This window comes from Cytobacillus luteolus, from assembly GCF_017873715.1.
Classification (GTDB): Bacteria; Bacillota; Bacilli; order Bacillales; family Bacillaceae_L; genus Bacillus_BV; species Bacillus_BV luteola.
The window spans coordinates 1-115,343 of record NZ_JAGGKM010000007.1 but is presented as its reverse complement, the minus strand read 5'-3'; the positions used below and the strand labels follow the sequence as shown (position 1 = coordinate 115,343).

Sequence of the window (115,343 nt, the reverse complement as noted above, 5' to 3'; positions counted from 1 at the left end):
CGATCAAAACCTTCAGAACCCGCTCCTAAAAATAGGCTGATAATTAGAAATGCCATCAAGATAGGTGTTCCTCTAACTAACAGGTAGCCTTTACGAAAAATCTTTAAGGATTCATTGATGGAAGAACGTTCTTCTTCACTACCTCTTTTGAAGTTATTCTCACCCATCACTAAGAGTAATAATAGCCCTAAGCTTAAGTATAGAACTCCTCCAACCAAGAAAGGTATATTTAATGCAATTGTAGCGAGACCAACACTTGCAAGTACTCCTAGAATACTAGAAAGTTGATTCACTTGGTTAGCTTTTAAAAATACGTCTCCAATTTGGTCGGTACCAATCTCATCTGCTAACCACGCTTGACCTGCTCCACTTAAGAAGGTCTCCCCGATTCCACGAATGACTTCAGCAATGACTACTCCTACAAATAGAGATAACGCTCCATGGAAAAATGTTTCAGATATAAATGGCACTGATCCTTCAAGAAAGAAGGCGATACCGAGAATGAATGTCCCAATAATAACGGATAATCTTCTACTATAGGTATCTGCTAAGACTCCTGTTGGAATTTCCATTACTAGAACTGTAAGCTCTAAAAATGTACCTACTAGCACCAGCTGAAAGGGGGTTAACCCTAACTCCGCTACATAATATAAAGCATAGGTTGTGAACATTGTTGCATTTGCAAAAGCAATAATGGCACTCATTAAAATATAAACCTTTGATGCATGCATCTTCTTCAAACAAATTCTCCCTTTCAATTAGGGAGAGCACACATCACTATTTCTGACGGAAATACTAGCTATGTGCTTTCCCTCTGTTTACTGTATTTCTTTTACCTTTCATGTCGATAGATCTGACTGACATGTTTCAACACCTCCGATTTTTAATACACTTATTTTAATACCTTTTTATAGAAATAGATATATCTTCCAAAAAATTATTTAAGATTTCCTCTATACTAGAAAAAATTTAAAAAAGCCTGACACCCCAACGCGTTAAAGCGCCGAGGGTCAGGCCCCAAATGTTTTATAGGTTCTCAAAAAACAGTCTTATTACGTCTGCTCCACCAATAAATGTACCTAAAGAGCTTCCTAAATTAGCTAATGTAACAATTAACAGAATTCTGGTTACTTTATTGTTCCAAAATCCTTTCAAGCTGAATACATCTTCTGATAATGATTCGAAGTCAGCTACATTTGGTCTTCGGAAATAAGCCTGAACCAATCCTGCAAACCAACCCGCTGCTAGCAAAGGATTTAATGATGTAATTGGTGCAGCTATGAAGGCAGTAAGTATTGCCAACGGATGCCCAAATGCTAGTGCTGCTCCGAGAGCAGAAAATGAGCCGTTCCATAGTACCCAACTAATCGTTTGCTGAACACCTGCAGTTGGGTTCGCAATGAATGTGTACGCGATAATTGCAAGGATAATGGCAGGAATTGACCAACCAATGATTTTTGGCCATTTTGACTTTGGTGGAATTTTCATTAAAGGCTTAAGGTCATGGTCTTCCTTTATAGCCTCTTTAATTCCCGGCACATGAGCTGCCCCTAAGACAGCAACAATTTTCTGTCCAGGTGCCTCTTTAATTTTTTGAGCTAAGTATTGGTCACGTTCATCAATCAGAGGCACCTTTAGCTTAGGAAAGTTTTTTGTAAAGTCACTTAACATCGCATCCAGCATATCTTCAGATTTAAGACGTTCGAGCTCTTCTTCTGTTACACTCTCATTATTGAAGATACTCCCAATCATTGAAAACATGAGCTGTGCTTTTCCCCAAAAGCCTACGTTTGCCCATATTCTAGCAAATGTAATTTGAATATTCCTATCTGCCAATACTAGTTTTGCACCGACATCATTAGCTGACTCAATACCCTGTATCATCTCTTGACCTGGCTTTATACCAAATTGCTTTGCCATACGTTTTTGAAAGGATGAAATCACAAGATTCATTAAAAGCAAAGTTGCTTTCTTTTCCTTGATAACCTTAAATACATCCATTTCTTTCCACTTGTTTCCATCAATAATTGATTGATACCTCTGCTGATCTAACTCGACACATACTGAATCCGGTTGCTCAGCCTCGATGACTTCTTTTACTTGCTCTGCACTTTGCTTTGATACATGGGCTGTCCCAATCAGGATATATTCCTTATCATTTAAATGTATTCTAGTAATGTTTTCTTCTGACATTAGGTTACCTTCCTTTTTAACAATGTCTTCTACTACTTTTATTTAGTATAACTAAATTACAGTTCTCTGGCTAACCTGAATTTGTTTATAAACCTCATCCTTTATTTCACTTAAAGTAGAGAGATGAGTTAATTTATAGGTACTAATCTTACGATAGTCCGAATCTGTTATTTTTCCTTGCTCAAGTATTTGATCAAGGGAGGGCAAACGGAAAGCTTTAATAGGCAAATAGGCTAGCATTCTTTTTTCAATAGGAGTCTTTATAAAGATTTTTACACCATGCAACTCCGGAAAAATATAGGATTGATAGTCGTATTCGATTGATATATTGTCTTTATTTGCATCCGTTATCAAAGGCGAACTACTGGGTAAAGATACCAAGTATACCATCTGTTCAAATGAATAATCCAAATGGATAATATCTAATCCTACCTTTTTGACCACTTTTTGCGTGTAGCGCTTCAGTTCAATCATGTAAAACAGCCTACTTGTAATCACGATTGTAGCAAGAAAAATAAATGAGGCAATCAGCAGGACAAACTCAGTCTTCACTCTTCGCACCTTCTCCCATGACAACTTTGTTTTTTCCGGTTTCCTTTGCCCTGTAAAGTGCTTTGTCAGCTTCATCTACTAGATAGTGTGGATTCGAAGACTTAACACTCATTGTCGAGGAAACCCCAAGACTTATCGTTAAACGTCCATTTGGTTGCTTTTCCCCATTCGGAAACGCAGTACTTTCTACATTCTTACGTAGTTGTTCTGCTATTAGCCTGGCCTCATCTTGATAAGTAGCAGGAAGCAATACAACGAATTCTTCCCCACCAAAACGGAATGCCAAATCTCGTGGTCTAATTGTCTCGTTGATCACTTCAGCTAGCTGCATTAATACTTCGTTCCCTAGTAAGTGTCCATTTTTATCATTAAAATGTTTAAAAAAATCAATGTCTAGAATAATAAGGGAAAGTACGTTGTTTTCATCCTTCTCTTCCGTTGGATAATTTTCAACTAACTGTAATTGAAAAGCACGTTGATTATAAAGACCGGTTAATCCGTCCCTTAATGCCATCTCTTCAACTTTTCTATATAGATGAGATTGCTCTATAGCAACTGCAGCCTGATTCGCAAGGGGAATGACACTGTCTATTCCATCAGGTGTAATTGGCCTCTTATTCACTGGGTTATCTATAATTAGGACACCAACCTTTTTCCCTTGAGTTATTAATGGAAACACAGCTAATTCACTCATGCTAAATACGCGAATAAAATTTACGAGTATCTCATCACTCTCATCTATCTTTTTTATATGAAGTGGAAGTCCGGTCTCTAGCGTTCTATTTAGAAAATTTGGCTCGTCCAATGCGATTTCAAGCCTCTTAACTCTTTCATTAAGTAATTGATCTGTTTCTTGTTCCTTTTCTTTTATTTCTATTAAATCATTCAGTTTATACTTATGTTTCGTGAGGTTCTCCCAAGTAGCATAACCTTCTGCTGCCGACATAGGTCCTGTCCCCATGATCCCTTTAAGCATGTTTCCTTCATCATTCATTAACAAAATCATCGCTCTATTAAATCCCAGTCCATAGCCTGCCGTCACAGAGGTTAGGATCATTTGCAATAACTTTTGTAATTGGCGAGTTTGTTGCATTGAAAAGCTTACTTCACGAAAAACGTTCAGTTGTTTTGAGTTAACGATTAGCTTTTGTAGATAATCATTTCTTTCTTTTTTAAAATTCTCGATGACAATAAGGACAAAATAAAAACATATAGCAAATAGAAGATAGCTCATCAGCATTAAAAGGTTACTATGACCTGATTGAACGATAGTAATCAACCATGATATACCTACACTTACTAGTCCACCTATTCTCTTAAAGCATAAAACAGATATACCGATAAACATTAGGAGAAGCCAACCTGTATGTAATGAACCGTATAGCAGAGTATCTAGTAGTACAATGAGGAGACTAGAAAATAGAAGAATCCATTTATTAATAAAAGTACTTACTTTAAATCTTAGAAAATTAATGAATATTGTTAGAACAAATATGTAAAGAAATAGCTGGATATCTAGCGTATTCATTTGAATTCTCCTCTACATGTTTATACCTTATTTTATCATAAAGCCTAACTCCATTCCTTTTTATAGTCGTTTGTGTTGATACAAATAATGAACTTTATAGAATTAGGATTATTTGAACTAAGGATTCTTTCTCCTATTTACTCATCGTTATTGCAAAGGACCTACTATTTCTTATATGATGATAATTAGCAATCTTATCTTTTTACATAGTAAAGGTGTATAATTATAGAAATCAAAATGTATTAATTGCTTAACAATTTGTATCGAATTCATTCAACTATTGGCACACTGGAGTGAACTTAATTTTGGAATCTAAAAAATCATTGCCCATCCTGTTTGCGGTTATGTTTCTTGTCATGGTTGGGTTTGGCATTATCATACCTGTTATTCCCTTTTACGCTGAGGAGTTAGGCGCATCACCTACACAACTAGGATTACTAATGGCTGTTTATTCATTAATGCAGCTCCTTTTCGCTCCAATGTGGGGACGAATTTCAGATCGAATCGGTAGAAAGCCGGTTATGATGCTTGGCATTCTTGGGCTTTCATTATCGTTTTTCTTAATGGCACTGGCTACTGAACTTTGGATGCTCTTTGCAGCAAGAATCATTGGAGGATTTCTGTCAGCTGCGAATATGCCAACGGTTACAGCCTACGTTGCGGATATCACCTCTGAGGAAGACCGTGGTAAAGGCATGGGGATCATTGGTGCATCAATTGGCTTAGGGTTTATTTTTGGTCCTGCTATAGGTGGCGTTTTTTCAGAAGGCAGCTTAAATGTACCATTCTATCTTGCAGGTGCTTCTTCACTTCTAACGTTCTTTTTAATTCTATTTGTTTTAAAAGAGTCATTATCACCAGAGCAACGGTCAAATCAAGCTAAGGAAAGAACACCACTTCGTAAAGCAATCAATGGACCTGTTTCCATTTTATATTTTTTACAGTTATTTGTATCTTTATCGTTATCAGGACTTGAGGCTACTTTTGCCTACTTTGCTTATGAAAAGGCAGGTCTAGGTACGGTTGAATTAGGATATATCTTCATGATTATGGGACTGGCTGGTGCACTTGTTCAAGGTGGATTAGTAGGTAGATTAACGAAGAAGTACGGTGAAGGTATTGTAATCCAAATTGGGATAGTGATCTCAACAATCGGATTTGCTCTTATCTTATTTATTGATAGTTTTGCAACCGCCGCCATCTTCTTAACTGTTTTTGGAATTGGGAATGGATTTATTCGTCCAAGTGTTTCCGCCTTGATAACGAAAAAGTCAACCTCAGGCCATGGAAGCACAACTGGACTGCTCTCATCCTTTGATTCGCTTGGAAGAATTGTTGGACCACCACTAGGAGGACTGCTCTTCTCCGTAGCGATTGGCTTACCTTATATTTCAGGAATGCTCTTATCCATTCTTGCTTTGTTCTTGTTCAAGCTTTATTCTACACAAACCAAAAAGTCGATATCGAGTTTATCTTAAAGAAGAAACATCCCTTACAAATAGGGATGTTTTTTTAAAATCTTTATTCAGACAATTGAACTCATTGTTTCTCTTAAAACAGTGGCAGAATGTGCAAATTGTTTCATTTCTGTTTCGTCGAGGTCAATTTCAACAATCTCGCGTATTCCCGAACGATTAATGACTGTTGGTACACCTATATATACATCTCTTTGACCATATTGCCCATCTAAGTAGGTTGACACCGTAAGGATACTATTTTCATTATTGAGAATCGCTTTCGTAATTCTCACCAATGACATTCCTATCCCGTAATACGTTGCTCCCTTACGCTCTATAATATGGTACGCTGCATCGCGGACATTTTTGAAAATTTCATCGAGATGTTCTTTTTTAACATCACTTCTCTTCTCTATTATTGTTGTAAGTTGTTCAATTCCAATACTAGCATGACTCCATACCGGTAGCTCTGTATCACCATGTTCACCAATAATAGCAGCATGCACATTTCTTGTATCTACATTGAAATATTGCCCAAGGGAAAAACGCAGTCGTGCTGTATCTAATACCGTTCCTGATCCGATAACTTTAGAGGTTGGTAGACCCGACTCTTTCCAGGTCACATAAGCTAGAATATCAACAGGATTAGTTGCCACCAGAAAAATACCATCAAAGCCATTTTCCATTACACTTTTTACAATTTGCTTAAAGATTCTAGTATTCTTTTCTAATAATTGCAACCTGGTTTCTCCTGGTTTTTGCGCCAATCCAGCAGTTATAACCACTAAATCAGCATGATTACAATCCTTGTAGGTTCCGCTCCAAACTTTTATCGATGCAGGAGCAAAAGGCAACCCATGATTTAGGTCCATTGCCTCGCCCTCAGCTTTTAATTCATTCACATCTATCAAGACTAATTCTTCAACCACTCCCTGGTTCACTAGAGAATAAGCATAGCTACAGCCTACTGCACCAGTTCCCACTACAACAACACGGTTCACCTTTTCTTTAACCATTGGTTTAGCTCCTTTTAAAATAATCTTATGTATAGTACACAACTTTATCATTGCCCCTTATGAGTATTCACAACGTAGGATTATTTTATAGCAGATACTTACTTAATATGATGTTAGCTACTGATTACATTCCTTATTAAAAAAGTAAAATTCTGCAAATAAAAACAAAGACATGATGCAGACATAAGCATCAGTCTTTGTTTTTTCATTTAAGCTATTTCCTATTGTTTACTGCTCAGCTTCCCATTTTGAAATTTCTTCTCGAACTTTAGGTGCTACTTCTGTACCTAGCAGTTCAATTGCTTTCATTACATCTTCATGTGGCATAGAACCAACTGGTACATGTAACATGAAACGAGTAACTCCTACATTTTTTCGAAGGTAAATGATTTTTTCTGCTACTGTATCTGCATCTCCTACATAAAGTGCTCCTTCAAAGCTTCTTGCTGTATCAAAACTTGTACGGTCATAATGACCCCAACCACGTTCTTTCCCTAATTTATTCATCACTTGTTGTGTTGATGGGAAAAACTTATCAGCAGCCATTTGAGTATCTTCTGCTAAAAACCCGTGTGAATGTGATGCAACTGAAAGCTTCGAAACATCATGTCCCGCTTGTTCAGCAGCTTTTTTATATAGCTCTACAAGAGGGGCAAATTGTACAGGCCTTCCTCCTATGATGGCTAAAACCAAAGGTAAACCTAGTAAACCAGCACGAATGACAGATTGTGTATTCCCCCCACTACCTATCCAGATTGGTAAAGGGTCCTGGACCGGACGAGGATACACTCCTAGGTTATTTATTGCTGGTCGATGCCTTCCACTCCATGTTACTTTTTCTGATTTTTGTAGTTCTAGCAATAACTCTAACTTTTCATCAAATAACTCATCATAATCTCTTAAGTCATATCCGAACAATGGAAACGATTCGATAAACGAACCTCTTCCAGCCATGATTTCTGCACGTCCATTTGAAATTCCATCAAGTGTAGCAAAGTCCTGGAATACTCGTACTGGATCTGCTGATGAAAGAACTGTTACTGCACTTGTAAGCCTTATCTTTGCCGTCTGGGATGCGGCAGCTGCTAGAACAACAGCTGGAGAAGATGCTGCAAAATCCTCTCTGTGGTGTTCCCCTACCCCAAAAACATCTAATCCTACTTTGTCGGCAAGAACAATTTCCTCAACGACCTCTCTAATGCGTTGTGCATGACTTACAACTTCACCGGTTTGTACATCTGGTGTAGTTTCAACAAATGTACTGATACCTATTTCCATAGACCTTTCTACCTCCTACGCTTTTAAAAAACGGTATGTAATAATGTCTATTTTGAGGCTTGCGTTTGGTAAATTCAAGTTTCATGCCCTTTCTATCATTTGATGTAATTCTAGGATTCTATCAATTTTTCCTCACGGGCTTTCAATACAGCATGTAGGCGATCTTGCACTTCTAGCTTTGAATATATTGTAGAAATATAGTTTTTAACTGTTCCCTCTGCTAAAAAAAGCTCACGCGCAATCTCTCGGTTATCCTTTCCATAAGCAAGTAAACGAAGTACGTCCATTTCCCTTTCTGTTAAACCAAAACGCGGTTTAGTTTCATTTTCCTTCTTAGCAGCATTAGTAGATAATGGTTCCTTCATTGTCCATTCAGCGATCATAACCTTAGCAATTTCTTGTGGTATGAGTGTCTCTCCTTTGTGGACGAGACGAATACTCGAAGCCAAATCTTCCGGTTGCATCGCCTTTAATAGATAGCCAACAGCTCCCGCCTTCAAAGCTTCCCTAACATGCTCCATATCATGGAAGGTAGTAAGCATCACCACTCTGGTTTCAGGAAAATGGGTAGTAATATTCATAGTTGCTTCAATACCGTCCATTTCCGGCATATGAATATCCATTAACACAACATCCGGCTTGTGTTGTTTACATAATTGAACTGCCTCAACTCCATTTGATGCAAGCCCGACCACTTCAATATCAGATTCTCCTCGTAAAACAATACGTAAACTACCTCGAATTAACTCCTGATCATCTGCAATAAGTATCTTTATCATCCATTTATCCTGCCTTCCTTTTTTTAAGCGGTAGTTGGCAAATAATCTTGGTGCCGCCATTTTTACTAGATTCTATTTCTAATTCACCTTGATATGATTCAACTCGTTCGCGCATTGCCGTCAGGCCAAATCCAAACTCAATATGATCCATTCCCTTGCCATTATCCTCAATCACCAAAAGCAAGTAATCCCGTTCAATAGTAAAGTGAATACTTATGTAACTTGCTCCTCCATGGCGCTTCGCATTTGTTAAGGATTCTTGTAAACATCGAATGAGTGCTAGGGATATGGGCAGTGATACTGTCATATCGTTCCCAAGGATCTCAAAATCTATCTTTGTTCCAGAGTTTACAGCAAACTCTCTTGCAATCTCCTTAAGTTGGTTAGACAATGTTTCCCCTTCATCAGGTGGAGCAATATGATGAATTTGATGTCTAATTTCTTCGAGACCTTTTCTACTTACCTTACGCAGCTGATTTATATTAGCAATTGCTTCCTCTGGTTCTTCCTTAATTAAGTAGGTAACAGCATCAAGACCCATGATAACTGATGTTAATGTATGACCAACTGTATCATGCAGCTCTCGAGATAAGCGGTTACGTTCTTCAAGGAGAGTAATGACTTCAACTTGCTTTGCATATTGTTCAAGAACTTGGCGCTGTTGTTCATTCTCCGTAAGAAGTTGTTGCATTTTCCACTGAGTGTCAAGGACCTTCCAAATAATGTAGCCTAATCCGAAGAAAAGAAAGCCTTCAATAAGGGATATATTAAAAGATGAGAGAGGTAGAACCATTGCCATAGCTATTACAGGGATGATTGAAAACCAAATCCATAAAGGAATACGAAGTCTTGCTGAATGAATATTGGCAGCAGCACACATAGCAGGTATGGCAAGATAGGAAAAATAGAAGTCCAGCGTAAAAGAACTATAAAGAAAGAATATTCCACTTGCAACAAGTTCTACTACCGGGTACACCCATGTTTTTGTTCCCGCTGTTTTCATCCATATTACTTGAGGTATTCCACCAGCAACTAAACAAAATAGTAAAATCGTATAGAGTCCAGTATCGCGGACTTCAGATTCATATCCTAGTAGTATCAAATGAATGATTACCCATATAGCTCTTACATAAAACAATGCACGGTAAGCACCATGATCATTAAGGATATTTTTCATACCTTCACTCCTTCTCAAACGTTCAAATCGATTATTTAGTTTTATCTTACTAGATGAAAATAATGGTGCATAGCCTTTTTAGTCATGGTCTAGTCATATATGACTTTTTTAAAAAGACCTGACTGTGAGCACTTGGTCGCGTGACCAATAATTTTGCATAATAAGGGTGTAGATTACGAAATGATTCTAAAGGAGTATTGATCATATAATGAAAAAGATACAAACCTATTTAAAAAATCACCCTTTTATTTTTGCTATCGTTGCTTTAGTGATGAGTCGGATTGCAGGTGGAGCAACAATTACACTTGTTCAGCTAGTAAAACCTGATTATACTGTACAAGATGAATTAGGCTGGCTCTTAATGGTTGTGTATGCAAGTGTCGTTGTAAGCTTAGTCTATTGGACCGATACAGCGGCTGAAGTAGGACTTAAACCAACAAAGACATCTAAAGAATGGCTATTGTGTCTCCCTCTATTATCGATTCCTTTATTTATTTTGGTTAACAATGGCGTGTATTCTTGGGGAACAGCTCAGAACCTTGTACTATTTATTGCAGCAATTGGTGTTTCTGTAAATGAAGAGGTTTTATTTAGAGGGATTTTATTAAGAGGCTTCATGAAGTGGGGTCCATGGATTGCAATTTTTGTTCCAAGTGCACTATTTGCACTCTTACATTCTACCAATATCTTTGTAGGAGGAGATCCTACCTTTGCTATTTTTCAAACAATATGGACATTCGTAGCAGGCGTTATGTTATCCGCCCTGAGATTACGTACAAATAGCTTATACCCTGTCATCGTCCTTCATATTCTAATAGATGGAGTTGAATACTTTTCAACAGGTGAGTACGGAGTCCATCCAGAGGCAATGCCTACATTAACGCTTCTACTGTTTGCTGTGTTAATGTTTATTCTAGCGATATATACTGTGATTCTATTTTATAGAAGTACAATAAAACAAAATTCATACATTAATTTAAAAGATGAGCGCACTCTTTAAGAGGCGTTCGTTTTTTTATGTCACCCCTATAGGCTATTTAACATAAATTAATATGAAGTTCATCATTAAATACAACTGGAGGCTACATGAATGGTAAACTTTTTTTCTTTTCAAGGAACTGTCACCATGATTAGTGATTTTTTTATCGATCAAAATGGCGAAAGCGAAGGATGTTATAAAATAATTACTGCTGAAAACAGTTCAAGAACCGTTGTTAATTTTGTTGTTTCACCAACCACTTACTTTGTAGATCAAGCAATGGTTAGAGTTGGTGATATTATTACCGGGTATTATGATGGGAATGCCCCTGTCCCCCTTATCTATCCCCCACAATATCGTGCTCTTGTAGTGGTAAAAGAGGTCCCATTTCAAAATGTAAAGGTAGGTTACTTTAATGGGAATTTAGAAAGTATGGATGGACAGCTGAAATTAATTCCTTCACCCTTTACACAACTATTATTGACAAATGGGCAAGACTTTACTGGAACGGTAGCAAATCGAAACTTAATTGTTATCTACGGTCCTTCCACTAAAAGTATACCTGCCCAAACTACGCCTTATAAAATCATTGTTTGGTGCTCACTATAGCAAATCTTTATTTATACCTGCCCATATGAGAGACTCTCCAAAAATCAAGTTAATCTATGCAATTGTATAAAACTCCTAGTCAGGTGTAAAAAATATACAAAGGATTTTATTGGATTTAGTAGGAAGTGAGTGTGTTAACTTATGGGCTTTTCGAATTTATTCATTCGTATCAGACAACGTTTTTGGTACCTCCCATCTTTATATGGGCTTATAGCAGCTTTTCTTGCAGTTTTTAGCATGGAAATTAATACATATATAGTAAATACAGAAGTATTAGTCACTTTTTTACCGGCCTTTCTATTAACAGATATCAATCTAGCACAAACCATCCTAAGTTCCATATCTGCCTCTCTACTTACAATGACAACAATAACATTCTCAACAATTCTTGTTGTATTAACAACGTATCTTTCACAATTCTCTCCTAGAACACTACAAAATTTTATTACGGACCATAGTACTCAACGTGTTCTAGGTATTTTCGTAGGAGGATTTATTTACTCCATTCTTTTACTCTTGCTTTTAAGAGAAACAGATACGACTACAACTTTTATCGTTCCTGCCATTGCTATTTTCATTTCTATTGTTTGCTTACTTGTCTTTGTATTCTTTATTCATCATGTTACTGGCTGGATCCAGGTAAGTAATTTAATTCATACGATTACCCTTGAGACAATTGACAAAATTAATAAAGACTTAAAGGACGTAAAGGATGTACAAGAAGATCCGCCATGGGAAGATTGGGAAAGTGAAGAAATTAAACATATCCCTCCAAAACATTTCAGCTTAAACGGTTCAGGATATATTCAATACATAGATATTGAAGGCTTGGTTAAACAAGCCACAAAGGAAGATTGTATTATTAGAATTGAGAAAGAAGTAAATGATTATGTTGACGAAGATACTCCATTATTATCATTATGGTTTCTTTCCACTCATCAGGTGAGAGGAAATTATGATAAGTATTTCATTATTGGTTCAGAACAAGCCGCTGTTAATGATATAGAATTTGGGCTTACAAAGATTGTTGAAATTGGACTTCGTGCTTTATCACCAGGCATTAATGATCCAAATACTGCGATTAATTGTATCGATAATTTAGGAAAGATACTAACTAAACTAGGAAGTAAGCATCTACCCAAGTCATACCATAATGATGATAACCGAAATCTCAGAGTGATTTACAAGAAACCTGATTTCTCTGATTACCTGTATAAATGCTTTTTTCAAATTCGCCAATATGGATTCTCTGATATCTCTGTATTAACTGCAGGGATAAAAGCACTTACCTTGATTGCAGAAAGCAATTCCAAGCCTATAAAGGAATTAGTATGGGAATTTTCGGAGTATATTATTGAGGGCATTGATAAAAATATACTTCTATCTTTAGATAGGCGATATATAAATGAGCAATTAGAAGCACTCGCTAAGGCAACTGGTCATAAGAGTGACTATAAAGCAATTTAAAGGGGTTGTCCCTGAAAGTGTTAAGGAAGTGCAGAGACTTAATAACTGTTCTCCACTTCCCTCCTATAGGGAGCTATCCAACTAAATAGTTTTCGGTTTTCTTTCGTACTTTCTTTACATATATCTTCCATACTGTATATATAATTGTCAGAATTACAAAACCTAATAGCAATCTTGATTGATACTCAGTAACAAAAGCAATTACTGTTTCAATATCTCCCTGATAAAAACGTCCAATGCTTAATAGTAAAAAGGTTGAAGGAGCAATTCCAACGATTGTTAGTAATGTATAAATGGAAAGCTTCATGTTTGACATACCAGCTAAAAATGGAATTATGTTCCCTAAATGTAGAGGACTTGAAATGGCTACACTCCATATACCGTGTTTAGTAAATGATACCTTTGCTTTTTCTAATTTTTCTCTTTTGGACTGGCTTAATCTTTTCTCAACTGACTTTCCAAACTTTAAGCCGATATAATAGGGTATAAAGCTTCCTAGTACGTATAGTAAACTCCCTAACAGTGAAACCCAAACGAGTTCAAACCATGATAAATCCATAATAAAGCCTACCGTTATAATTAAAAACGTACCAAAAAAGGGCAAAGCACTACCTTCGATAAACAATGAAAGAAGGATGCCCCATATTCCCCAATCCTCTATAACAGCTAAGATCATCTCTGTCATTACACTCAACTCCACCTAAATTACTCTATAGTAGTAGTTTAAAGTAGGAATGCATTTTTCAGTAGACACTAGAGGTGTAATTTCGTATACGCCTTGAGGAGTATATAAATGAGTAAAAATATCATAAGGCACACCTCACGATTCAGGCATAATCGGGATTTGCCCAACTGACGAAAGTTGATGATTCATTCCATTTGGATACATTCTGTTCATTTCTCGTCCCTCCAAGAAGATAAATAAACACATTTTCAATTTATGAAAAGTACATCTTGGCTCATTCCGAAAACTTCAAAGTACGTACATCATTTTATGAACCCTCTAAAGTGGAAAATGGCCATTCCGAGGTCATATAAATCACTTTATGAACCCTTATATGCGGAGAATCACCTTCCCGCGGTCACATAAATCCTTTTATCAACCCTCATTAGTGGAGAATCGCAATATCTGAGGTCACATAAATCACTTTATGAACCCTCATATGAGGAAAATCGACTTTCCGAGGTCACATAAATCATTTTATCAACCCCCAAAAGTGGAAAATCGACTTTCCGAGGTCACATAAATCATTTTATCAACCCCCAAAAGTGAAAAATCGACTTTCCGAGGTCACATAAATCAATTTATCAACCCTCTAAAACGGAAAATTGACCTTCCGAGGTCACATAAATCTTCTTATGAACCCTCACCCATACGAATATTTAATTATTTACTGCCATACGTCCCAATGGACCATCCTCATTAATTAAATCTGCAATATCATACACCGAAATTGGAAACATCGGAAAACCAAAAACATATGGTGTGATTTCATATAACTGAAAATAAATCACAAGCGTTTTATCAGCAATATAAAAGTCTTGGTCTGGCCGAATAGTACTAAATCCATCCAACGTTTGAATATCTCGCTCTTTTATTTGAATTTTAATTAACTCTGAAAGCCTCTTACTATAATTGCTTCCAGGTTTGAACAGATCCTGTAGCTTACAGAGCTTCCCCCTTTTCAAATCATAAGTTAAGGATTTTATATAAGTCATTCCATGAGCAGCTTTTGAATGATACGTATAGTTCGAAAGTGATAAGCTTAGCACTTCTCTTTGATTATTTTTAATTTCATAAGAGCCTAGCATTTCTTCAACTGTTGTTGGCATATTGCCTACCTGTTCATCTATCAGTTGTTGGGTTTGAGCCACTATCGTTCGATTAATGAACATTTCTAGACTATGGTTTGTCATCCCATAAACCTGCGGATAATACACTACTTTTTTCTGTCCGCTACTTACTTTAGCCGTCTTAATACATACTGGAAATGAAATAGCCATCGTTAATCGCCCTCATATCGTTTTTACTGCAGTGTATTCCTCTATAGGCTGTAGTGACATAATTATTTGTACTAAATCAATTTTTACATCTAGGACAAGTAGAAACCCATTGCATGGGAAATAATACGATTAAAATCATACATATTCTTTTATACGTAGGAGGAAATAATGAACTTACAATCTGGAAAATATTATTGGCCAACTACTCTTCCTAATCCACCTGAATATCCTCCACTTAGTGCTGATCTTAATTGTGATGTACTTATCATCGGTGGAGGAAGCTCTGCTGCACAATCTGCTTATTATTTAGCTGATTCAGGCTTAAATGTGGTGGTTATTGAAAAGAACAAAATTGGCAGTGGAAGTACTAGTGCAAATACTGCACTCATTCAATATTCAGGGGAAAGACTGTTTATTAACTTAGTTAATGCATTTGGTAAGGAGTATATAAGTCGGTATTTGCAACTACTAAAAGAAGCGATCGATGAGATGGAAGCAGCGACTCTGAAGGCAGAAATGGATAGTGAGTTTTGCAGAAGGGATACGCTTTACTTTGCTAGTTGTAAGGAAGATATCCAGAAATTAAAAGAAGAGTATATGTTACTAAAGGAGCATAACTTTGATTTAACTTTCCTAGAAAAGAATGAGATAGAAAATAGATATCCATTTAGTAGAGATGCTGCTATTTATTCCTATAATGATGGAGAAATTAATCCCTTTAAGTATACACATGCATTGGTAGATTATGTTTCAAATAAAGGTATACGTGTATATGAGCATACAGAAATGAATGGACACCACTATGATACTGAGTTAGACCAGATGATCATTTCAACAACCTCAGGTTATACTATCCGTGCTCGTAAGGTTATTTTTGCAGCAGGTTATGAAGGCATTGATATAAAAAATGAAAAAAAGGTCTCATTTGTCAGTACATATAATGTTACCACTACCCCCGTTAAAGACTTCTCAACTTGGTATAAACGAACGCTTATCTGGGAGACAGCTCGGCCCTATATTTATATGAGAACCACTGCTGATGATCGAATTATCATTGGAGGCTTAGATGAAAATACTATCTATCCAGAAGATCGAGATAGTAAGCTTATGCACAAAAAGGACAAGTTAATCGAAGAGTTTAACAAGATGTTTCCTACTATAAAGGTAGAGCCAGAATTTTACTTAACTGGTTTCTATGGTGGAACAGCAGATGGATTACCCATTATCGGTATTTATGATGAGTATCCTAATAGCTATTTTCTTTTTGGATTCGGTGACAATGGAACGGTATATAGTCAAATGTTAGCAAAGATCATTGCACAAGATATTGTCGAGGGAAAGAGTCAAGATATGGAGTTGTTTTTGCAAGATAGGCCTTTGCTAAATAAATAATTAATATGCAAAAAGCCATAACTCACGAGGACCATTATCATCCTCGTGGATTATGGCTTTATAATCTTTCCGAGCAATTTTATTCCCTTTCGGATCTCATTTTCGTCGGCATAGCTAAAAGAAAGACGAAGATATTCAGTTCCTACATGTGGATCATAGAAAAAATACTTACCAGGAACATAAGCAACTCCTTTAGACAGAGCCTGTTTTAATAGCACTTCTGTGTCTACTCCTTGGACTTTAACCCAAACGAAGTAGCCTCCTGCAGGTATATACCAAGAAGCACTTTCCGGAAAATACTTCTCTAGTGCAGATATCATTACTTTACATTTCTCCCCATACACCTCCCTTAAAGAAGTAAGTCGTTTATCAAAATCTTCTCTTTCTATAAAATTTGCCATCGTTGCCTGAGCAAAAGGATGATCTAAATCTTTCTTAAACCAAGCCAAAGCACTTATCAATTCACTTGGTCCCGCTACCCAGCCTATTCGCATTCCTGGAGCAACTACCTTTGATAATGAACCCACATGAATCACAAGGTTATTCTTATCCAACGACATTAGGGGAACTGGAGGCTTGTGAAAATTTAACTCCCCGTAAGCATCATCCTCCACAATGAAAAAATTATATTTAGTAGCAAGCTCTAAAACGTGTTGCCGACGATCCATGCTCATCGTCGTTCCAGTAGGATTATGAAAAGTTGGAATGGTATATAACAACTTCGGAATGGTAAGTCCATTTTCTCTTCTTTCTTGTAATACTTCTTCTAGTCTATCTGTTTGTAAGCCATGGTGATCTACTGGTATGGATATAAATTGACTTGTATAGTTTTTAAAAATCTCTAATGCTTCCATATACGTTGGTGATTCTATCGCTACAACTGTCTCTTCGTCAATGAATATACGGGCAATCAAATCTATTGCCTGACAAGCACCTGATGTTATTAAAAGCTCATCACTTTTTATATAGATATCACGTTCATTTAATCTTGTTTGGATCTGTTCTTTCAATCTAGATATTTGTGGACTTCCAATATAATGAAGTGGTAAGTCCTTCTCCTCATCAATGAGTCTATTTACTGCTGCCTTTATCCCCTCACTAGGAACAAGAGTAGGTGCGGGATATCCAGAATTGAGACGTATACACTCTTCTGGAATGGTAGACATCCATTCGCCAGGTGGACTATTTACTAATGCATTTTTAATGTTTTTTGAAAAAGATGAATTATTACTCACTACTACAACCCTCCCTTTCGAGACAGATTAAAAGAAGCGTCTATCCACTAGACCCTTCTTTTAAAAGTATATTATGATTTCTTTATATCATTACAGGCTATTTAATCCCTATATGCTAAAGTGCAATTCTTAAGCACTTATTTACCAAACCTTTTGCGGTATCCACATTTACGACAAAGTTCCTCCACTGCTTCTCTTCTAGAGAACCCATCAACTATATTTTTTGCTCGTTCACCTTCAATAATTTCAGAAAAAGTGGAATTGTTGATGTTACCAAGATTGATAATTCCTTCACCATCTAAACAACAAGGAATAACGGTCCCATTGGCCAAAATCCCTGCTTGATTACGAAGACCATGACAAAATCCTTTTCCGTCATCCTCTTCTTCATGAAGTGCAGGCCACTTAAATTCATAATCTTGATTAATGAAAATACGCTCTGCTAGTTTTACGCCACTACCTGGGGTAACCTTTTCTTCAATCCTGTAATCTAGATCAAATTCTTTTTCTATAATCTCTAGAACCTCTCGATTTCGTTGCTTTTCAAGATTCGTCATATTATCTTGAGTAAGATTCCAAAGTCTTAATGAAACAATCAATTCTGATTGACTTGTTGCTTCTTTTATAAATGAAAGGACACTTCCAACATATCCTTCCCTATCTACGGAACCAGCATGGCCATCAAAGCTATGCAACGAAAAATTCATTTGTCTTAGGGCAGGTTTATTTAGTAGCTTATGCTTATTTTTATTAATTAACGTTCCATTGGTTGTAATATTAACCTTAAACCCTTTCTCATGGGCTAAGTCTAGTAATTGATCTATTTTAGGATGAAGCAGTGGCTCACCTTTTACATGCAAATATATAAAATCTGTATGAGGTTTAATTTGATCTAATCTCTTCGAAAAATCATCCACTGAAATGAATTGTTTTTGACGTTCAGTGGGTGGACAGAAACTACAAGCTAAATTACAAACACTCGTAATTTCAAGGTAAAACTTCTTAAACTTTTTCAACTCAACTTCCCCTTCTTTCACTACCTTAAGCAGATGAATTAATCTACTCACTATTAGACCATAATTCTTCCTAAAAGGATATATGCTTATTCAAGGAAATACATAGAGTTAAGGTTTCTACCAGAGTTTATCTCTCATATACAATCGCATATTTTTTAATCAATTTATCAAGCTAAGGTAAAAATAAGGTGATTGGTGATAAAAAGTTTGAAACGAGGTAACGCTGAATGAAAATTGGACGAAAATATAGGAACTTCTTTTTACTGCTCAGTCAATGGATTATCTTAGGAAGCATAATTGGTGTTGTTGTTGGCTCTACTATTCATTTCCTACTAGAAATAAATGATTATCTAGGAGAAGTTCGGATGAAAAGAGATTGGCTAATTTTTCTTCTCCCTTTAGGCGGCCTTATTTTAGGATACATATATATGAACTATGGCAAGGTATTTCTGAATAATACTTTAAATGACACAGCTAAACTAAATAACCTCGTAATCGATGCAGTACATGGAAAAAAAGAAGTACCTCTGAGGATGGGACCGATTGTCTATTTTGGAACCTTTTTAACGGTCCTATTTGGAGGCTCGACTGGAAGAGAAGGTGCAGCTGTCCAAATGGGAGCCAGTGTTGCTGCTGCAGTTAAAAAGTTTCCGATATTTAACAAAGTTGAAACAAAAATATTTCTCATGAGTGGCATTAGCGCAGGCTTTGGTGCGGCCTTTGGAGCACCAATAACAGGTGCGGTTTTTGGAATGGAAATGTCTGCACTAGGAAAGCTGAAATTTGAAGCTCTTGTCCCTTGTCTTACTGCAAGCTTTGTTGGACACTTTATAACAACAGGAGCATGGGGTCATAAACACGAACATTTTATTATAGAGAGCATACCTGATGCTTCTGTTATCACATTTTTAAAAGTTATTCTCGTATCTATTTTATTCGGTTTACTTAGTGCTTTTTACTCTCAGTTAAGACATGGAATAGAAGCATTTACTGAGAAACTTTTCAATAAAAACCATATGAAGAGAGCCTTTGTTGGAGGAATTATTATTGTAGGCTTAACTTTAGTAATTGGCACACAGGATTACAATGGTCGGGGATTAGAAATGTTAGAACAATCCTTTAAAGAAGAGGTCCCTCCGTTTGCTTTTCTAGCGAAACTTATATTTACAGCTGTGACCTTAGGTACCGGATTTGTTGGTGGAGAGGCACTCCCCTTATTTTTTATGGGTGCAACATTAGGCAATACCTTACATACAATCGTAGATTTACCTATGTCTTTTCTAGCTGCACTAGGATTAATTGCTGCATTTTGTGGTGGAGCTAATACCCCGATAGCAGCTTTCCTATTAGCCATGCAAATGTTTGATGGAAAAGGACTGGAGTACTTTTTTATTGCTTGTATAATCAGTTTCTTATTTTCAGGTCATCACGGTTTATGGCCTTCACAAAAAATATATGAACCTAAAAGTAGGTTATATCAGATTCCTCAAGGGGAAACCATTAAGAATGCTGAGAAAAAGAAGAAGTCTTAGTCATGAATAAAAATATTTCGTCGCACTTTAAAGCAAATGATTACCAATTCCCATACCACTTTTCTATACTAAAGAAGACATGAAAATAAGTTGAACGGAGGGATCATTTGAATCAATTTGATACATCGTCTGTTCCTTTTGAGGATTTGCGCAGAACTGCCAAAAGCTTAGCCAAACGTTTTCAAGATAGAGCAGATGAGGCAAGTAAGGACGGTAATTGGCTAATGGATAACTTAGAGGATTTAAAAGAGGCCAATTTTCCTGCTCTAACAGTTCCTGTTGGGTACGGTGGATATGGCTTAAATCTACATGAATTTATTCAAATCCAAGAAATACTTGCCCAAGGTGATGGTGCAACAGCATTGTCCATAGGATGGCATCTTGGAATCATACTAGAAACGAGTGAAAATTGTACTTGGGATCCCCCAAAATATGAATGGCTTTGTGAGCAAATTGTTAAAAACAAGGTGCTAATTAATGCCGCTTCATCTGAAAAGGCTACGGGTAGTCCTGCAAGAGGAGGACTTCCAACAACAAAAGCCACAAGAGACGGAAAGGATTGGATTATCGAGGGTGAGAAATCGTTCACTTCAATGGCCACTGCCCTAGATTATGCACTTGTCACAGCCCAAATTGATGATACAGGGAAAAAGGGGGTATACCTCGTTGACATGAAACGACCTGGTGTGAGTGTGGAGGAAACATGGGACAGTATTGCCATGAGGGCAACGAAAAGTGATGATTTGATACTAGACAATGTAAAGTTGGATCAGGATGCTCTTTTAGTTGAGGAAGGAGCTAGTGATGTTCCTAAGGGATGGCTTCTTCACATTCCCGCTGTTTATTTAGGAATTGCCATGGCAGCAAGAGATTACGCTGTATCGTTTGCTTTTGACTACCATCCAAATTCCTTGCCAGGTCCAATTATAGAGGTTCCAGAGGTCCAAAGAAAAATAGGTAAAATGGAACTAGAATTATATAAAGCGCGGGAACTGCTTCACTCTATTTCTCAAAAGTGGGTAAACCATCCTGAGAATCGAGTGGATATGTCTCATGAATTAGGTGCTGTTAAACATATTGTCACCAACAGTGCAAATGATGTTGTCGACATAGCAATGCGCATTGTTGGTGCACGAAGCCTTTCAGAAAAAAATCCGCTTCAACGCTATTTTCGTGATGTAAGGGCTGGTTTACACAATCCCCCGGCGGATGAAATTGTAATTCAGCAGTTTGCACAACGCGTGATAAAGAGTAGAGGTTGAAGAATGGAAAGAACCTTGCTCATTGGAGTAAGGTTCTTTATGTTAACGTACTTCTCTTGGGTTGTTCACCAGAATTTTGTCCTTCATCCCGATTGTCTCACTATTAAGCGAATTCGATTCCCTGAAGGATCTGTAGTAATAATAGCCCCCATCTCTTCCTTAACAGGCGCCCCAATTTCCTTCAACTGTGAAACAATTGTACTTTTCTTTTCCTCACTCGAAAGCACTAGGGTAAATGATTCTAATCCGACACTATTAGTAGGAGGTGTTGGTGCACCTACTCCGTTCCACGTATTTAAACCAATATGGTGATGGTATTTGCCATCAGAAATAAATAGTGCTTGAGCACCGAACCTGTTTACTACTTCAAACCCAAGTCCGTTGATATAAAACTCTTCAGTTTTTCTCAGTTCGGATACATGTAGATGGATATGCCCCATAACTGTTTCATCTGGAAGCCTTTCCCATGTTTGTTTTTTTCCAACAGATAGGAGATCAGAGAAATTTAATGGATCAACTGTCATTTCTACTTCACCATTACTCCATTCCCATTCGGAAGAAGCTCTATCTACATAAATTTCAATCCCATTTCCATCTGGGTCAGATAAATAAAGTGCCTCACTAACAAGATGGTCAGAGGAACCAAACTGTAAGCCTATTTCCATAAAGTGCTGCACAATCTTGGCTAAATCAGTTCTCTTAGGTAGGAGAAGTGCAAAGTGATATAGCCCTGTTGTTCTTCCTTGTTTTGGAACTACATGATTTGGCTGTTCTATTGATAATAAAGGTGTTTTTCCATCTGCAGTTAATATAGCAGACATTGCCGTTTGTTCTAATACCTTAAAGCCAATCACTTCTTTATAAAAAGCGATAGAACGAGCTAAATTTTGTACCCTTAGGTTCACTTTACCTACAAATGTTATAGGTTCACGATGAAAATTCATTTAAGTTACCTCCTGATTTTTAAGGTATTAACATAATTGATTAGTTAGTTACTTTATGTAAGTAAGTATATTATTATAATGTAATATAGTCAATTAACCCATTTATTAATAATAATTTAACTACATGGTTTATTGGTGATGGTAGAAAAGAAAAGAACCTTACTCGAATCGAATAAGGTTCTTTCTCTTTATGATTAAGACATTTTGTAATAGTACCTTGATTGTATAGTATGCCAATTACAAAATAATGATTAGATCGATGGGAATCTTACCATAACTGTAGTCCCCTGCCCCATCGAAGATTGAAAGTCAATTGTTCCTTTATATTTTTCAACAATACTAAAGCAAATCATCATACCTAATCCGGTGCCTTTACTTTTTAATGAGTAAAAAGGAGTGCCTAGTGTTGCAACTTCTTCCTTTGACATTCCACGTCCATGATCGATTACTTTAATGACAACAAAATCCTTCTCACTTTCTGCTGTCACTTGAACAATATCACCAATCTCTGAAGCTTCTATCGCATTTTTAATAAGATTAATTAGCAATTGTTTAAACTCAATGGTGTTTGCAGAAATCATACAATCTCCATTTACTTTTAACTCAATCGATTTATCATGTATGAGTCCATATGAGTAAAGCAAATCGGTTACACTCTGAAGAACAACCTTTACATCCACCGTTTCCGTCACTTTTTCTTTTTCAGGTTTAGCCATCGTTAAAAATTGTGAAATGACCTGTTCAGCTGTTTTTAATTCATCAATCATCAAAGTACAATGGCGTTTTTGATCCTCACTGAATCTTTTGTCTTGTTCAAATAACTGCAAAAAACCACCGACAACAGTTAAAGGATTTCTAATTTCATGTGCAACCGCAGCTGCAAGTTGACCGGTTGTCTTTAAACGCTCGGTCTGTTGGATTTGTTCATAGTACAGTTGTAGCCTTTTTATATGTGCATTTGTTACATAAAAAATAAAATAAATAATGATTTGACTGGCAATAAAATTTGCGAAATTCCCTATTAAATCTTGTTCTATGTGCGGATAGATGTGCCCCTTTTCAAAGAATATAATAAACCCAAATATAGATGCGGTTGATACAAAGTTAAATAACAAAGAAAAATAAAAAAGCTTTGAATCAAAATACAAGATAGAAAGGGCCGGAATAAAACATAGAAAAATAAAGGTAGAGAATGTTTCAGGATAAAAGATAAAAAGCGTATAAAAGAAAACGGAAGAAACGATGATAATTATTAACCTAAGCAAACCAGTACTTTTCCTTTGGTAAATCAATAAACAAACAGATAGAATCACCACTAAAATACAATGGGCAATATATCCAAATTCAAATCTACCAAAACGAGGATTGTCAACGAGCAACCCCGATATCATAATCGCTACTATAATCCACACAACAATATAATATATCTTTTTATTAAAAGTAAGCTCTCTCATACAAACCCCTTATATATCGATAAATTCATATAATAAAAAGTATACCCTTATTTCTTTAAAAAGGGTAATTATTACCAGAACTTAAAAGGAAATTTATTGTTGTAACCTTAGGACTGAAAAAAATTTTTAATCCAGGTTAACGGTTTTACTTTTCCTATTTTTCTTTGTTTTTTAGACGTGTTTGTAGATATAATAGGGAGAGTGTAAACATAAGGAGTGTACTACCATGAATTACGTACCTGTTTTTATATATAGAGTTTGTGAATGGATTATGAGGTTCGCCTTTGTAAACATACTTTGGATATTCTTTTCAGCCATGGGGCTAGTAGCTTTTGGAGTGTTCCCTTCTACTATTGCAATGTTCACAGTGATTCGTCAATGGGTCAAGGGTGAAGTGGATATAAAAATCTTTAAGACATTCTGGGAATCTTATAAGAAAGATTGGATTAAAGGAAATTCAATCGGGGTAATTTTAGTCGTTATCGGTTACATCATATATATAGAGAGTAAAATCATTTTAGTTAGCACACAGCCATTAGTACAATTTAGTAAATATCCCTTTTTAGTATTAGTGCTCGGTTTTACTTTTCTTGTGCTATATATATTCCCAACCTATGTACACTATCAAATTAGCCTTGTTCAAGTTTTTAAAAACTCATTATTAATAGCACTTGTTAGCCCTTTGAATAATATCGTACTGGCTCTTTCGTTAGTATTGCTCTACTATATTTTTCAAATAGTACCACCATTGGCATTTTTCTTTGGAGGAAGCGCCACTGCTTATGTCATTATGTGGGCTTGTTATCAAGGTTTTAAAGAGGTAGACAAAAAAAGAGAAAAACTCAAAAGCAAAAAAGAAGAATAACCCAGGGGCTATTCTTCTTTTTTTTATCCTTTTACTGAACCAGCCGCAATCCCTTCGACAATCTTATTGCTAAAGAATAAGAAAGCAAGCAGGATAGGGAGAATACTAATTACTAGTGTTGCTCCAATTGCTCCCCACTCAGTCATATACTGACCGATGAAATTTTGAATCCCGACTGTTAACGTTTTATATTTATCTGAACTAATAAATGTATTAATAAAGACGAACTCGTTCCAGTTATAAATCATGTTAATGATAACGGTTGTTGAGATAACCGGCATTGTAATTGGTAACGTGATTTGAAAAAAGATACGATGAACAGAGCATCCATCAATAACAGCTGCCTCTTCAATCTCACGAGGTAGTGTATAGTAAAATCCGAGTAAAATCATGATCGTTAGCGGAAGATTAAATGCAACATATGATAAAACAATCGCTAAAGGATGGTCTATTAAGTTAACTTTTAAGAAGAAATCAAACAAAGGAATTAATGTAGAGTGAACTGGTATCATCATCCCTACCATAAATAATCCTAGCACTAACTTGTTTAATTTCCATTGCATTCTGGTGATTGCAAAAGTTACTAAGCTAGCAAAAATAACTGTTAATGCAACAGATGCAACTGTAATCCATACACTATTAAAGAAATATAAGCTAATATTCCCCTGTGTCCAAACAGTCATGTAGTTTTCCCACTTAGGGTCCGCCGGTAATGAGAACGGTGAGGCATTATATATCTCCTGATTATCCTTTAGAGAGAAGAATACAAGCCAAATCAATGGATAGATTTGCAAGAAAGCGAATAAGCCTAGTATTAAATACAGTATTGCATACCCAAGTTTTTTCAATGAATTCCCCTCCTTAGTATTGAATCTCTTCGTCAGTAGCAGTTAGCTTACGAATTAGCCATGTTACCACTAAAATAATTAGTAATAAGAAGAAACCTATCGCACTACCGTATCCAAAATCATAAGTGACAAATGCTTTTTTATACATATATGATGCAATTACTTCACTGGCACCATCAGGACCTCCACCAGTCATTACATAAATGAGATCAAAGTATTTTAAAGATCCTACAATTGCAAGTACAATCGTTACTTTTATAACTCCCGATATAAGCGGAAGCTTAATCTTATAAGCTATTTGTAAAGGCGAAGCTCCATCGATTCTTGCTGCTTCTATGATTGATTCTGGAATATTCTTTAATGCTGCATAATAAATGATGATATAAAAACCTGCATATTGCCAAATGATTGGTACGAAAATAGCAAATAAAACATACTTAGGCTCTGCTAACCAAGCAGGTGGGTTGTCAACGCCAAGTGACATTAGGAAACTATTTAACATCCCGTTAGAAGGATGATAGATTTTAAGCCAAAGCTGAGCAATTGCTACTGAAGATAATAGCATCGGAATCAAATATATCTTTCTAAATGTATTTGCACCTTTGATTTTTGTTACTAGTACTAGTGAAATAGCTAGATATCCTATTAAACTAACAGCTGAAAATAGCGCTAATAAGAACGAGTGCATTGCACTACTCCAAAAGTCACCATCTTGTATTAGCTTAATATAGTTATCTAAGCCTATAAATGTCATCTCACCAATTCCATCCCACTTCATCAGCCCATAATACCCGGTTAATATAATAGGGATATAGATTAACACCATGATCAAAAGTAGAGCGGGGAGTACATACATAGCAATGATGAGCTTATTTGACATGACTTTGTTCATTTTTTCATCCCCTTATTGTAAAGTAAAATTTTATAGGTTCAGTACAATTGTTTATTTTTGACTGATTCCTAAGAAATGGTGATTTCTCACGAATCAGTCAAAAATTGAGTCTGAAAAGGACATATCAAGATCGAGATATGTCCTTTTCAGCAAAGTTTAAGTCTTACTCTTCCGCAGCTAGAGCTTCCTCATGCTTTTTCGCAAACTCTTCTGGAGTGATCTGCTTACCAAATAGAGATTGGATCATGTTTAAGTGCTCTTGTGCAACTGCTGGGCTCATTTGAACATCTGCATATAATGTGATATTGCTTGCATTGCTTAGTTCATCTAATATATCAATATACATTTGTGGTAAATCCATTGTAGATGTATCTACTTTTGTTGCAGGAATTACACCAGCGTCTGTAACTGACACTTCTCCCCACTTTTGTACAAAGAACTTAACGAAATCTTTCGCTTCTTCTTTAACCTTAGAGCTTTCTGATACGAATAATCCTACACCAGGACCACCTACAAAGCTGTTGATATCACCTTTTCCACCTTCAACAGTTGGGAACTTAAAGAAACCAATTGAATCTCTAAATTCTTGTGGAACATCTTGATTTGTCGTATAGTTTGGAAGCTCCCAAGTACCCATTAAATACATACCTGCCTGGTTGTTCATGAAAGGACCTTTTGCCTCTTCATTTCCAAGTCCATTATGTCCTTTTACGAAAGCATTCATATCAACTAGATTTTGAATTTCTTGAGCAGCTGAAACTAAAGCTGGATCTTCAAAAGAACCTGTGCGGTTAATTGCGTTTGTTAATGTTTCAGGACCACCGAAACGATCTGCTAAATACATATACCACATAGAACCTGTCCATGGCTCTTTGTTACCTACTGTGATTGGAGTAATACCCGCATCTGCTAGCGTTTTAACGATATTTTTGAACTCTTCATATGTTTGTGGTACTTCTAAACCGTGCTCTGCAAAGATTGTTTTGTTGTAATAGATTGGTGCGATATTTAGTTCTAGTGGTAATCCATATGTCTTACCATCAAATGCAAAAGCTTCTGTTGTTCCTGAGATGAAAGATTCAGATAAGCCATCGCTTAAAACATCGTCTAACTGAGCAAATTTGTTACCGTTTACATATGGCTCCAAAAAGCCTGCAGCCCAAGTTAAACCTACATCCGGCAGTTTATTTGATGAAGCTAAAATTTTAATTTTTTCTTTATATTGATCATTTGAAAGAACTTCTAATTCAATGTTTACATTCGGATTTGCATCTTCGTACTCTGTAATAATGTTTTGCACAATCATGTTATGTTGCTTGGAGCTACCTTCTGGCCATAAGTGCATAAAGTTAACTGTTGCCTGCTCTTTTGAACCAGAATCTGAATTTGAACTATCATTTTCTTTGCTATCATTTGACCCTGAACAGCCTGCTAATACTAGTGCAAAAATTAGTGAAAGAATAGCAAATGATGAAAACGCTTTCTTTTTTAGCATCGTAATACCCCCTGCAAATTTTTTAATGTGTTTTACTACTTCTTTAGAGTATCATCACAGAGAGGTATTAGTAAGGTAACGATGATTAGTTAAAATTCCAAAATTATTAGATTACTTTACTTTATACCTATTAGGAGTCACATTTTCGTACTCTTTAAAGATTTTTATAAAGTACTTGGGTGTATTGTAACCCACTTGTTCAGCAATTTCACTGACAGTTAAATTTGTCGTTAATAATAGATTTTTTGCTTTTTGGATTCTTATTCTAGTTACATATTCACTGAACGTCATACTCGTTTGTTCTTTAAATAGCACGCTAAAATAACTTGGATTTAAGTGGACATGCCTTGCAACTTCTTTTAAATTGATTTGGTTAGATATATTTGAATCTAAATATTTTATTGCCTTTTCTATCGGTCCATCTAATTTCTCATCCTCTTTTATATGGATAAGCCTGTCATCAACTACCTTTTCAATCATGCTTACTCTTTTACGCTTTTCTTCTAACTCTAATGCCTTCTCAACCACTTCAATAAGTTTTTGTTTATTAATTGGCTTGAGCAAATAATTAATAACCCCCAGCTCTATTGCTTCCTGGGCATAACTGAAATCTGAATAAGCCGAAATGATAATAACGACCGGAAGCTGGCCTATTCTCTTGATCTCTTTTAACATCTCCAAACCAGTCATTTCCGGCATATCTATATCTGTAATTAGCAAGTGAATCTTCTTACTTTTAAACATATCAATAGCTGATGCTGCATTTGGAGCTACTAAAATCTCTTTATTTCCGTTTGTCCAAGATTCAAGTGTTTTCTTTATTCCTTGACGTGTTATGGACTCATCATCAACGATCAATATGTTTTTCTGCATGACCCATACCTCCATTTAGTGGGATTTCAAACATACAGCAAGTGCCTTTATTCACTTCACTGCTTATCATTAAACCTTTATGATTATTCTTATAATAAAGCTTTAATCTTTTATTAACATTTGCAATGGCAATGCCATTTCCCATTTGAGAGTATGCGTTTTCTTCAAGCTGTCCATTTAACCTATCTACTGTTTGGGGATCCATTCCTTTGCCATTATCGATTACCTTACAGATTAACTTATCTTCCTGTTCTACCTTTTCAACTGTGACATTAATGATTCCTTCTCTGATTTTATTATTCACCCCATGGATGACCGCATTTTCTACTAAAGGCTGAATCAATAACTTTGGAATTTTCACATTTTCGTATTGCTCTGGAATATCAATTGTCCAAGTAATATGATCAAACCTAAACCTTACTATCTTCATAAATTTATCAATATGGTCTAACTCTTGCTTCAGTGTCACCCATTCCCCATTTGAATTATGGTCAATTGTATATCTAAATAGCTCCGACATTGAGATAATTAGTTCAGCTAGTTTTTCATCACCTTGTTGTTCTAAGTGCCAATAAATTGCATTCAATGTATTAAAAAGAAAGTGTGGATTTATCTGTGATTGCAATGCTTTTAATTCCGACCTACTCCGAAGTAATTCCTCTTCATAAACCACTTTAATTAAATGATTAATCTCTTCAGCCATATCGTTATATGTTTGATTTAGCTCCTTAATCTCAAAAGTCTGAGAGGACTCAACATTAAATGATAACTCTCCTTTTCTTCTTTTCTTCATCGTATTTGTTAATTTAAATAGTGGTCTTGTGATCATGGTAGAAATAATATAAGACAAGACTAGGAAAAGGATGAACCCGAAAATTCCCGAAATATAAGTTGCTGCTCGTAAAACCGAAACACCTTTCATTAGTTCATTAAATGGCATTAAAATGACTAACTTCCATCCTGTTAGACCAGATTGTTGTTTAACGACCATGTAATCTTGTTCACTCAGTCTCACCTTCGCTTGTTCATGATTTATGATTTCATCTATGTCCCCTTGATAATTAGAAGCAATTACATCGTCATTGCTTCCAAGTAAAATCATATAATCCCTTATACCTTTGGAGTTAGTAAGCTGAAAATAATCAGGATCTATCTCAATAGATAAGAAACCTCCAATAGCAAAATTTCTGTCAATTAAATTTATACTTTTAATTGCCAGAAAGTTATAGGGATAACTTGTATCTCTCCCTATCCAAACGAGTCCACCATTTGCTTTATGGGCACGATATATCCAACTGGGATTAATGCGTGATGATAAACGAACATCATCAAGTGGAACAACCTTATCAAAGTTACTTAAATAGAGGTCAACAGAAGAAATACCAGTTGAATATATTTGTAATTTATTTACCGTATCCATTAGCATCTGCCGCTCAGAAAAGGTAGGACTTTTTCCCGACTCATATAATTTAAGCATTGACTGAACGTTAGTATTTGTGGCAATTTGGATACTTAGATTGTCAATCTGTTGATAGAGAGACTCGATTCTACCAGTCGCCTCAACTGCTGTTTGCTGTATTTGTTCTTCTGCGTTATTTGTAATCAGTTTTAGAACAATTGTATACGTAATCATTCCAACGAAGGCTAATACGATGAGCATTGCAATCAAATAGACAAATAGTATTTTATTTCGTAACGTATTATATCTTCTAAGAAATGCTTTCAAAGTGATTCACCCTCTCAAAAAACAATTGTTATTTTATAGGATTGGACTAATTAAGTATACATTGTAAGTGTACTGTGTATTTTATCGTATCAGATATCTTTTCCATTCTAAAAAAGGAAGGAGGAATTCTCCTTCCTAAATTATTTTCTTACTTAATAAGGGCCGCGGATATGATCAGTTACTTCTGCTTGATAAAATTGCTCTAGGTTTAAAAGCTCTTCTTTAGAAAATGAAGGAACTTTCAACGCTTCTAAATTATCCTCGACTTGTTTTACTGTCTTAAACCCTGGGATTACAGATGTGATGTCTTTATTATCCAAAATCCATCGTAGTGCTGCTCTTGTCATGTTCCCTCTGTTTTCAGTGATCCAATTAAGCTTTTGACTTAACTCTACGCCTTTTCTAAATTCTACACCAGCAAATGTTTCTCCTACATTGAATGCTTCTCCGTTTCGGTTAAAGTTTCGGTGGTCATCTTCTTCAAATGTAGAAGCTTCATTAAACTTTCCAGTCAATAATCCACTTGCCAACGGTACTCGTGCTAATAATCCGACACCCTTTTCTTTTGCCAACGGGAATAGTTCTTTCATTGGCTTTTGTCTAAATAGATTAAAAATGACCTGGAGGGCCTTTGTGTTTGAGTTCTCTAAACAATACATTCCTTCCTCAACTGTTTCAACGCTAACTCCATAGTGTCGGATTTTCCCTTCCACTTGTAGCTGATTCAACACTTGGAAGACCTCACCATTTTTCAGAATTTCTAAAGGTGGGCAGTGTATTTGATATAAATCGATACGTTCCCTATTAAGTCTTTTTAAGCTCGCTTCACATAGTTCTCTAACTGACTTTTCGGAATAGTTTTTAGGGTCAAAAATATCCTTAGATCGACAGAATTTCGTCGCAATATAAATGTCATCTTCTTTTCCTTTTGTTGCTTTTGCTAACAATTCTTCACTATGCCCATTACCATAGACATCTGCTGTATCAAAAAAATTTACTCCTGCATCCATTGCTCTATGTAAGCCTTTTAACGCCTCTTCATCATTTGTTTTTCCCCAAGCCCCGCCAATTGCCCAAGTTCCAAAGCTAAGTTCGCTAATCTTAAGCTCGGTGTTACCTAATCTGCGATAATTCATCTTTTCACCTCATCTAAGTTTAATAGTAGTACCCGTTTCTATTGATTTATAGCAAGTCTCAATAATCTTGATTGTTTGAAAGCTTGTTTGTACCAATTCTTCATCCAACCTGCCATCCAAAATGGCCTTAGAAAAGTAATCAATTTGATTGACATAAGGGTCTGCCAAGATGCTCTCGGTCTTTGGATTATTACCAACTTTATCAATTCGTATAATACCTTCCCCTTGGGTAACGTCAGGTCGGTAAGCTCTTGGAACCGTTATTTTTCCTTCTGTTCCAATAATCGTGTATTCATGTTTAAACGGCTTTTCAAAACTACATTCAAATAATGCCTGGACACCATTATCATATACAAGCCTTCCATTTGCTGTGAGATCTACTTCCTTAAGGTTGGCCCAAGCTGAAACTTCTTTTGGCAGTGACTCTAAGAGTAAAGAAAATGTATGAATGCAATAGCAACCAACATCAAATAGGCTCCCCCCTCCAAGACTTTTATCAAGCCTTATATTAGGGGAATGTTGATTTAGTTCGAACGAAAAGGTCGCCTCAATTTGTTGAACTTCTCCAATTACACCTAGTCTAATAATTTCCTTTACTCTTTCATGCTGTGGATGAAATTGATACATGAACGCTTCCATAAATAGAACATTGTTTTTCAGGCATACTGAAACCATTTCTTCTAGACTCTTCTCAGACAGGCCAGCTGGCTTTTCACACAGCACATGCTTTCCTTTTGCAGCAGCCTTTTTTACCCACTGTTCATGCATGCTATTGGGTAATGGAATATACACTGCATCAATTTCATCACAATCAAGTAATTCATCATAGCTTGGGTAGATCGTAGGAATACTGAAATTTCTAGCGATAATTTCAACAATATCATTTCCACTGCCGATTGCTATAATGTCTGCATATTTCGAAGCTAACGCGGCAGGAATAAATGCCTCTCGTGCAATATTCGCTGTGCTCAGTACTCCCCATCTTACTTTTTGCATTTATTTAACTCCCCCTTCTAAACAAGTATTACCCTAGTTGAAAAGAGTATTTTGTCTTCGTTCTATACGTAGCATTTGCTTCTATGATAAAGGAAGAAATTCTATTAGGCGGTTTTTGTGTTTCGAGACATATTCCTAAATAGTTTTCAGACTGTCTACCTCGAATCAAGAGGTTTTCCCCTAATGAGTTTGCTGTATATAATACAACAGCTGGCTCATCTGTTTCTATAACTAACTTTCTCCCACTCTTTCGATCTAATAACTCTATTTCTTTTTCATTATTGGTGCTTAGCAGAAAAGGGTGATCATACCCACCACCGACAAGCTCTATTTGTGGATCGTTAGAAACAACGCCTCTTTTAATAGAGGAGCCTTGTCTAAAATCAAATACAGTTCCTTCGGTTAGTATTTCATTGCCCGATGGAATAAATGATGAATTCAACTCAAGATACCTGTCGCTTTTTAACGTTAACTCATGGTCTAGTATAATTCTCTTCAAATTCCCACTTAGGTTGAAATACGTATGATTTGTAAGATTTACGATTGTCTTTTGATCAGTATTTGCTTCATAAGAGATTAATAACTCATTGTTTTGATTGATTGTATACGTAACACTGATATTGAGGTTCCCCGGGAAACCCGCTTCACCATGTGGACTTGTGTATGAAAAGATGATATCCACTTCATTCTCTCTTATTTTTATAATAGAATTCCACACAACCGTATCTAATCCGTTCGGTCCACCGTGAAGATTATGTTCGCCATTATTTCTGGAAAGAGAATACATATTTCCATCGAGTTCAAATGATGCATTTTCAATTCGACCTGCATTTCGACCAATGATACACCCAAAGTATGGGGATTGATCTACGTATTCGTCGATTGTGTCAAACCCGAGTACAATTTCTTCTATATTACCTTCATGGTCTGGCACTTTAATACTCGTAATGATGCAACCATACTCAATACAAGTAAATTCCATTCCCTTCTTGGTTGTGACCGTATAAGATTTAATTTCTTCCCCATTTAAAGACCCAAAAATCTTTTCTGTCACATTCATTTCCTAGGCCTCCCTCCGAGTAATGCCATCGATCAGTAACTTTACTATCTATTACATTTTTCTGAATTTTTTCAAGCCCTGACTAAGGTCCTTCGTATTTGCATAAACCAATTTATATAAATTAAATAACTCATTATATTTCTCGACATTTTCTTTTATAGGCTCAAACGTTTTATCATAGCTTACAAAGTCACTAGCACATTCTTCTAATGAGCCGTACCAGCCTACACCATATGCGGCAATTATTGCTGCACCCATTGCTGCTCCTTGCTCATTTTTTAATTTTATGATTTTTGCATTAAATACATCTGCTTGAATTTGAAGCCACGTATCATTTTTGGCTCCGCCCCCAATAGAAATAATTGTATCAATTGTTTTACCGCTTTCACGGAATATATCAATTGACTCACGTAAAGAGAACGTAATACCTTCAATTACAGCACGTGCAAAATCAATTCTTTTATGAGAAGCATCCATACCAATAAAACTTCCACGTATGATTGAATCAGCATGTGGAGTTCTTTCTCCAACTAAATAAGGTGTAAATAAAAGTCCATTCGCACCAATTGAAACATTAGCCAAACCATCTAATAAAGATGTAAACTCCTCACCACGAGCAAATGTGTCTCTAAACCAACTCAAACTATGTCCAGCAGATAGCGTGACACCCATCGTGTAAAAAGCATTTTCTTTACTATGATTGAAATAGTGAACCTTCCCTTGGAAATCACGATCATTCGTCTCCTCGTATGAAAGAACAACACCTGACGTACCAATACTGCAGAGAGTCTTACCTTCTGATAAAATCGATGAACCAACTGCTCCACACGCATTATCAGCTCCACCCGCAAAAACCTTTGTAGTTGTCGTCAAGCCAGTCACACTCGCAAAGGATTCAGTAACTGTTCCAACACATGCAGTAGATTCAACTAACGGAGGACAAAGTTTCTTATCAAGACCAACTAACTTACAAATTTCGTCACTCCACTTTTTCTCTGCTACATTTAATAGCAAGGTACCAGCGGCATCTGAGTACTCCATATGAATTTCATCTGTCATTTTAAAGCGTAAATAATCTTTCGGTAGCATAAATGTTTTTGCTTTTTCCAATGTTTGTGGTTCATATTGTTTTACCCAAAGAAGCTTAGGCAATGTAAATCCTTCTAAGGCAGGGTTTTTTGTAATATCCAGAAGTTTTTCTTCACCTACAAGCTGATAAATTTGTTTGCATTGCTCTGTAGTTCTCGTATCGTTCCATAGAATAGCATTACGTAATACCTGTCTGTTTTCATCTAGTAATACTAAACCATGCATTTGCCCTGAAAAACTAATCCCTTCAATAGATGAAACATCACCTTCAAATTTTTCAACAAGCTCTTTTAAAGCTTCTGTTGTTTTTTCAATCCATTCATTAGGATTCTGCTCACTATATCCATCCTTTTCCTGAATTAATGGGTATTCTTTCGAAACTTCATCAACTATTTCGCCACTTTGATTTAGCAATACAACTTTTACAGCACTCGTACCTAAGTCGACACCTATAACAAATTTCATCTCTTTCACCCTTTATAAGATTTTAGGAAAAATGCTGGATTACAGTATGTAGTCCAGCATTTGTTGTCATTATCCGCGATATGCATCTAATAGATATTGGTTTAAGATCATTTTTAAGTTTTCTTGTCTTCCAGACTTATTTGTAATTCTATCTAAGCCTAGTGCGTATTGTTCTAGCTTTTTAAAATCAGTCTTTCCTTCGACAATTTCAAGTCCGATTCCCTCTGTATAGCTTCTATAGCGGTCTGCAACAAAATCTTCTAAGACTTTATCGTCAATCATCTTTTGTGCTACCTTCGTTCCAACTGCAAAGCTATCCATTCCAGCAATGTGTGCTAGGAATAAGTCTTCAGGATCAAAAGAACCTCTTCGAACCTTCGCATCAAAGTTTAACCCACCTGAACCGAGACCATCATTTTTAATGATTTCATACATAGCCAATGTTGTAGAATACAGGTCTGTTGGGAATTCATCTGTATCCCATCCTAGTAATGGATCACCTTGGTTTGCATCCACTGATCCTAACATTCCATTTATACGTGCTACATGTAATTCATGCTCAAATGTGTGGCCAGCTAGTGTTGCATGATTAGCTTCGATATTGAATTTGAAATGATCTTTTAAACCATAGGATTGTAAAAATGCTAAACCAGTAGCAACATCAAAGTCATACTGATGCTTTGTTGGCTCTTTTGGCTTTGGCTCGATTAAGAATTGTCCAGTAAAGCCAATTTCATTAGCGTAGTCTTTTGCCATATGGAAGAAGCGTGCTAAATTGTCTAGTTCAAGTTTCATGTCCGTATTTAGCAATGTTTCATACCCTTCACGTCCACCCCAGAAAACATAGTTCTCTGAACCAAGCTCCTTACCAATTTCCAAGCCTTTTTTTACCTTTGCTGCAGCATAAGCAAATACATCTGCATTAGGAGATGTTGCCGCACCACTTAACCAGCGAGGGTGTGAGAACATGTTAGCTGTATTCCATAAAAGTTTTGTTTTGCTTGTCTTTAAATATTCCTTAATCATTGCAACAATTTCATCTAAATTCTTATATGTTTCCTTTAATGTATCTGCTTCTGGTGCCACATCAAAGTCGTGGAAGCAAAAGAATGGAACATTCATTTTTTCAAAAAATTCGAATGAGGCTTCAACACGAGCTTTTGCTAAATCCATTCCAGAAAACTTGTCATACGGTCTTACCATTGTACCTTGACCGAACGGATCTGACCCTTCACCTGTAAAGGTATGCCAGTATGAAACAGCAAAACGTAAAAACTCTTCCATTGATTTACCATTAATTTGTTCTTCAGGATTATAATATTTAAACGCATACGGATTCGTTGAATTTGGACCTTCATATTTTATTTGATTCACTTTCTCAAAATAACTCACCTGAGCATTCCTCCATTAATTTGAAATATGAAATCGTTTACACTCTGTACAAAATGAATTATATCAGGGTATACTTAGTTTGTCTAGAGAACGAACTAAGTATTTCTTGCTTAGTTTTATAAAGAAATAAAACAATCCCTCTTCATTTCTGCGCGATTATAGTATGTTATAAATATGACAAAATAACAGAAATTATTTGGCTAAGGAGTAAAGACAATGACTTGGAATCAGCAAGTAGTGAAAGCAAACAACAAGCAATATATATTGCAGATGATTAAAGCACAGGCTCCCATCTCTCGAGCTGAGATTGCCAAGCAGCTAGGGTTAACCAAAGGAACTGTTTCCTCTCTTGTAAGTGAACTTATAGACGCAAATCTTTGCTATGAATCTGGCCCAGGTGAATCTAGTGGCGGCAGACGCCCTGTCATGTTGTTGTTCAATGGGAAAGCAGGATTTTCAATTGGAATAAATATAGGAGTAAACTATATTTTAGGAATTCTCACTGATCTTAATGGAGAAATCATTTCCGAACAAAAAAAGACAATTAATAAGGGAACTTATGAAGAAGTCATGAAGATTGTGTCACAAATCATACATTACCTAATAGGTTCAAAACCAGATAGCCACTATGGTGTAATAGGGATAGGCGTCGGGGTTCCTGGAATTGTAAATAAAGAAGAGGAAGTGTTATTGGCGCCAAACCTGGGCTGGAAAAATATTAATCTAAAAAAAGAACTTGAAAAGGAATTTAACCTGCCAGTCATCATTGAAAATGAAGCAAATGCAGGAGCATATGGGGAGAAAGTATTTGGGGCTGGAAGGGAAACTGATAACCTTATTTATTTAAGTGCTAGTATCGGGATTGGTGTCGGGTTTATTTTCAATAACCAGCTTTATCGAGGAGCAGAGGGATATTCAGGTGAAATGGGACACATGATTATTGAGGCTAACGGTAAGGATTGTACCTGTGGAAGCCAAGGTTGCTGGGAGCAGTATGCTTCTGAGCAGTCTCTATTAAAATCAGCCCAGGCACTATTACAAAGTAAAAGTGACATAACTCTAGAATATTTAATAGAGGAAGCAAAAACATCTCAAGAAATACGTGCCCTGTTTACTAAAATTGGTCATTATTTAGGAATAGGCATTAATAATATTTCTAATACATTTAATCCGGAGCAAATTATTATCGGCAATAGGCTTGCAATGGCAAAGGACTTACTAATGGATTCGATTACTGGTTTTGTTAAGTCGAATACTCTCAAGCATAGTAGATCTAGCCTAGAAATTCAGTTTTCAGACCTTTCCATTTACTCTTCAGCCTTAGGTGTTTCAGCTCAAACAATCGAAGCATTTCTTGCAAACACTTTGTTTGAGCAAACCAATTAGAAATAAAAAGAAAGACCCCTTACAATTTTAAAAGGGGTCTTTTACATGTAAAAATTTATTGAGGCTCATAAATAAAATAGTCAAAATCTGCTGCTTGTTTACGACCAGAAGTATCTTGACACTGCATTCCAACAAAGGCTCCTGTAAAAAAGCCTCCGCCTTGGATATAATCATCCGACAGTTTATACGATTCAAAACTAATCGGTATCACCTTCCAAGTTTCACCATCAAAAGAGTAAGAATATTGATATACATTTGTTTTCACTTCAACACGAATGTAGACATACTCCACATCTTCAGGAAGGACAATCTCATTGCCACGTAGTGGTTGACCAAACGTAAAGTTATCACAAGTCATAAGTTCAAGGATTCTTCCCTTTTCCTCATTCCATGAAATTTGACATGATGTCCAGTTTTGGGTGTTATAATAATTCACTAACCCAGCAGATTGCTGGAATGTATCGGGATTAAATTTCACTTTGGTTTCAGCAATAAAATTAAAATGTTGCCAACGTCTTGCAACAAAAGCTTGAGTAAACTTAGAAGTTAATGACTCTCTTCCATAAAGGCGAAGATGTCCAGGATTGTCTGTTAGGGACATAATATCCTCATTTAACGGAATACGTAATGACTGAAAATGTGAATTTAACTCTTCTGAATTAAAATCATCTTTTTCGGGATAGTCACTCTCCCACTTCACTTCAGGAATATTTGGCGCTTCTATTTCAAGTGAAGGTTGGTTTCCTCCTACTACATACGGCCAATGATTTTTCCATTCTAACCGTTGGATCGCTGTTTCTCTCCCTAATGGACAATAACCACGAGGATCGAGTAAAGCTTTGTTTTCATCAGGTAATGGACGACCGGTTAAGTGTACAAGGAACCATTCATCCGTATGTGTTTGAACTATCGAAGCATGTCCTGCTTTTTGCAGAGGGTTACGCGGATAAGGAAATGATGTAATTAATGGATTATCCGGATGCACTTCATACGGCCCTTCAATGCTTTTTGATCTAGCTATAGTTGCACAATGGTCATACTTTGTTCCACCTTCGGCTGTTAACAAATAGTAGTATCCATTAAGTCGATAAAGGTGCGGTGCTTCGGTTAACTTAACATCTGTTCCTTTAAAAATAATTCTAGGCTTCCCAATAAGCCTTTGTTGTTCAGAGCTATATTCTTGTAGAGCAATTCCATAGAACGGATGGTTGCCAACACGATGATCCCAATTCATGTTAACTAAGTATTTCTTTCCATCCTCATCATGGAATAATGAAGGGTCAAAGCCTGAACTGTTTAAATAAATAGGATCCGACCACTTACCATCAATTGTTTCACAAGTTGCTAAATAATTATGGCAATCCTTCCAATGACCTTCCGTTACCTTTACATCTGTGTAAATTAAATGAAACATCCCATCACTATAGGAAAGCTGTGGTGCCCAAATTCCACCTGAATCAGGATTACCCATCATATTTAATTGACTTAATCGATTTAAAGGTCTTGAAGCTAACCGCCAATGTTTTAAATCCTTAGAGTGGTATATACCGACTCCAGGGAACCATTCAAATGTTGATACAGCAATATAATAATCTTCCCCAACACGACAGATACTCGGATCAGGATTAAATCCTGGTAAAATAGGGTTTGTAATCGTAGCCATGAGTGCCTCCTTAAGTGCCTATTTATAAGAATGTGTTCAGAGTTTTCATAAATTAAAGCGCTATCATTCTGAAGATACCACGTATTAGTATGAACGGCAACGCAATAATCAACCTCTATAGTATGTTCTAAATATAGTGTACTTTTATCTATTATTTAGTCTATTTTGGCTTCAATAAAAATAGGGAGAGGAGTCTTACTCTGAGAATTTTGATACTTCGAGTCAATTTGGTAAGCTGAAACTTACAATCCAAATCTACTAATCCTGTCTTTTAAAAAACGATAGACTACTTTTACTCTATCCTACATTCGAATAGACCTTGTGTTGTGAGAATTAAAGAAGTAAGCATGGTCCCAATTTTACGCAATATGCCTCATTTTCTCACTTTTCTACAAAAAACATAGAAATAGCACCTAAGCCAACATGCGTCCCAACTGATACTCCCATTTGCATAATATGGATATCCCCAGAGAAATCAGTATCCAATTGAAGTTTGGTTTTCAAATTTTCAGCAACTTTGATATCCGATGTATAACCTATTATGATAAAGTCTGTCATTTCTTCGTTATTTCTCTTGATAAACTCCTGTGTGTAATGCTTAAGAACTCTTTTTAATCCTCTTTCCTTTCCAACTATAGCTCCTTTTCCATCCTTCATAGACATAATTGGCTTTAGCATTAGGATTTTCCCTATTAAGGCACTTGCATTAGTAAGCCTGCCACTCTTTATTAAATGATCTAAGTCATCCACTGATAGAAAATGCTTTATCTTTTTCTTATAATTTTCATTGAAAGCAACTATTTCTTCAAACGATGCTCCCTGTTCCCTCATCATTGCACTTTTCATAACCAGCCAACCGCTACCGTGGCTCATACATTTTGAATCGACTACATGTATCTTAACGTTTGAATCCGGACTTTCCTCGAAGAAATAATCCTTCGCTATTATAGCTGATTGATATGAACCGCTTGTTCCACTAGACATGCATATACATAATACTTCCGTATTACCAGCCTCAACAGCCTGTTTGATTATTTTCAAATATTCGGCTGGACTTGGCATACCTGTGGTCGGAAATTCAGGAAGTGCTTCCATCATTCCATAGAACTCATCCGGTTGGATGTCTATCCTGTCTTTATAAATTTTTCCCTCTATATTTATGGATAGAGGTGCTATGCTGATATCGTACATTTCCAGTACTTCATCAGATAAATCGCATGTTGAATCAGCCATAATTTTTATCATTTATATCCTCCAAGATTATATTTCAACTTTATTAGGATTTCCTTAGAATCATGTTTTTCGTAATTATTTGTGGTATGGTTCACCGTGATGTATCTAAATGAGGTATTTATATTTATTTTCTAGCCTTTTTTCTAATTCCCCTATAGAAATCAAAGACACTTTGACCTACCTGTGTTGCAAGACTACTAATAAACCCCATCTTTTGAGTTGATATCCATGTATTTATGTCCATATCTTGTGTAGTAGTTGACTTCCAATATCTCCATAAAGCTATATTCTCCGGAGAAACTCTCTTGATAAAAGCATCCTTTTGGTATTGGGACCAATTATTTTTCTTTAAGCGGGAGTTGGGCAATAACGAATTCACTGAATAGTAACGACCAGACTTATTCCCATAAGGTTTCAGTTGGCCTATCCACCACGATTCGTATATATCCCTTGATGAAAAGTCTGTGAACTCATATAACCTTACTTTATAATAATATTCCCACATTAAAGATTTGCCCTTTCCATTAAAATGCCTTTTAATTCTACTTTCGTATTTTCTCCTTCTACGTGGACGGCCAACATTTTTGTGTGAATCTCCAAAAGGTGCGGTTTTTCCGACATACGCTACATTACCGGCTTTGTCAAAAAACACATAGATACCAGCACTGTTTTTCCAGCGATTGTTATTAACCATTTCACGATCCCAATGATAGATTTCTGTTATATATTTTGGCCTTTGTATTCTTGTTTCATTAATTAATATTGACATGGGATCTATACTTACTTTTGACAATAAACTTCCTCCGCTCAATTTCGACTTATTTTCTACCAAACCAATAGTCTGGCTATAAAGGCTTTAAGTGAATGCCTGTTATCATATTTGGATTAATTATCTGTAGGCTTACTTGGTCACCCTTATTCAACTGTAGTAATTTTTAACTCAATTTTATCCTCATATTTTTGGGTAACACCGTAGATCGTATATGATTCATTTGTATTTATATAGGGCACTTCTGTGTTCGAATAGATAATAGCATTAAATGTAAATCCATTAACTTCTAACTTGAGAAACTTATTCCCACTTGATTTTTCATAAAAGAATTCTTTTACTACTGCACTTACCTTTACATAATTATCCGGACTTTCAAATGCTTGTTCTATATTAATATTTGTGAATGGACTAACATCAGATTCGATGGTGTAATTATCATCTGAAGATACTAATGTGTCATTATCCAAATAAATACTGCTATAGACTGTCACAATTATCAAACCCACAATAATTAACATGGCTACTCTAAAGAAATTGGATTTACTTCTTTCTTTTACTTCTTCTACTGTGGTTTCTATATTAACTTGTTTTTTATCATTAATTTGAGTACTATTAATTCTTTTCTGCTCTTCAATTAGCATCTTTGTAGTTTTAGCTAACTCTTTTAACTCACTTGCTGTTCTTTCTATTTCTTCAGAACGAATCATTAGGTCTATCTCAGAATCTGATAATCTTTTATTAGTAAGTCGGATTTTACTCACTATTTTATCGATTAAATGTTCTTGCAAGCCATAAGGTATAAATTTCGTGGCATTAGCTAGTCTACTATCTAGTTCGGAATTCAACTCATCTCTAAATAAATGAAATTTAAAAAAGTCTTCGGCATTTCTACTGTCCCAGTTTTTTGTGTATTTAAGTACATCACTTTTGATAAAACCATACTGGATTGTAACATACCCTATAAGTTTATGTGGATCTCCTATATACGAGTGGTTGGATAGTAGATAACCTTTTAAGTCATCTACATGTTTCCTAACTTGTTGTGTTGGATTGCTAGACTTATTTAGGACTGTAAACGTTCCATTCGTCTGCACATTTTTAATAGTATGTATTGACCAGTTCTTAACTTCTACTAATCGAAACCCATATCTCGGAGATATTATTAAGAAATCTGGCTCATATTTACCTATTGTGGGTTGTGCAATAATAAACGTATCCTCAGGCAAGTATTTTGCTAATAGATCACCGACACTTAATTCACCTTTAATACCTTTTATTTCGTAATTGGTTCTACTAGATACTTGATCCAAGATATCCAGTAGTCTATCTCTTCCAATGAATTTGCCCATTTAATACCACTACTCCTATTCTTGTGGAGCTATTTAAAACCCATTAAGGTACATCATTATTTTATCAGAGTATGGAAAAATTTTTTACAAATTTTTTCAAATGCTGCACTCGCACCCTTCCCATAGAAAAACTTCCCACTAGCATAGCTTATTTTGATTGAATTTTTTAACTAGAGTTGTGTTTCTGATAAATTACAAATCTTTCTGAATAATATATTTAGGTCCATGGCAATTATATATTGAAATAAATTAAAAAAGGAGAAGAGGAAATCATCATCAGACGATTTCTCTTCTCCTTTAAATGTGAACCTATTAATCAAACTGTTATTAAGCTGAATTTGTATCGAATCTTTTTTTTCTATTTTTTATTGTCATTTTACTAATAAGTAGATGCAGCAAGTGCTTCTTCTGTTCAGCACCCTATTGTAGTTTGTTCATCTACCAGAACTCTTTAAATATGAACCTAATCTCCATTGATTCCACTGATTCTTTTTTTCTGCTCTGCCAGGAGCAACACAAAAGTCATTTATCACTGTAGCATCACCCAGATAATCAAAAGGAAGTGCATCTTTATTTTGATTTACATATTGAGCAATAAATTCCCTTGCAACAGTTATACCCGTTAATTCATCATTTATTAACTCAATTTTATCTCCAAAGATTTTCTCAACTTTATATGGTTTATTTGTTTTACTACCTGTTATAACAAAATGAAGTTCATCACTCTTATTTATATGACTAATTATTTCTTTAGGCATTCCTGATGAACGTCTTTTAGACTTAAATTTACTTTTTAATATTAAAAAGTTTTGTAATAAATAATTAAGAACTTCATCATCTGTTTTAATTTTAGCTAAACTCCCCATAACGTTATCCCATGTAAGACGAATAACTTGAACATCTTCCTTATCTACCAATCTTTTATGTGCTGAAATCTGTCCTTCATCCAAAACTCCTCTTATTTTGAACTCAATAAGCAAATTGAAGTTTTCTCCACAAATCCATGCATCTGGTATTGAGCCGGAATTATCCTCTAACTCCGAATGGGTTAGACCACTTTTATATGGTGCAATGCCAATAACATATTCATATTTTTTAGGTGATTGAGGACAAAATTTCGTTCTTGTGTGTATTGATAATGAAGAGTATTGGAAATCATTTGATTCTTGCGGTATTAATCCCTTAATAAACTGAGGTAAAACTAATTGGCATTTATAATCTAAGATGCACATTAAAATGTGTGTGTAATGGTCTTCCTCTTGACCCTGATACTGAAAGATGTTCAATTCTTTCACTCCTAAAATAGCAGTTTCACGTTTACTTCCCCAAAGGATTAAAGACATTTTGACAATTACCAATAAAAGTGTATTTTGCCTTATAGAAATTCTATTGTATTTCAAAAAGAGGAAGAGGAATCAATAAATAATTTGATTCTCTTCCCCTTGTCTATAAAATGCTTTAATTATTACATTAACCCTAAATCAGAAAACTCTATTCTTTAATAGGAAGATTTGATTTGGCTGATAGTTGAATAATTTTATTATGAAGCTTGTCTATCTTATTTCCTTGATCAATAGCCTTCAATTGCTCAACCTTAGCTTTTTCCAATTCTAACAATTCATATTTAGTCATGGCTTTCCCTAAGCGTGTTATTTTTTTTCTATCACTCTTTAAATCTCCATACGATACTTCATTTGGTATTACACTCAATCCATGTATTTTTTGAAATAAACTTCTAGCAATCATAAATATTGATTCTAGATCCCTTCCAATTTCACTAAATCGTACCCCTCTGTCTAATTCATCTTCTCTAAAATTATTTTCATTGAAGTAGAAATTCAGGTTTTGTGAATATCCATCACCGACTAATTCAATATAATCAATATATTTCTCGTAAAATACTCGTTCATTTTCAGTTAAAATTGATAGTAAAACTGCTTCAAATTTATTAATGTTAATTTCACCTTTTTGTTCTAGCAATGGGCTTCAACTCCTAATCATATGATTTGTACTAGTATTTTAGCACCATATTCTACTAGAAATCTGGCGAACCAAGAAAAATAAATTGACTAGTTTTGTTAGTTTTTGTAATTAGGCTCTCTCCCATAACTCTTTTATTTTTCCTTACAAATTAATCACAGTATAATGTTTTCAAACAATCCAATAATCTAAATATTCTATATTTATCTTATCACCAACTACTCGAGGATTAATAGATGTCTAGCCTTTTAATATATAAGACCTCTCCAAAAGAGCTAAAGTTCCTCATAACCGTATTCCTTAAATAAGGTTTCTAATCGTTGCATGATATAGTCATGTGCACGTTCTGTTACCTGAAGATGTGATTTTTGTCTATGTGTATAAATTATTTCATTAAAGTTTGATTTTGGATTTGGATACAAGTCAGTTTGTAGTTCACGAGCAAGCTCCCTGAGTGTAATCCCTTCTTTAATAGGAGCTTTCAAAAACTGTCCTCTCGTTAATTCTACAAAGTAAGGGTATCTTCCTCTTCTATTATTTGAATTAAAAGGGGCATTATCATCGACAATATTCTTTTCTTTGAATCCTGATGTTATTGCATAACCTACTATTATCGGAGTTCCTTTGTCTTCTTTATCATTGCTTACCATAGTCATAAACAATAACTGACCATCTTTTATTCCAGAAGGAGCCTTTGGAAAGAATGTACGCCTTCTATGTTCCTTTTTCCGCCTTTCGAAATAGGTTACGTCGTTAGGAATACGGTTTTCACTGTTACCTTCAAACTTTAACCATATACCCGTGTTTCTTTTTCGGACTTGCATTTCATCTTCTTGTTTTAAAATTTCCTCCAAAATGTCTTTTTCTTCTTTAATTTCTAATGTCTGGTCAACTTGAAAATCAAGTTTCGCTCCCCACTTAACTTGGTTTGGCTGTACTATAACCGGCGACTCATTTTTCCTTGGTTTCTTTTGTGAATGTGCTCTTCCTGTTACAGCATCATCACAATAAGGTTTTTCTTTGGCAATACGATCTAGGGTTATCTCCCAATCATCATCATTCATGATGTCATTAAGTAAACCTTCAAAATAATTATTACACTCCTTTGAGAACTCAGGCTCATCTTCCATAAAAATACCAAACTCATGATTTTTATAGAAGCCATTGAAGGTAAAATTAGCAGACCCCATTATCACTGACTCACTATCAAATATGTAAAGCTTCGTATGAAGATCTTGAAGCGCAAACATTTTCACGCCTGCCTTTTTAAGACACTCTAAACCAGCAATGCTGCTTACTCCTTTTATAAAATCTTCTCTATCAAATCGTGTAATTAATACACAGTCTAGTTCACTTTCAGTCTCCTCGATAAAGTTCACTAAGGCTAATGCTGTTTTGTAACCAATAAATGGAGAAATAATTCGAATTTGTTTTTTAGTTGTATCTAATAATGAGAAAAACGTGTTTCCAAAATTCTTGTCTAAGAAGCTAATCGGCATGTTTAATCCCCCTTTTTTTTACCATAGTTGAGATGTATATCTTTAACATAATATATACCAATTCTCAATTATTCCCTTACATTTTCCATAATAGGTTTTCTTTATTATTCTTTGTATTTTTTATCCTTTGGTACTACATACTTAGACAACTTAATTCCTTTACTCACTTCAGCAGCATATGATCGGTTTATACCTGATAAACGAACAATTTCAGTAGCTTTATAGTTATTTCTTAATATTAAATCTGCATATTTTACCCCGAATAGGTGAATTTGTGCTACTTGGTCTCCTTCAGGTGCATTAGAGTACATTTCGTTTAATTTACTAGCTAGAACATTGATATTCATCCTGAGATACTCTCCTTCATACCAAAACTTTTATAAACTTTTTTGTATAAGGGAACAAAGAATTCCCTTCAGTAACAAACTAAAAAAGGAGAAGAGAAATCACTTTAGATGAACCTCTTCTCCATTTCAGCATTAATTTTATGTCTTTTTAAGCTAACTACCTAATTTGTTTGGCTTTGTGAATCAATAATTTCCTCTTCTATTTCTGAAAACTCTGCATCAATAATATCTGGCATTTCCTTTTTAATAACATTTAAATCATTTTCTAAATCAGACATAGTATAATTTACCGATTCATGTAGAGATAACCTAAGTCGATTACCCATTTTTTTCATAGAAGCGTATGTTAATCCACCAGAAACAGCTCCACCCAAAACAGGAACTACCTTTGCCACACCCTTAGCAAATGTCTCTTTTGTTACTTTTATCCCTATTGCAGCAGCTATCTTTTTAATTATAGGATAATAGAACGTTTTAGTTAGTGCTTTTTGAGGCAACTTTTTTAATACTTGCTGCGATATCCTTGAAGAAAGAACTTTCAAGGCTGAGGCTGAACCGCCTACACCAAACATGACCCCAAGAAATAATATTAATTCCCCTCTAACTCTTTCTAAATCCAATTCATCGTCTTCCCACATATCTTTATATCCATAAAGATACGCTAACTCTTGAGCTAAACGTAATGCTACTCCAAAAAATTGTAGGGTATCAGCAGGTATTGTTGCTGCCATAGCTATCCCACCAGGAAGACCAGCAGCAAAAGAAGCTCCTGAGCTTTGAAGTGTGCGCCTTTCTATTAAAGATTTTGCAATTCTATTAATCTTTTCTGGATCTATCCCAGCTTCAATAGGCCCTTGTTCTAGAACTTTGCTTAATTCTTGGGAGCCTATTCGGTTTGCAAAAGTTTTTGCTAAAAATTCGTTTCGGTCAACTTTTACACCTGGCAGTTTCATTGCATTAGAAACAATAAGTTCAAGTGAATTAGTTCCTTCTACAGTACCTGACACAAATTACACCCCTTTTATCAACCATTAATAAGGAACAGTAAAAATCATTATATATCTATCTATAATTATACGAGCTATTTATACAAATTTTTACAGTATCGTCTGACAATTTACATCAATTTTCGACATTAGACATATTTTAGAAATCAAAAAATACCCTAACTTTCGCAAGGGTATAATTTTAAAAGTTTATTTACTAACTGGAATTTCGTTAATTGCTTCTATTAATTGTTGAGCATTCTCTTTAGAGTTTGTAGGAATTATAAACTTACTTTTTAGATTTGTAGTTATAATAACTTTATTGCTAACTCCAGTCCAAAAAGTGATTATTGCAAAGATAAAAAATAGTGGTTGAGCAAAACCTAGTATGATGAAAGTCAACCCTAGTAATATGTCAAAAAGATTTATTTTTTTCCTTACAGATAATTTTGCTATATTACTTAAGGGTAGCTTCTGATCTTTAGTCCTTCCAGGCACTAAGCCTAAATAGTGGTTGCGTCTTTCAATAAAAAGGTTAGGATTATCAATTGTAACCTTTGTTTTTATTTTATTTAGAGTTAAATAGCTTAAGTGCTTATCCCACTCAAATAATAGCTCTTTTGGAGTTGAATCTTTTTCAAGTGCTAAATTTTCCATAATTTTCTCCATTCAATATATACTGTTAAAAAGCTTAAAGATTTCGTTACTTTACTAGTTTTATTAGTTATGATCTATTGCATAATAAATTCACCATTCGAGTAGATATAGCTATCAAATAGTCCTTGTGAACCATATGGAACAGTAAGTGTATTCCCTTCTAGAATAATATCTGATTGAGCTTCACCATAAAAAACTGGCTCCAAAGGATTATCCCCGTATTCAAGTGCTACAAAATTATAAGAGAAAACCCAGTAGTAAGTTTCTACTAATCCATCACTTATAGCAACTACTACTTCGTCTGTTCCATCCGAATCGAAGTCATGCCCTGTTGCATATAATTCAAATCCTGGTAATAACTCTCCAAACTCATCAAAAGGGCTATAATCGCTTTCTGAGTCTAGGGCCAGGTTAAAAGCTGTATTTATGCTATTAATATGTACCTGAGCCTTTATACCATTAGGTGTATCAAGTCCCAAAACTATAGATTCTTGGGCCCCATCAAGAAAAACTGGAAAAGTCTTATCAGGTTCACCGTAGTTCCATCTTTCGAAATTCTGAAGTGAGATTAAAGATTCAGATTCAGTATTATTAACACTTGTATCTGTTACATCCTCATTAGTAAAAACATTATCCTCATAAATAGCTTTAATTAATTCAATTTTGGTTAACTCATTTTGTGGAACATCATTGAACTCTAATGCACCAATTTCAAAGCTGTCAACTCCTTCTACTACAAGAAATTGTAACTTTGCTTTTACCTTTTTTTCCATATAAAAGCAGTAGCCTGTAAATTCAACCACATGTTCTCCGGTCTCAGCTTCAAAGTATTTCCATGTAGGAGACGAAAAGAAACTATTAAATGCTTCTTCAATTATAATATCAGGGTAACTATTTAATTGCCCACCTTTAACTGAGAGTAAAAACTCATTATCCTTTGTTGCCTCAGCTTGTATTTTCTCCTCTACATCATTTGCTACTTTTTGAGCTGTCTCTTTCGCCTCTTCACAGCCGACAGTCAATAACATACTTCCGATAACTAAACTACCTAATATTAACCTTTTGAGTTCTAACACATTGATGCCCCCTCACATAATGCCTACTTACCTTGATTTTAATAAAGTAGGTATTTAATACCATATAATCTTACCATTTTCTTATCGACACTTTTCACACAACATTTCGATATAATTCGACATAATAAAAATTTGTAAAGCTATAATATCCATTTTTATGAAATAAAGTATGTCTTTTTCCATCGCCCCACCTAAATATTAAAGCAAACTAAAAAAGGAGAAGAGAAATCATCATCTGACGATTTCTCTTCTCCCTTAGCTGTAAAATGCTTTACTACCTCATTATTCATTTGTATTTGGATTGTATCGATATTCTTTCTGTCTGTTATCCTTATCTCCTTAATAACAAGTCGCAGCAACTGTTTTCTTTGTTCTGACGTTATAGCCTCCTTATAGTTACTTACGAAATTATTCATTACCTCCTTAACCATATTAAAGTCGATTTCTCTTGTATTACTTTGTCCTAACTGAAGCTCTAATGGTTGTATTCTATTCTTGAGTAAGGACATCTCAACATCTAGTTTGCCTAGGCGATCAATTAGATCGGTCTTGCTTATAACCTCATCTTCATAAAGTCCAAGCACTTTATCCTTCTTTTGTTGAATGGAGCCCAATTGCTTCTTTAATGATTGGTATTCATGCTGAATTGGAGCTGAGGATTCTTTTTGATCACCATTTAACTTCTTTACAACATCCTTAATTAGGAGATCACTACTTGCAAATTGTGCTACCTTATTAAGCACGTATTCATTAGCATAATCGACCCTTATGGTATTGGAATTACAAGCTGCCGTACCTTTGTTTTTCCAAGCACCACATGCATAATATTCCAATATTCTTTTAGTACCGTCCTTTCTTTTATTATTAGTTCTCGAAAGGACCATACCTGCACCACAAACAGGGCATTTCAAAATACCTGACAAGGGAAAATCACCACTATGAACCCTATTTGGTACCTCACTCCTGTTTTTTAGGATTAATTGGGCCTTATCCCAAGTCTCCATGGATATAATTGGTTCATGAAGCCCTTTTTGGATAATCGGCTGAGGATTTATATTATTTCTTCTCTTTGTATTCCAGTCTCTTCTCACATTGTAGCGTATATATCCTACATAAACTGGATTGGTGAGTATTGTTTTTATTGCATTTATAGAAAAGGTATTATTCTTTTTGGATCGGTGCCCTTGCTTGTTGAGGGTATTGGCTATGGATTTATAGCCATTGCCCTCGATATATAGTTGAAACATCCGCTTAACAGTTTGTGCCTCAGTCTCGTTAATCACTAACCTGGACTGTTTTCTTTTTCTGTTCTCACTTGGAATTTCAATATTATCGTAACCTAGGACTTGTCCACCATTCCACGAACCTTCTCTAGCCCTTGAAATCATACCCATTTTTACATTTTCAGCTATGTTGTTTCTTTCGAATTCGGATATGGCACCCAAAATTTGAAATTGCAATTTTCCAGAAGTTGTTTCAGTTTCTAGATTGGTCTCCGAATATGATCTAAAAGAAATGCCACTCTGCTGAAGCATATTATCAATTTTTAACAAATCCAGCATATTTCTAGCAAGTCGATTAGTTTTCCATACTAAAACCATATCGAACTTATTTTGCTTAGCTTCTTCTAATAGGCTTTTTAGTGCGGGTCTACCCTCTATTGATTTACCACTAATACCTCGGTCGGCATATTCTTTATATACTTCATAGCCGTGCTGATCACACCATTCCTTTAGTAATCTCAACTGTTCATCAATACTGTAACCTTCGACAGCCTGTTCAGTGGTTGAAACCCTAGCATAGATAGCAACCTTTTTCAGACTACTACTTAGATCAAACTGTATGTTGTTATTGTCACTAAGGTATTGGTTTATTCCTAGATTGTAATTATTCATTTTTCTTCTCTCCTTCTAATTCATCCTTATCTGTATTTTGTAATTCCTTCATTAAAACATAGTTAGTTACCATTTCCGCTAATAGGCTTACTAGAATTTTATATTCGGGATTATATGAGGTAGATGCAGACATTACTGTTACTCTCCTTTTCATAATGTAAGGTTTTATATTCTAATTTATAATATATAAATAAAAATTCTGTTATTTCACTAGTTCCCTTAGACAGATTTTTGTGTTTTCACTTCCTTCACCCCCTCCCCTAATCAAGTTGGAGGACGCGGGGGGTTGGAACTACCGAAGATACCATATAGTTTAGGTTCAAATACTGCTAGTTGAACTAGGCCAGGCATTAGAAGGGGCGGAAAACTCTGTGTGCTTTAAGATTGTCCTTGGACCTTTTCCTTGATGTCATTATCTTTAAGGATGTTTGGGCTTTGCGGGCGATAACTTCAACAAATTTATTCTTAGAAATCTATTATTAGCAATCTATTAATTAGACAGGGGGGGATGGGTATTTTCTTTTCATTTTTCATCGCCCTTATTGCCCATCCATTTGCAATATATAAGTCTACCTTGGCAAGTAAGTTGGGCATTCTCTTTTCGATTCCGTCCCTGTATTGCCCCAAATGCCCCATTGTATTAATAACGTACTAGATTAATCCTTTGATTGTTGCACTAACAGGCTAAAACTACTTCTAAGTTTTATGATAAGGCTCAATTAATCCTAAAAAACCTAGTTACATATCAAATATCGACATATCATCTTCAAGCGTAATAGTTTGATTATTTTTTAGTTTTACTTCTGTAATATATCGATGATTTCCAGATTTAGAAGTATCAAATTGCATACTGTTATCCTTTAATGTATCCTTTACATTTTTAATAAACGATCTGGAATTTGTTGTTTGGTTCCCTGAAAACCCACTTTCTGAACACCAAAGTTCATATGCTCTTTTTAGAGAGGCATGGCTTACTCTATCAAGAGGATTACCTGTTACTATTATTCTCTCATCCACAAAACTTTTGATTGGATTTAAATTTTCGGTATATTCCGCTACTGCTTCATTAACCACTTTTGATTCCGAAAAATCGTATTTGTTATTTCGTAATCGCTTTAGGCCTTCTAATGCAAAGTTTAAAATACCAGACATTTCTGTCTTTAACTTTCCAATTAAATCTGGATCCTTTTCGTTCTTTGAGAATGAACGATTGAATGGCACGATTAAAAGTCGCCTCAAGAATCCATTACTTTTATCACGAGAGTAGGGTAAGTTGTTTAATGCAAAAACCAACTTACATATAGGTTGATACGTAAAACCAGGCTCATACTTTCTCTCAACACGAATAGGATCACCAGTAACAATCGATTTAAAATGTGTCGTATTTAGACCGTTTTTGTCTACTTCGTTCTCTGTTGCTAGGTTTATTAGTTTATCTACCAATTCAAATCTAGCAAAAGGTTTCTCTAGGTCCTGAATCGGTACGGAAGATACATTTTCTCTTCCACATAAATAGGTGATTATTTCTGCTAAAACACTTTTACCATTGGAACCACGCCCATACAGTAGAATTGCTTTTTGAGCTTTAGTCTCTGCAGTTAAACAGTATCCTAAAACTTCACCTATCAGGTTTATTCGTTCCTGATCGCCTTCAAAGACATCATCAAGAAATTGCATAAATTGTAGGCAATCCGCCTCAGGATTATAGGTAATAGGTACACGAACACTTGAGTAATATTTCTTATCATGCGGCTCAAGTTGAAAATTACTAAGATTAAACATTCCATTATTCAAATTAATGAAACCCTTGTTACTGTCAAGTTTTTCTACCCTAGTAGCCTCTACTTTTAATGCTTCTAGATACACATCTTCAAGGCTGCTAGTCCAAATATCAGGCTTATACTGATGAAGGATATTCCTTAACTTTCTAGATAGATTATTTCTATCTAGATAAACCCAAATACCATTATCGTAGGTGCAGTACCTGTCTCCTGCGGAGACATACACAATATCTAATTCCTGCAACAAGTGTCTTGCGTATATATTTCCATTAATCCCTTTAAACTCACCAGACTTTGTGAACTGGAATCCAATGTTTTCAAGTTTTGCTTGTGTCCAATTAGATATCGACTGTTTTTCCTGTGAAAGGAAAAAACCTGGACTGTTACTGATTTCCCCACTCTTATTTAATCTAATATCATTTTGAAAACATCTACGAATTTGGTCTTCTGAGCATTGAAGAGTACTACATCGGACCATACCATTTATTCGATTATTCCTTAGTAATTCTAGCCTCTTATCGCTGTCGCTATTATGCTTAAAAGAAGCTTTAGAGAAAATTTTAGCTGATTCATGATACCCTGCATTTGTTAATAGTGATATCCACTTGAACCAAGTATCGTTATCTAGCCCATTCTCTCTTTGTATATTCGTGTCTTCATCAAATGCTGGACATTTCGATCTTAGAGTAGCAAGCACCTCTATATCCGAGTGAGAATACCCTATTTGTTTTTTAGCTGTCTTCATTAAACTAATCATCCAACCTGGTGCATTAGAAATTTCTACATCAGATGGACCATTAATCCACTCATAGCCAATACCATTTTCCCCGACTGATGGAGGCATTATCGTCATTTGCCCTTCACCTAGTAATGCACACTCACTGTGCTTTTCAGTTTTATCTGTTTTAGTGAATTTTTTTAAATGAGTTTCATTAGCTGGAATGCGATATAAATATCGCATTCCACCACTCGGAGTTGAAAACTGTAAAGTTTCAGGTAGATCCCCTAGGCATAAATCCTTTAAAATTTTGTATCCACCTTCTCCTTCTACATCAATACCAACTTGATTACTTGAAGTTCCTAATACCATACCTATATTCATACCAGGGTACTTTTCTAACCACTCATTTATTTCTACATCAGTAGGTGCACCTCGGTATTTCCAATTTTTTATTAATGGTTTTTTTCCCTTACAAGGAAAAATAGGGAGGCCTAATTCTTGGTACTTTTTTAACCCTTCTGTTAATAATTTCCTATAAGTTGTTTCGTTCATAATTACAACTCCAAGTCATTAATTTAGGTAACAAATAATTTGCAAATTTTATAACTTATTTTCTAATCAAACTAAGTACTTCAATTGGTCCATGATTACCAAAGCAATCTTGATTAAATCTAGGTGAATAGTTAATTTCATCTGTTGGTACTCCTTTAATGCATGGTCCAGGGTCATCTCCTAGGGAACCTAATTGAAAGCCAATATTCCATTCACTTGGACAATAATCATTTAAATAATGACAAAAATCTACTATTAATTTTGAGTATTGAGTTTCATTAACAACTACTTGATATTTGTTATAACCCCAATCAATTTCATACATATCATCATGAATGATAATTCTTGTTGGTCTAATAGGTAGATTAGATAATTGGTCTACTAGAGTGTGACTAAACTCGATAACATCATTAAGTGATTCATTTGGGTTTATTGGAATATAGGCTGCCAGCCGATCTATCCCATTTAATCCATTAAAATGGTCCTCACGCATCTGATTTATCAAGTACTCTTCGAACATCCTTGTGTCTAAAAAGTTCTCTTCAATATTGGATTTAGCGATAACTCTACCTTTTATTTTGACCTTATAACCGTCCATATCTATAGGCTTTGTTTCATCCTGAAACGAGAAGTTAAGGCTAGTAGACCATTCATTAGGACTAACTCCCAATTTGCCAATTGTTAGCCTTAGAGCCACCTCTAATTCTTGATTTATTAAATGAACTTCCTCTAAATCCTTTATAAGATATGGATACGTTAATTCATAACTTATTTTATAAATTAAACCGCTATCAAGGATAATTCGGTTTTGTAATCTTTTATTAAAGTAAGTCTTTAAACCTTTATCAATTTCTTGACCAACTCGGTCTGTATCCATAGAATATGGACTATCAAAATATCCTTTTCTAAGTTGCATTGATATACCTTTAAGCTTAGCACCTCTAATTTCATTAGAAAGTGGACCATGGTGAAAGGTAACTGTTACATTTTTGTTTGACATAAAAATCCCTCCAAATTATTTATAAATTTTTTTTGTAGTTCGAGTACTTTCAACTCGTTTCTACTAGCTGTCTCCTACACTATTTATGATACGGCTCATACAACAAACAAAAAATGCACAAAACTAGCTTTGATTCGCTAGTCTTGTGCACAAACACTTGTTTCTATATTGTTTTTTTATTTCTCATGCCACTTTTCCTTTATTATTCTTTTAACAAACTTCCCATTCTTTCTGATAGCATCTAAAATAGGCTTGTAATAAAAATTCTCCGCTTGAAAAACCAATCTATCCTCTGCTGCATTTTTCATTATAAAATCAAAATCATTTTGTATTTCTTGTAATATTTCATTTTGAAATAACATAACCATTGATTTTCCATGTGAAGATGGTGTATAAAACATTTCATAAACTGATGACATTGTTTCTGAGTGATCTAGGCTATCTACCATGTCATTCTCTATATCAGCATGCTCTTCATCTAAGTATTCTTTGGTCTCTTTTAGTTCTTCAACAAAGTTTACATATTGTTTTTGACTAGGATTCCCTTCAAGTACATTAGTATTTCTAATTAAGAGCATCCACATACTTTTGCTTCCAATAGGTATTTTGTAGTCTCTTCCTGGTTTAAACTGTTCTAGATCTATACCCATTTGGTTACAAGCACTTTTAAAATTTTTCAAAGTTTTCCTATATGCTGTTATTTCATCCAGTTCTGGATATACTTCCTTAGCTACATCCTTCAGTGTGAGAGTTCCTCTATTTTCAGGAGTATTTCCATCCATTTCATTTTCCACTTTTTTATCTCCCTTCAGATAATTGGAAACCTCTATCTCTTTTATAGAGATAGAGGTTAACTTTATTTGAATTATTTATAATTATTAATAATCAGTCCTAAAATTACTTAATTTATTATTAATTCCTTATCACTTTTCTTTCCTGACTTTTGACCATTCAATCATTACTATTATACTCTTGTAACAGATATTCTTTAATACTTTCATTAACTAATTTTGTTATAGAGTCTACTTGTCCTTGTTTCTTCAATATGCGTATTATTTGATGTACGTCTTTTTCAAGATAGGTTGTTATTCTTACATGTGTCTCTGAAAAGGATTGTTTCTTTTGTTTTGTCTTTGGTATAAAGACTTTTCCATTGAGGTAATGTACTTGATGTTCGTTTATTTTTTTATTGTCATATTCTGTTACAACTTCTTCATACTCTTCATTTTCTAATTCTAGTTCTTCGCCCTCCTCTAGTACAATTTCATAGCCTTCTTCTAGTTCTGGTTCATCACTCCAAATAGCCTTACTTCGTTTTACTTCATCAAAAGCGCTTATATCAATATTACGCATTCTCCTAGAACCATTATATTCCATGGATAATTACTCCTTTTCATAGTTTTTGTATACATATCTGTAGATGCTATGTCTACATATCGCCATTAAAGTTATTAATTCCTACCCCTGTAAAGAGACAAGCAGCCTTGCTAGAATGTAATTTTCTTTATTAGACTAATCCATGATCACTTATTTCATTATTATAAAGTTGACGTTAACATCTACGTAAATGTATTATTTTACTGTTATTTGTACGTGTCTAAAATTAAAAAAAATAGGAAATTAAAAATAAGGCAATGCCTAATTAGATACATTTGCCTCAAAATCACATGTTTAGCTTTACTAGTAATCTTCTGGGACCAGGAACATCATATAATCATCTATACCCGAACTTTTTACAACAACTTTCTTCATTCATACTCTTTGCTTGCTATGGTGTGAGTGTTCAGGCTTCACACTTGGTTATTGGCATTCTTCCTGTAGTTAGTCCTTCACAAGTTACAAATTGAACAGTAATGACACTGATTCTCTTAAAATAAAAAACGCCATTTAATAACAAAGAATTCTTTTAATAGGTAGCCTAGTCTATCCTACCTAATAATTCTTTGTTATTAATGGCGTAGATTGTTCAGGCTATAACAATTAGGTATTGTATTGCCTCGCCTTCACAAAAGTTAGTCTTTCATATGTTCATATCAAACTTTCAGCTCTAAAAGGTGACACTATCATAATACTTGTCTCATTTATACTGCTTCTTTAAACGAATTGGCGTTTTTCAACTTTTTAGATAAAGTCTCCGTAATAGTTTCTCCATTTTTCACAATCACATATGTTGCAGCACCGCCTAAAGATAGGATTGCAACTCCAATTGCTGAACCAATAAAAATTGTTGGAACTTTACCTTTAATTATTAATTTCTTACCATTTAACTCCACATAGTAATCTTGATTGGTATTGTTGTTACTGCTATGAGTACTCATCTTTAATCTTCTCCCTTAATAATTATTTTAAGTAAATCCATTAACTTAGATGATTCTAGTATTGCCTTTACTACAGCACCAACTTTTGGGAGAAATGCCAGAGATGCAAATAAAGCTAATATAGCTAGTGCTAATGTTTTGGATGGAATCATTTTTCCTGACTCAATAGCAGTAATTGTCTGACGAGTTACTCCTACCCTTTTTGCTAAATCTTCTTGAGTCCACTTCATTGTTTGCCTTAAAATCTTCAAATTTTGACTTAGTAGCTCTGCTTCTTTTTCTTGTAATTGGGGAGCTCCCATATGGTCAACCTCCTATTAAAAATAGTATAAAGTAAATTATACCAAAATGCAATGTGAAATTGCATTTTGTTTGGTAGATGATAGTTGATAACTCTTAATAAATTTATTACAAAATTACAATGGTAATGATAATGGTATATTGTTTGTTTAATAAAGTACCTAAGTGAATTTTATAGATGTGTCTTCCGAAAGAAGATAAAAAGCATCTACATATTACCTCTTTATATGTTTGTGAAAAAAACATACTAATCTTAAATGGGGCACTTGCTCACTATGGGAGTAGGAGTTTAATCTGAATGAATAAGTTCTAACATTTATCTATTTCTTTTGGATAGGTTCACAATATTGTAGAGTGATACATCTATAAAAATGCAATCATTTGATCCTTCTTAATTTGTAAGAAAAAAAAGATAAAACTAGAATTGAGTACAAGCTCATCTAGGAGATGTAGCATCTCCAAAATGAGCTTGTGCGTTTATATTAGTAATCTTCCGGAAAAAGGAACATTACACGATCGATCACCTTGATCCATTACCCAAATTATTCTATTAATAGGTTTCTTGTTATTTAGTTGAACAAGAATGGTTGTCTCTCTATTTGGTTCCTCTTGGCGTTGAATTAGCCATTGCTTATTATCCTCTATGTAAAACTCAAATACTTGTAAATAGTCGGTTAGTTGCTCTTGATGGTAACGAATATAATTAACTATGTACACCTGATGCTCTTCATCCAATTCCTCTGCAACTGCACTCGTCATATAATACAATTTATTACTCTCAAACATTAAAATCACTTCCCTCTCTCACAAAGCCATTGTTCGAACTTAGCATCTAGAGCACCCTTCAAAAAGTAAACTATACTCATTTCATGGTCGCGCCTTAAGCCAATCCTAAATGATGTACTTTCATTTATCTCCTCTATTTCAATAAACTCAATATCACTTTTCATATTAGATAAAAATTGAGTATCTTCTATACCCTCTAAATGATAGATACAGGAGTAGTCCGTTAAACTACTTACCAATGGATTATCGGTGTCTGACTCTGCCTCTAACCAACTAATAAGTTCGGATTTAATTAAATTTAGATAACATTGTGGTAATGTCTTTTGTTCATTTAATTCTCTTATATCTGAAAGGGCCTTTATTACTTTCATTCACCATTCTCCTCTTAATAACATTTTCAAGTACTTTTGTGTTCCTTTAGTATAAAAATGTAAGAAGGAGAAGTAATAATTCTCCTCCCTTTTCATACAAAAATAAAAAGAGCTATGAATGCTTGCTTATATTGCATCCATAGCCCTTTATTTTTTGACAGTATTAATTATTGTTTTTAATAGACATGTCGTACATGTCAATTGACACTGACAAGGATAAACTTTCATACACTTACTCCTTCTTCTTTGATTAATTCGCACCACTACTTTTTGCTATTTCTTTTACTACTTCTGTTGCAACTGCTACAAGTACTGGTAATACTATTTTCTCAATCAATATAATTCACCTCCTTTCAAGGTGAACTTAGCGGAAAGGTTGCTATTCATTTATAATTCTTTCAAGATAACAAATATAACTGTTTAACAGTTCTCTATCGTCTCGATCTGTTATTCTCCTTACGGCATTTTCAATTCTTGCTTGGTTTATTTCAATCTCATCTTCAACTGCTTCTTCTAATAATATTTCCATTAGTTCCTGTTCTGTCATTACTTCATGATATTTTTGAAGTCCATGACAGTATTCACGATAATAGTTTTCTCCTTCAATTATTAAACGATGATAAGTACGCATGTTTTCTCTCTCCCTTATTATTTATTAAACATATCCTTTTTCTTTTAAAGAGACATATTCACCGTCACCGACAATTATGTGGTCAAGTATTTCAATTCCAATAATCTTCCCAGCTTCTAATAACCTTTTTGTTACTTCAATGTCTTCCCTACTTGGATCAACCTTCCCAGATGGGTGGTTATGTCCTACTAATATTGAAGCAGCATTTGACAGAATTGCTGACTTCATTACTTCTCTCGGATGAACTATACTAGCATTCAAACTTCCAATATGACATACATTAATAGATACTGGCTGGTTCTTGGTATCTAGGGAAATTACGATAAAGTGCTCTCGGTCTTTTTCGCTGAGGAAATCTTTTAATATCTTAAATCCGTCCTCTGGAGAACGTATTGATCGTTCTTTGTATAATAGAGTAGATTCTTTAATAAGCTTTATTGACACAATATTAACTCTTTTAGCACGATTCTTTTTCACATCATTACCTGTTTCAAAAATTGATAATTGCAAGTAATCTCCATTATTATAAGTTTTCATATTAGTTCCTCCTAAAATGAATAAGCCCCAATTCTATAATTAGAATTGGGGCTAAATATTTAATATCAAAATAATAATATATGTATGAAAATTATATTGTTTCGGCTTGCTGCAACTGATAAACGCTTAAATTTCAACTTCCATAGTTATATTCCTTATAAAGTTTAATTGCACGCTTTACTTGGGGCTTTACAGCGGTTTTTAAATCACAGTATCCCTTGTTCCTTTCTAATTTTTCAACAATTTCATCGTATGAGGATTCATATTTTAAATCCATGAATTTCTCTGCCCTTTTAAGCCTGGATACTACATCCCGAGCAGACCTTTCTTTAAGTCCTTTCTCATTCTGTAGCCATTGCTTAAACAAGTCATTTTCCATAACTTCAATCACCTACTTAAACATTTTAGTTTAGTTTCAATTGTAAATAATGATCACTCTTAAGAATTGCTAGTTTTTTAACTCTTTTTCTTACATTATTAGTCAATATCTATTTTGTCTAAAAAACTTATTATTTCTTCTTTGGTCTTTGTTGGAGATACAATCCATATTGCTCCAGAATTATTAACGAATGCTACTACAATTTTTTCACCCATTGAAAATGCTTTTTCAAACTTATTTCCAATGATTGGAGCAAATAATGGATCCTTTGCTTTAAGTAATATCGATTCATAATCATCGTTAAACCAATATAACTCCTTATTTTGTAATAACTTCTTTATTTCTACTAATAATTCCTTCTTTATGGCGTTTCTTTTTAGGATTAAATAACCTTTACTTTTATCTTTTACCAATTCCATTTCCCTTATGTCCCTAGAAATTGTTACTTGGCTTGCTTCTATTCCATACTTCTCTTTTAGTTTATCCATTAATTCTATACCGTTCCTAATCTCTTCTAATTGAATGAGTTCTTCAATTGCTTGTTGCCTCTCTAATTTCACTTCAACCTTTTTAAGATCCATTAACTATTCACCCTTTAATTAATTAGATATGAAGTTTTCGTTATTTCATAGTTAAAATGTCTAGTTTAAATATAACATATAATAATGAATCATTTTAAAAGGTTAAAAATTTTGGTATCAATTAGACTACGTCAAATTATTTAAAAAAACAAAAACCAACGCTTGACACAAACATCTGCGTAAATTATAATAAAATCAAGCTTTATAATTATCCTTAAGGAGGTAACATAAGTATGTCTCAACAAAACTTAGTAATGCCAAAAGCAGATGGTCGTGTTGATGTATGTAACGCTGTATTAAAGTTCTTTAGTAATTATGACTATCCTATTAGTCAAGAGATCTATAAGAAACATATCGGACCCCCATTGGCGGAGTTTTCAAAATCCATGGATTCGCTTCAACATGTTAAGAAGATGGAGATGCCCCGCTATTTTGGCTTACTTGGTCAAAATAAACAAGGATTTTTTATTACCGACCGTGGCAAGAAATTTTTACAAGCATCTAATTCTCAAGGAAAAACTGAAGTAATCTTTGAAGCTCTAAAAAATGATACATTTGGAAAGGATAACAATGGTGTTCCAAGCAGCAGCTCCGAAATTCAACCCCCTTTGGTGTTTCTAAAGGCATTGTTGGATATTGGTTCAATCACCAGAAAGCAATATGCATGCCTTATTTACTTAATGCATGATAAAGGGCTTTCTTACCCAGATGCAATCGCTTATATTCAAAATAATGTGAAAGTTTCTCGCATCCTGGATGACATGGAAGAAGACGGGTTAGAAAAGAAATATAATGACATTAAGTTCATTGGCTTTTTTCACAATCTTGGAATTATTACTGAGAAGGCTAGAAAATACCAACTTTCTGCTTCAACTTTAGGTTTTTATTCTGATGTAATAAAATCCTTTAATGAATATGCAATTGAAAAACCAGTAGATGACCAAGATGAAGATAATGATGATTCACCTCTTCTTGGCCTAGACCCTTCACAGTTTAGTTTGGTAAAAGTATCCCCTCCTTCAAGACCAAATGGAGGAAATAAACCTAGTAATCAAGGTAAAAGGACTACAACACCCCGCAAAAGGGATTATGAAAAGACTAATAAAAGAAACAAAGAAAAAGGTGATTTTGGAGAAGCGGTCGTACTAAATGCTGAAAGAACTAAATTAATTCAGCAAGGCTACCCTAAGCTGGCTGATGAAGTTGAAGCTGTATTTGAAGTTGATGATTCAGCAGGATTTGACATCAAATCTTTTGAAATAATTGGAAATGTAATCATTGAAAAATATCTTGAAGTAAAGACTACTTTAGATGAAGATATTGATTTTGATATTTCTGCTTCAGAAGTGAAAAATTCAAGACATCTACATGATGGTATTAACAAAAAGTATGTGATAGTGAGGGTATTTAATGTTAATAAGAAGGACAATACCTGCCAGTATTACGAAATTGAAGGTCCTGTAGAAGATAACTTCAATTTAACACCTACTAGTTTTAAGGCTAGTCGAAAAGAATAAGCCAATTGATGGTCATTAACTAATTTCAAAAGCAGCATATCGATAGTTGATATGCTGCTTTATTAATTTAGTCCTATATTAAATATCTGCAACCAGTTGTACTTCTCTTTTTCTATAAGGTTGCGGACCACTGAGTAAAGCTCTAAAAATTTCTTTAATTAGTAAGGGAGGAATACCTTCACCGATTGCATTCCTTATTGTTGTCTCAGTCGCCCATGTTGGAATATTCCAGTTTGTTGGAAGAGAGGATACAATAAGTAATTCATATATCGTTAGGACCCTAGCATCAGAGTATATTCTTCCTTCCTCTGATCCATCATCTTGTATTAATCTACCTGGATGAACACATATTGCCGAGGATATTACTCCATTATTCTGAGTTATTGTATTCGCTGGTTTATCCCAACTATACCGTTTATAGGTGCTTATCCTTCCTTTTATAGTAGTGCCATCATCTTTTTTAGGATAATATATATTATTCTCAAAAGCTGTTTTTCCACTAGGAGTATGCATCATCCATTGTATGTGTTTCCATGAATGAGTTGGTGGGTAGTGCCATTTTGATACTTTTAGTCCCTCTTCCTTTTTTTCTTCAAAATTAGGAAACCTCCATCGCTCATCTGGATCTCTAACAAGAGGGTCTAATGAAGGTAACTCACCAATAGCTTCCCTTAATGTAATTTGTTTTTTCTTTTTTGGTACAGGATGTTCCCAAACTATCCCTTGGTCCTTCCTCGATAACAAGAAAATTGATCTCTCACGTCTTTGTGGAACCCCAAAATCTGCACTATTCACAATGGTATCTGTATTGAAATGATAAATCTCTTCTAATTCCCTTTTAATATACTCAGGTATTAATATTTCTTCTCCGAAATAATCTATTCTTGTTGTTAATTGTTTAGGTACGTTTTCTAGCAATACAAACATAGGCTTTACCTTTTTGATGACATCAATGGCATATGTTATTAATTGATTTCTAGGATCAAATAACTCTCTCTTCCCATGCCTACTCATGCCCTGACACGGGGGGGTGGCTATAATTAGATTTACATCTAATGCATTTGCCTTATTTATTATTGTATTTCTAATGTCATCCTCTGTAATATCACCTATAATCATTTCAGTTTTAGGGTGAAGGTGTTTGTAAAATTCCCCTCTAACTTCTTCTTTTTCATTTGCCAACATAATTTCTATCCCTAAATCATTAAGGTATGTCTCGGCCATACCTACATTAGCAAATAATGATAAACCTCTAAGGTGATTAAACATTAACTATATGCCGCCTTTCTATTTTATCAGAGCTATTTGTAATCATTCTGAAGAGCTTTTTCACCATTAAAGGAGGTATTCCTTCACCAATACTGTGTCTAATAACACTTTCATCAGCCCATTCAGGTATATTCCAGTTTAACGGAAGAGACATCACAATCAATAATTCATAGATAGACAACACTCTAGGATCAGAGTAAATTGTTCTTCCATATTTATCAGCTGAAACTGGTCTACCTGGATGAACATTATCATGAGAACAAACAGCACCATTATAGGTTGTTACTGTATATGCTGGCTTATCCCACCATTGTCTTTTATAGGTGTTTTTAAAGCCTACAATCCTCTCACCACTGACCTTTTTAGGATAAAATTCATCATTTTCCAATGCTGATTTTCCTTCTGGAGTATACATCATTACTTCTATATGTCTTATCTTATGTTTCGGTGGTGTATGCCACTTAGATACCGCTTCTCCTTCTTTTTTCTTATTTAAAAAGTCAGGAAAAACCTTTAATATCTCTTCCATTTTGTATCCCTGTATTAATGGATCAAGGGAAGGTAGATGCCCAATTGCATCCTCTAAAGTAATAATGGGACTATTTTCTTTTTCAGGAAATTCCCAGATAAATTTGATATCTTTTCTCGTTAATAGAAAAATTGATCTTTCTCTATTTTGAGGTACACCGAAATCAGCTACATTTAGGACAGTATCATTAATATGATAATCAGAGGATAGCAGTGACTTAATGAAGTCTGGTATTAAAATTTCTTTATCATTAAATCTTACCTTAGTTTTATTCTGACGGGGGACATTTTCTAGTAAAACAAACATTGGTTTTAAATCAATAATTGCTTTAAGAGCATATGAGATTAATTGATTTCTAGGATCTGTTGGATCCTTCTTGCCTACCGTACTCATTCCTTGACAAGGTGGAGTTGCCATAATAAAGTCTATTTCTGCTTCTTTTGCTTTATTTATTATTTCATAATATACTTCTTCTCTAGTTATATCTCCCGTTATCATTTCTGTTTCAGGATATAAATGTTTATAAAACCTAGCTCTTCTTTCATCTAGTTCATTTGCTATTTTTACTTCTACTCCTATTTCTTCTAGTAAAGCTTCGGCTACACCGATATTAGCAAACAGAGATAATCCTTTTAATTTATTCATTATAACCTCCAAATAGTGTAGTAATTTATTCATTAACGTAAATTATAAGATTGTAAATTTTATAGTATAGCATATCCTTATATTATTTGAGGAACAAAATCATTCGGTTTTTTACAAAGAAAAACACAAGTTCTTATATTTCTACAATTATTTTAACCCAAAGATACATATTGTTCTACTTAAAAAGCCTATTTAAAAAGGGGAAAAGCTACCAATACTTATTTGTTGGTAGCTTCATTGAATTCCTATATTTCAATATATTTAGTTAATTATAAATACCTAGCTATACTAAAGCTTACTAATCGGGGCTGCTCCCCATTTTTCTTGTAATTTAGTTTTATGCTTAAAACGTGAACGGGGATTTTTAAGTTGTTCACCTAGAAATTTCTCCCAGTAAGGAATATGTTCTGGTTGAAAACTAACCACAGTACCTACCATAGTGTGTGGAAGATTTTCTTTGTATACATTCTCTTGAATAAAATAAATGCTTGTACCTAAATGATCTGCTAATTTTTGTGTACTCCAGTTTTGAAATCGTAAAGGTGTCTTATATTCAAATGCTTTTTTATATTTTCTCTCCCCAAAAATAATAGCGTCTTTATATAACCATTCACGAATTGCTAATGACTCTTGTAAACCATACCTAATTTCACAGAAAGTTAACATACCTTCTTCAGATGGATAACTAACTGCTACAGGAGTAATGCTTAAATGTTGTTTTAATTTTAGAAATATCCCATACATCAATTGATCATTCCCACAAAACTTAATACTAAGTCTACCTTCTTTACTTATTTGAACTGAGCCATCACCATCTAGAATACCTCTAAGAAAGTGGCGATCTAACTGATCATGTATTAATGGATAATTTGCATAGTATGTTTTTTTAATTCCACACCCTAAGGAAGCTAGATCATGGTTAAAATATGGACTATTAATAAATAGAATTTTAGTCTTTTTAGTCTTTACTCCCTTATAGGTACCATAGCTCTCTGTAAGTTTATTTTTATTTTCAAGTACTTTTGCTATTTTTTCCACAATATCAATATCAGATAATTGTAGTGATGCAATATAGCTTCCTATAATTTTTTGTCCTCTACTGTTATATTCAACCTTAATTTCATCTAGTTTCTTCCCATTACGAAAGTAACCAACATGACCATCTGTTAACCATATTCCGAATATATAAGCTGTTAATTCATTTATAATTCCTTTATTGAAAAAAGTATGGTTAATTTTTTTTGACCCTATAGTGTGAAGATGTCGCTTTGACAACACTAATTCAGAATAATCACCAAGTCTCTTTGCTGGCTCTGTAAATTTATAACTATCTAAGTCAAGTCTAAATAAAGAACCATCATTGGCTTTTCTAAGGCTGTCATGATAACATACTGGGCTACAGTATGTTACCTTTTCCTTAACTTTTACCTGAATAGGAGGAACATATCTGTTAAAGTGTTCTCCACATTGAGAACAGATATAATCCCTATAGGTCTTTTTAGGTATTACATAACCCTTTATGTTAAACTTTTTGAAATGTCGTAATACAGTTGTTCTTGATAATTTACTCTGTGTTGCAAACTTAGTTCTTGAAACCTTATTTTTTATGAGGTATTCTTCCATTTTTTCCGGATACATACCATATGTAGATAAAAATCTCTCCCTCTCCAATTTTTATTCACCCTTCTGTTTAAACTCTATTATTAATTCTCTATAAAAAAACCTCATTTACTTATGGTACGGTTCATTCCGGTTAATTCGAAAGGCCCGGTACACCTGCTCAAGCAAGATCAGTCTCATCAACTGATGAGGAAATGTCATTTTAGAAAAGGATAAAGTGTCATTAGCACGTTTCATAACTTCATTACTCAAACCAAGTGAGCCTCCTATGACGAAGGCAATTTTGCTTTTTCCATAGGTAGCAAGTTTGTCTAGGTCTTCAGCTAGCTGTTCAGATGACTTCATTTTTCCATTGATTGCAAGGGCAATCACATGGGTGTCTTCTGATATCTTGCTTAAAATACGCTCTCCTTCTTTTTGCTTAACCTGCTCCATTTCTGTATCACTTAAATTTTCAGGGGCTTTTTCATCTGGCATTTCAATGATTTCTACCTTAGCATAGGCAGTTAATCTCTTTAAATACTCATTAATGCCTTGCAGTAGATATTTTTCTTTAAGTTTTCCAATTGTTAATATTGAGATATTCACATACATTTCCTCGCTTTACAAACATCTTATCCACAAAACTTATCAACATATCCACAATCTTCACCATATCTTGTATGCGAATATTAGTTCCCTACAACATATATTGCCTTGTTTTGACAAAATTCACACGTTGTGGATAACATCTCATTTTCTGTTAACAACCTCATTTCTGGTGGCAATTCATATTCATCTACATACATATCTAATGCAAGCTCTATATGGTCTTGACAGCACTTCATGTTGTATTCCCTCCATTTTTATCTACCTGTGGAAAAGTTTTTTTGTTTTTAGTATCCTCCTCATCATACCGTCATAATACGACAATTTCAAACAACTATTTATCTTATCCACAACCCCACAAAAAAACAGTGGAAATTTATCTCCACTGCGCTTACTTTATCTATAAAGATTCATTTACTAATTTCATATTCACTGTTTTAATTTCTCCATTACGGTATAATTTCACTTCCATTGTATCACCAATAGATTTGTTATATAAATGCTGCCTGAGTTCGAGTACATCCGTTACTTTTTTGCCATCTAATTCAACAATGACATCATATAATTTGATTCCCGCTTGGGCAGCCGGTGAATTAGGAACCACTTCAACAATTGCAATTCCCTCTTTTACTTCTACTGGGAGATGTAATGTTTCTTGTTTATGATAATTTGATATTTCACCGATAGATCGCAAACCTACACCCATATATGGGCGAAGAACTTCACCATATTTCTCTAAATCCTCGATAATAGGTCGAACAATATTTGTAGGGATCGATAGTCCAATTCCCTCAACTGTATGCTGAGCAATCTTCATTGAGTTAATCCCAATGATCTGGCCTTGAATGTTAACCAATGCTCCACCACTATTTCCAGGGTTAATAGCCGCGTCTGTCTGTAGAACTTCTGCATTCCAATCAGGAATTCGATCTCCATCTAGATCAACTGGAATGGAGCGCTTCGTGCCAGATATAATTCCTTGGGTAACTGAACCTGAAAATCGAAGGCCTAACGGATTTCCAATTGCTAATACAGGTTCACCAGCTCTAACGGTATCTGAATCTCCAAACTCAGCTACTTTCGTTACATGACTACCATCAATCTCTAGTACTGCTAAGTCTGTTAAAGGATCACTTCCTATCAACGTCGCAGCCACTCGAGTCCCATCACTTAGGCTAACTTCTAATTGACTAGCTCTGTCAATAACATGATGATTTGTTACAACATATGCCTTATCGCCAACTTTCTTATATACTACTCCGGATCCAGTACCGGCCTCTTGTGAACCTTGCTGCGTCCAAAAACCCGCTTGTTGTAGATTAATTACACCAACAACAGCTTCAGACACCTTATCTACAGCATCTGTTACTTCTGTCACAACACTAACAGACACTGTTTCTTGAAACTCTGGGTTTGGAGCTGAAGTTGTGGTTTCATCTTGTGGACTCTCCTGTGCACTTTCTAAATCATAAGGGAGGATATTGTATTTTGTTAGAGTAGGGATTAATACAATAATTAGGATTGCCCCCACTATTGCGCCAACCAATGCAGACAAAAACCATCCACCGCGACTTCCCTTTTGCTTCCTGCCATTTACATATTCATAGTCCTGATCATAATACCCCATACTGTCACCAATCCTTTCATGAATAAACGACTGATTTTTATCTAACATGCACAAGAACCTAGCGATATACCTAATTTTTGATTACTCTTTCTATACCCATACCTTTTAATCTTCAACCTTGCCTGCTTTGTTCCTTGTGCTGTTTTAGTATCTATCAAGGATTATAACCATTCTTTCTTAAAATTAGCTTAAAAAAAAGAGGATAATCTTTAAAAATTATCCTCTTAAACGTATGCAAGTTTTGTTGGGACTTTAGGGTCTGTATCGTATAAATCAAATTGATCGCCAACTTCAAAACCTTTACTTTCTAGTGTTTGTTTTACCGCCATTCTTGCCAAGTCTTTCATATTATTGTCTTGACTTAGATGTGCTAGATATATACGTTTTGTGTTGTCACCTATCATATCTGTTAAAGCGAGTGCAGAATCCTCATTAGAAACATGTCCAAAATCACCTAAGATTCTACGTTTAATATTCCATGGATAATGACACATTCTTAACATCTCTACATCATGATTACTTTCAATTACATAAGCATCGGCACCTTTAGTGACACCCTTCATTCGATCACTTACATATCCAGTATCAGTCAGGAGCACAACCTTCCTGCCTTCATGATGGAATGCGTAAAACATGGGCTCAGCAGCATCATGCGATACGCCAAAAGATTCAACATCTAAATTTCCGAAGCTTTCGACTGAACCCATAGTAAATACAAACTTTTGATCGGTAGGAATTTCTCCAATATTGCTCTCCATAGCTGCCCATGTTTTTTCATTTGCATAAACTGGCAACTTATATTTCCTTGCAAGTACACCTAATCCCTTAATATGATCACTATGCTCATGAGTAACTAAAATTCCTGATAAATTCTTAATTTCACGATTTACGTTTTTAAACAGCAATTCCATTTGTTTTCCGCTTAAACCAGCATCTACAAGTAATGAATGCTTTTCTGTACCTATATAAAATGCATTGCCTGTGCTTCCACTTGCAAGCACACTAAAGTGCAAGCTCATTGTTGTTCACTCCTGTATTTCAATAATTTGCCCCTCTATTGCATTTACATAATAGTCCATTCGATCATCAACAATAATATGCCAAGTTGGCGTTAACACTTGGGATTTTGATAATGTAACGAGTGGATAGTAGCCGAATTCTATTCTTGTTACCTCACTACCTGATTTTAGATAATCACTCTTATATAGATACTCAATGGCTTGAATTGAAGTTAGCATTTCTTCTCGTTTGTATTCTTCAATATCTGTTAATAGAGTTTGACTGTAAGAGATAATTTCATTATTCTCATTTAACTGAAGTAAGACTTGTCCACTAGAATTATTAGGAATATTAAAGAAGGTATTATTTTTATAATGCTGAAATAGAATAATCGTCTTCGAATCTTTGTCATACTTCCAATATAGATAGGAAGAACCATAAGCTATATTATCTTTTATGAACTGTACAATTTTGGTATCAATATTTTCTTCTGTAAATTTAATAGGCACAATAAAAGTTGAAAATAGTTTCGTAGGATTATCGAGATTAATCTGTTGATTTTTCAGGCCGTCTACCTCTTCTAATGTAAATGCTTTTTCCTGTCCATAGATGATATAATCAGCTTCATCAGCTAGCCTAGGTAGCTGTGGATACGTAATTTCCTCTGTCTCCAACTGTTCTTCAATTGATGCCTCTCTAATTAAATCTAATTGGCTCAAATTTCTTTTTTCTATAAATTGATAAATTAAAAATAAATCTAAGACCAAAAAGGTAATAATAAAAATGGTTTTTGTTTTACTCCAATCCACTTCCATTACCCCCTAACTCGTCATTATGATTAAAATCAAGTATTTTCCAATCACCTTCATACAAATAGGTCCATACAGGATCAAGTAAGATAATTTTAGGGGATGATGGGTCTTCCTTTAACTCATAGCCAATGGAAATATCTTGGACCATCTCAAACGCAATGTTCTGTTTTGCCTTAATCGTTCGAACCACTTCATCTCCAGATGGTAAAGCTACATCAGCAATTTCTACAGGCAATTGTAATGTTAGCAATGGCCTTTCATATCTCGAAACTTCGTTCTTTCCCCAAATCTGCTCAATTTCAGCAAGATCATTTGCGTTAAAGACAGGGATATTTTTCACGTAAAGTCTAAATAGTGTTCGATGCTGGAATTTATCCCAACTAAAAAAACGATAACGATCCGTCCAGCCATTATGATCATTTACAAAATCAATGCTCTTTTGAATTAACTCTTCTGTAGCAAGCCTATTCTCTTCTCTTCCCATTGGGTTCACATAACGAATTAATTTATTGTTCTGATCAACTCGTAATATCTTATAACCATCCGTAAATACATCTCCGTAACTAAACTCGTCCTTTTTAACAAAGTTTGGATTTGTGAATAGGGCATTGATAAACATATCTGGATCAACAGTATCTGTATAATATTGAATACGACTGACCATTGTGTTATCCAATGGTAAATAAAACTTTTTATATTCGGAAACGGTATATGCTTTATATCTAGGATAATGAGATGAGAGATGATAATAATTTCGTTCGAATGAACTTACATTTTCGCCATCTACACGTCCTTCATAAACCACTTGATTATTTTTTGAAACAAAATGAAGAATACCTTCATTTTCTCCTATAGCATTTACATTAAAGAATAAACGGTCAAAATAAACAGCAGGGTACTCCCTTTCATCCATTTGAAAAATAGAAGCAAATAAGTTAAGTGGAATCTCATCAGTAAATTGGATTTCAATATGGCCTCTATCATCTAGTTGAGCAATATAATCTTCTTTACGTATTGTCATTCTCTTACTTTGAATATCGTATATCTCCCATTTTCGAACTTCCTTCATCAGCTTATTAATTTCACTTTCTTCAATCGTCCCGAAGTGACCATTACTTTTGTGAAAGATTATTCTTGCTGGTTTTATTAAGCCAGTATTATCTTTTTTATTAACAACTGGGACCTCAACAAAACTATCAGAGTTCTCAAATTGATCATATTTAGGAGAATAAGTCCATAGAGTCCACGTTAAGACGATACTAATGAAAACTAGAATAGTTAATATAATCGATTTTATCGTTTCAAACTTCATGACCAATCATCCTCTTGTGCGTTCTCGAGGGGAAGAGTAAAGAATATTTTTGTTCCTACACCCTCTTCACTTTCAGCCCAAATCTCACCGTCATGTGCCTCAATCATTTCCTTGGCAATAGCTAAGCCTAACCCAGTACCACCTAATTGACGTGTTCTAGCCTTGTCCACACGATAAAATCTCTCAAAAATATTAGCGAGATTCTCCTCTGGAATTCCAACACCTTCATCCGTTATAGAAACTTGTATTTTATCTGTTTGTTCTTTTAAATAAAAGCGAATCTTTCCACCTTCTGGTGAATATTTCATTGCATTTGAAATAATATTATCGAGAACTTGTGTAATTTTATCAGGATCTATATCAACATAGATTGATTCAGTCGACAAGTGTCGTTCAAATACTACATTTTGTTCTTTTGTCATTTCAAAACGATCAATTATCTTATTGAAGTACTCATTGAAATCAATCCAATCCTTTGATAAACGATAATCCTTACTATCAAGCTTTGAAAGTTGTAGTAAGTCATTTACTAATCGGATCATACGTTCAGTTTCTGTCTGAGTAACATTTAAAAACTGTGGTGCAATCTCTTCATTTCTCCATGCTCCTTCAGCCAATGCTTCCAAGTAGCTTCTCATGGTGGTTAATGGAGTTCTAAGTTCATGTGAAACGTTCGCAACAAATTCCTTACGTTCCATATCAATTTTTTCTTGTTCTGTTACATCATATAACACGGCAATCAACCCATTAATGAAGCCAGTTTCCTTTTGGATAATTGAGAAATTTACTTTAATAATAAAGGGTTTATTCTTTGTACTAAAGTCTAGCGTAACTGAATCACGTTCACTTACTAATTGGTCAAAAGTGAGTTGCTCTTCTAATCCTAGTAGCGAAACAATCGATTTACCCATGACTGTTTCACGTGAAACATTTAGCATTTTACTTGCTGGTTCATTAATCAAGATAACTCGGCCTTTTCGATCAGTTGAAATTACTCCATCCGTCATGTGAGTCAGGACAGATAATAATTTTCGTCGCTCTCCTTCGGTAGTTGCCTGTGCTTCTTGTAGTTTTTTTGTAAGGGTATTAAAAGTAACCGCCAATTGCCCGATCTCGTCAAAGCCATACACCTTTACTTTACTTGAGAAGTTTCCCTTCGCCATTTCCTGGGCGTGTTTTCTCATAGCTGATATCGGTCTTGTTATGGTTTGAGCTAGGAAAATACCTAATAATGCTGTCACAGTTAACGTAATCATCGTTCCGGAGATGAGGATGTTATTAATCTTTTTAATATCTGAATAAACATTCTCCATTGAGGCGATTAAATAGATAGCCCCTTTGATCTCATTTTTAGAAAGGATTGGCGTAGTTGATACATGAACGCGGTGCTTAGATTTTGGATCAATAAACATCTTCTCCCAGTAGGTACCTACTAGGAGTGTCCGTTTAATACGTATTTCAGTTGTTCGTTTCCCAACAATCTTTTGATTGGAAGGATCAGATGTACCTATCACTCTACTTTTATTATCAATAACTCGAACTTCGGATGACAAATCCTCGGATACAAAATCCTCAAGTATTAACTTGATATCTTGTTCTAACTTTGGAGTTTTATCGTCCCGTACTTTCTCCATCTCTTGCTCAATATTATAAGCAAGCAGATCTACTCTTTCATTTAAAGAATCCTTAAAGTTCTTTACTAGCTGCTTTTCGAGCTGACCTACGAAATACACTCCAATGATTTGCATCGCAAGGATAATAAGCAGAAGATAGACAAGGACAAATTTTAAATGAATCGAGCGGAAGAAGCCCACTTTTCTCATAATCGATTACTCCTGCTCTGGATTACGTAGATAATAACCCACACCTCTTCTAGTAACAATCCATGTAGGATGACTTGGGTTATCTTCAATTTTTTCACGTAATCTTCGTACAGTTACATCAACAGTACGCACATCACCAAAATAGTCGTAGCCCCAAACAGTTTGTAATAAATGTTCACGTGTTAAAACTTGGCCAATATGTTTTCCAAGATAGTGGAGTAGTTCAAATTCACGATGTGTTAGTTCAATCTGATCGCCACGTTTTGAAACAATATACGCATCCGGATGGATAACTAGGGACCCCACTGCTATTTCGTTTGAATTTTCTACACTTGCTCCGACTTCTTCCTTTAGCATATGTCTTCTTAGATTTGCTTTCACTCTTGCAAGAAGCTCCCTGGTACTAAATGGTTTAGTAACATAATCGTCTGCACCAAGCTCTAAGCCTAATACCTTATCTATTTCAGAATCCTTAGCAGTAAGCATAATGATTGGCATGTCATATTTCTTGCGCACTTCTCTACAGACTTCCATCCCATCCATATGTGGGAGCATAATATCTAATAGAATTAGATCTGGTTTAAGTTCCTCAACCATTTCTAAAGCACTTTTTCCATCATAAGAACAACTAACCTTATAGCCTTCTTTTTGTAAATTAAATTGCAAAATATCTGCAATTGGTTTTTCATCATCAACAACTAAAATTACTTTACCCATTGTAATCGTTCTCCTTTTAATATGAGATGTTGTTCATTTTTCAGGTCAGTAGTATCTATAGTTTACTTTACCATGTCTACCAATGTAATAGTATTACCAATATTCGTTATCTATTTTTAAAAACCTTTATTTTTTAATTTTAAAGAAAAAACCTCCAGCAAAGGCTAGAGGTTATCTATTAACATAATTTAAAGGGTCTACGAGTTTCCCATTTTTATAGACTTCAAAATGAAGATGAACCCCAGTTGAATTACCTGTCGACCCCATATTTCCGAGGCTTTGGCCCTTTGAAACAGTCTGACCAACTCGAACAGTAATTGATGATAGATGAGCATATACAGTGCGTAATCCATTATTATGGTTAATAACTACTTTGTTACCATAACCACCATCCCAGCCTGCATAAACAATTGTACCATTATCAGCAGCTTTGATTGTTCTACTGCTAGGTCTAGCAATATCAATTCCTTTATGCATCTGTCCCCAACGATAACCCATTTTACTAGAGATATAGCCTCCAACTGCTGGCCAAGCTAATTGACCAGTACCACGAGAAGGAACAACCTTCGTACCTTTTATAACGATATGATTTATTGGTTCCTTGATTACTTTTTCTTCTGTTGCTGTTCTCTTAACAATTTGCCCATTTTTCTTTTCAACGAGATAATCCACTATCTTTTCACCTTTTTGTCCCTCTTGTTTAACTTTCTTATCTCCTTTAAACATAGAGGAATCTTCTTTGGTTTCATTTTGATATGGAATTTCTTCTCTTTTAACTTGAGCTTCATGAATAATAACATCAACAAATGCTTTCAAAGCAGTAACATTTAATTCTTGATTGATTTGTAATAAGGAATTCTCTTCAAGTCCTGGGTTCAGAGAAAGTAATTCATCCGTAGATAAATTATGAGCAATTGCTATGCTACCTAAGACATCACCTTCTTGAACATGATATTTCTTCTCTTCAAGAGTACCTTTTTGTAAAAGCTTAACAGCATCTTGAACCGTCAAAATTTGAGAAGGTGAAGCTTCATCCTCATTCAATGTAACTTCTGCTGATAGAGTTACTTCGACTATAATTGATTGATCTTCTGTAGCTACTGGTGCTTGTGCATTTGCTAGTTTTCTAGACTCAACTTCTTGTAATGCTTCTTCCGAAATATATTGAAGCTTCAATTGTCTAATAACACTTTCAGCTTCTTCTTTTGTTTTTAAGTAAGCAACTGTCTTTCCATTTACTTGTAGAGCTGTGGCCTCCGTAACAACTTCTACCTTAGATAGAAATGATTCTAACGTTTCCCTATTGGTAGCATTGGGTCTAAATGTTTTTTCTGCAACATATGTAAGACCATCGGCACTTAATTGAAAGTTCTTATATTCTTCTTTTGTTTCCTTAATCTTTTCATCTATAGCTTTTTCAATAATATCTTTATTATCAACAATCCCTATTCGTTCATCATTTAAATAAACATGGTACACAGTACTAATATTGTCTTTCGCATAAGCAATAACTGAAGTCATAGATAATGAACCAATTAGAGTTGAAGCAATGACAAACTTTTTTAGTGCCTGCATTGGATTGATTAATTTTTTATTAAAAGTATTTTTATTATTGGTTGATAATGACACGGTACTTCCTCCTAAACAAAGGCTTACTGCCGGACACATACTTCATGTACGTTCATCTCACCTTGTGAGAGAAAAATAATCGACAATATTCACATTATTACACTTTATTACTTTACCATATTTCCTATAAAAAAGAATGGTAGATTGCTATATGTAACAAAATTGTAGTATAACTGACACATCTTTACGGTATACGACTGTTAATATTTTACAAATAAGGACTAATTTATCAGTATTATTTTGTTACATTATACCAAAAAATGCGAATCTAATACAAACTTCTTATCTATTAGAATCTATTAAATAGTTATTTAGTAATAAAAACAAAAAATAAAGCGCAATTGATGCTATCATCAATCACGCTTTATGAAAGTGGCTCAGGACGGAATCGAACCGCCGACACAAGGATTTTCAGTCCTTTGCTCTACCAACTGAGCTACTGAGCCGTATATAGTGTTGGTATCCATTACTCTTTCTCAACGTTTACCTTCGTTCACATCTCAGAAAGCCTATTCAAGCTGCGGCTCGATGTGTAATTCTACTAATACTTAGAATCGAAAATTCACTTTGATGTGTCCTCATCTCAGTATGCTTATGCAAGCAGCGGCTCGATGAGTACAACTCGAAGATTATTCATGGAAGCTATGCTCGTTGCTCTACCAACTGAGCTACTGAGCCAATGTATTATTTACTTAAGTTATCTGTGTATATATATAAGAATCTATATAAACTAGCATTTCAGCTAGATAAAATAAGTGGCGGTCCCGACCGGGATCGAACCGGCGATCTCCTGCGTGACAGGCAGGCATGTTAACCGCTACACCACGGGACCTTAATAAACAATATAAATCTACTAATTTAGTAAAAGTGACCCATACGGGATTCGAACCCGTGTTACCGCCGTGAAAGGGCGGTGTCTTAACCGCTTGACCAATGGGCCTTAAAAAATTAAATGGTGAGCCATGAAGGATTCGAACCTTCGACCCTCTGATTAAAAGTCAGATGCTCTACCAACTGAGCTAATGGCTCCTTATATAATAAAGGAAGGATATTTATCTTATTGTCTTGAAATATATATTGGCGAAGACATCTATTCGTGTCCTCATCTCAGGAAGCCTAACCAAGTAGCAGCTCGATGAGTACAATTCGTAGCTTATTCGATGAAGCTCTGCTCATTGCTCTACCAACTGAGCTAACGGCTCGTACTTGTAATTGTTTTTCAACGACGCTTTTTATAATAGCATAGGTATTCGACTAAATGCAACATGTTTCGCAAAAAAGTTTTAGTTTAAAATCACAACATATAATAACTTAACAAAAAAGCCCCTCTATTACAATGTTTTTTGTAATAACAAGGGGCAATTTCTTTGCTTGTACTTATGCGTATACACTACGTACAATATTCGTTTGTGTACGATCTGGTCCTACTGAGAAAACAGACAATGGTATACCTGTTAGCTGGGACACACGTTCAATATAGTGACGTGCATTTTCTGGAAGGTCTTTAAGGTTTTTAACACCTGTGATGTCTTCCGTCCAACCTGGTAGCTCTTCGTATACTGGTTCACATTGAGAAAGTATTTTTAAGCTTGCTGGAAACTCTTCGATGACTTTCCCATTGTATTGGTATGCTACGCAAATCTTTAATGTTTCAATTCCTGTTAGTACGTCAATTGAGTTTAATGATAAATCTGTAATCCCGCTCACTCTTCTTGCGTGACGTACCACAACACTGTCAAACCAACCTACACGACGTGGACGGCCTGTTGTTGTACCATATTCACGACCAACTTCACGAATGCGTTCACCGATCTCATTATTCAATTCGGTTGGGAACGGCCCATCTCCAACACGAGAGGTATAAGCCTTACAAACCCCAACTACATGATTAATTTTAGTTGGCCCTACCCCAGAGCCAATTGTTACCCCACCAGCCACTGGATTTGAAGAAGTAACGAAAGGATATGTACCTTGATCTATATCAAGCATAACCCCTTGAGCCCCTTCAAATAGGACACGACGCCCTTCATCTAAAGCATCGTTTAAAACAACTGATGTATCACATACATATTTCGCAACCTGTTGTCCATACTCAAAATACTCATCAAGAATATCTTCTATTTTAAATCCTTCAACTTCATAAACTTTTTCTAATAAACGGTTTTTTTCTGCTAAATTGTTAGTTAATTTTTCTTCAAATATTTCTCGATCTAACAAATCAGCCATGCGAATTCCTACACGTGCTGCTTTATCCATATAGGCTGGGCCAATTCCTTTTTTAGTTGTACCAATTTTATTAGCACCCTTACGATCTTCTTCAACTTCATCTAATTTTAAGTGATATGGTAGTATCACATGTGCACGATTACTAATTCTTAAATTATCTGTGCTTACACCACGATCATGTAAGTATTTTAACTCTGTTACAAGTGCTTTCGGATCAACAACCATTCCGTTGCCAATTACACAAATTTTATCTGAATAGAAGATTCCTGACGGGATTAAGTGTAGTTTATAGGTCTCTCCATTAAACTTAATTGTGTGACCTGCATTGTTACCGCCTTGATATCTAGCAATCACTTCCGCGTTCTCAGATAAAAAATCTGTAATTTTACCTTTACCTTCGTCTCCCCACTGTGTTCCAACAACAACTACTGAAGCCATAGGCTTAGCACCTCCGAGTGAACTCTAACTTATTTTACGTTCATTTATGTATCAAACATACTAATCTTATCAATTCTAACCACACAAGTCAACTAAACCCGAACAATTTTAATGATAGTATTTTATTTGTTCGTGAAATATCAACTTGCATTATTAGTTTTTCCAATAAACGAAAAAAGAACCCTCCCGATTGGGAAGGTCCTTCCTTTATACTATGCACCTGGTGGTATATTGGTGTCATCAAATCTTCTTTCTAGGTTTACGAACTTGTTATATTCTTTTACGAAGGCCAATGATACTGTTCCAACAGGACCATTACGTTGTTTTGCAATGATAATTTCGATAATATCCTTGTTCTCTGATTCTTTATCATAGTAATCATCACGGTACAAGAAGGCAACAATATCAGCATCCTGCTCAATACTTCCTGATTCACGAATATCTGACATCATTGGACGCTTATCCTGTCTTTGCTCAACTCCACGAGAAAGCTGAGAAAGAGCAATAACAGGAACCTTTAATTCACGAGCTAGTTCTTTAAGTGAACGAGAAATTTCTGATACTTCTTGTTGACGGTTTTCGCCACTACGCCCGCTTCCTTGGATTAACTGAAGGTAATCAATAAGAATCATACCTAAGCCACTTTCTTGCTTTAGACGGCGGCATTTTGAGCGAATATCACTAATTCGGATACCTGGTGTATCATCAATGAAAATTCCTGAATTTGATAAGCTTCCCATAGCCATTGTCAGCTTACTCCAATCCTCTGCCGTTAATGCACCTGTACGTAGTGCTTGTGCATTAATATTTCCCTCAGCACAGAGCATCCTCATTACAAGCTGTTCTGCCCCCATCTCAAGACTAAAGATAGCAACATTTTCATCTGTTTTCGTGGCCACATTTTGTGCGATATTTAACGCAAAGGCTGTTTTACCTACTGAAGGACGAGCGGCAACGATGATTAAATCATTTCGTTGAAAGCCAGCAGTCATACGATCTAATTCTGTAAATCCAGTAGGGATACCAGTAACATCGCCTTTACGATTTGTTAATTCTTCAATATTATCATATGTCTCAACTAATACATCACGGATGTTTTTAAACGCCCCTGCGTTCTTACGTTGAGCAACTTCTAAGATTGTTTTTTCAGCTTCACTTAAAAGGGCTTCTACTTCATCTTCCCTTGAATATCCATCTGAAGCAATGGTCGTTGCTGTTCTTATTAGTCTTCGAAGTATCGATTTCTCTTCAATGATTTTTGCATAATATTCAATGTTGGCAGCTGTAGGAACAGAGTTTGCAATATCACTAAGATAAGATACCCCACCTATTTCCTCTAAAAGCTTTACATCAGCTAATTCAGCAGTCACGGTTACTAAGTCGACCGGTTCACCCTTATCATTAAGATTAAGCATTGCATTGAATATTTTTTGGTGAGAAGCACGATAAAAGTCATCAGGAATTAATATTTCTGATGCCAACGTTAATGATGCTGGTTCTAGAAAAATAGCTCCTAGCACAGCTTGCTCAGCTTCAATATTTTGGGGAGGAATACGATCTGCAAGTAGTGTACTCATCTTTTTCTTCACTCTCCCTTAGAGGTGTTATCTATCTATTATATTAATCTATTATCTATGAATTAGAAATCTAAAATAATATGGATATAAGAAAAAATGTGATTTGTATTAAACAAAATCACATTTCATAATTGTATATGATAGCAAAGCTTTTTATCAATGGTAATTACTGCTCCTTCACTTGAACCTTAACTGTAGCAGTAACTTCTGGATGTAGCTTAAGTGGGACATTTGTAAAACCTAGAGAACGAATTCCATCTGGTAGATCAAATTTACGCTTATCAATTTTTATTTTGTGAGTTTTTGCTAACTCATCTGCAATTTGTTTACTAGTTACTGAGCCAAATAATCGCCCGCCATCACCAGCTTTTGCAGTTAGCTCTACCGTTAAAGCTTCAATTTTTTCTTTTAATTGCTTTGATTCTTCTAGTTCTTGAGCAGCCTCTTGTTTCACTTTGTTCTTTTGAGCTTCTAACATCTTCATATTAGCAGGTGTGGCTTCAATAGCAGCACCTTGTTTGAATAAAAAGTTGTGTGCATACCCATCTGACACATTTTTCACTTCACCTTGTTTTCCTTTTCCTTTTACATCCTTTAAAAAGATTACCTTCATGATTTTTTGCCTCCTTCAATATATTCATCTATAACTTCTTTTAGTTGTTGTTCTACTTCTTCAAGTGTTGCATTATGTATTTGTGTAGCTGCATTCGTTAGGTGTCCTCCGCCTTCAAGTCCCTCCATAATCACCTGCACATTTACATCTCCAAGTGACCTTGCACTTACGCCAATTACATTATCACTTCTCATTGAAATGACAAATGAAGCAACCACTCCACTCATCGCAAGCAATGCATCAGCAGCTTGAGCAATAATAACCTGTTCATTAAACTCATTCTCATTACCCATTGCAATTGCAATACCCTGTTTATAAATGACTGCACTACCTATTAATTTTGCACGCTTATTAAAACTCTCGATATTCTCTTTTAAAAACTTCTGTACTAATACGGTATCTGCACCCTGTGAGCGAAGATAGGAAGCCGCATCAAACGTTCTTGAACCTGTTCGGAGCGTGAAGCTCTTTGTATCAACGATAATACCTGCAAGAAGGGAAGTAGCTTCTAGCATATTAATTTTCAATCGTTTAGGCTGATACTCTAATAATTCTGTAACTAATTCTGCTGTAGAAGAAGCATATGGTTCCATATAAACCAACAGTGGTGATTCAATAAATTCTTCACCTCTACGGTGGTGATCGATAACAACAACATTATCTAATTTTGCTAATAAGCGATCCTCAATAACTAATGAAGGCTTATGAGTATCAACTACCACAAGTAGCGTTTCATCAGATGAGATTTCTAAAGCCTGCTCCGGCGTTATAAAGTAACTCCAAAGCTCTGAGTGATTCTTAACTTCATCAATAAGTTTTGAGACACCCATGTCAATTTCTTCTTCTTTTAAAACAATGTATGCATCTTTTTGGTTAGCTTGTGCAACCTTTAATATTCCAATAGCTGCACCAATCGCGTCCATATCAGGGTATTTATGCCCCATAATGATAACTTTATCACTTTCATTGATAAGCTCTCGTAATGCATGAGAAATAACACGTGCACGTACTCGAGTGCGTTTTTCGATAGGGTTTGTTTTACCACCGAAAAATTTAACTTTTCCGTTGGTTTGTTTTATAGCAACCTGATCTCCACCTCTACCTAATGCCAAATCTAAGCTTGATTGTGCTAATGCACCAAGCTCTGGTAGTGATGAAACACCCGTCCCAATGCCAATACTTAATGTTAATGAGATATTTTCCTTTGCAGTCTTTTCCCTTACCTCATCAAGGATGGAAAACTTACTCTTTTCTAACTGAGTCAATATATGCTCATTTAAAACAGCTGTAAAACGTTCAGAGGATGTCCTTTTTAAATAAACTCCATTATCCATAGCCCATTTATTAAGGATGGTCGTCACATGGTTATTCATTAGACTTTTTCGTTGATCGTCCATTCCTTGAGTAACCTCATCATAGTTATCAAGGTAAATAACCCCTAAAACTGTGCGTTCATCTTCATATAGCTTTTCAATTTCTGTTTGTTCAGTAACATCAAAGAAATACAAGAGCCTTTCTTCTTTTTTTAATATCACTTTAAACTTCCGATCATGAAGAGTAACAATTTCAGTTTCTACTTCTTGTTTTATGAGAGGAACTAACTCTTCAGCAACATTATAAAGTGATCTTCCGACTAGGGTATCCTCATCAAAGCAAGAAGCAATATATGGGTTTGTCCATTCGATATATAAGTCATCATTAAATAACATAATACCAATCGGCATTTCCATAAGGGCTTCTTCCCCTACTTTTTTTAACCGATAGGATAGGGTTGAGATATAGCTTTCCATTTCTTTATTTAATAATGATTCAGCTCTAAATACATAATAGACCACAAATCCTAGGAGCAGAAAACAAGTAAATCCTATGATCCAATTGAAGTAAAACGTTATTCCCAACAAAATGAGTGAAATAAGTAGCAACGCATAAATTGGGTAACGAAACATCTTCTTTTTGTAAAAATCTGGCATAAATTCAGCTCCTACATTTTCGGTTGGTACATTACTTCTTTGGTGCTATTTTGTCTCTCATCTGAAAGCCTAAGTCAATTATACCTAAGATTCTAATAATATAAAGGAGAATAGGTATAAATAGAGAAAAGACTAAAATAACTATGGGAACTGCTTTTGAAATTCCTTTTTGAAAACAGTAATAAAATAGGAAAGAAAATCCTTGCACCATCATTAACAATTGTAATATGTAAAATAGATTAATGACTGCTGTGTATCCAAATGTTCCTACTTCAAACTCGATAAACATAAGTAGCATAACAATTAAGTAATACCATAACAAGCTTCTTGGTAATCTTAACTCTCTAAATGGTGGCCAAGATTCAATGTTCACCTTTAATCTCTTTAAAAAAGGAATAGAAAAAAGCTGTGTGAAAAAGGAGAATAGAAAGGCAATCATTAAAAACGTACTAGGAAGCAAATAGGGAAATATCTTCATTGCCTCTTCAAATTGTTGTAGGGCTTGTTCATTGGACTCCTGGCCAATCAATGTAAGAAGCTCATTGGACGTATTGAGAGTTTCTTTTGTCATCGTAATGGTTTCTTCCATTAAATTAATATTTAACAAGCTTACAGTTATTATATAAAGCACGGCAATATTTAGAAGATAAGCAACTGTTCCTCCCACTAATAATGCATAGCGCCCTTTTTGCTTTTCAATTAAATAACCTAGTACAATACCACTACTTCCAAACATGAATGTCATAGGTAAAGCCATCAGAGTCCCTATTATAAAAGAAACAACTAAAGCAGCTATAAAGAAAATAATAGCGTTTTTAAGCCCATTTCTTATTGCATAAATGATAAATGGCAATGGTAATAAGAATAGAACCAAAATGCCTAGTAATGGTATGTATAAAAATAGCAAGAGAATAATACTATATAGAGCAATTAAAATAGCTCCCTCTGTTAGCTGTTTTGTTTTCTTCACTACTCCACCTCAAATATTTTATAGAAATCATTTCTATTTTATCTGCAATTGAACTAGCATTCAACTATTTCAAGATTCTATAATGTCTGGTAATCAGTTTATCCTTTATTATGAGCAATGATAAGCTTAATTAATGTTTATAATTGCTATATAAAAAGCTCTTTTCACTAAAAGTTTTACTTAGAGATTAAATTTTAATTAGGAGTGGATTGGAGCGGAAGGCACTTGACTCCTGAGGGAAGTAGAGGAAAGGTCGAGACCCCGCAGACGGAACGTCGAAGAGGCTCGACTTCCTCCCCGATGGGAATTCGCTCTTGAAAAAGCCGGCTGTTGGGCTTTTTCATAATTCCCCGCGGAAAGCAAGTACCTGCAGCGCAAAGAAACGGTCTATATTCAAATTAAACTATTCATTCCTTACAAAATAAAACAAAAAAACAGTGAGAAAGTCTCACTGTTTTACTTTACTGATTATTCACCAGAAACGTATGGTAATAATGCCATTTGACGAGCACGTTTGATCGCAACTGTTAATTTACGTTGATATTTCGCGCTAGTACCTGTTACACGACGAGGTAAAATTTTACCACGTTCAGAAATAAAACGTTTTAACACGTCAAGATCTTTGTAGTCGATTTTAGTGATTCCGTGAGCTGTAAAGAAACAAACTTTACGACGTTTAGCTCCACGTCCACCTCTGCGTCCTCCTGCCATATGATACGCCTCCTTTTCCTAAAGATTTTTATAGATATACGCTGACTTTAAAACGGCAAGTCATCATCTGAAATGTCAATTGGTTGTCCATCATTTGCAAATGGATCATCATCCACTCGAGTATATCCTTGGTTGCTACGTTGATTCTGATTTTGATTTTGTTGTCCGAACTGGTTACCTTGCCCTTGAGGAGATCCACCATAACCTGATCCACCGCTGCGTTGTTGCTCAAAGCCACTTCCACCGGCACTATTTCTAGGCTCTAAAAATTGGACAGATTCCGCAACAACTTCAGTAACATATACACGTTTACCATCTTGACCTTCATAATTACGTGTTTGTAATTTACCGTCAACTCCAGCTAAACTACCTTTTTTCAAGAAGTTAGCAACGTTTTCAGCAGGTTTACGCCATACAACGCAATTAATGAAGTCTGCTTCACGATCACCTTGTTGGTTCGTAAATGTTCTGTTAACAGCTAAAGTAAAGGTTGCTATAGCAACTCCACTTGGGGTATACCTTAATTCAGGATCCTTCGTAAGTCTACCAACGAGAATTACGCGATTCATCATCAGAACCACTCCTTACATTATTAAAAAGAACATCGTGTTCTTAAAGTTTACTCTTCTTCTCTAATTACAATGTGACGGATAATGTCTTCACTGATTTTAGCTAAACGATCGAACTCTTTAACTGCTTCAGAATTAGACATAACGCTAAGAATCATGTAATAACCATCGCGGAAATCATTGATTTCATAAGCAAGACGACGTTTACCCCATTCTTTAACATTAGCAATCTCCGCACCATTGTCAGTTAAAACGCCATTAAAACGCTCAACTAAAGCTTTTTTAGCTTCATCTTCAATGTTTGGACGGATGATATACATTACTTCGTACTTTCTCATCACGTTCACCTCCTTTTGGACTAACGGCCCTATATGGGCAAGGAGCAATCTTTTCAATTACTCACAGAAACAGATTATACCACATTGGAATATTCGTTGCAATACAGTTTACTTCCAAATTATGAAAAAGAGTAGTTTTGCAAGTCTGTTGATTAAAAAAATATACAAAATCCCTTAGCTTGTTCTTTAAGCTAAGGGATAAATTGATAAATTAAACATTAAAACGGAAGTGAATAACATCTCCATCTTGTACAATATATTCTTTTCCTTCTAGACGTACTCTACCTGCTTCTCGAGCAGCTGTCATAGAACCATTTCCAATTAAATCTTCAAAAGAAACAGTTTCAGCACGGATAAATCCACGTTCAAAGTCCGTGTGAATAATTCCAGCACATTGTGGTGCTTTCATCCCTCTTCTAAAAGTCCAAGCACGAACCTCTTGTTCACCCGCTGTGAAGTAAGTTGCTAGTCCTAATAAGCTATATGACGCCCTGATTAACTGATCTAAGCCAGACTCCTCAATACCAATCTCTTCAAGGAACATTGCTTTTTCTTCTCCATCTAATTCAGCAATTTCAGATTCGATCTTTGCACAAATAACAATTACTTCAGCATTGTCTTTTTCAGCAAATCCTCGGACCATTTTCACATATTCATTATTAGATGGGTCTGCTACTTCATCTTCACTAACGTTTGCAACATAAAGTACAGGCTTGATTGTTAACAGATGAAGGTGTTTCACAAATTTCATTTGCTCATCTGTAAACTCAACAGTACGAGCTGGAAGATTGTTTTCAAAAGCTTCCTTTAATTTAACTAATGCCTCATGCTCAAATACTGCATCTTTATCTTTTTGTTTAGCTAACTTTCCAACACGATCCATTCGTTTTTCAACAGATTCTAAATCAGCCAAAATTAGTTCAAGATTAATTACTTCAATATCATCAATCGGATCTACTTTACCAGAAACGTGCGTGATGTTATCATCTGCAAAGCAGCGAACAACATGACAAATCGCATCTACTTGGCGAATGTGAGACAAGAACTTATTTCCTAAACCTTCACCTTTGCTTGCTCCTTTTACAATCCCTGCAATATCAGTAAATTCAAACGCAGTCGGAACAGTTTTCTTAGGCTTTATTAACTCAGTTAATTTATTTAAACGGTGATCAGGAACCTCAACAATCCCTACATTCGGGTCAATTGTACAAAACGGATAGTTTGCAGATTCAGCACCTGCTTGTGTAATTGCATTAAATAGAGTAGATTTCCCTACGTTTGGAAGACCTACAATACCAGCTGTTAAAGCCATCGTTTTTCACTCCTCTTTTATTACATGGCTTCTTTATAAGAGCCATTTTCCGTAAACCATAACCTTTCACAATTATAGATATATCAAATAAAAAAGACAAGTTAATTCTGTTTGTTTTATAACGTTACCTTGTAAATGGGGTAGTAGGCTGTCATAGGAGTTATTCGCTAACATCCACTTCGCTTTCCGCGGGCGGTCCGTGAGCCTCCTCGTCGCTCCGCTCCTGTGGGGTCTCACATTGACGCGCTTCTCCCGCAGGAGTCTTCGTGGATGTTAGCGAATAACAGCACTCTGTATAAGAGTAGCTAATTATATAGTTGAATAATAATATAAAAACATTTTAAGTGATAATAATTTTTTGTCCTAGAGTGGATTGAAGCGGAAGGCACTTGACTCCTGCGGGATTAGAGGAAAGGTCGAGACCCCGCAGATGGTACGTCGAGGAGGCTCGACTTCCTCCCCGATGGGAATCCGCCCTTGAAAAAGCCGGCAGTTGGGCTTTTTCATGATTCCCCGCGGAAAGCAAGTGCTTGCAGCGGAAAGAAACGGACTAGCTTCAGATTGTTTTTTAAAATGTATTAAAAGAACCGCCCCAGTTAAGGAACGGCATAGTGTTTAGATCTTTTCAATGTTTACTAAGCAATCGTATAGTGTACTTCCTAACCCATTATCCGAAACTCTATCAGGAGTTAGAAGGTTAACACTTCCCCCATACTTGCTCCATTGGCCCTCATCTATATTTATCGTGGTTGGATGAGCATTTTCGAGGATTTTAACGATTCCCTTAACCTCTCCTCTATCGTTATAAACTCTTACCGAATCATTTTCACTTAAGCCATTTTCTCTAGCAATATCTATTGATATATCTACTTTGATTTGTTGCATGCTTTCAATAAGGTGATAATGCTGAGAATGATTTGAGCGCATTGGATGTATTGTCAACAAAGTATAAGGATATTTCTCTAGCAGTTCATTATTGGTTGATTCCTCAGGAAATAAAAGTGACAGTTTACCGTTGTACCCTTTTTCAAAAGCCGTTGCCGAGGTAAACTCGAACTTACCGCTTGGGGTAGTAAATCTATAGTCACTCCAAGGAACGTGATCAACAGGTAATTCCACATGATTATTTTCTAAAAACTGCTCTAAAGTAATCCCTTTTTCCTCTAAATAACCTAGGCCTAATTGAAGAAATTCCCTTCTTGAGTAATGAAAGTCTTCTCCAAATCCAAGTAATTCTGCTAACCTAGTCCAAATCCATAGATCAGATTTTGCTTCACCAGGAGGATCGACAAGCTTAGGGCCATAATTAGCGTAATGATGGTACATAGAAGAAAAATAGATATCTTCCTCTTCGAAAACTGTTGTCGTTGGTAATACATAATCTGCTAAGACTGCAGTATCTGTCATGAACTGGTCGATTACAACTAAGGTATCTACAGACTCAAAGGCTTTTTTAACTAAATTTGTATCAGGCACTTGTGTCAATGGATTTCCACATGTAACAATAATCATTTTAATCTTTGGATCTACTGCTTCTAAAATCCCCTTAGCCTGTTGCATCATCGTAAAAGTTCTTGTTTCCTCTTTTTTCTGTGGTAGTGTAAGGGCGCCATAATCAAAACTTTGACCAACTTGGAGGTTACCATAGTTTGATCCCCCTCCACTAATTCCAATGTTACCACTCACAGCAACTAAAGCATTGATTAAACGGATTGTATTTCCTCCGTTTGTATACCTTTGCATTCCTAATCCCAAAAATGTTGCAGTTGGTCTATCTGCAAATGATTTCGCTAATAAGGAAATTGTTTCACGTGAAACATTTGTACGTTCAACTATTTCGTCAAATGTAATACTATTCACTAATTCTAATAAATCAGAGAATCCGATGGTATAACCATTAATAAATTCTTTATCTTCAAGGTTCAACCTTACCAATTCTTTAATAATACCTAAAGCTAATATTCCATCCATACCAGGCTTTATCTGAACATAGTGATCTGCCATTTTTGCAGTTGCATTTGATATTGGATCAATTACAATAATTTTTGTACCTTTTTTCTTAACTTCAAGTAGGTACTGATAAAGGTGCATGTTAGTTCTAACAACATTACGTCCCCAAATGACTACATGTTTACTGTTGAAAATATCTTCTGGTGCATGACTCCATGAATTTCCAAAGTCCCATCTCTGCGCCTCAATTCCTGCTCCCCAACAAATACTACCTGTAAGCTCTGTTACACCACCATAGCAATTAAAAAATCGTTGATCTAAACTTTTTAATAGACCCCCATTTGAATAATCATGACTATGAAGGACCGCTAAAGGACCAAATTCTAACTTGATACCTTTCATTTTTTCAGCAATTTCTTGGAATGCTTGTTCCCATGAAATTTCTTTAAATAACCCATTTTCCTTTTTTAGTGGATATAATAAACGTTCTTCCGAGTTTGTTCTTGTTTCAAGCATTCTTCCTCGTCCACATATTTTACCTTTTGTGATTGGGTGATTTTTATCTCCATCAACTTTTACAACTCTTCCATTTTCTACAGTAACTTCAAAACCACAGTTATCCCAACAGTTTAAGGAACAGGAACTAATTACTTTACTCACCATGTTATTTTCTCCTCTACCCCACAATATCTATTTATATATTTTCAAAAGGCCTAGCTACCTTCTAGCTAGACCTCTCTCTTATTCTTCGTGCTTCACTAAAATTTTCTTCACTTTTCTCGAGAACTCTTTCCTAGGAATTAACACACTGTGAGAACATCCCTCACATTTTATACGAATATCCATCCCCATACGGATAATCTTCCAGCGGTTGGTTCCACAAGGATGCTGCTTTTTCATTTCAACAATATCATTCATTGCAAAATCTTTATCTACCATATATCATCACCTTCTTACCCTTTACCTCAATATTGAATTTAAAATGGAGTAAGTCTATTTTCACAGTGTTCTTTCTACTATGAAATGGAGGTGTAAATCCTAACCGTTTTGCTTTTCTGTATTTCCTTCATCTCTAGTATACATGACCATGCGTGGATATGGAATTTCAATACCATGTTGATCTAATCTAAGTTTAACTTCTTTACGTAAAATTCTTGATATATAAAAATGACGCATTGGTAAGACCTCTGATACAATACGTAAAACCACTTCAGAAGCACCCAGCATCTGAACACCTAATACCTCAGGTGTTTTTATCATATCTTCATATTTATCAGGCAACTCTTGTAATAGTTCTTCTAGAATTTTTTCAGTTTTAGGGATATCTCCTTCATAGGAAATACTAATATCTACTACAGCAACACTATTATTTATAGAAAAATTGGTTACCTCTATAATACTTCCATTTGGTAATATATGAACTTCTCCAGTAAAGGACTTTATCTTAGTTGTTCTTAATCCTATTTCTTCAACTGTTCCTTCAAAGGTTCCTGTCCTTATAAAATCACCAACTGAAAATTGATCTTCAAAAATGATAAAAAAGCCGGTTATGATGTCTCTAACTAAATTTTGTGCTCCAAAACCTATTGCTAGGCCAACGATTCCAGCACCTGCTAATAAAGCACGTATCTCAATACTTAGAGATTCAAGGATCATCACGATAACAACAAAATAGACTACATAGCGGAGTACATTTTCTAACAGTTTAATCAGTGTAGCGGTTCGCCTCTCAGATACCCTTAGAGGACTACTGTTTCTAACTCTAAAAATATTCTGGATAGCTAATCGTCCTATTCGAATGACAATTCCTGCAATGATGAGAATAAGGATTATTTTTAGAATTCCCATCCCAATGCTCATCCACATTTCTTCGTTCGTTAATTCAGTCATAACTTTTTCATAAAGTCTGTTAAGCCAATTCAATAATAATCTTCCTCACATTAAAAATAGTTTATCAGGTATTCTATTCTATTTATAGCGGTTTGTAATAGGATACAATAAAATAGCACCCAATAGGTATAAATTTGCAATCCCATATAGCGGATAAAGTATGGATACTAGCTTTGCAAAACCAAATTTTGTAAAAGGTATCATCGCTACAAGAATAATAGCAGCAATAAGCCATAAAGGTAAGTGAATCTTTTCTCTAAATCTCGAAGAAAGTCCAAACAGTCCAGAAGCAGCTGTTGTGTAAATTGCTGCCCACAGAATAAAGGACATAAACATAATGATTATATACGGATAATTCTCAATAATAGCAAACAATGGAATCTCATATAGAACAATTTTATTTGCTATCTGAATTAATGACTCATTATAAATAATTGAGATTGTGCCTAATACTAAACCACTTCCTACACTAGCTATTAATGCTTCTCCGTTACTTTTCACTTCTTTTCCTATTGCAGATATTACAGCCACTAAAGGTAAGATATTTAATGCTGAAAAAGTAAAAGCTGTAGGCCAATTATTCTGTTCCTTAATGTTAAAGGAGAAGGATTGCCCATTCATATATAAAAAAGAAAGTAAGATACCTACCAAGCCTACAACCAATAAGGGTATTAGAAAAGCATTCATCGAAATCATACCTTTAATATCCCATATAAACAATAATACTAAGAGAACTGAAAATAAAAGAATTCCCCCAAAATAAGGGATATGAAACATCTCAAGTGTTGCCCCTCCCCCTGCAAGCATAACCACAGTGGTGGAAAATAAATATATTACAATTAAAACCTCGTAAAAGTAGGAAAGTTTTCTCCCAATTAACATTCGTAGTACTGGTGAAAAGTGTTCCGATTTCTTTTCATAGCTTATTTTCATAATTATATAACATGATATAGAAAAAACTAGAGTAAATAGTATGATGGCAAGTCCACTTTGATCACCAAAAAATTCCCAAAGCTCCCTTCCCGATGCATACCCTGCCCCGATAATTGTTCCCATAATTAGAAACATCCATTTAAATCCTGATCGCCACATGTTTTCGCCTCCCTGCTCTCTTCTATTTAACTAAGAAGTTTCGTGAATTATGTATAGATTTTCACTTTTGTCCGTATACTGTTAGTACTATTAACTAGGGGTGAAATCTATGAATCTAAAATCGAAACTTTTTGATCTCCAGAAAGACGACCTATCTAGAATTCCCTATGACAGAGAGGATGCACGCAAGAGTATTTCAGTACGACTAGCTTCACTTTTACCAGCATCCAATCGGCCAATTGTATTTATTTGTATAGGCACAGATCGTTCTACAGGAGATTCGTTGGGCCCCTTAATTGGCACAAAACTACATGAAAAAGGGATGTCCCTGTTTCATGTATATGGCACTTTGGATGAACCTATACATGCTGTTAATTTAATAGAAAAGGTAAATATGATTCAAAACACCTTCAATAATCCATTTATTATAGGAATTGATGCATGTTTAGGTAGATTAAAAAATGTGGGTATTGTTACGATTGATGAAGGTCCGGTTAAACCAGGTGCCGGGGTCAATAAAGAGTTAATTCCAATTGGAGATATACATATTACAGGTATTGTGAATGTCAGTGGATTCATGGAGTTTTTTGTCCTTCAGAACACAAGGCTCAGCCTAGTCATGAAGATGGCAAATAGTATTGCAGAAGGCATAGCCGAAACCGAAAAACACATACTACGACGAAGAGAAATTGTAAATTTAGCTAATCACGATACATTAACAAATTAATTTTTGCGTAAAGAAAGAGCACAAAAAAAGTCTATCCCTATTGGTAGACTTTTGTGTGTTTTTTTTCAATTTTATAGAAATGTTTGTACGAAATGGACCATATTGCTCCAATAATATACACAGGTTACAAGTCCTGCTGTTACAAGGATACCAGGAAGTAAATTCGCAACTCGTATCGTAGTAATTCCTAGCAAGTTTAAACCTATAGCTAATATCATTAAGCCTCCGGTAGAAGTCATATCAGCAATAAATGCATCCATTAGATCTGTAGGAACCCATTTTTCGATTTGCGTTGCAAATAATGCGATTGAACCTTGATATAACATCACTGGTACTGCCGAAAATAGTACACCTATACCTAATGTTGTTGCTAAAACTAAGCTAGTAAAGCCATCAATTATTGATTTCGTATAAAGTACACGATGGTCCTGTCTAAGCCCACTGTCTAATGAACCGATGATAGCCATCGCACCTATTACGAAAATCAGAGTAGCAGTAACAAAACCTTTCGCTATACTACCTTCGCCTTTAGCACCTATTTTTCGTTCAATCCAAAGTCCAAGTTTATTTAGCTTTCCGTCTAAATCCCACCATTCACCTAGAACAGCACCTAACACAAGACTAAATATAACAATTAAGAACTGATTGCTCTTTAGTCCCATTTGAATTCCTAGTATAACGACCGCTAGTCCTATTCCATGCATGACAGTTGTTTTCATCTTTTCAGGTATACGATGTAGTACTTTACCTAATAGTGTACCAAGAATGATACACAATCCATTTACAATTGTTCCTAGCAATACCATCCTACTATTCTCCTAAACCCAACAAATTATGACACATTAGAAGGATCTAACAATTCAAGAATTCGTTCTAAATCATCATTTGAAAAGAACTCAATTTCAATTTTACCTTTTTTCTTGTTTTGTTTAATAGATACCGAAGTACCAAATCTTTCTCTTAGTAACGTTTCACGCTCTCGAATGAATATATTTTTTTCTTTTTTGGGTTTCAATGTTTCACGTGAAACATTTTCATTAATTTCAGCAACTAAGAGTTCTAATTGACGTACATTCAGCTTCTCTTTAATGACCTTTTCAACGACAGGCTGTAACTTTTCTTTTTTCTTTAGTCCTAATAAAGTACGACCGTGCCCCATTGATAATTGTCCATCGGATATAAGATCTTGAATTTGCTTTGGTAGAGCCAAAAGTCGAAGGTGATTTGCAATATGAGGACGACTTTTCCCTAAACGCTGTGCTAATTGTTCTTGAGTAAGCTTTAAATGATCGATCAACGATTGATATGCAATTGCTTCTTCTATAGGAGTTAAATCTTCACGTTGTAAATTCTCCAGTAAAGCAATTTCCATCATCTGTTGTTCATTTAAATCTCTTACTACAACAGGAACTGCAGCAAATTTAGCCTCTTTCGCTGCACGAAACCTTCTTTCTCCAGCTACAATCTCAAAACCCTTTATACTCTTTCTTACAATGATTGGTTGTAAAATACCATGAGTTAGGATGGACTCTTTTAACTCAGAGATTGCTTCAGGATTGAATGTTTTACGTGGTTGATAAGGATTTGGCCTCAAATCTTTAATTTTAACTTCTTGTACAATTTCTTCTTTACCAACTTCCATTGTTGAAAACAATGCGTTTATGCCTTTACCTAACCCCTTAGCCATTCTTAACCACTTCCTTTGCAAGATCTAAATAAACTTCCGCTCCTCTTGATTTCGGATCGTAGATAATAATTGGTTCCCCATGGCTCGGCGCTTCACTTAACCGTACATTTCTAGGAATAATTGTTTTGTAAACTTTATCTTGAAAATATTTTTTCACTTCATCAATAACTTGAATTCCTAAATTTGTACGAGCATCTAACATTGTAAGTAACACACCTTCAATCATTAGATTCGTATTAAGGTGCTTTTGAACTAATCGAACTGTATTAAGTAATTGACTTAATCCCTCTAGTGCGTAATATTCACATTGTACAGGAATCAAGACAGCTTCAGATGCAGTTAATGCATTTATGGTTAACAGGCCTAGGGATGGAGGACAATCAATAATAATATAGTCATACTGATCCTTTACCTCATCAAGAGCCCTTTTCAGTCGTACTTCCCTGGAAATTGTAGGAACTAATTCAATCTCTGCCCCTGCTAATTGTATTGTTGCAGGAATCATATATAAATTTTCAACAACCGTTGGTTTAATTACATCACTTGCATTCACATCATCAACTAAAACGTCATAAATACACTGATCTACCTCTGCTTTTTCAATACCGGTTCCACTTGTTGCATTTCCTTGTGGATCAATATCAACGAGTAATACCTTTTTACCGATATATGCTAAGCATGCACTTAAATTAACCGATGTAGTTGTTTTCCCAACTCCACCCTTTTGGTTTGCAATCGCGATAATCTTCCCCACGACTTCACCTACTTTCAGTCAACAATCTTTTCTACACTTTCACTATTTTATCACGAAAAAGTATACTTTGATGTTTTTTTCAAAAAAAAATTACTAGAATAAGAACTATTTACTAGATTCAATGTTCCACGTGAAACATTTATAGGTATTTTTCCAATTAATACATAGAAAAAGGATAGTAAATGGGATATGTAATAAATGATTTTGTGGAGGTTACTTAATATACATTTAATAGTGAATTGAAGCGGAAGACACTTGACTCCTGCTCAGAAGTTGAGGAAAGCAAGTGGCTGCAGTAGAAAGGAACGGTCAAGATTCAAATCAAAAAAAATATTTGGAATTATCACTAATAATAACATAACAAAAAACCCCATCAAATGATGAGGAAATCTATTTTTTAGGTATTTTTATAGTAAACTGATAATAGTCTTCAAATTCTTCTTCTTCAGAATCAATTGAGACACCACTCTCGTTAACCATTGTTAACGATTGTCTAATTGTATTCATAGCAATTCTCGTATCTCTACTAAATGCTTTTCGTTTTGGTTGTGGCTTCTTTTTTGTCTGCTCAAGCATTCTGACAACACGATCTTCTGTTTGTTTAACATTTAATTGTTTTTCAATAATTTCTTTCATTAATTGAACCTGTTTTTCAGGATCTTTTAATGGAATTAAGGCACGAGCATGACGTTCTGTTAAGCTTTTTTCCATTAGTGCATTTTGCACATCATCCGGAAGTTTTAACAACCTTAACTTATTTGCAACAGTTGATTGTCCTTTGCCTAGTCTTTGTGCTAGTGCTTCTTGAGTTAAATTGTGTAGTTCTAATAGTTTGGAGTATGCAACAGCTTCTTCAATAGCAGATAATTCTTCACGTTGTAAGTTTTCAATTAAAGCTACAGATGCTGTCTCTTTGTCATTAAATTCTTTTACAATCGCAGGAATGGTTTCCCAATTTAATGATTGCACTGCCCTCCAACGTCTCTCACCAGCAATAATTTCAAATTTATCATCAGAATATTCTCTGACAACTATCGGCTGTATGACACCATGTGTTCGAATTGTTAAAGCAAGCTCAGAAATTTTTTCCTCATTAAAAACTGTACGTGGCTGAAATCTATTGGGCACAATGTTTTGAACAGGTATTTGTTTTACTTCTTCATTTAATTGCTGTTTTTCTTCAGAAACAGAAACAGTTTCAGTGTCTTTTTCTACTACTATTTCTTTTGCTATTTCTTTTTCACTAAGACTAAAGAAGCGTGAAAAAGTATTCTTCATGAGCCTACACCACCTTTTGAAACTCCTCTATAAGAATTCTCTATTAATCGATTCTTTCCTGCTACATTTGGCTTAAAATATAAAATAAAAGTTTGATAGAATTATTACTATTGTCACTAATAAATAATAGTTTACTAGAAAATGTTCCACGTGAAACATTATACCAGATTTAAGGTAAGAGAAAAACTAGTTAGTGACCGGTCTAGTTTTTCTCTTTTTGTTTCATTTCGTTATTTTATTGGTGTCCGATTAGGTGTCCCTGGTTTTCTAGGATACTTTTTGGGAGTTGTTTTAATCTTGTTAATAAGCACAATATTTCTTTCGCTATTTTCGATGGGCAATAAGAAGTGTTTTAACTCCGAAACTTGTCCACCTAAGACAGCTATTGCTTTCTTACTATCTTCTAGTTCATCTTGTGCGGCACTTGCCTTCATTGCGATAAAGGTCCCATTTACTTTGACTAATGGTAGGCATAGTTCGCTTAGTACTGATAACCTAGCAACCGCTCTAGCCATAACAATATCGTATGACTCTCTAATATCAGGTCTTTGCCCAAATGTCTCAGCTCGATCATGATAAAACGATACAGAATCAAGGTTTAATTCCTGTGCTAGATGATTTAAGAAGGTAATTCTTTTTTGTAAAGAATCTACAATTGAAACATTAAGATGTGGAAAACAAATTTTTAATGGGATACTCGGAAATCCAGCACCCGCTCCTACATCACAAACTGTCTCTACCTTAGTGAAATCAAAATGAAAGGCAGAAGTAATCGAATCATAAAAATGTTTCAGATAAACCTCAGGCTTTTCAGTGATTGCTGTTAAATTAATCTTCTCATTCCATTCAACAAGTAATTCATAATACTTTTCAAATTGATCAAGTTGTTGCTGAGAAAGGGTAATCCCTTTCTCAGCTAACATTTCAACAAAAATATTGATATTCATGTGTTCATCCTTTCGCAGCGTAACCTACAGTTCACTTGATACCCTAGCAATCCTTCCTTGCTCTAAGTAAATTAAGAGGATCGAAACATCTGCTGGATTAACTCCTGAAATTCTAGATGCTTGACCTACAGAAAGTGGCCTAACTTCTTTTAACTTTTGTCTGGCCTCATTTGCTAAGCTTGAAATAGCATCATAGTCAATATTCTCTGGGATTTTCTTATCCTCCATCTTTTTATGACGCTCTACCTGTTGCAAGGATTTTTCAATATAACCTTCATATTTAACCTGTATTTCTACCTGTTCTGACACATCAGGATTAATCTCATAGTCTGCTGGAACCATTTGATGTATATGAGCATATGTCATTTCTGGCCGCTTGAGTAAATCAGCTGCACGAATACCATCTTTTAACTCACTTCCACCAACAGAACGGATAATCTCTTGAACTTCTTGTGTTGGTTTAATAATAATTGATTGTAAACGTTCTTTTTCTTGTTCTATTGCGGCCTTTTTTTCCTCAAAAGCCTTATATCGGTCTTCACTAATAAGTCCCAGTTCATAGCCTTTATCTGTTAAACGCAAATCTGCATTATCATGTCGTAGTAATAAGCGATACTCTGCACGAGAGGTTAAAAGTCTATAGGGTTCATTGGTTCCTTTCGTGACTAAATCATCAATAAGTACTCCAATATACGCATCAGATCTGTTTAAGATTAACTCTTCTTTATCTAACGAACGTCTACCTGCATTAATACCCGCCATAATTCCTTGGCCAGCAGCTTCTTCATAACCGGATGTTCCATTTATTTGACCTGCAGTGTATAAATTCTTGATTTTTTTTGTTTCAAGTGTTGGCCATAGTTGTGTTGGGACAATTGAATCATATTCAATAGCATATCCCGCTCTCATCATTTGTACGTTTTCTAAGCCTGGGATGGTTTTTAACATTTGTTGTTGGACATCCTCAGGTAAACTTGTTGAAAGTCCTTGAACATATACTTCCTGTGTATTTCTACCTTCAGGTTCTAAGAAAATTTGATGACGCGGTTTATCATTAAAACGAACCACTTTATCCTCTATAGATGGGCAATATCTAGGACCTGTTCCCTTGATCATTCCAGAGTACATTGGCGAACGATGTAAATTATCATCAATTAATTGATGTGTTTCAAGGCTAGTATAGGTTAACCAACAAGGTAGTTGGTCGGTAATGTATTTTGTTGTCTCATAGGAAAAAGCACGAGGAATATCGTCTCCAGGCTGTATTTCCGTTTTACTGTAATCAATAGAGAGACTGCTAACTCTTGGTGGTGTACCTGTTTTGAATCGAACTAAATCAAAGCCTAATTCTTCTAGATGATTGGATAAAGAAATAGAAGGCTGCTGATTATTAGGGCCACTTGAGTACTTAAGGTCACCGATAATAATTTCGCCTCTTAAAAATGTTCCCGTTGTAATAACAACCGCTTTTGCTTCATATTCTGCTCCTGTTTGGGTAACAACCCCTTTACAGACACCATCCTCAACAATAAGTCTCTCGACCATGCCTTGGACAAGAGTTAGATTTTTTTCATTTTCTAATGTTTTTTTCATTTCATGTTGATAATCAAACTTGTCTGCTTGAGCCCTTAGAGCACGAACAGCAGGGCCTTTTCCTGTGTTAAGCATTCTCATTTGAATATGTGTTTTATCAATATTTTTTGCCATTTCACCACCTAAAGCATCGATTTCACGTACAACGATACCTTTAGCTGGTCCTCCCACTGAAGGGTTACATGGCATAAATGCAACCATATCTAGGTTAATGGTAATCATTAACGTTTTCGCACCAACTCGGGCCGCACCTAATCCAGCTTCACAACCTGCATGACCTGCACCGATGACAATAACATCAAATGATCCGGCTTTATATCCCATCAAATGGTCCCTCCTTTATTTAGGACTCAATATACTACGTTATTTTCCTAGACAAAATTGTGAAAATAACTGATCAATTAAACTTTCATGTACGGCGTCACCAATTATTTCTCCAAGAATTTCCCAGGTTCTTGTCAAATCAATCTGTACCAAATCAATTGGAACATTTATCTCGATTCCCGAAATTGCATCTTCAATTGTTTTCTTTGCTTGATTTAAAAGTGCAATGTGACGAGAATTAGAAACGTACGTTAAATCTCCAGATTCAATATTACCTGCAAAAAACATAGAAGAAATTGCTTCTTCTAATGTATCAATACCTTCTTCTTCTAAGAGAGACGTTGTAACTAGATGTTGACTTGACATAATCTCCTTAACTCTATGTAAATCAATTTTTTGAGGAAGGTCGGTTTTATTAATAATGACAATTGTGTCCATTCCTTTAACAGCTTCGAATAACTTTTCATCTTCCTCTGATAATGCTTCATTATAATTAAGTACTAACAGTATTAAATCTGCTTTTTTTAGTACTTCTCTAGAACGTTCTACACCAATACGTTCAACAATATCTTCAGTTTCACGTATACCAGCCGTATCAACAAGTCTAAGTGGAACTCCTCTAACATTTACATACTCTTCAATCACGTCACGAGTTGTTCCTGGTATGTCTGTTACAATAGCTTTATTTTCATGAACTAGACTATTTAATAGTGAGGATTTACCTACATTCGGCCTACCGATGATAACAGTCGAAAGTCCCTCACGCAAAATTTTACCTTGATTTGAGGTACGCAGTAGAATTTCAATTTCATTACGTACTTTTGAAGCTTTTTCAATTAGAACGGTATGGGTCATTTCCTCAACATCATCATATTCCGGATAATCTATGTTTACTTCAATATGAGCTAGAGTTTCAAGTAGCTCTTGTCTTAACCTTTGAATAAGCTTGGATAGACGCCCTTCCATTTGGTCAATGGCTACATTCATAGCACGATCCGTTTTAGCTCGTATTAAGTCCATTACGGCTTCAGCCTGAGATAAATCAATTCTTCCATTTAAAAAAGCTCGTTTTGTAAATTCACCCGGCTCTGCTAACCTTGCACCTTGAGTTAGTACAAGCTGTAACACTCTATTTACAGAAACAAGTCCACCATGACAATTTATTTCAACGACATCTTCTCTCGTAAATGTCCTTGGTCCTCTCATTAAAGAAACCATGACTTCCTCTACGACCTGATCCTTATCTGGGTCTACAATATTTCCATAGTGAATTGTATGCGACTCTACCTCACTCAATTTCTTCCTCGATTTTGTTTTAAAAATTGTATCGGCAATTGCAATTGCTTCCTCACCACTTAATCGGACGATAGCAATTGCTCCCTCTCCCATCGGAGTTGAAATTGCGGCAATCGTATCAAATTCCATGACTTCACCTCTTTTGCCACTTTCACAGTTGTTCTATTTTTACTTATCCACTATCCACTCAAACAATTTATATTATTCCCTATTTATCCACATAGATAACGAGTCCGTACCATTTTTTGAGTATCAGTCTAATTTTAACTTATCCACATGTGAATAACAATATAGAAGGCTGGTTTTAGGAAAAGATTGTTGCATTATATCGATGATTGACGAGTTTTTTAAATAGGTTTATGTCTTTGAAGGTAAAAAATCCAAAAAAATACCCTTAGGATTAATCTCCTAAGGGTATTTAACATTTACTTATTTGGTGTAATTACAAGATGACGATTTGGATCAGTACCACTTGAAAATGTTTTGACCTTTTTGTTTGTTACTAGAGCTGTATGAATCACTTTACGCTCATATGAAGGCATTGGTTCTAACGCAACATCTTGTCCGGTTCGAACAGCTTTATCTGCAAGTCTTTCTGCTAGCTGTATTAATGTATCCTGGCGTCGTCTGCGGTAATTTTCAGCATCAACAATGATATTAATGAATTGCTCTGAGAAACGGTTCGCTACTAACTGAGTTAGATACTGGAGAGAATTTAAAGTTTGGCCACGTTTACCAATTAAAATGGCAATCTTTTCTCCAGAAATGTTAAATTCAACATTTTTTCCTTGAACAGTTACTTCGATTTGTGCTGAAACTCCCATATTTGCTATTACTTGCTGTAAAAACTTTTTTGATTCTTCAACCGGATCCATCTTCATTGTTACTTTAACAATAGCTGGTTTTGTGCCGAAGATTCCGAAAATCCCTTTTTTACCTTCATCAATAATTGTAATTTCTGCGCGGTCTTTTGTTGTTTGTAATTGAGCTAAAGCTGATTCTACTGCTTCATCGACTGTTTGGCCTGTAGCAGTTATCTGTTTCACTTTTTTGCTCCTCCCGCAGGTTTTCCAGCAGCTGCTTTTAGCTCTGGACCTTTAATAAAGTAAGTTTGTACAATCATAAATAAGTTACCAACTACCCAGTATAAAGAAAGTGCAGCCGGGAATGTTATTGCAAAGATAATAATCATGATTGGCATAATCCATAGCATCATTGCCATTTGAGGATTTAAGTTCTCAGTTCCTGCCATCATCATCTTCTGTTGAATAAAAGTTGTAGCACCTGCTACCAACGGTAAGATAAAGTATGGATCGGCTTCGCCAAGATCAAACCATAAAAAGTTATGAGTTGATATTTCCTCAGTTCTCATGATAGCGTGATAAAATCCAATTAAGATTGGCATTTGAATTAGTAGTGGCATACAGCCGGCTAATGGATTAACTCCATGCTTTTGGAAAAGCGCCATTGTTTCCTGTTGTAGCTTTTGTTGTGTTTTTTGATCTTTGGAACTGTATTTATTACGAAGTTCCATTAGCTCTGGTTGAATAGCTTGCATCGCTTTAGAGCTCTTCGTTTGCTTAATCATTAATGGTAAGATCGCAAAACGAATGATCAAAGTAACAATAATAATGGCTAGTCCATAGTTCTCGTTAGTTAACTCAGCAAAATATGTAATAAGCCATGAAAGTGGATAAACAAAATACGAATTCCAAATACCTTCACTTTCTGCAGTAATCGGCTCATTGATTTCTGTACAACCAGTTAACAGCAATAAAAGAGCAATTAATGTACTAAAAAGTAATATTCGCTTTTTCAACCGAATTTCCTCCTAAAAGTAGTAGATTCCAATGATAATTAAAGATAAGAAGCCTCTATGTATTTTATCACTTTTCACCCAAAATTTCTTTGAAAACCAAAAATTTATCACTTATATTTCATTTTCAATACCTTAGCCAGTTTCATAACATGTCTTAAGCTATTGGTTACTTCATAATAATCCATTACAGATGTAGGTTTTCTAGCAATAACAATGTAGTCCTTGTTTTGATCAAGATGTTCTTGATGCTCAAGGAAAAACTGCCGTATCAATCGTTTTATACGATTTCGTGTAACTGCATTTCCTATCTTTTTACTAACCGATAACCCAATCCGAAAATGTGTCTGCTCTTTTTCTAGCACATAAACGACAAACTGACGATTCGCTGTAGATATTCCTTTTTGGAATACAGTTTGAAAATCTTTATTATCTTTTATTCGAAATTCCTTTTTCATCGTAACACTCCTGCATTCATAAGGATCATCTTAATTTAAACCTTCACTTTACAGACTGGTACTTTATCCGTAAACCTCCACTACCAGTATTCGCATAAAGCATTTTACTTTAAACATAAGAATTTCACCTTAGAAAAAAAGACCACTGACGATTCAGTGGCCTATGCTGATAATACTTTTCTTCCTCTTTGACGACGACGAGCTAAGACTTTACGTCCGTTCTTTGTGCTCATACGGCTACGGAAGCCATGAACTTTACTACGCTTACGTTTGTTTGGTTGAAACGTTCTTTTCATTATATGACACCTCCCTGAGGATATTGCTCTTTTTGAAAATGTTAAAGACAGTCTTACTAATTATAGTGAGGATACCAGTAAATTGTCAACCTCTATAAGCCAATAAACACTAAGAATGTTATTTGTAAATTCTAGAAATAACTATATAAGAGGTTTTTATCTGCTTATTTATAGTTCAGAAAGTGATTTATATGACCTCGGTTTGGCTGTTTCGCAGTTTAAAGGGTGCATAAATTTGATTTATGTGACCTTGGTTTGGCTGTTTCACCGTTTGGTGGTCGCATAAATTGATTTATGTGACCTTGGTTTGGCTGTTTCGCCATTTGGAGGGCTCATAAATTGATTTATGTGACCTCAGTTTGGCTATTTCACCATTTGGAGGGCTCATAAACTAATTTATGTGACATCGGTTTGGCTGTTTCACCATTTTAGGGCGCATAAACTAATTTATATGACTAACAACTATAGTTATATAAGATCCCCAATCAAAGATTGATGTGAAAAAAGTAACCTCTATAACTTTACACAAAACATACTCATAACACATCAGGTAAATCTTTCTTCCCGCTTCTGTGGATACTTTTTTCGACATTTTTTTCTATCCACAACAGTTATCGACAACCTTCACACATCATCTTGTGTTGTGGACATTTTTTTTCCACAAGGTGTAGTGATTGTGGATAAGTTTCTAAAAACCATTGCCTAGTAAGGAAATATTTGATATTATATTTGTGTTTTCACACTTTATAAATTACTCCTGTATTTATCCTTATCCACAGATGTGGATAACTTGTGGACACTTTTTTCACAAGGTGGATAAATACTTGTCCACAAAAAGTGAATTTTGTCGAAAAGATACTTTTCTTCTATAATAAATAGTTATTCACAATTATCGGCAAATGTATTTTTATAACTCGTTATTCATCCAGTGAATACGCTTGTACAAAACCTATACAACCGTCTAATACAGACACCATTCTGAGTAAAAGGAGGGAAAAATAATTGGAAAACATCTCTGATTTATGGACGAAAGCTCTTAGTGAGATTGAAAAAAAACTTAGTAAACCCAGCTTTGAAACCTGGCTTAAATCAACAAAAGCTCATTCACTACAGTCTGATACACTAACGATCACTGCTCCAAATGAGTTTGCTAGAGATTGGCTTGAATCAAGATACTTACATCTGATTGCAGAAACAATCTATGATTTAACTGGTGCTGAGTTAAATATTAAATTTATTATTCCCCAGAATCAGTTAGAAGAAGAATTTGAACTTAAATCACCTGTCAAAAAAGTATCTAAACAAGATGATGAACCTACTGAATTACCACAAAATATGTTAAATCCAAAATATACGTTTGATACATTTGTTATAGGTTCAGGTAACCGATTTGCTCATGCAGCTTCCCTTGCTGTAGCTGAAGCGCCAGCCAAAGCTTATAATCCACTTTTTATCTATGGTGGTGTTGGACTAGGTAAAACTCACCTTATGCATGCAATTGGACATTACGTGATAGACCATAATCCGAATGCTAAGGTTGTCTACTTGTCATCTGAAAAGTTTACAAATGAATTCATTAACTCAATCAGAGACAATAAAGCTGTCGATTTCCGAAACAAGTATAGAAGTGTGGATGTTTTACTTATAGATGATATTCAATTTCTAGCAGGAAAAGAACAAACACAAGAGGAATTTTTCCATACTTTTAATACACTCCATGAAGAAAGTAAACAAATTGTTATTTCAAGTGATAGACCTCCTAAGGAAATTCCTACTCTAGAAGATCGACTTCGCTCTAGGTTTGAATGGGGCTTAATTACTGATATAACACCTCCTGACTTGGAAACAAGGATTGCCATTTTACGTAAAAAAGCGAAAGCAGAAGGTTTAGATATCCCTAATGAAGTGATGCTCTACATTGCTAATCAAATTGATACAAATATCCGTGAACTTGAAGGTGCACTTATTCGTGTTGTTGCTTATTCATCTCTTATTAATAAAGATATAAATGCTGATTTAGCAGCAGAAGCATTGCGGGATATCATACCAAACTCTAAACCAAAAGCTATTACAATCTTTGAAATTCAAAAAACGGTAGGACAGCATTTTAATATAAAACTCGAAGATTTCAAGGCGAAAAAACGTACAAAATCAGTCGCTTTCCCTAGACAAGTTGCTATGTATCTTGCCAGGGAGTTAACCGACTTTTCATTGCCTAAAATTGGGGATGAATTTGGTGGACGAGACCATACTACTGTTATTCATGCTCATGAAAAGATATCGAAGTTAATTGAAAGTGATGCCCTACTTCAAAAACAAGTAAAAGAAATTCATACTCAGTTAAAAGGCTAATTATTTTTTTCTTGGATAATGTGTATAACTTGAGTTTATTTACACACAGTCTGTCCACATGTGGATAGGCTGTGTTTCCTTTGAAAAGTGAGGGTTATCCACATTTCCACAAGCCCTACTATTACTTCTACTATTTTATTAAAAAAATATATATATTCAGCTACGCGTTTTTTAGACCGGTTAAGGAGGATTTTTTTTATGAAATTTATTATTCAAAAAGACTATCTAGTACAAAGTGTTCAAGATGTAATGAAAGCAGTCTCATCTAGAACAACAATTCCAATCCTTACAGGAATTAAAATAGTTGCTACAACTGAAGGTGTGACACTTACTGGTAGTGATTCAGATATATCCATTGAATCTTTTATTCCAGCAGAAGAAGCAGGAAGTGAAATTGTAGAAATAAGGCAGCCTGGAAGCATTGTGTTACAAGCACGTTTTTTCAGTGAGATCGTAAAGAAACTTCCTAAAGATACAGTAGAAATCGAAGTGCAAAATCACCTTTCAACAGTGATACGCTCAGGAAAAGCTGAGTTTAACCTTAATGGTTTAGACGCAGAAGAATACCCTCACCTACCACAGGTTGAAGAAGAGAATATGTTCCGTATACCGACAGATCTATTAAAAAATATGATTCGTCAAACGGTATTCGCAGTGTCCGTCTCAGAAACACGCCCTATCTTGACAGGTGTAAACTGGAAGGTTGAAAGTGGACAATTACACTGTACTGCAACAGATAGCCACCGTTTAGCTATGAGAAAAGCAAGTATCGAAATGGAGAATCAAGATACTTATAATGTGGTTATTCCTGGGAAAAGTTTAAATGAATTAAGTAAAATACTAGATGACACAAATGAATTAGTAGACATTGTTATTACAGAAAACCAAGTACTATTTAAAACAAAGCATTTACTATTCTTCTCACGCTTACTTGATGGGAATTATCCAGATACATCAAGACTAATTCCAAATGAAAGTAAGACAGATGTTGTCATTACAACAAAAGATCTACTTCAGTCAATTGACCGAGCTTCTTTATTAGGTGAAGGTAAAAATAATGTTGTAAAACTATCAACGTTACCTGAAGGAGTTATTGAAGTGTCTTCGAATACACCGGAAATCGGAAAAGTAATTGAAGAAATTCAAAGCCAATCGATTGAAGGAGAAGAATTAAAAATATCCTTCAGTGCTAAATATATGATTGATGCTTTAAAAGCCCTTGATAGTACAGAGATTAAAGTAAGTTTTACTGGTGCGATGAGACCATTTTTACTACGTTCAATCGATAATGACTCTGTATTACACTTAATACTTCCAGTTCGAACTTTTTAAGCCATTTAATTTTTAATAACTTAAGCTACTAGGAAAAGAAAATAAAACCTAGTAGCTTTCTTTTCTATAGCATGATTATTTAGTAAAATAGAAATAGTGATAGTTAATCTAGTTTACGGAAAAAATAATCTAGAGCACGAGCTAGTAAGACCGAAAGTAACGCTATCTGTCATTGTGACCGAACCAAAAGAAATGAAAGTAGGCGATTTAATGGCAAAAGAAATCGAAATTTCTACAGAGTATATTCCTTTAGGTCAATTTTTAAAATTAGCTGAAATAATCCAGACCGGTGGAATGGCAAAATGGTTTCTGAGTGAGCATGAAATATATGTAAACGGAGAACCTGAGAATCGACGCGGAAAAAAACTTAGAAATAATGATATTATAGATATACCAGGATTTGGTACTTTTATTGTGAAAGCATAAGTGGGTGAACCCCTTTGTATATTAAAGAGTTACAATTAACAAACTATCGAAATTACCCGAAGCTAGAAGCTGAATTCGAAGACAAGGTCAATGTTATTCTTGGTGAAAATGCCCAAGGAAAAACAAATGTAATGGAATCTATTTATGTTCTTGCTATGGCTAAGTCTCACAGGACATCCAATGACAAAGATCTCATTCGCTGGGAGCAAGAGTATGCTAAAATAGAAGGTAGGATTCACAAACGCATGAGTCCTCTATCATTACAGCTTGTTGTCTCCAAAAAAGGCAAAAAGGCAAAAAGCAATCATTTAGAGCAAAAGAAACTAAGTCAATACGTCGGCAGCATGAACGTTGTCATGTTTGCTCCTGAGGACCTTAACCTAGTTAAAGGTAGTCCTCAGGTAAGGCGACGATTTATCGATATGGAAATTGGCCAAGTGTCACCGGTTTATCTTCATGACCTTAGCCAATTTCAAAAAATTCTTGGGCAACGAAACCAATATTTAAAATTACTTCAGATGAAGCGACAAACTGATCAAACGATGTTAGATGTACTAACAGAACAGTTGATCGAAGTAGCTGTAAAAATAGTTACAAAGCGCTTTGAATTCTTAAGATTGTTACAAAAATGGGCTGAGCCTATCCATAATGGCATTAGTAGAGGCCTAGAAACACTAGAAATTATGTATAAACCCTCAGTAGAGGTATCAGAAGAAGGACAATTGTCGAAAATAATAGAAGCATATGAAGAAAAGTTTGCTAAAATAAGAGATAGAGAACTAGACAGAGGAATTACGTTAGCGGGTCCACACCGGGATGATTTAGCTTTTAATGTGAACGGTAAAGATGTTCAGACATATGGATCACAAGGACAACAACGTACAACAGCACTATCTTTAAAACTTGCAGAAATTGAATTGATTTATTCTGAGATTGGCGAATATCCAATTCTTCTTCTAGATGATGTACTATCTGAGTTGGATGATTATAGACAATCGCATCTACTCAACACAATACAGGGGAAAGTTCAAACCTTTGTTACGACTACCAGTGTTGAAGGGATAAACCATGAAACATTGAAGCAAGCAGCAACTTTTACAGTAACGGCTGGTGAAATGACAAAGCTAAAATGAGGTGATGAATTGTTCATTCACTTAGGGGAAAATGTCATCGTTCGATCGTGTGATGTCATTACGATATTGGATAGGCAATTATTAAAATCTTCATCTATCGTAAATGAATTTTTAGATATACAGAAACACCAAATTGTCGAACTAGCCAATGGTGATACGAAATCAGTAGTAATTACTGCTGATAAGATTTACTTTTCACCACTGTCTACTAGCACGTTAAAGAAACGTGCACAGCATGTCAATGAGCTAGAGAAGGTTTTTGAAGAAGAATTAGCAGAGTAAGATAACTTTTTTAATTGGAATAGGTTTTGTCAAATGAAAGTGTGGGTGGTATAAGTGGCAATGGATCAAAAAGAAATGAATCAACAACCAGCATACGATGAAAATCAGATACAAGTCCTAGAAGGCTTAGAGGCTGTTCGTAAACGCCCTGGAATGTATATCGGTTCAACTAGTAGCAAAGGACTTCACCATCTTGTTTGGGAAATTGTAGATAATAGTATTGATGAGGCATTGGCTGGTCATTGTGATGAGGTTAATGTATACATTGAAGAAGACAACAGCATTACAGTTAAAGATAACGGCCGTGGTATTCCTGTTGGGATACATGAAAAAATGGGAAGACCAGCTGTTGAGGTAATTTTGACTGTACTTCATGCTGGTGGAAAATTTGATGGTGGTGGTTACAAGGTTTCTGGAGGTCTACATGGTGTAGGTGCATCCGTTGTAAATGCTCTATCAACATCTTTAGAGGTTCATGTTTATCGTGATGGTAAGGTTCATTATCAAAAGTTTGAACGTGGAGTACCGGTAGGAGATTTACAAGTCATTGGGGAAACAGACCGTACAGGTACAACAATTAACTTTGTTCCAGATAGTGAAATCTTTACTGAAACACTTGTATACGAATTTGATATATTAGCAAATAGACTTAGAGAACTTGCATTCTTAACTCGTGGTGTAAAAATAACCATTGAAGATAAAAGAGAAGAAAAAAAGCTAAAAGAATATTTCTATGAAGGCGGAATTAAATCTTATGTAGAGCATTTAAACCGCACAAAAGAAGTGATTCACGAAGAACCAGTATTCGTTGAAGGTGAGCGTGAGGGAATTGTTGTAGAGGTAGCTTTACAATATAACGATAGCTACACTAGTAATATATATTCTTATGCAAATAATATCCATACACATGAGGGTGGAACTCACGAATCAGGTTTTAAAACAGCACTAACACGAATCATTAATGACTATGCAAGAAAAAGCAATATTTTTAAAGAAAATGATGCAAATCTTAGCGGAGATGATGTTCGTGAAGGATTAACAGCCATCATTTCTATAAAACATCCTGACCCACAATTTGAAGGTCAAACGAAAACAAAATTAGGAAATAGTGAAGCTAGAACAATCACTGAAGCTGTCTTCTCTGATAAATTTGAAGCGTTTCTACTAGAAAACCCTTCTGTTGCTAGAAAGATTGTTGAAAAAGGGGTCATGGCTGCACGTGCAAGGTTAGCAGCGAAAAAAGCACGTGAATTAACTAGAAGAAAAAGTGCGCTTGAAATCTCAAGTCTTCCGGGTAAACTAGCAGATTGCTCTTCAAAAGATCCTGCCATTAGTGAAATATATGTGGTAGAGGGTGACTCTGCAGGTGGTTCAGCGAAGCAAGGACGTGACCGTCATTTCCAAGCAATCTTACCTTTAAGAGGAAAAATTCTTAATGTAGAGAAAGCACGTTTAGACAAAATCTTATCAAACAATGAGATTCGTACAATTATTACAGCGTTAGGTACTGGAATTGGTGAGGACTTTGATATTGCAAAGGCAAGATATCACAAAATCGTTATTATGACGGATGCGGATGTTGACGGAGCACATATTCGAACACTGATACTAACTTTCTTCTACCGTTATATGAGAAAAATTATAGAACAGGGCTATATCTATATTGCTCAGCCGCCTTTATATAAGATTCAAGCGGGTAAACGAGTTGAATATGCCTATAATGAAAAACAATTAGAAGAACTTTTAGCCGACTTCCCTGCTACACCTAAACCTGGTATTCAGCGTTACAAAGGTCTTGGAGAGATGAATCCAGGTCAGCTTTGGGAAACGACAATGGATCCAGCTACAAGAACACTTCTTCAAGTTAATCTGCAGGATGCAATGGAAGCAGATGAAACGTTTGATATATTAATGGGCGATAAAGTAGAACCAAGACGTAATTTCATTGAAGAAAATGCTAAATACGTTAAAAACTTAGATATCTAAATGTTTTGCAGGATAGAAACTCTATCCTGTCTTTTACATAAATCGAACAATAAATTCTGTACCCTAAATAAGGGAGGTCTAACATGTCTGAAACGCAAAATCCCCAAGTAAAAGAAATAAATATAAGTCATGAAATGAGGACTTCATTTTTAGACTATGCAATGAGTGTTATAGTATCTCGTGCCCTTCCTGATGTACGTGATGGTTTAAAACCAGTACATCGTCGTATTCTATATGCGATGAATGACTTAGGAATGACATCTGATAAAGCCTTTAAAAAGTCAGCACGTATTGTTGGTGAAGTAATTGGTAAGTATCATCCACATGGTGACACGGCTGTATATGATTCCATGGTACGTATGGCGCAAGATTTCAACTTCCGTTATATGCTCGTTGAAGGTCATGGAAACTTTGGTTCCGTAGATGGAGATCCTGCTGCAGCTATGCGTTATACAGAAGCACGTATGTCTAAAATATCGATGGAACTTATTAGAGATATTAATAAAGATACAATCGACTATAGAGACAACTATGATGGTTCAGAAAGAGAACCTGTGGTACTTCCTGCAAGGTTTCCTAACTTGCTAGTAAATGGTGCAGCAGGTATTGCTGTTGGAATGGCTACGAATATTCCACCACATCAACTAGGAGAAGTGATTGATGGTGTACTAGCTGTTAGTAGAGATTCTGATATTACTATTTCCGAATTAATGGAAATTATTCCGGGTCCTGATTTCCCTACTGGAGGTCAAATCTTAGGAAGAAGCGGTATCCGTAAAGCCTATGAAACTGGGCGTGGATCAATAACGATCCGTGCAAAGGTTGAAATAGAGACGAAAAGCAATGGTAAAGAAGTAATTATCGTTAGAGAACTTCCATACCAAGTTAACAAAGCAAAGTTAATTGAGAAAATCGCAGAATTAGTTCGTGATAAAAAAATCGAAGGGATTACTGACCTTCGTGATGAATCAGACCGAAATGGAATGCGTATGGTTATTGAGGTTCGAAAAGATGCAAATGCAAATGTGCTTTTAAACAATCTTTATAAGCAAACTGCATTACAAACTAGTTTTGGAATCAACTTACTTGCGCTAGTTGATGGGCAACCTAAGGTGTTAAATCTTAAACAATGCTTGTATTATTATCTAGAACATCAAAAGGTTGTTATCCGTCGTCGTACAGCATTCGAACTTCGTAAAGCTGAAGCACGTGCTCATATTTTAGAAGGTCTACGTATTGCATTAGATCATCTAGATGCAGTTATTACTCTTATTCGTAACTCACAGACAACAGAAATCGCAAAAAATGGCTTGATGGAACAATTCTCATTATCAGAGAAGCAAGCACAAGCAATTTTAGATATGCGTTTACAGCGTTTAACTGGATTGGAACGTGAGAAAATTGAGGAAGAATACCAAGGACTTATCGCATTAATTGCTGAGTTAAAAGCAATCTTGGCAGATGATGAAAAGGTATTAGACATTATCCGTGAAGAATTAACGGAGATTAAAGAACGCTTTAATGATAAACGTCGTACAGACATTGTTGCTGGTGGCATTGAAATGATTGAAGACGAGGATTTAATTCCAAGAGAAAATATCATCATTACACTAACACATAATGGTTATATCAAGCGTCTACCGATTTCAACCTATCGTAGCCAAAAACGTGGAGGTCGTGGAATCCAAGGAATGGGAACCAATGAGGATGATTTTGTTGAACATCTATTAACAACTTCAACGCATGATACAATCCTTTATTTCACGAACAAAGGTAAGGTTTATCGTACAAAAGGATATGAAATACCAGAGTATAGTCGAACAGCTAAAGGCTTACCTATTATTAATCTCTTAGGAATTGAAAAGGGTGAGTGGGTCAAAGCTATTATTCCTGTAGAAGAGTTCGTAGATGACTGGTACTTATTCTTTACGACAAAAGAGGGTGTCTCTAAGCGTTCACCATTATCATCTTTTGCAAATATCCGTAATAATGGATTAATTGCAGTAGGTCTTCGTGAAGAAGATGAGCTGATTTCTGTTCGTTTAACGGATGGAACAAAGGATATTATGATTGGTACAAAAAATGGAATGTTAATCCGTTTCAAAGAGGAAGATGTTCGTTCAATGGGCCGTACTGCTTCGGGAGTAAAGGGTATAACTCTGGGAGAAGACGATGAAGTTGTAGGAATGGAAATCCTTGATGAGAACATGGATGTACTAATGGTAACCAAGAATGGATATGGTAAAAGAACACCAGAATCCGAGTATCGTTTACAAAGTCGTGGTGGTAAGGGTCTTAAGACAGGGAATATTACGGATAAAAATGGACAGGTTGTTGCTGTTAAAGCAGTTACAACTGAAAATGATCTCATGATTATTACCGGAGCGGGAGTACTTATCAGAATGTCTATTAGTGACATTTCCCAAATCGGCAGAAATACTCAAGGGGTTAAGTTAATCCGTTTAGCTGAAAATGAGTATGTGGCAACAGTAGCAGTTGTTGAAAAAGAAGAGCCTTCAGAAGATGATGTAGATAGTGGTGTTGAGGAAAACACTCCAGAAACATTAGTAGAAACACCAGAGATAGATGAAAATAAAGAATAAATAAAGAAAGGAACGCTTTTATAGTGTTCCTTTTTTGTAAAATAGTTTCATAAAGATAGGTAATTAAGCCTAGCAATAGGGAAGGAGGGCATTTATTCATGAGAGTGAGTACAAACCAGTTACAAACAGGTTGTATCTTAACAAAAGATATTCTTTCTTTAACCAATAAACCTATCGTACCAAAGAAAACTGTCTTAACGGATGACCATATCGATGTCATAAAGGCTTTTTTAGTAAAAGACATTTATGTTGATTCCATGTTAGTGAATGGCGAGCCTTTCAGACCGACAGAAGTTCTTGACGAGGAAGAGATCACTGAAACAGTTGAAGTAGAATCAACAACTGGTCAATACTTGAAAACAGTGCAGGAATATAAAAAACTATTTTCAAATTGGCAAGCAGGAGCACAGATTGATATTGCAAAAGTACGTAATATCATTATTCCGTTATTTGAAAGAATGATTGACTACCCAAAGGACATTTTACAGTTACATCATTATGCAACAAAAGATGATTATTTATCTCATCATTCTGTAGTTGTCGGTTTACTCTCAGGTCTAATTGGGAAAAAATTAAACTATGATAAAGGCGAATGTATTCAACTTATGTTAGCTGGATTATTAAGTGATTGTGGTATGTCTAAAATTGACCCTAGGATTCTATCAAAGAAGTCATCACTCACTTCATCAGAGTACAGTGAAGTAAAAAATCATCCATTACACAGTTACAGAATGTTAGAAAAGATTCCTGTTTTAAAAGAAAGTGTCAAACTAGCTGTGTTTCAACATCATGAACGAGTAGATGGTAGTGGATATATGCTAGGAGTAACAGGTGAAAAATTACACCCATTCGGTAAAATTGTTGCAGTGGCTGATATATTTAATGCAATGATTTCAGAGCGACCTTACAGTGGAAAACAAGCACCATTTAAAGTTTTAGAACAAATCATTCAAGATAGCTTTGGGAAGTTTGATCTCAAAACAGTACAAGCACTAACTAGTATAGTTGCCAATCTAACAATTGGTACAAATGTTAGATTATCATCCGGACAAATAGGTGAAGTCGTATTTGTTGAGACAAAGTCACCAACAAGGCCAATGGTGAAACTAACCCAGACATCAGAATTTATTCAGCTAGATAAAAACAGAGAAATATACATTGAAGAAATTTTATAAAATACTAAACAGTAGTTTGGCTATATTTCTCCTTTGTTTCTATAGGTAGATAATATAGCCTCTATAACTATGAAACGTAAGATTATAATTAATAAGTTATGTACTCAGCATTTTTTTAATAAAACTATTGATTTAACTCTTTAATACTGATATACTTCTTTAAGTCGACAAATTGATTCGAGATAATCTCGAAAATGTGTTGACTCACAATAGTGAATGTGATATATTAATAAAGTCGCCTAAACGCGACGGATTGATCTTTGAAAACTGAACATAACACAAGCGTCAATGTTTGTTTTAAAAATTGTTTTAGCATGAGCTAATCAACTCTATTGGAGAGTTTGATCCTGGCTCAGGACGAACGCTGGCGGCGTGCCTAATACATGCAAGTCGAGCGGTTCTTAGGAAGCTTGCTTCCTAAGAATAGCGGCGGACGGGTGAGTAACACGTGGGCAACCTACCTATAAGACTGGGATAACTTCGGGAAACCGGAGCTAATACCGGATAATATAAGAGATTACATGATCTTTTATTGAAAGATGGCTTCGGCTATCACTTATAGATGGGCCCGCGGCGCATTAGCTAGTTGGTGAGGTAACGGCTCACCAAGGCGACGATGCGTAG

104 protein-coding genes, 4 tRNA genes and 1 rRNA gene (1 of these 109 running past the window's edge) are annotated in these 115,343 nt (G+C 35.1%); 20 read left to right on the top strand and 89 right to left on the bottom strand.

Features of this window, described 5'->3' with window-relative positions; all coding sequences use genetic code 11:
- The 4 genes from J2Z26_RS18590 to J2Z26_RS18575 all read right to left on the bottom strand — a co-directional run.
- Positions 1-731: the 5' portion of an MFS transporter gene (locus J2Z26_RS18590; protein ID WP_227413667.1), read on the bottom strand. It extends 511 nt beyond the left edge of the window; 731 of the gene's 1,242 nt are visible here — the first part of the coding sequence; the start codon lies at positions 729-731; its stop codon lies beyond the left edge, outside the window.
- A 295-nt stretch (positions 732-1,026) separates the two neighbouring features.
- Entirely contained in the window at positions 1,027-2,193 is a 1,167-nt protein-coding gene (locus tag J2Z26_RS18585) for a TraB/GumN family protein (protein ID WP_193535301.1), read from the bottom strand.
- A gap of 51 nt (positions 2,194-2,244) precedes the next feature.
- The gene (locus J2Z26_RS18580; RefSeq protein WP_193535302.1) at positions 2,245-2,745 is read right to left on the bottom strand and encodes a hypothetical protein; all 501 of its coding nucleotides are present in this window, start codon (positions 2,743-2,745) and stop codon (positions 2,245-2,247) included.
- On the bottom strand, positions 2,735-4,273 hold the full coding sequence (locus J2Z26_RS18575) for a GGDEF domain-containing protein (protein WP_193535303.1): 1,539 nt from the start codon (positions 4,271-4,273) through the stop codon (positions 2,735-2,737). The genes J2Z26_RS18580 and J2Z26_RS18575 overlap by 11 nt, the downstream gene beginning before the upstream one ends.
- Before the next feature lie 305 nt (positions 4,274-4,578).
- Here J2Z26_RS18575 and J2Z26_RS18570 point away from each other — a divergent pair, with 305 nt between their 5' ends.
- A complete protein-coding gene (locus J2Z26_RS18570) occupies positions 4,579-5,751 on the top strand; it encodes an MFS transporter (RefSeq protein WP_193535304.1) in 1,173 nt (390 codons plus the stop codon).
- A gap of 47 nt (positions 5,752-5,798) precedes the next feature.
- Here the strand turns inward: J2Z26_RS18570 and J2Z26_RS18565 are convergent, their stop codons facing one another.
- From J2Z26_RS18565 to J2Z26_RS18550, 4 genes are all read right to left on the bottom strand, one after another.
- Entirely contained in the window at positions 5,799-6,746 is a 948-nt protein-coding gene (locus J2Z26_RS18565; RefSeq protein WP_193535305.1) for an L-lactate dehydrogenase, read from the bottom strand.
- Between the two features lie 228 nt (positions 6,747-6,974).
- Complete coding sequence (locus tag J2Z26_RS18560) at positions 6,975-8,024, bottom strand: LLM class flavin-dependent oxidoreductase (RefSeq protein ID WP_193535306.1); 1,050 nt, start codon at positions 8,022-8,024, stop codon at positions 6,975-6,977.
- 110 nt (positions 8,025-8,134) lie between these two features.
- Entirely contained in the window at positions 8,135-8,803 is a 669-nt protein-coding gene (locus tag J2Z26_RS18555) for a response regulator transcription factor (RefSeq protein ID WP_193535307.1), read from the bottom strand.
- Positions 8,804-8,807: 4 nt separating this feature from the next.
- The gene (locus J2Z26_RS18550; protein ID WP_193535308.1) at positions 8,808-9,980 is read right to left on the bottom strand and encodes a sensor histidine kinase; all 1,173 of its coding nucleotides are present in this window, start codon (positions 9,978-9,980) and stop codon (positions 8,808-8,810) included.
- A 208-nt stretch (positions 9,981-10,188) separates the two neighbouring features.
- Here J2Z26_RS18550 and J2Z26_RS18545 point away from each other — a divergent pair, with 208 nt between their 5' ends.
- The 3 genes from J2Z26_RS18545 (at position 10,189) to J2Z26_RS18535 (ending at position 13,035) form a co-directional block, all read left to right on the top strand.
- On the top strand, positions 10,189-10,980 hold the full coding sequence (locus J2Z26_RS18545) for a CPBP family intramembrane glutamic endopeptidase (protein ID WP_193535309.1): 792 nt from the start codon (positions 10,189-10,191) through the stop codon (positions 10,978-10,980).
- A gap of 90 nt (positions 10,981-11,070) precedes the next feature.
- The gene (locus J2Z26_RS18540; RefSeq protein ID WP_193535310.1) at positions 11,071-11,568 is read left to right on the top strand and encodes a hypothetical protein; all 498 of its coding nucleotides are present in this window, start codon (positions 11,071-11,073) and stop codon (positions 11,566-11,568) included.
- Positions 11,569-11,709: 141 nt separating this feature from the next.
- Positions 11,710-13,035, top strand: a complete 1,326-nt coding sequence (locus tag J2Z26_RS18535; protein WP_193535311.1) for a DUF2254 domain-containing protein — start codon at positions 11,710-11,712, stop codon at positions 13,033-13,035.
- Between the two features lie 73 nt (positions 13,036-13,108).
- Here the strand turns inward: J2Z26_RS18535 and J2Z26_RS18530 are convergent, their stop codons facing one another.
- A complete protein-coding gene (locus J2Z26_RS18530) occupies positions 13,109-13,720 on the bottom strand; it encodes a DedA family protein (RefSeq protein ID WP_193535312.1) in 612 nt (203 codons plus the stop codon).
- 698 nt (positions 13,721-14,418) lie between these two features.
- Complete coding sequence (locus J2Z26_RS18525; protein ID WP_193535313.1) at positions 14,419-15,039, bottom strand: DUF3298 and DUF4163 domain-containing protein; 621 nt, start codon at positions 15,037-15,039, stop codon at positions 14,419-14,421.
- Positions 15,040-15,207: 168 nt separating this feature from the next.
- On the opposite strand from J2Z26_RS18525, the gene J2Z26_RS18520 reads away from it, so the two are divergent.
- Positions 15,208-16,431, top strand: a complete 1,224-nt coding sequence (locus J2Z26_RS18520) for an NAD(P)/FAD-dependent oxidoreductase (protein WP_193535314.1) — start codon at positions 15,208-15,210, stop codon at positions 16,429-16,431.
- 50 nt (positions 16,432-16,481) lie between these two features.
- Here J2Z26_RS18520 and J2Z26_RS18515 read toward each other — a convergent pair whose 3' ends face one another.
- Together J2Z26_RS18515 and J2Z26_RS18510 are read right to left on the bottom strand one after the other, a co-directional pair.
- Positions 16,482-17,666, bottom strand: coding sequence for an aminotransferase-like domain-containing protein (locus J2Z26_RS18515; protein ID WP_193535315.1), 1,185 nt, complete (start codon positions 17,664-17,666; stop codon positions 16,482-16,484).
- A 137-nt stretch (positions 17,667-17,803) separates the two neighbouring features.
- A complete protein-coding gene (locus J2Z26_RS18510) occupies positions 17,804-18,682 on the bottom strand; it encodes a radical SAM/SPASM domain-containing protein (RefSeq protein WP_193535393.1) in 879 nt (292 codons plus the stop codon).
- 227 nt (positions 18,683-18,909) lie between these two features.
- Between J2Z26_RS18510 and J2Z26_RS18505 the strand changes: the two genes are divergently transcribed.
- Together J2Z26_RS18505 and J2Z26_RS18500 are read left to right on the top strand one after the other, a co-directional pair.
- Positions 18,910-20,214 (top strand): chloride channel protein, encoded by a 1,305-nt coding sequence (locus tag J2Z26_RS18505; protein WP_193535316.1) that lies wholly within the window; start codon positions 18,910-18,912, stop codon positions 20,212-20,214.
- Between the two features lie 107 nt (positions 20,215-20,321).
- Positions 20,322-21,476 carry an acyl-CoA dehydrogenase family protein gene (locus J2Z26_RS18500; protein ID WP_227413661.1) on the top strand — a complete coding sequence of 385 codons (1,155 nt, stop codon included), beginning with the start codon at positions 20,322-20,324 and terminating at the stop codon, positions 21,474-21,476.
- An 83-nt stretch (positions 21,477-21,559) separates the two neighbouring features.
- Here J2Z26_RS18500 and J2Z26_RS18495 read toward each other — a convergent pair whose 3' ends face one another.
- Both J2Z26_RS18495 and J2Z26_RS18490 read right to left on the bottom strand, forming a co-directional pair.
- Entirely contained in the window at positions 21,560-22,420 is an 861-nt protein-coding gene (locus J2Z26_RS18495) for a VOC family protein (protein ID WP_193535317.1), read from the bottom strand.
- 251 nt (positions 22,421-22,671) lie between these two features.
- Positions 22,672-23,874, bottom strand: coding sequence for a sensor histidine kinase (locus J2Z26_RS18490; protein WP_193535318.1), 1,203 nt, complete (start codon positions 23,872-23,874; stop codon positions 22,672-22,674).
- Positions 23,875-24,100: 226 nt separating this feature from the next.
- Here J2Z26_RS18490 and J2Z26_RS18485 point away from each other — a divergent pair, with 226 nt between their 5' ends.
- On the top strand, positions 24,101-24,739 hold the full coding sequence (locus tag J2Z26_RS18485) for a YesL family protein (protein WP_193535319.1): 639 nt from the start codon (positions 24,101-24,103) through the stop codon (positions 24,737-24,739).
- A 23-nt stretch (positions 24,740-24,762) separates the two neighbouring features.
- On the opposite strand, the gene J2Z26_RS18480 is transcribed toward J2Z26_RS18485, so the two are convergent.
- The 10 genes from J2Z26_RS18480 to xylA form a co-directional block, all read right to left on the bottom strand.
- Complete coding sequence (locus J2Z26_RS18480; protein WP_193535320.1) at positions 24,763-25,587, bottom strand: carbohydrate ABC transporter permease; 825 nt, start codon at positions 25,585-25,587, stop codon at positions 24,763-24,765.
- Between the two features lie 13 nt (positions 25,588-25,600).
- On the bottom strand, positions 25,601-26,479 hold the full coding sequence (locus tag J2Z26_RS18475; RefSeq protein WP_193535321.1) for a carbohydrate ABC transporter permease: 879 nt from the start codon (positions 26,477-26,479) through the stop codon (positions 25,601-25,603).
- Positions 26,480-26,642: 163 nt separating this feature from the next.
- Positions 26,643-27,974: an extracellular solute-binding protein gene (locus J2Z26_RS18470; protein ID WP_193535322.1), complete on the bottom strand. Its 1,332-nt coding sequence runs from the start codon at positions 27,972-27,974 to the stop codon at positions 26,643-26,645.
- A gap of 111 nt (positions 27,975-28,085) precedes the next feature.
- Positions 28,086-28,847 carry a response regulator transcription factor gene (locus J2Z26_RS18465; protein WP_227413662.1) on the bottom strand — a complete coding sequence of 254 codons (762 nt, stop codon included), beginning with the start codon at positions 28,845-28,847 and terminating at the stop codon, positions 28,086-28,088.
- A complete protein-coding gene (locus J2Z26_RS18460; protein WP_193535324.1) occupies positions 28,822-30,573 on the bottom strand; it encodes a cache domain-containing sensor histidine kinase in 1,752 nt (583 codons plus the stop codon). The genes J2Z26_RS18465 and J2Z26_RS18460 overlap by 26 nt, the downstream gene beginning before the upstream one ends.
- Positions 30,574-30,725: 152 nt before the next feature.
- Complete coding sequence (locus J2Z26_RS18455; RefSeq protein WP_193535325.1) at positions 30,726-31,709, bottom strand: aldo/keto reductase; 984 nt, start codon at positions 31,707-31,709, stop codon at positions 30,726-30,728.
- Positions 31,710-31,718: 9 nt separating this feature from the next.
- On the bottom strand, positions 31,719-32,705 hold the full coding sequence (locus J2Z26_RS18450) for a Gfo/Idh/MocA family protein (protein ID WP_193535326.1): 987 nt from the start codon (positions 32,703-32,705) through the stop codon (positions 31,719-31,721).
- Between the two features lie 28 nt (positions 32,706-32,733).
- A complete protein-coding gene (locus tag J2Z26_RS18445; protein WP_193535327.1) occupies positions 32,734-33,765 on the bottom strand; it encodes an aldose epimerase family protein in 1,032 nt (343 codons plus the stop codon).
- A gap of 51 nt (positions 33,766-33,816) precedes the next feature.
- The gene (xylB, locus tag J2Z26_RS18440) at positions 33,817-35,319 is read right to left on the bottom strand and encodes a xylulokinase (RefSeq protein ID WP_193535328.1); all 1,503 of its coding nucleotides are present in this window, start codon (positions 35,317-35,319) and stop codon (positions 33,817-33,819) included.
- 69 nt (positions 35,320-35,388) lie between these two features.
- Positions 35,389-36,711: a xylose isomerase gene (gene xylA / locus J2Z26_RS18435; RefSeq protein ID WP_193535329.1), complete on the bottom strand. Its 1,323-nt coding sequence runs from the start codon at positions 36,709-36,711 to the stop codon at positions 35,389-35,391.
- A gap of 216 nt (positions 36,712-36,927) precedes the next feature.
- Here xylA and J2Z26_RS18430 point away from each other — a divergent pair, with 216 nt between their 5' ends.
- On the top strand, positions 36,928-38,097 hold the full coding sequence (locus J2Z26_RS18430) for an ROK family transcriptional regulator (RefSeq protein WP_193535330.1): 1,170 nt from the start codon (positions 36,928-36,930) through the stop codon (positions 38,095-38,097).
- Between the two features lie 55 nt (positions 38,098-38,152).
- On the opposite strand, the gene J2Z26_RS18425 is transcribed toward J2Z26_RS18430, so the two are convergent.
- From J2Z26_RS18425 to J2Z26_RS18305, 25 genes are all read right to left on the bottom strand, one after another.
- Complete coding sequence (locus J2Z26_RS18425; RefSeq protein WP_209794411.1) at positions 38,153-39,760, bottom strand: glycoside hydrolase family 43 protein; 1,608 nt, start codon at positions 39,758-39,760, stop codon at positions 38,153-38,155.
- 381 nt (positions 39,761-40,141) lie between these two features.
- The gene (locus J2Z26_RS18420; protein WP_193535332.1) at positions 40,142-41,005 is read right to left on the bottom strand and encodes a DegV family protein; all 864 of its coding nucleotides are present in this window, start codon (positions 41,003-41,005) and stop codon (positions 40,142-40,144) included.
- Positions 41,006-41,117: 112 nt separating this feature from the next.
- Positions 41,118-41,786, bottom strand: a complete 669-nt coding sequence (locus J2Z26_RS18415; RefSeq protein WP_209794409.1) for a GIY-YIG nuclease family protein — start codon at positions 41,784-41,786, stop codon at positions 41,118-41,120.
- 122 nt (positions 41,787-41,908) lie between these two features.
- Positions 41,909-43,114 carry a nuclease-related domain-containing protein gene (locus tag J2Z26_RS18410; RefSeq protein ID WP_193535334.1) on the bottom strand — a complete coding sequence of 402 codons (1,206 nt, stop codon included), beginning with the start codon at positions 43,112-43,114 and terminating at the stop codon, positions 41,909-41,911.
- 434 nt (positions 43,115-43,548) lie between these two features.
- On the bottom strand, positions 43,549-44,457 hold the full coding sequence (locus tag J2Z26_RS18405; protein WP_233459465.1) for a hypothetical protein: 909 nt from the start codon (positions 44,455-44,457) through the stop codon (positions 43,549-43,551).
- A 148-nt stretch (positions 44,458-44,605) separates the two neighbouring features.
- Positions 44,606-45,094 (bottom strand): hypothetical protein, encoded by a 489-nt coding sequence (locus tag J2Z26_RS18400; RefSeq protein WP_193535335.1) that lies wholly within the window; start codon positions 45,092-45,094, stop codon positions 44,606-44,608.
- A 275-nt stretch (positions 45,095-45,369) separates the two neighbouring features.
- Positions 45,370-46,593, bottom strand: a complete 1,224-nt coding sequence (locus tag J2Z26_RS18395; protein ID WP_193535336.1) for a phospholipase D family protein — start codon at positions 46,591-46,593, stop codon at positions 45,370-45,372.
- Between the two features lie 104 nt (positions 46,594-46,697).
- Entirely contained in the window at positions 46,698-46,940 is a 243-nt protein-coding gene (locus tag J2Z26_RS18390; protein ID WP_193535337.1) for an HTH-like domain-containing protein, read from the bottom strand.
- Positions 46,941-47,101: 161 nt separating this feature from the next.
- Positions 47,102-47,947 carry a bacteriochlorophyll 4-vinyl reductase gene (locus J2Z26_RS18385; RefSeq protein ID WP_193535338.1) on the bottom strand — a complete coding sequence of 282 codons (846 nt, stop codon included), beginning with the start codon at positions 47,945-47,947 and terminating at the stop codon, positions 47,102-47,104.
- Between the two features lie 189 nt (positions 47,948-48,136).
- Positions 48,137-48,583 (bottom strand): hypothetical protein, encoded by a 447-nt coding sequence (locus J2Z26_RS18380; protein ID WP_193535339.1) that lies wholly within the window; start codon positions 48,581-48,583, stop codon positions 48,137-48,139.
- A 74-nt stretch (positions 48,584-48,657) separates the two neighbouring features.
- Positions 48,658-49,659, bottom strand: coding sequence for a hypothetical protein (locus J2Z26_RS18375; protein ID WP_193535340.1), 1,002 nt, complete (start codon positions 49,657-49,659; stop codon positions 48,658-48,660).
- A gap of 191 nt (positions 49,660-49,850) precedes the next feature.
- Complete coding sequence (locus J2Z26_RS18370; RefSeq protein ID WP_193535341.1) at positions 49,851-51,554, bottom strand: recombinase family protein; 1,704 nt, start codon at positions 51,552-51,554, stop codon at positions 49,851-49,853.
- Positions 51,547-51,687, bottom strand: coding sequence for a hypothetical protein (locus J2Z26_RS18365; RefSeq protein WP_193535342.1), 141 nt, complete (start codon positions 51,685-51,687; stop codon positions 51,547-51,549). The genes J2Z26_RS18370 and J2Z26_RS18365 overlap by 8 nt, the downstream gene beginning before the upstream one ends.
- A 605-nt stretch (positions 51,688-52,292) precedes the next feature.
- Positions 52,293-54,608 carry a phage/plasmid primase, P4 family gene (locus J2Z26_RS18360; RefSeq protein ID WP_193535343.1) on the bottom strand — a complete coding sequence of 772 codons (2,316 nt, stop codon included), beginning with the start codon at positions 54,606-54,608 and terminating at the stop codon, positions 52,293-52,295.
- Positions 54,609-54,663: 55 nt separating this feature from the next.
- A complete protein-coding gene (locus J2Z26_RS18355) occupies positions 54,664-55,608 on the bottom strand; it encodes a hypothetical protein (RefSeq protein WP_193535344.1) in 945 nt (314 codons plus the stop codon).
- Between the two features lie 176 nt (positions 55,609-55,784).
- Positions 55,785-56,402: a hypothetical protein gene (locus tag J2Z26_RS18350; RefSeq protein WP_193535345.1), complete on the bottom strand. Its 618-nt coding sequence runs from the start codon at positions 56,400-56,402 to the stop codon at positions 55,785-55,787.
- 157 nt (positions 56,403-56,559) lie between these two features.
- Complete coding sequence (locus J2Z26_RS18345; RefSeq protein ID WP_193535346.1) at positions 56,560-56,985, bottom strand: hypothetical protein; 426 nt, start codon at positions 56,983-56,985, stop codon at positions 56,560-56,562.
- 704 nt (positions 56,986-57,689) lie between these two features.
- On the bottom strand, positions 57,690-57,926 hold the full coding sequence (locus tag J2Z26_RS18340) for a hypothetical protein (RefSeq protein ID WP_193535347.1): 237 nt from the start codon (positions 57,924-57,926) through the stop codon (positions 57,690-57,692).
- 2 nt (positions 57,927-57,928) lie between these two features.
- Positions 57,929-58,228 carry a helix-turn-helix transcriptional regulator gene (locus tag J2Z26_RS18335; RefSeq protein WP_193535348.1) on the bottom strand — a complete coding sequence of 100 codons (300 nt, stop codon included), beginning with the start codon at positions 58,226-58,228 and terminating at the stop codon, positions 57,929-57,931.
- 475 nt (positions 58,229-58,703) lie between these two features.
- On the bottom strand, positions 58,704-59,012 hold the full coding sequence (locus tag J2Z26_RS18330; protein WP_193535349.1) for a DUF960 domain-containing protein: 309 nt from the start codon (positions 59,010-59,012) through the stop codon (positions 58,704-58,706).
- Between the two features lie 5 nt (positions 59,013-59,017).
- Positions 59,018-59,383: a hypothetical protein gene (locus J2Z26_RS18325; RefSeq protein ID WP_193535350.1), complete on the bottom strand. Its 366-nt coding sequence runs from the start codon at positions 59,381-59,383 to the stop codon at positions 59,018-59,020.
- A 379-nt stretch (positions 59,384-59,762) separates the two neighbouring features.
- Positions 59,763-60,014, bottom strand: coding sequence for a hypothetical protein (locus J2Z26_RS18320; RefSeq protein WP_193535351.1), 252 nt, complete (start codon positions 60,012-60,014; stop codon positions 59,763-59,765).
- Between the two features lie 24 nt (positions 60,015-60,038).
- On the bottom strand, positions 60,039-60,551 hold the full coding sequence (gene radC, locus J2Z26_RS18315; RefSeq protein ID WP_193535352.1) for a RadC family protein: 513 nt from the start codon (positions 60,549-60,551) through the stop codon (positions 60,039-60,041).
- A gap of 133 nt (positions 60,552-60,684) precedes the next feature.
- Positions 60,685-60,930: a hypothetical protein gene (locus J2Z26_RS18310; RefSeq protein ID WP_193535353.1), complete on the bottom strand. Its 246-nt coding sequence runs from the start codon at positions 60,928-60,930 to the stop codon at positions 60,685-60,687.
- A gap of 98 nt (positions 60,931-61,028) precedes the next feature.
- Positions 61,029-61,511 carry a hypothetical protein gene (locus tag J2Z26_RS18305; protein WP_193535354.1) on the bottom strand — a complete coding sequence of 161 codons (483 nt, stop codon included), beginning with the start codon at positions 61,509-61,511 and terminating at the stop codon, positions 61,029-61,031.
- Between the two features lie 233 nt (positions 61,512-61,744).
- Between J2Z26_RS18305 and J2Z26_RS18300 the strand changes: the two genes are divergently transcribed.
- Positions 61,745-63,028 (top strand): protein NO VEIN domain-containing protein, encoded by a 1,284-nt coding sequence (locus J2Z26_RS18300; RefSeq protein ID WP_193535355.1) that lies wholly within the window; start codon positions 61,745-61,747, stop codon positions 63,026-63,028.
- A 78-nt stretch (positions 63,029-63,106) separates the two neighbouring features.
- Here J2Z26_RS18300 and J2Z26_RS18295 read toward each other — a convergent pair whose 3' ends face one another.
- The 29 genes from J2Z26_RS18295 to J2Z26_RS18155 form a co-directional block, all read right to left on the bottom strand.
- Complete coding sequence (locus J2Z26_RS18295) at positions 63,107-64,297, bottom strand: DNA cytosine methyltransferase (protein ID WP_193535356.1); 1,191 nt, start codon at positions 64,295-64,297, stop codon at positions 63,107-63,109.
- On the bottom strand, positions 64,290-65,471 hold the full coding sequence (locus J2Z26_RS18290) for a DNA cytosine methyltransferase (protein WP_193535357.1): 1,182 nt from the start codon (positions 65,469-65,471) through the stop codon (positions 64,290-64,292). Before J2Z26_RS18290 ends, J2Z26_RS18295 begins: the two co-directional genes overlap by 8 nt.
- Positions 65,472-65,759: 288 nt before the next feature.
- Entirely contained in the window at positions 65,760-67,142 is a 1,383-nt protein-coding gene (locus J2Z26_RS18285; protein ID WP_209794407.1) for a hypothetical protein, read from the bottom strand.
- 57 nt (positions 67,143-67,199) lie between these two features.
- Positions 67,200-67,679 (bottom strand): 23S rRNA (pseudouridine(1915)-N(3))-methyltransferase RlmH, encoded by a 480-nt coding sequence (rlmH, locus tag J2Z26_RS18280; protein ID WP_193535359.1) that lies wholly within the window; start codon positions 67,677-67,679, stop codon positions 67,200-67,202.
- 83 nt (positions 67,680-67,762) lie between these two features.
- Positions 67,763-67,918: a CxxH/CxxC protein gene (locus tag J2Z26_RS18275; RefSeq protein WP_193535360.1), complete on the bottom strand. Its 156-nt coding sequence runs from the start codon at positions 67,916-67,918 to the stop codon at positions 67,763-67,765.
- A 161-nt stretch (positions 67,919-68,079) separates the two neighbouring features.
- Positions 68,080-69,306 carry a S1C family serine protease gene (locus tag J2Z26_RS18270; protein ID WP_193535395.1) on the bottom strand — a complete coding sequence of 409 codons (1,227 nt, stop codon included), beginning with the start codon at positions 69,304-69,306 and terminating at the stop codon, positions 68,080-68,082.
- Between the two features lie 224 nt (positions 69,307-69,530).
- Positions 69,531-70,325, bottom strand: coding sequence for an MBL fold metallo-hydrolase (locus tag J2Z26_RS18265; protein WP_193535361.1), 795 nt, complete (start codon positions 70,323-70,325; stop codon positions 69,531-69,533).
- Between the two features lie 6 nt (positions 70,326-70,331).
- Positions 70,332-71,114 carry a two-component system regulatory protein YycI gene (locus tag J2Z26_RS18260; RefSeq protein WP_193535362.1) on the bottom strand — a complete coding sequence of 261 codons (783 nt, stop codon included), beginning with the start codon at positions 71,112-71,114 and terminating at the stop codon, positions 70,332-70,334.
- Positions 71,101-72,429: a YycH family regulatory protein gene (locus tag J2Z26_RS18255; protein ID WP_193535363.1), complete on the bottom strand. Its 1,329-nt coding sequence runs from the start codon at positions 72,427-72,429 to the stop codon at positions 71,101-71,103. The genes J2Z26_RS18260 and J2Z26_RS18255 overlap by 14 nt, the downstream gene beginning before the upstream one ends.
- Positions 72,426-74,252: a cell wall metabolism sensor histidine kinase WalK gene (gene walK, locus J2Z26_RS18250; protein ID WP_193535364.1), complete on the bottom strand. Its 1,827-nt coding sequence runs from the start codon at positions 74,250-74,252 to the stop codon at positions 72,426-72,428. The genes J2Z26_RS18255 and walK overlap by 4 nt, the downstream gene beginning before the upstream one ends.
- Before the next feature lie 6 nt (positions 74,253-74,258).
- Positions 74,259-74,969: a response regulator YycF gene (gene yycF, locus J2Z26_RS18245; protein ID WP_193535365.1), complete on the bottom strand. Its 711-nt coding sequence runs from the start codon at positions 74,967-74,969 to the stop codon at positions 74,259-74,261.
- A 171-nt stretch (positions 74,970-75,140) separates the two neighbouring features.
- Positions 75,141-76,598, bottom strand: coding sequence for a M23 family metallopeptidase (locus J2Z26_RS18240; RefSeq protein ID WP_319638035.1), 1,458 nt, complete (start codon positions 76,596-76,598; stop codon positions 75,141-75,143).
- Positions 76,599-76,971: 373 nt separating this feature from the next.
- Positions 76,972-77,044: transfer RNA gene (locus tag J2Z26_RS18235), tRNA-Phe, on the bottom strand.
- A gap of 310 nt (positions 77,045-77,354) precedes the next feature.
- Positions 77,355-77,430: transfer RNA gene (locus J2Z26_RS18230), tRNA-Asp, on the bottom strand.
- Positions 77,431-77,466: 36 nt separating this feature from the next.
- A tRNA-Glu gene (locus J2Z26_RS18225) sits at positions 77,467-77,538 on the bottom strand.
- Positions 77,539-77,551: 13 nt separating this feature from the next.
- Positions 77,552-77,627: transfer RNA gene (locus J2Z26_RS18220), tRNA-Lys, on the bottom strand.
- Positions 77,628-77,975: 348 nt separating this feature from the next.
- The gene (locus J2Z26_RS18215) at positions 77,976-79,262 is read right to left on the bottom strand and encodes an adenylosuccinate synthase (RefSeq protein WP_193535366.1); all 1,287 of its coding nucleotides are present in this window, start codon (positions 79,260-79,262) and stop codon (positions 77,976-77,978) included.
- Positions 79,263-79,474: 212 nt separating this feature from the next.
- Entirely contained in the window at positions 79,475-80,839 is a 1,365-nt protein-coding gene (gene dnaB / locus J2Z26_RS18210) for a replicative DNA helicase (RefSeq protein ID WP_193535367.1), read from the bottom strand.
- A 166-nt stretch (positions 80,840-81,005) separates the two neighbouring features.
- The gene (rplI, locus tag J2Z26_RS18205) at positions 81,006-81,452 is read right to left on the bottom strand and encodes a 50S ribosomal protein L9 (RefSeq protein ID WP_193535368.1); all 447 of its coding nucleotides are present in this window, start codon (positions 81,450-81,452) and stop codon (positions 81,006-81,008) included.
- Positions 81,449-83,422, bottom strand: coding sequence for a DHH family phosphoesterase (locus J2Z26_RS18200; RefSeq protein ID WP_193535369.1), 1,974 nt, complete (start codon positions 83,420-83,422; stop codon positions 81,449-81,451). The genes rplI and J2Z26_RS18200 overlap by 4 nt, the downstream gene beginning before the upstream one ends.
- Positions 83,423-83,453: 31 nt before the next feature.
- Positions 83,454-84,392 (bottom strand): YybS family protein, encoded by a 939-nt coding sequence (locus J2Z26_RS18195; RefSeq protein WP_193535370.1) that lies wholly within the window; start codon positions 84,390-84,392, stop codon positions 83,454-83,456.
- 468 nt (positions 84,393-84,860) lie between these two features.
- Positions 84,861-85,103 carry a 30S ribosomal protein S18 gene (rpsR, locus tag J2Z26_RS18190; RefSeq protein WP_193470860.1) on the bottom strand — a complete coding sequence of 81 codons (243 nt, stop codon included), beginning with the start codon at positions 85,101-85,103 and terminating at the stop codon, positions 84,861-84,863.
- 47 nt (positions 85,104-85,150) lie between these two features.
- On the bottom strand, positions 85,151-85,675 hold the full coding sequence (gene ssb / locus J2Z26_RS18185) for a single-stranded DNA-binding protein (RefSeq protein WP_193535371.1): 525 nt from the start codon (positions 85,673-85,675) through the stop codon (positions 85,151-85,153).
- Positions 85,676-85,722: 47 nt separating this feature from the next.
- The gene (gene rpsF, locus J2Z26_RS18180) at positions 85,723-86,010 is read right to left on the bottom strand and encodes a 30S ribosomal protein S6 (protein WP_193470862.1); all 288 of its coding nucleotides are present in this window, start codon (positions 86,008-86,010) and stop codon (positions 85,723-85,725) included.
- A 211-nt stretch (positions 86,011-86,221) separates the two neighbouring features.
- Positions 86,222-87,322, bottom strand: a complete 1,101-nt coding sequence (gene ychF / locus J2Z26_RS18175) for a redox-regulated ATPase YchF (protein WP_193535372.1) — start codon at positions 87,320-87,322, stop codon at positions 86,222-86,224.
- A gap of 615 nt (positions 87,323-87,937) precedes the next feature.
- Positions 87,938-89,932, bottom strand: a complete 1,995-nt coding sequence (locus tag J2Z26_RS18170; protein WP_193535397.1) for a molybdopterin-dependent oxidoreductase — start codon at positions 89,930-89,932, stop codon at positions 87,938-87,940.
- Positions 89,933-90,013: 81 nt separating this feature from the next.
- Positions 90,014-90,211, bottom strand: coding sequence for a DUF951 domain-containing protein (locus tag J2Z26_RS18165; RefSeq protein ID WP_193535373.1), 198 nt, complete (start codon positions 90,209-90,211; stop codon positions 90,014-90,016).
- 99 nt (positions 90,212-90,310) lie between these two features.
- Positions 90,311-91,162 (bottom strand): mechanosensitive ion channel family protein, encoded by an 852-nt coding sequence (locus J2Z26_RS18160; protein WP_193535398.1) that lies wholly within the window; start codon positions 91,160-91,162, stop codon positions 90,311-90,313.
- A gap of 78 nt (positions 91,163-91,240) precedes the next feature.
- Positions 91,241-92,254, bottom strand: a complete 1,014-nt coding sequence (locus J2Z26_RS18155) for a YkvI family membrane protein (protein WP_193535374.1) — start codon at positions 92,252-92,254, stop codon at positions 91,241-91,243.
- A gap of 109 nt (positions 92,255-92,363) precedes the next feature.
- On the opposite strand from J2Z26_RS18155, the gene yyaC reads away from it, so the two are divergent.
- Positions 92,364-92,981 (top strand): spore protease YyaC, encoded by a 618-nt coding sequence (gene yyaC, locus J2Z26_RS18150; RefSeq protein ID WP_193535375.1) that lies wholly within the window; start codon positions 92,364-92,366, stop codon positions 92,979-92,981.
- Between the two features lie 71 nt (positions 92,982-93,052).
- Here yyaC and J2Z26_RS18145 read toward each other — a convergent pair whose 3' ends face one another.
- The 11 genes from J2Z26_RS18145 to rpmH form a co-directional block, all read right to left on the bottom strand.
- Entirely contained in the window at positions 93,053-93,787 is a 735-nt protein-coding gene (locus J2Z26_RS18145) for a DUF554 domain-containing protein (protein WP_193535376.1), read from the bottom strand.
- 26 nt (positions 93,788-93,813) lie between these two features.
- Positions 93,814-94,668 (bottom strand): ParB/RepB/Spo0J family partition protein, encoded by an 855-nt coding sequence (locus J2Z26_RS18140; protein WP_193535377.1) that lies wholly within the window; start codon positions 94,666-94,668, stop codon positions 93,814-93,816.
- Positions 94,661-95,422 carry a ParA family protein gene (locus J2Z26_RS18135; protein WP_193535378.1) on the bottom strand — a complete coding sequence of 254 codons (762 nt, stop codon included), beginning with the start codon at positions 95,420-95,422 and terminating at the stop codon, positions 94,661-94,663. Before J2Z26_RS18135 ends, J2Z26_RS18140 begins: the two co-directional genes overlap by 8 nt.
- Before the next feature lie 390 nt (positions 95,423-95,812).
- Positions 95,813-96,700 carry a nucleoid occlusion protein gene (gene noc, locus J2Z26_RS18130; RefSeq protein WP_193535379.1) on the bottom strand — a complete coding sequence of 296 codons (888 nt, stop codon included), beginning with the start codon at positions 96,698-96,700 and terminating at the stop codon, positions 95,813-95,815.
- Positions 96,701-96,930: 230 nt separating this feature from the next.
- Positions 96,931-97,647 carry a 16S rRNA (guanine(527)-N(7))-methyltransferase RsmG gene (gene rsmG, locus J2Z26_RS18125; protein ID WP_193535380.1) on the bottom strand — a complete coding sequence of 239 codons (717 nt, stop codon included), beginning with the start codon at positions 97,645-97,647 and terminating at the stop codon, positions 96,931-96,933.
- A 24-nt stretch (positions 97,648-97,671) separates the two neighbouring features.
- Complete coding sequence (gene mnmG / locus J2Z26_RS18120; protein WP_193535381.1) at positions 97,672-99,564, bottom strand: tRNA uridine-5-carboxymethylaminomethyl(34) synthesis enzyme MnmG; 1,893 nt, start codon at positions 99,562-99,564, stop codon at positions 97,672-97,674.
- Between the two features lie 39 nt (positions 99,565-99,603).
- The gene (gene mnmE, locus J2Z26_RS18115; RefSeq protein ID WP_193535382.1) at positions 99,604-100,989 is read right to left on the bottom strand and encodes a tRNA uridine-5-carboxymethylaminomethyl(34) synthesis GTPase MnmE; all 1,386 of its coding nucleotides are present in this window, start codon (positions 100,987-100,989) and stop codon (positions 99,604-99,606) included.
- A 296-nt stretch (positions 100,990-101,285) separates the two neighbouring features.
- Complete coding sequence (gene jag / locus J2Z26_RS18110; protein ID WP_193535383.1) at positions 101,286-101,906, bottom strand: RNA-binding cell elongation regulator Jag/EloR; 621 nt, start codon at positions 101,904-101,906, stop codon at positions 101,286-101,288.
- Positions 101,903-102,679: a YidC family membrane integrase SpoIIIJ gene (spoIIIJ, locus tag J2Z26_RS18105; RefSeq protein ID WP_193535384.1), complete on the bottom strand. Its 777-nt coding sequence runs from the start codon at positions 102,677-102,679 to the stop codon at positions 101,903-101,905. The genes jag and spoIIIJ overlap by 4 nt, the downstream gene beginning before the upstream one ends.
- 107 nt (positions 102,680-102,786) lie before the next feature.
- Positions 102,787-103,134 carry a ribonuclease P protein component gene (rnpA, locus tag J2Z26_RS18100; RefSeq protein ID WP_193535385.1) on the bottom strand — a complete coding sequence of 116 codons (348 nt, stop codon included), beginning with the start codon at positions 103,132-103,134 and terminating at the stop codon, positions 102,787-102,789.
- A gap of 161 nt (positions 103,135-103,295) precedes the next feature.
- Complete coding sequence (gene rpmH / locus J2Z26_RS18095; protein ID WP_193470878.1) at positions 103,296-103,430, bottom strand: 50S ribosomal protein L34; 135 nt, start codon at positions 103,428-103,430, stop codon at positions 103,296-103,298.
- A gap of 1,002 nt (positions 103,431-104,432) precedes the next feature.
- On the opposite strand from rpmH, the gene dnaA reads away from it, so the two are divergent.
- The 9 genes from dnaA to J2Z26_RS18050 form a co-directional block, all read left to right on the top strand.
- Positions 104,433-105,782 carry a chromosomal replication initiator protein DnaA gene (dnaA, locus tag J2Z26_RS18090; protein WP_193535386.1) on the top strand — a complete coding sequence of 450 codons (1,350 nt, stop codon included), beginning with the start codon at positions 104,433-104,435 and terminating at the stop codon, positions 105,780-105,782.
- Positions 105,783-105,980: 198 nt separating this feature from the next.
- Positions 105,981-107,114 (top strand): DNA polymerase III subunit beta, encoded by a 1,134-nt coding sequence (gene dnaN / locus J2Z26_RS18085; protein ID WP_193535387.1) that lies wholly within the window; start codon positions 105,981-105,983, stop codon positions 107,112-107,114.
- 210 nt (positions 107,115-107,324) lie between these two features.
- Positions 107,325-107,540 carry a S4 domain-containing protein YaaA gene (gene yaaA, locus J2Z26_RS18080; protein ID WP_193535399.1) on the top strand — a complete coding sequence of 72 codons (216 nt, stop codon included), beginning with the start codon at positions 107,325-107,327 and terminating at the stop codon, positions 107,538-107,540.
- Between the two features lie 14 nt (positions 107,541-107,554).
- The gene (gene recF / locus J2Z26_RS18075; RefSeq protein WP_193535388.1) at positions 107,555-108,673 is read left to right on the top strand and encodes a DNA replication/repair protein RecF; all 1,119 of its coding nucleotides are present in this window, start codon (positions 107,555-107,557) and stop codon (positions 108,671-108,673) included.
- A gap of 9 nt (positions 108,674-108,682) precedes the next feature.
- Positions 108,683-108,955 (top strand): extracellular matrix regulator RemB, encoded by a 273-nt coding sequence (gene remB, locus J2Z26_RS18070; RefSeq protein ID WP_193535389.1) that lies wholly within the window; start codon positions 108,683-108,685, stop codon positions 108,953-108,955.
- 75 nt (positions 108,956-109,030) lie between these two features.
- The gene (gyrB, locus tag J2Z26_RS18065) at positions 109,031-110,941 is read left to right on the top strand and encodes a DNA topoisomerase (ATP-hydrolyzing) subunit B (RefSeq protein WP_406565547.1); all 1,911 of its coding nucleotides are present in this window, start codon (positions 109,031-109,033) and stop codon (positions 110,939-110,941) included.
- A gap of 83 nt (positions 110,942-111,024) precedes the next feature.
- Entirely contained in the window at positions 111,025-113,544 is a 2,520-nt protein-coding gene (gene gyrA, locus J2Z26_RS18060) for a DNA gyrase subunit A (protein ID WP_193535390.1), read from the top strand.
- Positions 113,545-113,642: 98 nt separating this feature from the next.
- Entirely contained in the window at positions 113,643-114,719 is a 1,077-nt protein-coding gene (locus tag J2Z26_RS18055) for an HD-GYP domain-containing protein (RefSeq protein WP_193535391.1), read from the top strand.
- 329 nt (positions 114,720-115,048) lie between these two features.
- Positions 115,049-115,343: ribosomal RNA gene (locus J2Z26_RS18050) — 16S ribosomal RNA — on the top strand; the annotation flags it as partial.

Bases quoted from the DNA above. Each gene is read 5' to 3' on its own strand.
- rpsR (WP_193470860.1), bottom strand. From the start codon at position 85,103: ATGGCAGGAGGACGCAGAGGTGGACGTGGAGCTAAACGTCGTAAAGTT.
- J2Z26_RS18275 (WP_193535360.1), bottom strand. From the start codon at position 67,918: ATGAAGTGCTGTCAAGACCATATAGAGCTTGCATTAGATATGTATGTA.
- J2Z26_RS18405 (WP_233459465.1), bottom strand. From the start codon at position 44,457: ATGTCTTTAATCCTTTGGGGAAGTAAACGTGAAACTGCTATTTTAGGA.
- yyaC (WP_193535375.1), top strand. From the start codon at position 92,364: ATGAATCTAAAATCGAAACTTTTTGATCTCCAGAAAGACGACCTATCT.
- J2Z26_RS18565 (WP_193535305.1), bottom strand. From the start codon at position 6,746: ATGGTTAAAGAAAAGGTGAACCGTGTTGTTGTAGTGGGAACTGGTGCA.
- mnmG (WP_193535381.1), bottom strand. From the start codon at position 99,564: ATGGGATATAAAGCCGGATCATTTGATGTTATTGTCATCGGTGCAGGT.
- dnaN (WP_193535387.1), top strand. From the start codon at position 105,981: ATGAAATTTATTATTCAAAAAGACTATCTAGTACAAAGTGTTCAAGAT.
- J2Z26_RS18550 (WP_193535308.1), bottom strand. From the start codon at position 9,980: ATGAAAAATATCCTTAATGATCATGGTGCTTACCGTGCATTGTTTTAT.
- J2Z26_RS18265 (WP_193535361.1), bottom strand. From the start codon at position 70,325: ATGAGCTTGCACTTTAGTGTGCTTGCAAGTGGAAGCACAGGCAATGCA.
- rpsF (WP_193470862.1), bottom strand. From the start codon at position 86,010: ATGAGAAAGTACGAAGTAATGTATATCATCCGTCCAAACATTGAAGAT.
- gyrB (WP_406565547.1), top strand. From the start codon at position 109,031: ATGAATCAACAACCAGCATACGATGAAAATCAGATACAAGTCCTAGAA.
- dnaB (WP_193535367.1), bottom strand. From the start codon at position 80,839: ATGAGTACACTACTTGCAGATCGTATTCCTCCCCAAAATATTGAAGCT.
- J2Z26_RS18420 (WP_193535332.1), bottom strand. From the start codon at position 41,005: ATGATAAAAATTATGGCTGATTCAACATGCGATTTATCTGATGAAGTA.
- ssb (WP_193535371.1), bottom strand. From the start codon at position 85,675: ATGATGAATCGCGTAATTCTCGTTGGTAGACTTACGAAGGATCCTGAA.
- ychF (WP_193535372.1), bottom strand. From the start codon at position 87,322: ATGGCTTTAACAGCTGGTATTGTAGGTCTTCCAAACGTAGGGAAATCT.
- J2Z26_RS18380 (WP_193535339.1), bottom strand. From the start codon at position 48,583: ATGGAAAATTTAGCACTTGAAAAAGATTCAACTCCAAAAGAGCTATTA.
- rsmG (WP_193535380.1), bottom strand. From the start codon at position 97,647: ATGAATATCAATATTTTTGTTGAAATGTTAGCTGAGAAAGGGATTACC.
- J2Z26_RS18270 (WP_193535395.1), bottom strand. From the start codon at position 69,306: ATGGGGTATTATGATCAGGACTATGAATATGTAAATGGCAGGAAGCAA.
- J2Z26_RS18365 (WP_193535342.1), bottom strand. From the start codon at position 51,687: ATGTCTGCATCTACCTCATATAATCCCGAATATAAAATTCTAGTAAGC.
- yaaA (WP_193535399.1), top strand. From the start codon at position 107,325: ATGGCAAAAGAAATCGAAATTTCTACAGAGTATATTCCTTTAGGTCAA.
- J2Z26_RS18540 (WP_193535310.1), top strand. From the start codon at position 11,071: ATGGTAAACTTTTTTTCTTTTCAAGGAACTGTCACCATGATTAGTGAT.
- J2Z26_RS18335 (WP_193535348.1), bottom strand. From the start codon at position 58,228: ATGGGAGCTCCCCAATTACAAGAAAAAGAAGCAGAGCTACTAAGTCAA.
- J2Z26_RS18140 (WP_193535377.1), bottom strand. From the start codon at position 94,668: ATGGCTAAGGGGTTAGGTAAAGGCATAAACGCATTGTTTTCAACAATG.
- J2Z26_RS18495 (WP_193535317.1), bottom strand. From the start codon at position 22,420: ATGAATTTTCATCGTGAACCTATAACATTTGTAGGTAAAGTGAACCTA.
- xylB (WP_193535328.1), bottom strand. From the start codon at position 35,319: ATGAAATTTGTTATAGGTGTCGACTTAGGTACGAGTGCTGTAAAAGTT.
- J2Z26_RS18370 (WP_193535341.1), bottom strand. From the start codon at position 51,554: ATGAATAATTACAATCTAGGAATAAACCAATACCTTAGTGACAATAAC.
- J2Z26_RS18530 (WP_193535312.1), bottom strand. From the start codon at position 13,720: ATGACAGAGATGATCTTAGCTGTTATAGAGGATTGGGGAATATGGGGC.
- J2Z26_RS18545 (WP_193535309.1), top strand. From the start codon at position 10,189: ATGAAAAAGATACAAACCTATTTAAAAAATCACCCTTTTATTTTTGCT.
- J2Z26_RS18340 (WP_193535347.1), bottom strand. From the start codon at position 57,926: ATGAGTACTCATAGCAGTAACAACAATACCAATCAAGATTACTATGTG.
- J2Z26_RS18485 (WP_193535319.1), top strand. From the start codon at position 24,101: ATGAATTACGTACCTGTTTTTATATATAGAGTTTGTGAATGGATTATG.
- J2Z26_RS18360 (WP_193535343.1), bottom strand. From the start codon at position 54,608: ATGAACGAAACAACTTATAGGAAATTATTAACAGAAGGGTTAAAAAAG.
- J2Z26_RS18325 (WP_193535350.1), bottom strand. From the start codon at position 59,383: ATGAAAGTAATAAAGGCCCTTTCAGATATAAGAGAATTAAATGAACAA.
- rpmH (WP_193470878.1), bottom strand. From the start codon at position 103,430: ATGAAAAGAACGTTTCAACCAAACAAACGTAAGCGTAGTAAAGTTCAT.
- J2Z26_RS18520 (WP_193535314.1), top strand. From the start codon at position 15,208: ATGAACTTACAATCTGGAAAATATTATTGGCCAACTACTCTTCCTAAT.
- J2Z26_RS18310 (WP_193535353.1), bottom strand. From the start codon at position 60,930: ATGGAAAATGACTTGTTTAAGCAATGGCTACAGAATGAGAAAGGACTT.
- noc (WP_193535379.1), bottom strand. From the start codon at position 96,700: ATGAAGAATACTTTTTCACGCTTCTTTAGTCTTAGTGAAAAAGAAATA.
- J2Z26_RS18330 (WP_193535349.1), bottom strand. From the start codon at position 59,012: ATGTTTGAGAGTAATAAATTGTATTATATGACGAGTGCAGTTGCAGAG.
- J2Z26_RS18535 (WP_193535311.1), top strand. From the start codon at position 11,710: ATGGGCTTTTCGAATTTATTCATTCGTATCAGACAACGTTTTTGGTAC.
- J2Z26_RS18430 (WP_193535330.1), top strand. From the start codon at position 36,928: ATGACTTGGAATCAGCAAGTAGTGAAAGCAAACAACAAGCAATATATA.
- J2Z26_RS18395 (WP_193535336.1), bottom strand. From the start codon at position 46,593: ATGCCGATTAGCTTCTTAGACAAGAATTTTGGAAACACGTTTTTCTCA.
- radC (WP_193535352.1), bottom strand. From the start codon at position 60,551: ATGAAAACTTATAATAATGGAGATTACTTGCAATTATCAATTTTTGAA.
- J2Z26_RS18470 (WP_193535322.1), bottom strand. From the start codon at position 27,974: ATGCTAAAAAAGAAAGCGTTTTCATCATTTGCTATTCTTTCACTAATT.
- J2Z26_RS18345 (WP_193535346.1), bottom strand. From the start codon at position 56,985: ATGGAATATAATGGTTCTAGGAGAATGCGTAATATTGATATAAGCGCT.
- J2Z26_RS18295 (WP_193535356.1), bottom strand. From the start codon at position 64,297: ATGTTTAATCACCTTAGAGGTTTATCATTATTTGCTAATGTAGGTATG.
- J2Z26_RS18585 (WP_193535301.1), bottom strand. From the start codon at position 2,193: ATGTCAGAAGAAAACATTACTAGAATACATTTAAATGATAAGGAATAT.
- J2Z26_RS18575 (WP_193535303.1), bottom strand. From the start codon at position 4,273: ATGAATACGCTAGATATCCAGCTATTTCTTTACATATTTGTTCTAACA.
- walK (WP_193535364.1), bottom strand. From the start codon at position 74,252: ATGAGAAAAGTGGGCTTCTTCCGCTCGATTCATTTAAAATTTGTCCTT.
- J2Z26_RS18290 (WP_193535357.1), bottom strand. From the start codon at position 65,471: ATGAATAAATTAAAAGGATTATCTCTGTTTGCTAATATCGGTGTAGCC.
- J2Z26_RS18160 (WP_193535398.1), bottom strand. From the start codon at position 91,162: ATGACTGAATTAACGAACGAAGAAATGTGGATGAGCATTGGGATGGGA.
- J2Z26_RS18425 (WP_209794411.1), bottom strand. From the start codon at position 39,760: ATGGCTACGATTACAAACCCTATTTTACCAGGATTTAATCCTGATCCG.
- J2Z26_RS18450 (WP_193535326.1), bottom strand. From the start codon at position 32,705: ATGCAAAAAGTAAGATGGGGAGTACTGAGCACAGCGAATATTGCACGA.
- yycF (WP_193535365.1), bottom strand. From the start codon at position 74,969: ATGGGTAAAGTAATTTTAGTTGTTGATGATGAAAAACCAATTGCAGAT.
- J2Z26_RS18560 (WP_193535306.1), bottom strand. From the start codon at position 8,024: ATGGAAATAGGTATCAGTACATTTGTTGAAACTACACCAGATGTACAA.
- mnmE (WP_193535382.1), bottom strand. From the start codon at position 100,989: ATGGAATTTGATACGATTGCCGCAATTTCAACTCCGATGGGAGAGGGA.
- J2Z26_RS18255 (WP_193535363.1), bottom strand. From the start codon at position 72,429: ATGAAGTTTGAAACGATAAAATCGATTATATTAACTATTCTAGTTTTC.
- J2Z26_RS18490 (WP_193535318.1), bottom strand. From the start codon at position 23,874: ATGAGAGAGCTTACTTTTAATAAAAAGATATATTATATTGTTGTGTGG.
- J2Z26_RS18155 (WP_193535374.1), bottom strand. From the start codon at position 92,254: ATGTGGCGATCAGGATTTAAATGGATGTTTCTAATTATGGGAACAATT.
- gyrA (WP_193535390.1), top strand. From the start codon at position 111,025: ATGTCTGAAACGCAAAATCCCCAAGTAAAAGAAATAAATATAAGTCAT.
- J2Z26_RS18355 (WP_193535344.1), bottom strand. From the start codon at position 55,608: ATGTCAAACAAAAATGTAACAGTTACCTTTCACCATGGTCCACTTTCT.
- J2Z26_RS18300 (WP_193535355.1), top strand. From the start codon at position 61,745: ATGTCTCAACAAAACTTAGTAATGCCAAAAGCAGATGGTCGTGTTGAT.
- rplI (WP_193535368.1), bottom strand. From the start codon at position 81,452: ATGAAGGTAATCTTTTTAAAGGATGTAAAAGGAAAAGGAAAACAAGGT.
- J2Z26_RS18410 (WP_193535334.1), bottom strand. From the start codon at position 43,114: ATGGGCAAATTCATTGGAAGAGATAGACTACTGGATATCTTGGATCAA.
- J2Z26_RS18390 (WP_193535337.1), bottom strand. From the start codon at position 46,940: ATGAATATCAATGTTCTAGCTAGTAAATTAAACGAAATGTACTCTAAT.
- J2Z26_RS18165 (WP_193535373.1), bottom strand. From the start codon at position 90,211: ATGGTAGATAAAGATTTTGCAATGAATGATATTGTTGAAATGAAAAAG.
- J2Z26_RS18455 (WP_193535325.1), bottom strand. From the start codon at position 31,709: ATGAATTATCGCAGATTAGGTAACACCGAGCTTAAGATTAGCGAACTT.
- rnpA (WP_193535385.1), bottom strand. From the start codon at position 103,134: ATGAAAAAGGAATTTCGAATAAAAGATAATAAAGATTTTCAAACTGTA.
- J2Z26_RS18320 (WP_193535351.1), bottom strand. From the start codon at position 60,014: ATGCGTACTTATCATCGTTTAATAATTGAAGGAGAAAACTATTATCGT.
- J2Z26_RS18145 (WP_193535376.1), bottom strand. From the start codon at position 93,787: ATGGTATTGCTAGGAACAATTGTAAATGGATTGTGTATCATTCTTGGT.
- J2Z26_RS18055 (WP_193535391.1), top strand. From the start codon at position 113,643: ATGAGAGTGAGTACAAACCAGTTACAAACAGGTTGTATCTTAACAAAA.
- J2Z26_RS18555 (WP_193535307.1), bottom strand. From the start codon at position 8,803: ATGATAAAGATACTTATTGCAGATGATCAGGAGTTAATTCGAGGTAGT.
- J2Z26_RS18200 (WP_193535369.1), bottom strand. From the start codon at position 83,422: ATGCCAGATTTTTACAAAAAGAAGATGTTTCGTTACCCAATTTATGCG.
- J2Z26_RS18465 (WP_227413662.1), bottom strand. From the start codon at position 28,847: ATGCAGAAAAACATATTGATCGTTGATGATGAGTCCATAACACGTCAA.
- J2Z26_RS18475 (WP_193535321.1), bottom strand. From the start codon at position 26,479: ATGAACAAAGTCATGTCAAATAAGCTCATCATTGCTATGTATGTACTC.
- J2Z26_RS18505 (WP_193535316.1), top strand. From the start codon at position 18,910: ATGAAAATTGGACGAAAATATAGGAACTTCTTTTTACTGCTCAGTCAA.
- J2Z26_RS18215 (WP_193535366.1), bottom strand. From the start codon at position 79,262: ATGGCTTCAGTAGTTGTTGTTGGAACACAGTGGGGAGACGAAGGTAAA.
- J2Z26_RS18305 (WP_193535354.1), bottom strand. From the start codon at position 61,511: ATGGATCTTAAAAAGGTTGAAGTGAAATTAGAGAGGCAACAAGCAATT.
- J2Z26_RS18445 (WP_193535327.1), bottom strand. From the start codon at position 33,765: ATGAATGTGACAGAAAAGATTTTTGGGTCTTTAAATGGGGAAGAAATT.
- J2Z26_RS18525 (WP_193535313.1), bottom strand. From the start codon at position 15,039: ATGGCTATTTCATTTCCAGTATGTATTAAGACGGCTAAAGTAAGTAGC.